Source organism: Calothrix sp. UHCC 0171, from assembly GCF_034931845.1.
GTDB lineage: Bacteria > Cyanobacteriota > Cyanobacteriia > Cyanobacteriales > Nostocaceae > Brunnivagina.
Genome location: NZ_JAYGHN010000010.1, coordinates 20,069 through 135,411 on the forward strand (window position 1 = coordinate 20,069; position 115,343 = coordinate 135,411).

Sequence of the window (115,343 nt, forward strand, 5' to 3'; positions counted from 1 at the left end):
TATAATATATTGCACCCTCCTATTTTGAGTTGATTGAATAGCAAATTTCAAGCTAATTCCTACTACTGTATGTAGCAGGAGATAACTTATAGATATGGTGACTTTATTCTTTTCAAAATTCCACTAGATTAATAGTTAAATAGGAATTGTAATCATAAATTCTGTACCTAGTCCTAATATAGAGTTGACAGCGATATTGCCACCATGTTTTTCCTCAACAATTTGCCGAGCGATCGCTAATCCAAATCCTGTACCTTTACCGACTTCTTTAGTAGTAAATAAATGGTCAAATATCCGGTTTTTCACATCTTCAGTCATTCCCTTCCCATTATCAGCAATAGTAATTTTTACCTGATTATTCTCAACTGAGGTTTTAATGGTGATTTTGTTGGGATTTGCTGTAATTTCCTCAAAATTACGCCCGATGTTGCACTCATCCAAGGCATCAATCGCATTGGCAAGAATATTCATAAATACCTGATTTAATTGACCAGGAAAACACTCAACTTGTGGTAAATTTCCATACTCTGTAATTACTTCAATCGCTGGACGTAGTTCGTTAGCTTTGAGGCGATGTTTGAGAATTAAGATGGTGCTATCAATGCCTTCATGAAGGTTAAAAGATACTTTATAGTCTTTATCGGCACGGGAAAAAGTGCGTAAACTGGTGCTGATATTTTTCAACCTGTTACACGCCATCACCATGGCATCAATCATTTTGGGCACATCTTCCAAGCAATAATCTAAGTCAATTTCCTCGGCATGTTCGAGAATTTCCTCTCCTGGGTTAGTGAGACTTGCTTGATATAACTTCAGGTGTTGAGTGATATCGGCAACAGTGGGTTTTGCTTGCTGGAGGCTAGCAGCAATAAAACCAAGAGGATTATTCATCTCGTGAGCGACACCTGCAACTAAGTTACCTAGTGCCGACATTTTCTCATTTTGTACTAACTGAAGTTGGGTTTCCTGGAGATTTTGCAGGGTTTCTTCGAGTTGGGTTGCTTGTTGACGAGTTTCCAGAAGTAAATCTGTTTGTTGGAGTGCAACTCCCATTTGGGCAGCGATTTGTTTGGCAAATTCAATTTCCGAAGATTCCCATTCACGTGAGCGATCGCATTGATGAATGCAAAGTAAACCCCACAGTTCATGATTTTGCAGAATTGGTACAACTAAGGAGGCTCTGACATCAAATTGCTGCAAAATTGCCCGATGACAGTCTAGTACCTCTGCTGTTTGTACATCTGGCATTGCACATATGCGTCCCTGTTTATAGAGATTTGCATAGTTTTCGCCAAAACAATGGTCTTGAATTTTCACAGCTAAAGCCGAAGTAAATTCTGGTAGCACATCTTCGGCAATAAATTCCCCATAATTGTAATTTTCTCCCAAATGAAACTGATAAATGCCGACACGGGAAACATTGAGAATACGACGCATATTTTGAGTTACCGCCCGAAATATTGCCCCTAAGTCTAAAGATTCTCGTATCTGAGTCACAACATTAAATAGGGTTTTTTGTTGCTTCAGGGACTGTTTTAGTTGTTGTGCTTTTTCTTGAGATTCTTGATAAAGACGAGCATTTTCGAGAGAGATGGCTGCTTGTACAGATAACATTTGGATCACTTTGAGGCGATCGCTGGTAAATACCCCCGCAGTTAAATGATTTTCTAGGTAAATAATCCCCACCAAATGTCCTTGACTGATAATAGGTGTACACAATACGCTCTTGGGTTGATTTTCGAGCATATATTTGCCAATGACACCCAGAATATCCGTTTGCAGATTATCAATAACTATTGTTTGTTGAGTATTTTTAACATAGTTAATAATTTTTACAGGAATATCTTGACAATCGTCTAATAATTGTGAATCAAGAATAGTTTGAATTTGAGAGGGAGAATTATTTTGATCATTAATGAAGGTAATTGCTTTGACTTGCCAAGTAGTTTTTTGGGGAATAATTAATGCAGATTTTTTCGCACCAGAGTTTTCCAGAATAATTTGCGTGAGACTAGTGACGAGTTGATCTAATTCGATGGTGCTAGAAATCGTTTGAGCAGCTTTAAGAACAGAACTCAAATCCAGAGCCACCGAAATGTTAGTGCTGCTAGCAGTGGAAGTGTAAGTGGATGATGAGCTTACCGGAAAGGCAATAGTGGTGATGGTTTCGAGAGGATTGAGGTTCAATTTTCGTTGTTGCAGGATCGGTTGAAGAAGTCGGGGATAGTCTTGTTCTAGGTTATCAGTTTTGGCTTTTGCTCCCCAACGGGCATAGCAGTAATATGCTTCTTGCATATAAGCTTGGGCGACTTTTTCTTTACCCAATTCCAGATAAAATTTCGCTGCCAGTTCATTGCCCAGTGCTTCTTCACCAATATATTCGTGTTTTTTGGCTGATTGAATTGCTATTTCATAAAATTCCATCGCCTCTATGTTTTGTTCGCAGATGCGATGTTTTTCGGCTTCCACCAGTTGCCATTTATGTAAGTAATTCATGGGTGCATGGTGTGCCCATTGTTGTAAAATAGCTTGATTCTCTTGTACTCGTTGCCAGTGATTGTCTGATTCTGAAGGAAATTCGGCAATTTCCGTAAGTGCAATTAAAGAATCATAGAAGTAAAAAATGGGTTCGGCTGCACTTCCCACACATCCAGTTAAATACTGTCTGGCTTGGAATGCGTCTTTTTGCGATCGCTTTACGTCTGCGAGTAAAAAATTTAACCCCGCTCGATACATATAAAATTGAAATAAGCGCCATAAATCATTAGTGGCTAATGCTTCGGTGACAATTTGTTCGGCATAGCCATCTTGACGTAAGCATACTTTTTCCTCTGATTTTCCCAGTAGGGTGAGAGCCGCTTCCCAATAAATGAGGCAATGGTTTGAACTTGTGACGAGGTTAAATTCTTGTAATTGTTGGTAATAAGCACGAATTTGGGATTCATATTCAGGCAAGGATTTGCTACTCCAGTAGGCATTCACGCCGAAATTTTGAACGTTATAGCCAAAAAACTCTAAATTGCCAGTTTCTAAGCCTGCTTGACAACCTTCCCGCAAAATTGGCAATGTTTCTTGCAGATGGGCGGTGCAGTGGTAGAAGTATCCACCCAAGACAATAAAAGTTGCGGCTCGAATATTTTTGGCTTCTGGTTCGGAAGCGAGTTGGTAAGCTAATTGTCCAAACTTTTGCGCTATACCCATATCTTGCCAAGTTGTACTCAGTTGGAAAGCATAACTGACATAACTGTAGGCAGAAAATAAGCAGTTACCAAATAGAATCGAAAGTTTCACCTGAAGCGGCACAATCAGCAAATATAGTGGCGAACCCGTCATATAACAAGCGGGAATCAGACTGGTAGCAATTTGCATAATGGCGAGTTTTTCCCCATCCACCATTTTTGGTAGATGAATAAGTTCCTCAACCGAGCGATCGCCAATTATAGCTGTTATTTCCTGTCTTGCTTGTTGAATATCTTCCTGGGTGGGATGATTAGGTAAACTAATTCCCAACTTTTGTAAAATAAATTTACCTGTGGCGATCGCTTCTAAAAGTTGATTCTGGGAAGTTAGAGACTGGATTTTTACTTGATATACTTGCACTGTATCCAGAGGTGTTTGGGCATGATCGATTACCGCTTCAATTAATTGATTCATCTGCGGCAAATCACCTAATAATGAAGCAATTTCGGCAGCTAATTCATGTAGAACCAAAGTTATTTGATATTGTCGCTGCCAAGCTTCTTTCCCCAGAATTTGTAAGCCAAATTTGGCATATTCACGAGCGGCTTGATATGCAGTTGCTGCCCTCGCTTTCCGGCAAGCTGTGAGATTAAGTTGGGCTAATTCATCGAGCTGCGCTTGTTCAACTATTAAGGTAGTTCCATAATTCAACTGATTGACTAACTCAAAAATACGTTCTTCCCTGGCTTCGGACGAAATTTTGCGGAGTAATAATTGCCCAATGTGATAATGGACATTTTGTTTTTGCTCATCAGGAATTAGGAAGTAAGCAGCTTGTTGAACCCTGTCATGGAGGAATTTATAGGTAAAAATTTCCGTATTTTCTTGACTCACAGTTTGATGTTCTGAGCCAACAAAAAACTTATAAATCTCACTTTGGGGTAAAATCAAACCTTCCTGTAATGCATTCCACAAATAAGCTGCCGTTTCTATCTGGGATTGTTCGGAAACTATTGCTAATGTTTCTAAATCAAACTGGTTGCCAATACAAGCAGCTAACTTCAACAAATCTTGAGTTGATTGAGGTAATCTCTGCAACTGCAATGTCATAAACTCAACAACATCATATGTCAGAGTTTGTTGCTGAACTTGGATAATATCACATTGCCAATAGCCCTCGTCATAATTAAATATAATTAATTTATCTTGATGTAATGCTTTCAGGAATTGTGTTGTAAAAAATGGATTACCTCCTGTTTGTTGATAGACTAAGTTCGCAAGAGGTAACGCTAAATCCTCAGTACAACTTAGTGTGTCAGCGACTAATTGGTGTAAATTCCAACTACTGAGTGCCGTCAAGGTAATTGTATTAATTACTGCTGCATTTCTCTGGATTTCATCCAACATCAACATCAACGGATGAGCAGTTGATACTTCATTATCTCGATATGCTCCAATTAATAATAAATAACCCTGATTGATATCACTAATTAATAACTGGATGAGCTTCAAGGAAGCCGAATCTGCCCATTGTAAATCATCTAAAAATAACACTAAAGGATGTTCTTGATGAGTAAATAATTTAATAAATATTTGAAATAATAAATTAAATCTATTTTGTGCTGCACTACCTGATAATTCTGGAGCAGGAGGTTGTTTTCCAATAATTCGTTCTAATTCCGGGATTACTTCAATAATTACCTGGGCATTATCTCCTAATGCTTCAATAATTTTATCTCTCCATTGTTGAAGTTGTTTATCACTTTCCGTTAACAATTGTCCCATCAAATCACGGCAAGCTTGTACAAATGCCGAAAAGGGAATATTACGATTAAACTGGTCAAATTTACCTTTAATAAAATAGCCACGTTGTTGAACAATTGGTTTATGAACTTCATTAATGACAGCAGTTTTACCAATCCCAGAACAACCAGCAACCAACATCAACTCACTATTTCCTACAGATACCCTAGCAAATGCTTCGAGTAACTTCTCTACCTCCGTTTCTCGACCATATAACTTATCTGGGATAATAAAGCGATCGCAAATATCACGTTTAGCAATTTCAAAATCTGTAATTTTCCCTGTTTCTTGGAGCTGCACCAGGCATTTTTCTAAATCATACTTTAATCCCAAAGCACTCTGATATCGATTCTCGGCATTTTTTGCCATTAATTTCATAATAATATCAGCAAGGGTTGGGAAAGTTCCGCCTATATTTTCTAAAATTGGCGCTTGTTTAGCAATATGAGAATGCACCAACTCCATGGCATCATCTGATGGAAATGGCAACTTGCATGTCAGTAATTCGTAAAAAGTCACACCTAAAGAATAAAAATCGGCGCGGTAGTCTATCCCCCGGTTCATGCGTCCAGTTTGTTCAGGAGAAATGTAAGCCAGGGTTCCTTCTAATAAGTTAGGACTAATTATTGTTTGAGTTTCTCTAGGAAGTAGAGAAGCAATACTAAAGTCAACTAACTTTACTTGTTTTGTGTCAGGATTAATTAAAATATTGGCAGGTTTAATATCTTTATGAATTATGTTACGACGATAGAGAAAATCTAATATGTCACATAGGGATATAGCAACTTGTAAAAATTCCTGAAAAAATGTAACATCTTGTATCTGTCGTGAATCAAAATAATCTTTGATGGAAATTCCCCCAAAGTCTTCCATTACTAACATATAGCCATTTTCATATGCTTCGAGGCTATAGGTTTGGATAATTCCAGGAAAGTGAAGATTTTTGGTGATAGTGTACTGATTCCGAAATTGTACTAATTCACTAAAGTTGGGGTAAGGATTTTTCAGTAGTTTAATCACCACTGGTAATAAGTCATTCTCTCGAAAAGCTCGATAAACTAAGGTTCTGGAACCATGATAAATTTTTTCGCTGACTTGATATCCGGGAATACTAACCTGGGTGCTAACCATACTGCTACATCCTTACAACTTCTATACCTAGTATTCCCAGATAAGTAAATAAATAGACATCTCCTTGATTCATGATTAGTCTACAAAAAAGTTAAATCTGAGATTGATGTTCGAGCATATATTCTCCAATCACATAGTCGCAATTTTGAGTTGTTATTTGCGGTAATTAAAGTAAATACAGTTGTAGATTGAGGATATTTTTCTGGGCATTGAGGTGATTGCTGAGACAAGCAACAAAAAAATCATAATTTTGCTCCCTCACTGAGTCGAATTGACTCAGTGGAAATAGTTATTACAGGAAAAAAGCAAGATTTAGGAGATTTTCCTAGAAAAACACGCGACTGCGCCATTTATTGAGTCTTGCTTCTCCAATTGTTGCCAAGCGTCGTGCATCCGCGATTTGTTCTTCTAATGCCGAAATTTGGGCTGATTGAGAATCTGCTTGTTGCTGTAAGGATGCATACAAATCAACTGATGGTGCAGCACCCTGGGATTGCCAAGTAGAAATTTGTGCAGCACCAATACTAGCAAAAGGACGAAGTTCTGCCAGTTGTTTTTGCAATGCCTCAATCAACTTAGCTTGCTCGTCAATTTGTTCACTGAGAGGTTGATTCAAATCAAATAAAACGTCTGGGCTAGTTGGTTCAACAGTTTCTTCTTTTGGTTTTGGCTTGAATAAATCAGCTAACAGTGAACCAACATCGGTATATTTTTGAGTTCCAAAAGGGGTATTAGCAAGTAAAGAACGAATGAGTTGCGCCTTATTTCCCGAAGCCAGATTTTTATCGCTACTGGAATTACTTCGCTGTAATTGAAACATGTTAGTAAATCCAATGATCTTTTTCCCATTTTGAGTTTGAAAACCTCTGGGGAAAGGTACAATATTCTCGCCGAAATTATCTAAATACTCATCGCAGTCAAGATAGGAGTCAATATCTGCATCAAACCCCTGCTCATCGAGGATTTGGCTGTGATACCTCATTTCGCTATAATCCTCAGGGGCACGTCCGAGCAAATGCTTAAAGTTGAGTTCAATAGTTCGATAGCGATAGCAACTGTCAACAAATTTGGAACGATATAGATAGGATTTGGCAACATAGCGTACAAATTCGCGCACTGTCATATCACCTTGGCGAAGTTGCGATTCGGGAACTTTTAAGCGTTCACTTTCCATAACGTGGGCATTTCCCAGCACTTGCCGATATGCAGCCCGAATCACAACCTCGATTTCATCGGATGATGCACCTTGCCACAATTCAATCGGAGTTACATCTTCCATGACTCCAACGTTAAATTCTGATATCCGGCTGAGGGTAGAGTTGACAAAACTACTAGCCACTACAAAACCTCCAGTAATTAAAGAGTAATTAAATTTTTGAGATTCTTTGTTAATAATAGAGACGTAACTAAATGCCGTCCCTCTTATCTAAAAGTGCTTGATAAGCATCATCTAAGTTATCAAGCTTTGGTATTATAGTTAGTTAATTTTTTTTACAAGTACGAGGCAGGGTTGAAAAGGATAGGGAGAAATAGGGATGTGGTGTATATCTAAGTATTAATACGTAGACTAAATCTACAATATTTTGCTAATTTAATAGCATCTCTAAATTATATCTCAGTATTTATAACTATCCTCATCACCTTAGTGCTGTAATAAAATAGCCTTCTCTCAGGGAACTGACCACGAGGGAAGGCTGTTTCAGCAGGATAGCGAACTAAACTGTCTTGCTGTATACATTAATGCAGAAAAGTATTCTGAATACCCTTCTATTGATTAACCTGCATTTGTCTCCAATAACTCAGCGATCGCTTGATGTTCGAGGGGAGTTTGTGACGGGGGTGCTTGCCGTGCATCAGTAATCAACCAATCTAATGCGGCTTCTTGAACATCGATGGTTGCGCCAGTTTTATCGACACAGTAACGACCAAAGACCAGCTTATCAACCAAACGCACACCAGGTCCCAAACGCGACCATTCAAAGATGACGCTATTTTCCACAGTCGCACCACTACAAATCCAGCAGTTGGGACCAATCATCGCTGGACCAACTATTTTAGCTCCATCTTCAATCTTGGTCATCCCGCCAATGTACACTGGACCAGTAATCTCAACTTTGTCCCAATTAACTGCTACATTCAACCCCGTATAAATCCCAGGTGCGACTTCATGACCAGGAATTTGCACATTTTTGATTTCGCCTAACAGGACACCGCGAATAGCTCGCCAATAATCGGGGACTTTACCAATATCCACCCATTCAAAGTCCATCGGTTTGGCATAGAAGGGCGCACCCATTTCCACTAGTTTGGGGAATAATTCGCTACCAATGTCATATTCAACACCGGAAGGGATATAGTTTAATACTTCTGGTTCAAAGATATAAATACCTGTGTTGATATTGGTGCTGAGTGCCTCTTCAACCGAGGGTTTTTCTTGGAAAGCCTTGACACGTCCTTCTTCGTCAGTGACAACGACTCCATAGCTAGGAACCTCTTCGCGAGGCACGGTTTTGGTGATAATAGTGGCGATCGAACCTTTAGAGCGGTGCCATTTAACTGCTTCAGTTAAATCCAGGTCAATTAAAGCGTCACCACATAAAACGACAAAAGTGTCATCGAAAAACGGTGAGAAGTCTTGGATGCGCTTCATACCGCCAGCAGAACCGACCGCTTCCCCGATTAAATTACCTTCAACAATCTTACCTTCAAAAGAATAAGCAATTTGTACGCCAAACTTCTGACCATCGCGGAAATAGCTTTCGATTTCCTCAGCCAGATGGCTAACATTGACCATAATTTGGTCAAATCCATGCTGACGTAACAGTTCCAGTAAAAATTCCATCACTGGCTTTTGCAGGATGGGAATCATTGGTTTGGGGGTCGTATAGGTAATAGGACGAACTCGCGTACCCTTACCTGCTGCCAGAATCATCGCCTTCATATATATTTATTCCTCTTTATTCCTCAACCACAGCCAGTTTACTTTGATGTACGTGATACTTAATCATCGGTTTATTTCTACTTTAAGTCATCCTGAAAAGCACGGATTCAGGGATTTTTCACACCTACACAAGCACAAGCCATAATTACAGACGTTGTCATGATGATTTACTGTTCATCCTTCCAATTTACCTAGAATTTGGTATCTGCTGTACTAAAATTATGTAAATGGGCAGTATTAAGTTGGCGAGTAGGACATTTGCAGAAGATGTGAAGAGGGCAAAATCAGTATTTTTCCTGACTTCCTGATTCAACTTGCCGACAAATCAGTTTTACTCGTATTTGCAGGATGTGCTAGCAAGCGAATTTTCAGTTCCTGATAAAAATCTTCCTGGTATAATTCAACTTTGGATTGTGCTGAGAGTAACAATAATGCCCAGAACACACCAACTTTATGGCTATTTTTTGAGGATTCGCGATCGCCTGATAAGGTTTGTGTTGGCTTTTTGAACACCGTCCATAATTCTAACAGTTGTTCTAAGTTCATCCATTCTTGTTCTAATGCAAACTCGCTGGCTGAACTATATAAAAGTTGTTCGAGTTCCCCGGCAACTTCGCTTAAATTTTCTTGATGCGACATTTCAATTGCTTGTCGCATTGTTCGCACATTGTCAACGTTACGTGTCCGAATTGGCTTAATTACTTCTTTTTGCTGAACTTTTTTGAGTTGATCAGCCATGACTTGCAATTGCTCAATCAGTTCGGCAAGGGTAACGCGACGCTTTGGTGGTGGCATTGCGGCTGAACGACGACGTAATGCTCTTTCTAAGGGAAGTCTGGCTGTTCGTAAAAATGCATCCTCTTCCCCTTCCCCTAAAAACTCGTCCATTAAGGCTTCTTGTGCATCTTCGGCTGCTTGCATTTGCATTAAGGTGTTTGCCTTAAACAAAACCAGCATTGAAGCCGATAAAAAGGCTTGCCCTGATTGAAATAAATCAGTTTCGTAACCCCGCCTATTTGCTTCTGGAGCCATTAATTCCAGAAAACGGTCAATCACCTCAATCACCTTAACATCCCAAGGATCGATATCTCCTTGTTCCGCTTGGTCAATAAGTTGCGTAATTGTTTCTAATAGTTCCGAAGCATCCATTAATTAGCACTAAACAATTGGGAATAAAATGACTGAATAATAGTAACGCGAGACTAGCGATCGCCATAACTGCTAATTTTAACTGTCTCGTTGGGAACTCAAAATTAAGTAATTATTGTTTTACCTAAATATTCCCTGTTGTTGAAAACTTAGTTAAGTATCTTCAAAGTATTTAGAAGTATATTTATATGCTGAATTTATGCTGACAAAATTTTATTGATTAGATATTTAACCTATTAGTCTTAGGGTTTACAGGAGCAATATTATCGGAAAATAGCAAGACCATCAAGTATCTCATGATATTTTTATACTTATTTTTGAGTCAGAAATGATACTAAATATTCTGAGTTAGTTGATGAATTGGGGGAATTAGGAGTTAGATTAAGAGTTGAGTAATGATTGGCGATCGCAATTCCCTTTAGGGTTCAGAAATGTCTTTGCTGACTTTGAGGGCATCATAAGTACCTTTAATCGTTCCAGCAATGGGGATAGCAACTAGCGTCCCTAATAATCCCGCAATCTCGAAACCCATCAAAATCGCCACAAAAATCCAAATCGGATTTAAGCCAATAAAATCGCCGAGTAATTTAGGTGCGAGCAGATTGTCTTTGATTTGCTGCATAATCATCGCTGCCGATGCAACTTTAACAGCTAACCACAAGTTTTGCAGCAGCACTAACAGCGTTACTAATCCAATTCCTAACGTGGCTCCAATCAAGGGAATCAGTTGGGAAATCCCAATGATAATCGCGAACAGCAGAGCAAAGGGCACTTGGAGGACGAGGAAAATAGGAGTCAAACAGCCTGTCATAAATAGGGCTAGGAGAATTTGGCTGAGAAAAAAGTAATGAAAATTTAACCTGAGGGAATTTGTCAGGGGCAAACGAACATGTGACGGTAAGAGGTGTGTCAAGCCAGACCAAACCTGCTTACCATACAGAAGCATGTAGAATGCGAGGACAATGACTAAAACAAAGTTGAGTATTCCCGATAATAGGGAACTAGCCAACCCAACTGCATTAGACGGTAATTGCTGCAATAAGTTTTTGATGTATAACTCAATGTTGTCATTAACTTGTTTGCCAACAACAGTAAAATCTAGTGGCAAGCGTCGTTGTCTGGCGATATTCTCAAATCGTTGAAGATTTGCTTGGCTTTCTGATAACCAGTTAGGTATTTTATTTAATAACTGCGTAGTTTGGTCAATTAATATTGGTACAAGTGTCACCCCTAAAATCACAAATAGCGTTAAAGTCACTAATAAAACGATAATTACTGCTTGGGTGCGACTTAGACGTGCCGTCTCAAAAAATTTCACCGGATAATTGAGTAAAAATGCTATTAGTGCCGCACTGCTAAGAATAGTAATTGGGTTTTGGAAATAGCGAAATATCAGAGACAGTATCCAAGCATTGAGAGCAATGATAGGACCACTCAGTCCGTAAAACAACAAATTTTGAACCAATGCTGAACGGCGCATAGATAAATGAGAATGGGGTTCGGGTAATTGGAGTTAGGTTAAAAATATTGCTTTCTGTATTTATTTTTTTATATTCTTTACTAGATGAGAGTTGGCAATTTAAAATCTCAAGTTGGTTTTAGTTAATGCAACTCAACCACTATAATAAGGAATTTTCAAGCAGAAGCAATCTCCAGCCAATAATCAGCAACCGTTCTCATGCATCTATAACTTTGCTTCCTCAGCCTGACACCATTTCACTAAAATCGTGAAACATATCCAAATTCTGAAACCCTTGTAAAATCAGGATTTCTTAATTGCGAATTGCGAATTGTGAATTGGTATGACTCCCCATTCTCCAATCATCAACAGTAGATTAAAATGGATAAAGCGATCGCAGACCTACGCAAAGATTACACGCTCAAAGGTCTTTTGGAAACTGATATTGACCCGAATCCGTTTGTACAATTTCAACAATGGTTTGCACAAGCACGCGCTGCCGAACTTCCCGAACCCAACGCCATGACATTGGCGACTACCACACCAGAGGGAAAACCATCGGCTCGAATTGTCTTATTAAAGGATTTTGATAGTAGAGGTTTTGTTTTTTATACCAATTACAACAGTCGCAAAGGGCAAGAGCTAACCAGCAATCCTCAAGCAAACCTCGTATTTTGGTGGGCAGAACTTGAACGCCAAGTGAGGATTTACGGAAAGATTGAGAAGGTATCAGCACAGGAATCGGATGAGTATTTTTACAGTCGCCCCTTAAATAGTCGTCTTGGTGCTTGGACATCTAATCAAAGCGAAGTGATTGCCAGTCGTGATGTTTTAGAAAAACACTTTGCAGAATTACAAAATAAATATCCAGATGGAGATATTCCCCGCCCCCAACATTGGGGTGGATTCCGAGTCATCCCTAACGAAATCGAATTTTGGCAAGGTCGCCCCAGTCGTTTGCACGATCGCCTGCGTTATACTCTTGTAGAGAATAATCACAATAGTTGGCAGATTGAACGGTTATCTCCTTAAGGATTTTTCTGTCAAAATGCTTCAAATATTCTTAAAATTATGGCTTTTGCGTCTTGCTCGTCTGATGGTTCTCTGCTGTAGATTCACTGAATCCTCTTCAGAAGTATCGGTTAATACAAACTGCAAGTTTACTGAACGCAGGCGTGAACCGCCTGGAATTCTACGTCTGGGCACACCTCGAACTGGTGGTTGGGTTCTACGAACACGAATAGGCATGATTTTATCTCCCTGAAAATTTTCGCAAAATTCTGTCAAGGCTTGTAATTGCAAGTCTTGAATAATGGCTTATTTAAGTTTTGAGATTTAAGTTTTGAGATTTAAGCTTTGAATTTTCTCTATTAGTTATTACAGGAGTTATTGCTGCGACTCCGGAAATTACATATGATTCATTAAGTCAAAATACTGAGAATGTAATATTTTTAATGCAATAGTTTAATCGTACTAAGTAGGTCGGTGGAAAAAAATACAACTATGTTAAGAAAGATAAACAAGGCTAAAACCCTCTTCCCTCCTGCCTCCTGCCTAATCCCAATGATAAATATTCACGCCTACTTACTTACAAAGTAAAAAGGGCAAACTAAACAGTAGTTTACCCTGAAAATTTTGTGTATTTGTAACATACAAATTTAGTCTGATGCTGCTGGCAAATATTGTTTCAGCAGTTAAAGCTCACTTAGAAAAAGCAGGCTAAGACTGTGCGATCGCAGATTTTTTGTCTTGAATGGTAGGATCGGGCATGAAGGTATATCGCAAATAAATTCCACCCCAAACTACTAAAATAATGATTAAAGTCCCGATACCCAAGGGGCTAGGTAGCCAAAATGTGACTTCAATGTGATTGAGTTCTCCAGGCTGGAAATGCCAGATTAATTGTTTCCCATTACGTTCTGGTGTAATTGCACTGGGATTTTCTATGGCTGTGTTTTCGTCGATGGGTTGGCTAGTTTGGGGAATATTCTTTGCGCCCCAAGGAGCTTTCAGGTTAAATTCTAAGTCGAGAATTGAACCTGCATTCGCTAAAACATTACCATTATTAGAGATGAGAGCGAGCGATCGCAAGTCTAAATCATATATCAAGTGATTGCGTACTAGTAGCAAAAAGTTATTTTGGAATAACAGCAAGTTCGATTCTATTTTGGGTAAGTCAGATGCGGATTCTGAGGCTTTTGCTTTTTGCTTAATGTTGGGATTAAAAAATTCGTTATATTTAGCTTGTAATTCCTGCCCATTACTGAAGGGAATTGATACAACTAATTCTTCTTTGGAAATTCGACGGGCTTTTCCTGACAATTTACGGGCGCGACGTTCAATGCTGTTGAGCCATTCATATACGGAATCGCCGCTAAAACTAGTTAATTTTTCGCCTAAACGAATATGCTGTACCAACTCGCCGGAATTTGCATTGGCGAAGTTAACACCAACATCGTATTTAACGCAACCCGACAATAGCAGGGATGCTAATACTACAAACCAAACAACCCTTGTGCGGCGAATTATTAATTTCATCATTCGTTTGCAATTTTCCCCCACAGCAAAAACCTCCGCAATACTTTAAGTGGTATGAATAATACAAGAACGTAGACTTCCAGAACTGTAAGACTGTAAGACTGTAAGACTTTCAGACAAAATAAATCATGGCTGTATTTACGCCATGCTGTTATCAGTGTTGTTTGCCAGCCAAATAATTATTTTCTAATTCTGGTCTGTATTTATGTATTGACCTGACATTTCTTAAAAACTTAACCAAACTAAATATAAGACAGTTAAGGCAACAACTACCAAACCCACCCCAATAAAACTATTATCTTTGGTATTGACTTGGCTAAGGTCAATCTCTTCTGGTTCAGGTCGTTTTTTTGGTTCACCGGATGATTTATTGGTATTGACGACTAGCTTAGTTTTATTGTCGTTATCCGAGATGCGACTAAAGTCAGGGATTTCCGTCATCCATTCTTTGGGGCGGTTGAGTTTGGGTGCTTTCCAGATATACTGTAAGCGTTTTGCTTGGATACTGGTTTCTGCATGGGGATGGCGTTTGAGTTGTTCGCATAAATCAATAGCATCGTCAAGCCTGCCAGCAGCTTCATAAGCAGTCGCTAGCCAAATTTGTACTTCTCCACCGAGGCGAGTATTGCGTGATAGTAATGCACTGGCTTTTTCCAGAGTTTCTACAGCTTCCCGGTATTGCCCGTTTTCAAATGCTATTTGTCCTTGCTGATAGAGGGTTTTCGCAATTTCAATACTGTCTGTACTCACTATTTTTACACCCAAAAGCACTTTTTTATATTGTGCCAATTTCGGTATTTTTTGGGCAAAATTTTCGGCAATGTTTTTTTCAGCTTGTCATGGTTGATTGCAGCCATTGATTTATGGCATCTGGTAATTCTCTTTTTTGTCTGCTTGCCACATCAATACATACATGGCGAGTCATGGCTTGACTGACTAGGGAATCTGCGATCGCAATTTTGTAATTAATTGCAAATTTTTCACCGTTCAGTTTTTCTGAAGTTAAGTTTACTACTAGTTTGTCACCACAAAAAATAGGTTTCCAAAAATCCACATTTGCATGAACAATTGGATAAGCAATTACGGATTTTTGAAAAAAGTTTTGGAGATTAATACCGGATGCTTCTAGAGATTCTTCATAAGCTTCGTGGCAGATTTTTAAAATATTGGCGAAATAGACAACACCTGCGGCATCGGTATCTTGAAACCGAATTGTACGATGATACGTAAAAGTCATTTTGCTGACAGTAATACTTGTGAGTGAGTAAATATATCTCAATCCTAAATCATTTGTGGTGCCATAGCTTTGGCAGAGAAGAATATCCCCAACTTCTCTAAGAAATCGGGGATATGGCACATAAACAAAAATGGATTGCTAAATTTACATGAATTTAACTCAAAGGTAAGTAAATATCTTCAGAATTAGGATTCAAATAGGGGCGTTGTAAATCGATACCAAACCTGACAAAATAATCATGAATTGCTTCCATTTTTTCATCAGCAGAATTGCCATATTTTTGCCAAGTTTCAATTAATGCATTGGCAACTATTTGACAGCGATTCATGCCAAAGCTTTCTTGAGCAACAAATTTTTGCTTTGGTTCTTCGGCTAACCCCAATCCTGGTGCTAAAAATTTTGTAAATAGGGGAATTTCGCTGTGGAAGTGAGATTGATGTTGTAAATAAATAACTTGTAAAACTTGACGAACAGTTAAATAATCTTGCTTTTCAAAAGAAAGTACGCAAGCATCGTAACGCCCAAAAGCCGCAGGATGACAAAGAACTTGAAAACTAAAGGGAATTTCCACCGCGTTCAATTCTGATGTGACTGCATCCATTAATGCGATCGCACCAGATGATGTAGTGTTAAAATATATTCTCCCTAATCCCAAATCCCCATTACTCTGCTGCTTTTCTTGCCCGACATTACTAATGGCAATGTAAAATCCATTCTGCAAGCGATTTTTGGGCATTCTTACCGCAATGCGATCGCCTCTTTTGGCAATTGGGGCATCAGGTACAAGATGTTTATCACTCTCAGCATACATCGTTAAGCCACCTTTGACGACAGCAAGGCTCGCATCTGGTTCTCTTCGCAATACTTCCCAATCACCATCAAAATAACCTGTACCACAATTGCGATCGTCTAATTCTGTATAAAATTCTTTATCAATTCCCAATATCGAATTATTCTCCAAATTGTGATGTAGTGAGTAAACTTTGGATACACGTAAAGGAGAATTTGTCAAGCTATTTCGTAGTGATGCGTTGAAATAAATGCCGTAAATAAAGTTTCGCAATAATAAAACGCGGTATTTTTGTTGCAATGGCGGAGGATTACGCTCAAATCTTGCCACAACATCGGCAGGTAAAGCAAAAGGCTGATAATTTGGGTGACGAATACAAAAATTTGCCTCAATTTGAATGTCGCTAGTAATGTTTTGTAGCGTTTCCGTGAGTTTGTCAGTAGTCTCTAGCATCATGAAAACACAAATAGGGAGTAATGACTTCTGGGTGGGAGACGCGGAAAGGAAAAAGTGAGTTAGAGATGTGGGAAAAATGAGAGAGGGAGAATAAATATTCCTTCTGCTTGCATATCTCCATCTCTTTTTCCCCTTCCCACTTCTTTAACATCCCCGCAACCGAGGTTTTTCGTAATAAATCCGCAACAAATTTTGTTCGCGTGCGGTTTTGGGAACAGTCTGCAACTTTTGTAGTGGTTCGATAATTTCGCTTTCGGAAACACCAAATACGGTTTCTACCGATTGCTGTGGCATTGTTAACAACGTTTTGGCAACTTGTAATATATTGATGCCGACATTGTCAAAATGTTGACAGTATTTGAGGTTTTGTTCGATTTGGTTAATTAGCGCTAACCCAGCAAACTGAACTACACGCAAAATAAAGTCTTGACGGTACTGCAAAATCATTGGAAACGCCTGCAAATAAGCGCGAGTCAATGCCAAAATCGTAGGCTGAAGTATCTCCACGGGGATGACAGCTAACTGGAGGGATTCTTCCCATGTCAACGTGGAATCTATAACCATACTTTCGAGCCAAATTCGCAAATAATCCGCGATTAAGCTACCCAAGTCGAATGCCGGCTCTCCCCAGGATGCTGCTTCCCAATCGATTAACCTCACCAAACAATTATCTAGATTTTGCCAACGCGAATGTACCAGAATATTCTCTAATTTCAAATCATTGTGCGTTAAGCAGCAAGGATTCCACTCATATGCTAAATCCGCGATGGCGCTTTCTAAACTCTCATAGCACTGGTGGAAAATATAAAACTGTAAAGCTTCTGTGGGAATGTTGCCAAAAATTTCTGGCGAAACTGCACTAATCCCCTGTGCTGGATTGCAAAACTGATAGCGAATGACTCCGGTGGGAGAAGTCGCCATAAAATTGCGATATTCTCGGCGCGAGTAGGTTGTGCGATGCAATGTCGCCAAACTATTCCCGATTGCAGTGACTATTGCTTCCGGGAAAATGCTGTTATCCCCATAAAAACTTCTTAATTCCTCATATTCACTGAGGTAATTACGCACCAGTATCGAATTTACCTCATCAAAATGCACTACCGACGTGCCAATTTCCGAAATATTTCCCAAAACTGGAAACTGTTGCACCAACTGATGTAACAGCCATTCATTAAAGAATTCGTGGGGTATCCCGTCAACTCCAAAACAGCGCTCCTGTTTCACCAGCAGCTTGCGATTTCCAGTCAGAGTCACAAGAAAATTACGATTCTTACTACTCTGAGGTAATTCAGAATCTGCCGACGCGCCATCTTCAGAGCTACACAGCCCTGCTTCTTGCAGGTACTGGATAACATTATGCGAAGACAGTGAAGAAACCATGTATTACTTCCTAGCTCGTATGCTTTTAAAACAGCTTTCTCGGTAAAGGTTCGGATTCAGTATTTTTAGTTAGACTGTAACTAAATAGAAATATTGATTCGCAATAGCCACTATCTAGTAATATCCGATTTGTGCAAGGAATACTTGCCAAAATGGCAATATAGACCTTCACTATCCCTTTAAATTATGCTTATCTAAACCTTTAAATCTTTAAATATCTTAGAATATTTACGTAGATATTTATGCTGATTAGCAGTTTAGAAATGTTCAGGACAATCACATTTACAGTAAATAGTTTTTACTACCTCATTCGTAAACCTATCTATTAATTTAAGTCAACACATACAAAGTACATAAAAAGTTGATGCAAGTCCGGATAAGTATGATGATTTTTATGCACTGATTTTCTTGTTGTTTAAAAGGCTCCATAAGTATTCCAGTACAAGCTTTTGAGACACTCATAAAATTTTATATGCAGGTAATTTTGACAGCTTATTTTAATTGCAATTAAAGCTCACATCATTTTTCTGTAGCTTTAGCAACAATTTTCATATGATGACAAAAAAATCATTATATCAAGAATATTCTGCTAATTATTTTTGCAAATATTTCTAATTATTGTGAAAAAATAGCAACTAAATGATGCATGATTGCTATAGCTTGATAATAACCTGACACTTGATAAATTAGCCTTATTTAAAAATATATAGCCAGGAGAATCAAAGCATTTAGTCACCTGGGGAAGCAAAATAAAAAACCCGAATGCTTTCAAAGCACCAGGTTTTATTATTACTTATAGAGAGAATATTGCAGTTGCGATCGCATTATCAAGCATTTGTATCAAATACACCCGACGATATAGTATATTTATACCAATAGCCAAGCGAATTGTTTTCAGCCTACTTAGCGAACCAAAAATCGACTTAAAATCAGTACCAGTGTCACCATTCCCAAGCCCGTCATTAATCCTGCCGGCATTAACTTGCGTGTTTTTTTGAGTCTAATGGCAAAAATCACAACTAATACAGCAGTAATCACACTAGCTAAAACAAAGGCAAATTCTAATCCTTGAACTTGCAAAAAACCAGCAATAACAAGTAACAAACCGCTAATCGTACCACTAATTAACGAAATTTTACTTTGGGATTGAACGTAGCCAATAATGCCACCAATAATAGCCAGAATCCCGTAAGCGAAAGTAGCGACAATACTCAACATATTTAGTGACAACCTATGGAGAAAATAAGAAGGAGTGAGGAGTGTTGAGTGTTGAATACTGAATGTTAATTTAAGAAAGTAGAGAATTATGGAAGCATTAACAACAGAAAATATTCAACTCCCAATTTTCCCACTCAACACCCAGTACGATTAAACAGATGACGGATAGCCAAACAATTGCCCGGATACAATTTCTGCAGCGCCAAGCAGCCTCCCTCTTACTCTATCAATCTGTCTTGAAAGGGCAAACAGGAAGTGCATTTTTGGGGCTGTTGCAAGCAATACGTTATAAAGACGCAGATGCGAGAGGTTGTTTGGAGGCTTACGGGAATTACTTCCAATCCCTAGCATCACAAAATCAAAATTGGGAAGAATATTTAATTTTGCAAATCCTCCGGGATGACAATCCTTTTTCCCGTGCAGCCCAAAAATACGATTTTGCCGACTTGCCGCCAGCCCTAATTGCGGCGACTCAACACGATTTGCAAATTATGCGATCGCTTTATGAATGTAGTAGTGCATTATTAAGTGAATGGGTGCAGTATGTTGCCCATTTGCCCGTATCGCCGATTGTCTGGTACGTCGAGCCGACGGAAATGTCTACTCTAGAAGCGGAATACATTGCCTCCCTACAACAATTAGAACATTGGACGGATGTGGTTGAGGACTTAGCGACTTACTATCGTCGATGCGGTACAGGCTTATTTGCAGAATATAAAGCTTTGCGTTGGCGAGCAGGCGAGTTTATTGGTATTCCCCATCCCGATACAATTAGATTGGGGGAACTGGTGGGTTATGAGTCCCAGAAAGAGACTTTGCTCAAAAATACAGAATTTTTATTATCGGGGCACACAGCATTGAATGTATTGCTCTACGGTAGTCGTGGTGCTGGTAAATCGTCCTTGGTAAAAGCTTTATTGAATGAGAGTTACAATTCCGCCAATAGTGACTCTCCAGGAAACTCAACAAAAAACTCAAATAGTGAGAGTTTTGCTTCCCGTGGTTTGCGGTTAATTGAAGTTGCCAAATCCGAACTCAAAGACTTACCACTAATTGTTGAAAAAGTCAGCAATTTGTCACAAAAATTCATTATCTTTGTGGATGACCTATCTTTTGAAGAAGATGACGACGCATTCAAAGCCTTGAAGGTAGTCTTAGAAGGTAGTTTAACATCGCGATCGCCCAATGTTGTCGTTTATGCAACATCAAATCGTCGCCACCTCATCCGCGAATTTTTTGGCGAGCGCCCCGCACCAAGAGATAATGACGAAGTTCAGGCTGGGGACACCATGCAAGAAAAACTGTCCTTTAGCGATCGCTTTGGTTTAACTTTAACATTTGCACCCGCAGACCAAAATACTTACCTAGACATAGTTCGTCACCTTGCCAAGCAAGCAGAAATTGCGATCAATTCCGAAGAATTAGAGTATAAAGCTTTACAATGGGCAACCCGTCATAATGGGCGATCGGGAAGAACTGCGCGACAATTTGTAGACTACTTAAAAGCCGATATAGCAGTATTTGGCTGGCAAAATTCCACCTCTAATCCTAGTGAGTTATCTATCCAGAAAAAATAAGTATTTCATTTTTTGGCGACTTCCAGTAAAGTATTATACGCATATGCTTGTAGACAGCAAAATGGAGAAAGTAAAAGGGGGAAAAGAAAAACTATAGATTGCCAGCTTCAGAATCACTCAGTCTTCCCAGAAAAATTAAAATAAGAAAAGGGGTTGCTACATACAACCAAACTGTTATTTTATGAGCTTTTTGGGCTAAATTTATGAGAACTACAACTCTGTAAAAACCTCAAACCCAAAATCTCATCTCTACCATCCCAAATATCAATAGCATCAAAATACTTATTTTCAACATCTGAATTCATAATATTTAAGTTAATCACAAAATTCAAGATGTAAATATTTAAACATTTTTCTTGAGCAAACTTCTCATCCTCTCCGCTTTCTGCAAGCATTATTGACACCTGACTAGGCTAAACATCAGCAATATGCAATCACCAACATTCAGCAATCGATTTATTTTAATAATAGTAGCTTTCGGGGTGAGTTTTGGTCTTAGCCTTGTCCTGCATTGGAATTTTAATCAAGCCTTTATCACTGCGTTGATTACTGCGCCATCTACTTATTTAGCAGCGTTTTTTGTAGATAAACGCCATCGAAATTATGAAATGCTAGTGCTTGATTCCTTATACAAACGAATTCGCGAACTTGAAGGTGTAAAGTCTCATGTTGTTGGCGAAATTAATCAACTAGAAAATCATCGTAACTCCCTATATTCTGAATCAAACCAACTCAAAAATCAAATAGGCGATCGACGTAGTCAACGCGATAGTCTTAACCGTGAACTCAGTAGCTATATCACAGAACAAAGACAGCTAGAATTAGTTATAGATCAATTAAAAAATGAAATAAATAGTCTAGAAAAAAGTAAGATAGAACTAAATAACTCTTTTGTAGCTGAAAAACGCAAACAAGAGCTAAATGTCAGCGTTTCCAGGGCAGAAATTACTCAGCTACAAATACAAATTAACGAATTAAAAAAAGAAAAAGAAGAATTAGAAAATAATTTAACCTTACTCGATAGACTCAAACCCCAGCTAGAAGAGAAGCTACACGAGTTACGGGTACAAATGCAAAAACTTGAAGCACAAGAACAGCAAAAAAAAGAACTCATATCGGCAAAAACAAACGAGCGTAAAAATCTTGAAACTAAAATTAAAAGCCTCCAAGATAAACTCAAATCTAAGCAAGCAGAATTAAAACATTTACAAGAGCAAATATCTTTATTACAAGATGAACGTAACTTGTTGCAAACCCAAGTATGGGAACTATTACAGCAAATGGAAAACCTCAATCCAGAAGAGGTGGAACATATAGATGATACTAGTCACGATATTTTAGAAGAAGCCGCAGAATTATTTCCTTTCTCAGAATTAATTGAAACCCTAGATTCACACAATACAAATTCTTTAGATAAATCACATGTAGGCAATCGAATCAATGAAAACTTAGAAAATGAATGGCATGAGTTTGTCTATCAACTATCTAGCCATGATTTGCAAGTATTAAAAGCAATTTTAGAACAAGAAAATCCCAATCCCAGCATTAAGAAAATAGCCGAAGCAAATATTACAATGCCAAATCTTCTCATTGACTCCATCAACGAAATTGCCAGCAATACAATCGGCGAACTAATTATCAATACAACTTCTGAATTTCCATCTTTTGAACAAGAACATATGACCAATATCCAAAAAGTTGTAGAAACCTATGAAACAATAATTGCTCAAAGGTCATCATCAAACTAAATAAACTTAACTAAATAAACTTAAATTTTGAAAAAAATTTCAGTAAATATTTTAAAATATTGTAAAATATTCATATCGCATATATAAAAGACATAAGTAAGCAGATAGGTTTAATTAAATATAAAACCCGAAGAGAGTGTAGTTAGCTTACTGAGGGTGTTGGTTTTGATTGTAACCACGTACTTGTATCAAACTATATATCAAACTATAAAAGATATATATGCAAACCTCTACGGTTAAAATAAACTGAGGTTCACCAATATGGTAAAGGTTAAACTCTCAAAAAAAATATCTACTGCCTTAATTAATTCCCTTGGTGCTGGGGTAGTACCAAGAGAAGGTGTTGAACATATCGCAGTCGGAAGAGAAAAAGAACTAAAAAGCCTCATTCAAAATCTTGACGATATTGCGGAAGGAGTTGCGGCATTCCGCTTTATTATTGGTAATTATGGTTCAGGTAAAAGCTTTATGCTGCAACTAATTAGAAACCGAGCAATGGAAGAGGGTTTCGTCGTTGCAGATGCAGATTTATCATCAGAAAGACGATTAGCTGGAAGTAACAACGAAGGGCTAGCCACTTATCGAGAATTAATGAGTCATCTCTCTACAAAAACTCGTCCCGATGGTGGTGCTTTAGTTTCAATTTTAGAAGGTTGGATCAATAAAATTCAACAAGAAGTTGCCAAAGAGACAGGAATGCGCCCTAACGATGAAGGTTTTGACGACAAAGTTGAAGAAAGAATACGCGAAGTTGTTAAATATATCGAAGACTTAGTGCATGGGTTTGATTTTGGCAATGTCATTAGTGCTTATTGGCGAGGCTATAGACAAGATGATGATAATTTGAAGAATGCTTCACTTCGCTGGTTACGAGGTGAATTTAACACCAAAACTGAAGCGAAACAAGCTTTAGGTGTGCGCGTCATTATCGATGATGAAAGTTGGTATGATTACATCAAAATTTTGGCAAAATTTGTGGCGGAAATTGGCTATAAAGGGTTGATAATCATGCTTGATGAAGCTGTAAATTTATATCAAATTCCTACTACCATCACCCGCGAAAAAAACTATAATCGTCTCCTGGGCATTTTCAATGACACCATGCAATGTAAAGCTGAAAATTTAGGTTTTTTAATCGGTGGTACAACTAAATTTTTAGAAGACCAGAATCGTGGACTTTTTTCAGATCAAGCATGGCGCAGACGCACTAAGGAAAGTCGTTTTGCGAGTCAAGCAGGTGTACAGGAATTTCATGGTCCTGTAATTCGGCTAAATCCATTAAGTGAGGAAGAAATTCTTTCTTTATTGCAGAGATTAGCAGAAATTCATGCATCTAATTATGGCAGCAAAGTTTTAGCAAATCGTGAATGTCAAGAATTTATCCAAGAAATTGTGAATCGTTTGGGAGCAGATGCATTATTAACACCTGGTGAGATTGTCCGTGACTTTATCAGTGTTTTAAATATTATTCATCAAAATCCAAATATCAAATTTGGTGACATAATTCATGGAGATAAATTTAAACCGACTGTGGTAGGTAGTAATCCAGATGTTAATGCTGAAAATGATGTTGCCGAGTTTAGTTTATAGAAAAGGAAAATACTTAATTCGTAACTTCTAGTCACCTATACCCTGAACTTCAGGTTTTTGATTTATTGGGTTGAATCATATAACTTTCTGAGTATTGCTAAAATCCTTGTACCATAGTCTAGAGAGGCAGACCAACGCCCGGATAAATCCCCAACTAAAGGGGCAACACCCCGCGTCACAAAACGAAACCTGGGATCGACAACTTCTTCCCGCAATGCTTCAGAACTTGCGTATGCTTTCAAATGTTGAATATGTGCCCTAACACCAATTCGGGCACTTGCAAAGGTTGCAGATTCGCTACCACCGCCAACTGTTCCCAAGCCAGCAAAGTTATTTTGTTCGGCTTTAATATCACCACTAAAGCGTAAATAATCTGTTTCTAAACACATTTGGCTAAATGCAATATCATAATTCACGCCTTCTTTATTTGCTTCATCAATATATAATTGCGTAATATCTGGAAATTGAACTAAAGCATTGTTATCATTACTTTTGAGGAATGATTCTAACTGTTCCTTTGTGGTTTTACCACTCGACATAATCTTATCAATTTGACCAGAGGCGAGATTGGAACGCAATTTTACCGTGCGTGTTGTTCCATCCCAGCCAACTGAAACATTAAATCGCTGTAAATCTACTGCTTTGATATAAACAATTTGTTTGTAAGCAACCTGCCTAATATCTGGTGCTGTCGATAAATCTATATTTAAACTATTTAATAAACTGATGGGAATATAAGAATTACCATTAATCAAAACGCCTTTTTCATTAACATTTTTGCCATTAATATTAATATTAATAATGGGATAATTGGTTTCTGGGGGAATTGAACCTGGGTCGATAATACCACCCCATGAAGCTAAACCATCAGCAATCCCCACAGCAAAGTCGCGACGACGATTTTGTAGCAAAAACCTGTCATCGGGGCTGGTAAGAAATCCCACTTGCATTTGTAAAGAGGCAATTGTTGTTTGTCGGCAAAAAATTAAACTACCGAACCCAGAATTAGTATCTGGTTTGACACCACGATTTGGTAATTGGGGAATTTTTCGTAGCAAAGCCAAAAGTAAAATTTCGGCATGTTTTCGCCGATCGCTATTATTGGCAATATAGTAAACAGTAGCACCGCGTACCGATGGACTTGCAGCCGCATCTGTTTGGATTTCCAAAGCAACATCACGGGGACGAGAGCGGGAATTAATCCAAGTAATCGTACCTTGAGCGCTTAAATCATCAGGAACCGAGAGAACCTCCCAATTTCGCGATCGCAATTCAGTTACAATCAAATCCCGCAGTAAAATCATCTCGCGGGCTTCTGTAGTTCCCCCAGCCACAGTACCTGGGTCAATTCTCCCACCTTCTCGCCCCCCATGGGCTGCGGAAATAAAAATACGTCCCATTTTCCGTAAATCCTCTGATAAAGTTTCGCTTTAGCGCTAAGTTATAACATTCTCGTGGAAAACTGCAAAGATTAAGGGAAAAGGGGAAAATAAAACTTCTAGTTTTATTGTACTAAGTTGTACTAATTCTTTGTCTTACAATGAAATCACCTCTTTCCCATTCCTAATTCCTAGCAGCCAATATGCAAATCCCCCGCTTGCATCCCGACACAATCGAAGCTGTCAAAGAACGAGCCGATATATATGATGTCGTCTCGGAACATGTGGTGTTACGCAGGCGTGGTAGAGATTATGTCGGCTTATGCCCCTTCCACGATGAAAAAAGTCCCAGTTTTACTGTCAGCCAGACAAAGCAAATGTACTATTGTTTTGGCTGTCAAGCTGGCGGCAATTCGATTAAGTTCTTAATGGAGTTGCAAAAGCACTCTTTTTCGGAAGTAGTCCTAGATTTAGCACGGCGGTATCAGGTTACAGTCAAAACCCTCGCACCAGAAGAAAGTAGGTCATTACAGCATCAGATTTCCCTGCGGGAGCAACTATATCAAGTCTTAGCGGCAACGGCACAATTTTACCAGCACGCGCTCAAAAATGTCGCTCATGGGGCACTGGAATATCTGCGGGATAAGCGGCAATTGAGTGATGAAGTCATTGGACAGTTTGCTTTAGGTTATGCACCGGGGGGCTGGGATACGTTGTATGGGTATTTGGTGGAAGATAAACATTATCCTGTGCAGTTGGTTGAGAAAGCTGGTTTAATTAAACCCCGTCAGGAAGGAAGCGGTTATTACGATGTGTTTCGCGATCGCTTAATGATTCCCATTCGTGATGTCATGGGGCGTGTGATTGCCTTCGGTGGCAGGACAATGAAGGAAGGGGTGCAGCCGAAATATTTAAATTCGCCGGAAACTGAATTATTTAGTAAGGGTAGGATATTATTTGCCCTCGACGCTGCGAAAAATGGTATATCACAGTTCGATCAAGCAATTATAGTTGAAGGATATTTTGATGCGATCGCACTTCATGCAGCAGGTATAAATAATGCAGTGGCATCCCTTGGCACTGCCTTAAGTTTGGAGCAAGTGAAATTAGCATTGCGTTACAGTGAATCAAAGCAGCTTGTACTTAATTTTGATGCAGATAAAGCTGGCATCAATGCGGCAGAAAAGGCAATTGGGGAAATCGCAGATTTGGCATATAAGGGTGAAGTAGCTTTAAGAATTCTCAATATTCCCGATGGTAAAGATGCCGATGATTATTTAAAATCCTACTCTGCGGCAGCCTATCGACAACTATTAGCTAATGCACCACTTTGGATTGATTGGCAAATTCAAGAAATCATTAAAAATAGAGATTTAAAACAGGCGACAGATTATCAGCAAGCCTCGCAACAAATAGTCAAATTACTCAAAAACATTGCGAATAAGGATACTTTAACTTACTATATTTCTCATTGTGCGGAAATTTTGAGTTTAGGGAATAGTCAATTAGTGCCTTTGCGTGTTGAGAATTTACTCACACAAATTGCCCCTGAACAAACAAATAATTGGGAAAAGCCACGCTTTTCTCAAAGGTTAGAGAAGAGTAATTATGCAAGTTCAAATGCCGAAAAATCAAAACTTGCATCTCACCAAGCTACACTAGGGAAAACAGAAAATAGTTTATTAGCCAGAGCAGAATCTTTATTATTAAGAATATATTTGCATTGTCCAGGACAAAGAAATAATATTATCAAAGAGTTGGAAGAGCGTGATTTACAATTTAGTCTGTCACACCATCGTTTTTTGTGGCAAAATATATTAACAATAACTGATGAAATTAATGATAATATTAATAGTGAAATAGATTTAATCTCCAGATTACAGGACATTTGTTTAGAGTTTCCAGAAGAATCTGAGTTAATTTCCCATCTATTTATTCTCACTGAAAAAGCGAAAACAGAAATTATGCGATCGCCTCAAGTTGTACAAGCTACTATTGCGCGTATAGAGGAGGTATTGTGTGAAAAACGTATCCAGTATTTTGCCAAGCTCTTACAAGAGTCAGATTCGCAAATCGAACCAGAACAATATGACTCTTATTACCAAGCATTTTATCGAGAAAAAATTAGGCAACAAGAATTAGAGCGTCAACGACAATTTACAATTATTGATTTATTGTGATTTTTATTAGTTTTTATTTCATGTTTGCGGCTTTATTGTTTGGCAAGAAACCCAGTTTCTCAGTTAATACGGTTCGGTTAGGGAGGAAAAGGGTAAGAATAAAACTGGGAGCATCCATACACTATTGATTCTAAAAAGCTAAAAGCTAACCGCTAATAGCCATTGTTGCTTAACCGAACCGTATTGGTTTCTCAGTTAATCATGCTTGATGTGGGATTTTGGGGAGAAACCGAGTTGCTGAAATTCCTGATTATTCCTTCCCCTATGGGCACATTAAAGTTTCACGGGTATCGCGTTTAGTAACTGGATTTATACCTTTAGCGACTTGACATAATTTTTTCTGTTCATCGTCACGCAGCAAAACATCAGTAAAATCAGCCCCATCAATAATCGCACCTTCAAACCGGGCGCTGGCAGCAAAAGCTCCCTCTAACACCGCATTGGTTAAATTAGCTTTAATTAATCTTGCGGAATCTAAAGTCGCATTGGTTAAATCTGCACCTGTGAAGTCTACTGATTCTAGATTGGCAGCAAAAAAACTCACTCCCCGCAGATTCGATTTACTGAAGTTACTTTGCTTGAGGTTGGCTTTCGTGAAACTGGAATCGCTCAAATCACGTCCAGAAAAGTCAGCTTCTATAAGAATTTCTTTGTTGTAATCAAGTGCAAAAGCTGGGGGAACAAAACCCAAAACCAGGGTAATGCTAATTACTCCGTAAAGGAATAAACTAAGTATGCCCGTACAAACTTGCTTGCTGAAGTTAAAATCTCTAATCTGTCTAAAATTCATAGTAATTATACTAATGCCAAATCCATCTCCTTCTAATTATCCCGATATCGGTACATTAGGTGAAGACCTAGTTTCCCAGTGGCTAGAATCCTGCGGTTGGAAAATTCTACATCGTCGCTGGCGCTGTCGTTGGGGTGAGATTGATATTATTGCGGAATATTTAGGCACGGAAGGCAAAGAAGGCAAAGAAAGAGCAACACCAAGAGAAAATGACATTTCCGCATCTGCTGGGAATCGCCACTTAACTCTCGCCTTTATCGAAGTCAAAACCCGCAGTGCTGGTAGTTGGGATACTGGGGGGAGAGATGCAATAACAACACGCAAACAGGAAAAGCTTGTTCGTGCAGCGCAAATGTATTTAGCTAAGTATCCAGAAAAATCTGATTTTAATTGTCGCTTTGATGTGGCGATCGCATTTGCTCAAAAAGCCTCAGAATACAATAACACAAATAAAAACTTTGAGAATATTGCTTCTGTGTCAACACCTCATCATTTTTTGATGCTGCAAGAATACATTCCCGGCGCATTTGATTCTTTTGATTGATAGTCGGTAATTGGTGCTGCGGCGACAACCTCAACTCCCAATCACCATTAAATCAATTATCAAGTTATTAGCCAATACATTATTAGCCATGATAATTGCCTGCATTTGCTAGGCACAAAAAGTTTTCAGGCACAGAATTTAGCGTTTTGATTTCACAATGCCATGAATTTATCCTGCCATAGAACTGCCAACAAGATTCACAAGAAGACACAACCAGGGCAGTAATGATGATTAAGCTAAAGTTTCCGGGCAATAGCCTAAACCTCGGACAAACTGCTGGCGGAATGCTTCTATTTCTTCCCTTTCTGGACTTCCATGGGAAACAATCGCCACTTGATAGCGACGCATAACATCAACAGGGCATTGTCCAGCTTCCAAACTCCACAGTGCCATTTGTACCCGCATCGGTGGTTCGTATCGAATTCCCAGTTCATTTAAAAAGGCGCGGAAATCACCATCCTCATCAGCAGTAATTTGATTTGTGAGCTTAACTCGCACTACCCAACCATCTATTTGATGTATGACGGTGACAAATGAAACGGGTAATTGGGGTCGGGAGTGTAAGAATTGAACTACCCTCAAGGTTAAACTGGCATTTGCCAGGTAATATAAATATTCCATTTCGGTATTTGGGATCAAAGCCAACCCTACATTTCCATTATTGGTTCATAGACCCCCACATCCGGTAGGGTAAATGCCCCCGTTTTTTGATGGGGAGATTTACCCAATTTTCACATTAATATTTACGTGGTACTTAATGGTATTCATCATCAACTCTAAGGATAAAATTTACCCTTAATCCTTTAAAGTTCATTTGTGGAGAAAAGCTAAATTTAGCTTATGATAACTATCTTAACTTAAATGTCGCAAGAATTGAAATCAGAAAACTTGGATTTAACCTCTATCCCAGGAGATACATTTTCCGATTTAGATCGTGCTGCTGCTGGGTATGATTACGAATTGCCGCCAGCATTAATTGCTCAAAATCCAGCAGTGCCACGTGATAGCTCACGTTTATTAGTGGTGAATTCAACTACAACAGGTGAAGTAAGTCCGCCTTTAAACCATGTCTTCCGAGATTTACCGGAACTATTGCGACGTGGCGACCTATTAATCATGAATAACACTAAAGTTATTCCCGCACGATTATATGGGCGTAAATCTACGGGTGCTGATGTCGAAGTTTTGCTCCTGGAGGAACGGTTACATAATTGTTGGTTGGCTTTGGTGAAACCAGGGAAGCGGTTTAAGGTGGGTTCGCAGATTGTTTTTGCAGAAGTTGCTAGAGGAACCTGGGGATGTGAAGCCAGGGAAGAAACTTCCCCCTTATCCTCCTCCCTAACTGCCACTGTCATGGCTGTGGATGAAACAACTGGGGGACGAATATTAAAGTTTGATGTGCCGAATGGTAAGTCTTTGGTGCAGGTGCTAGAGAAATTTGGCGAGTTACCTTTGCCACCCTACATTACTGATAGCCAAGCATCAAATGAACAATATCAAACGGTATATGCTCAGACTCCTGGAGCGGTAGCAGCACCGACGGCTGGGTTGCATTTTACGCCAGAGCTATTAGAGAAATTACAGAATCAAGGGATTAATCAAGCTTTTATCACTTTGCATGTGGGTGTAGGTACGTTTCGTCCTGTGGAAGTTGAGGATGTCACAACCCATACCATGCATGAGGAATGGATTGAGGTTCCGCCTGAGACTATTGAGCAAATTCAGGCAACTCAAGCTGCTGGTGGTAGAATTATTGCGGTGGGCACGACGGCTGTGAGGGCTTTAGAGGGTGCGGCGACGGCAAGTGGTGGTAAGTTGCAGCCTTTTTGCGGGAAGACGAATTTATTCATTTATCCCGGTTACAAATGGCAAGTGGTGGAGGGGTTAATTACTAATTTCCATTTACCACGTTCGAGTTTGTTGATGTTGGTGAGTGCTTTAATTGGCAGAGAACGGTTATTGAAGATATATGAAGAAGCGATCGCATCCCAATATCGTTTTTATTCCTTTGGTGATGCCATGTTAATCCTACCAGAAGCAGTCAGTCATAATTAAGATGTTGGGGGAGATAGAGGACTCTCTATCCCTCTTTGTTCTCTTCTCAATTTTTTGGATACAGTGAAATTTCTTTGAGCATCCTGGGAAACCTATAGCTATAAGCCTCTAGCAAAAGTCAGGTCTGCCAGATATGTCTCATAAATATCCTTTTCATAAGTATTTACATCAATATTTTCCAATTACACTGTTGACAACGTCTATTTTAATTACCCTTGCCATACCTGTATTTTCTGGTTTACCAGGAAGTAAGTTATTAGCCCAGACTGCCGCTACTCAAAATTTAGAAGCTGCCGGATTATACCAGCAGGGCGTAATTCGTTACAATCGTGGTGATTTTCAAGGCGGGGAAATGTTGTTGCGTCAAGCTTTACAAATTGACCCCAATTTAGCGGCGGCGCGGACATATCTTGGTAATATAATGTTGCGGCAAAATCGTTTGGAAGCTGCGGTACAGGAATATTCGGAAGCTGTACGTATTGACCCGAATTTTGCGGAAGGTTATTTTAATTTAGGTCTCGGATTGCAAAAGTTAGGACAGCGTCAAGCTGCGGTGACTGCATATCGTCAGGCTTTGGTGGTGAATCCGACAATGACAACAGCCCATTACAATATGGGTTTGGCGTTATATGAGATGGGAAAAATTGAAGAAGCGATCGCATCCTATCAAAAGAGTATTAATATCGATAGCAGCAATGCTAATGCCTACTATAATCTCGCACTCGCCTTACAACAGCAGGGGCAAGCACAGGAAGCAATGAATGCTTACCGTCAAGCCTTACAGATTAATCCCAGTAATGTTGCAGCCTATAATAACCTTGCTAGTTTAATGGTAAGTCAAGGACAGACCACAAATGCGATCGCAACTTACCAAGAAGCAATTCGTCGTGTCCCTAATAATCCCGATGCTTATTATAATTTGGGCATGGCTTTGTACAACCAAGGGGATTATAAAAAAGCTAGCAATGCCTTTAAACGCGCTCAAAAACAATATCGCGAACAGGGAAATTTTGAACTCGCCGAAAAAATGGTGGGCTTGATTCAACAAACCGCACAAGGGAGAAACAACTTAGCAACTCCGGGAGAAACTTCTGCTCAGAAAAATAGCCCCAGCGAAAATACTTTTGTTGAATTTGGAACACCGACTCCTGAACAATTGGAGAATCCAGATAGTCCGAATACGCCAGCAACAGAAGCACAACCAGCTTCTTTAGATAAATAACAAAAAGAGCAGTCCAAAATAATTTGTTTTGGCGTTGTTTAGCTCAGTAGTTAGTAAAAGCTAAACTAGCTGAGACTGACACTAAATATCTTCGACTTTCTTGAGAAGTCGGGGATATGAGTTGTACATTTTTCACAACTTAATCAACACCACATATTCAGCTTCCATGTAGAGTATGGAAACCAAGCGATTATAAATTATGTCAATATCAGTCCCCCGTCAGTAATGTTTAAATTGGTAAACGATTAATGTTTTTATTACAACCAATTACCACCATCAGAGTGCCCTTTTCCAGTCGCTTATCAGCCTCAGGATTAATTAAAAACTTACCATCTCGGCTCACAGCCAATAAATTGACACCATAGCGATTACGTAATTGTAACTCAGCTATTGTTTTGCCATGAAATTCATCCGGCACAATCACTTCCACAATACTATTATCTGGATCAAGATCAAATCTTTCCAGAATTGATGGTTTAGTTAAAGTTCGCGCTAAAGCACTTCCAGCCTCATATTCTGGAAACACAACATGGTCAGCACCAACACGTGTTAATAGCTTACAATGAACTTCAGTGGAAGCCTTGGCAACAATATGAGGAACACCACCCTCTTTAACATTTAAAGTCGTAATTATACTTTCTTGAATATAGTTACCAATCGCAATAATTACCGTATCAAATTCAAAAATACCTGCTTCTTTGAGTGCCGCAGGCTCAGTAGAATCAAGTTGCAATGCATGTCCGACAATTTTTTCAGTTAATGCATCAGAAACACGCTTCTCATCAATATCAGTTGCCAGGACTTGATAGCCAAGTTTGTGTAGTGTTGAACACACAGAACGTCCAAAACGTCCCAATCCAATCACGGCAAATTGATTATTATCTTTACGGAGACTGCGGAAAAATCCTAATGATGAAAGGTTCACAATTGTATTCCTTATTTAGGCTATCTCAAAAATTAATAAGTTTGCTGAAAACTGATGAATATAGACTTCATAAGTCAGATTAATTTGAGTTTATTTTCAACGATATTCCTACTATAAATATCATTTCTTCTGACTCATGAATCCTTACATAATTACTTAACCAACAAGTAAGTTTTCTTCAGGATAATGAATACGAGTAGGACGCGGGTCTCCTAAAACAGCAGACATTAATAGTAAAATTCCGACACGACCAATATACATAGTAGCAATTAGGATTAACTTAGCAGTAATAGTCACGCTACCAGTAATTCCAGTTGACAGTCCAACAGTTGCAAATGCAGAAACTACTTCAAATAAGATTTGCACAAAGGGTACTTCTGGATCAGTTAGGGAAATTAACACTGTTGAAGCAATCACCGTTGCTACTGAGCCAACCAAAACACCAACTGCTTTTAAAACTAGAGGATAGGGAATTTTTCTTTGATATAATAAAACCTCTTCTTTACCTTGAAGAATCGCTTTTGTACAACTAGTTAAAACTCGTAAAGTCGTCGTTTTCAGACCTCCACCAGTACCACCAGGACTTGCACCAGCAAACATAAATGCAATAGTAATAAACAATCCAGCATTGGTCATTTCACTAATATTTATTGTATTAAAGCCTGCTGTCCGGGTTGTCACCGACTGAAACCAAGCGAGTAATACTTGATTACCAAAACTGATATTACCAAATGTTTGTGGATTTCTTAATTCCACACCTAAAAAAGCAATTGTTCCCAGAACTAGTAGAATCAGTGTTGTTGTAGTTGCAACTTTAAAATCAAGCGAAAAAATCAGTTTTTCTTGGCGTTGATAGATGCGATCGCGCAACCAAATATACCCTTCTAAAACCACTCCATAGCCAATTCCACCAAAAATAATCAAACTAGTTATTGTCAACACGACTAAGGGTGAAAATTGATACCCCATCAAACTATCTTCAAATAAGCTAAAACCAGCGTTATTCCAAGCACTAATACTATGAAAAATAGCAAACCATAAACCTTTGCTCCATCCATATTGAGGCACAAAAGCAGGTATGAGGAGAAAAATACCCGTGATTTCAAAAATTAGTGTTGTGGCAATAATTGAACGAATAATTTGGACACTGCCACTCATCCCAGGTCGGTCTAATGCTTGCTGAATCGCAATTTTTTGTCGCATATCAAATCTTTTGCCAATTAGCAAAATTAAAAAAGTGGTTGTTGTCATATAACCCAAACCACCAATTTGTGCTAACAAAGCGATAAATAATTCACCCCAGAAAGAAAAATACGTCCCTGGGTCTACCACTGATAAGCCCGTAACACAGACTGCGGAAGTAGAGGTGAAAAGTGCCACAACTAGGTTATTCCACTCACCGCTACTAGTCGAAAAAGGCATCATCAATAAGAGAGTTCCTACTGCGATAACCGCTAGAAATCCCAAGCAAATTGTCCGAGAAACGGTCATATTCTGGTCAAAAATAAAATTATCCCAGGTTATATTGGCTGGGTGAACCTTCCTGGGAGCGAAAAATACCCTAATTCAAATCAAAACACACATGGTAGCCTACGAATATGTGTATTTTATTTCTGTTTTTTTTTAACATTTCTTAACCCATGAACACAACACTATACCAGCAAATTCAGCAGTTCTATGATGCTTCTTCTAGTTTATGGGAGGACGTTTGGGGCGAACATATGCACCACGGTTACTACGGTGCAGACGGCACTGAAAAGAAAGAACGTCGTCAAGCACAGATTGATTTGATTGAGGAAGTGTTGAAATTTGCTTTAGATGAGGAATTAGAGGGTGAGGAGGAAACACAGGGAGAGATTTTCCCGACATCTCCGCGTCCTCTCGTTAGTTTGAACTCCGGTTGCTCCGACATTCTTGACGTTGGTTGCGGGATTGGTGGCAGTTCGCTGTATTTGGCGGGTAGATTTGGTGCAAAGGTGACAGGGATAACCTTGAGTCCGGTACAGGCAGAAAGGGCAAAGCAACGTGCGAGGGAGTTTGGTTTAGGTAATAGGACAAATTTTCAAGTTGCGGATGCTTTAAATATGCCGTTTGCGGATAATTCCTTTGATTTAATTTGGTCATTGGAAAGCGGCGAACATATGCCCGATAAGGTGAAGTTTTTACAGGAATGTCACCGTGTGTTAAAGCCAGGTGGAACAATGATTATTGTTACTTGGTGTCATCGTCCAATTGATAATTTCCCCTTAACTGTAGAGGAAAGAAAGCATTTAGAGGAGATTTATCGAGTTTATTGTTTACCTTACGTGATTTCATTACCGGAGTACGCAGAAATCGCCCGTCAACTACCTCTACAAAATCTTCGCACAGCCGATTGGTCTAATGCTGTAGCCCCTTTTTGGAATATGGTGATTGATTCTACATTTAGCTTACAAGCTCTTTGGGGGCTATTATTTTCCGGTTGGAGTACAATTCAAGGTGCTTTGTCGTTGGGGTTAATGCAGCGCGGTTATGAAAGCGGTTTGATTCGCTTTGGCTTGATTTGTGGGCAAAAAGAAAGTTAAGTAGGGGAGAATTCGCAAATCAAGTTCCAGTTTTTTGCATTTGTACGACTCTACTGAAAACTAGAGAATGAGTATTTTTCACCAATTAGCGATCGCTATCAATGTTTTGTCAGAAATTTGGTCAGAAAATTCATATATTTGTGTTTGTTTTGTCACATTTCCTCATCAGCAGAACTGACGAGATAATTGTCATCTCTGGTTGGGATGTGATACTACAAACCTCTATTTATACTCTGTCAATAGGAAATAAATGCTAGTAAATACATAATTAGGTACTGTTTGCTATCGACCAAGATACTGATATATGGTAGTATCTCCAGTTAAAATGCTTTCCCTATAATTGTTTGCAAATATACTACATTAAAATAGTGCCAAAATTACCTAAAATTTTTAACTGCTTGGTATTAAGTGCTTAAAATCATCAAACTGGGCTGAGTAATGTTGGGGTAACAAAGCTTGATCTAGCTTATCGATGCTCACAATTAAGTGGGGTTTTGATTGCCAAGGATGGATGGAATGAAGCGATTAACTTGTGATGCTTTTTTATTACATGGGTGTATTTTGGGTGTTTCTAGTGCCATTGCCCTGACTATGGGAATGAATGCGATCGCAAAACCTGTTGTCACCGATAATGGAGTGGGAGAACAGAGGGTAGGGGAAACAGGGGGAAATAAAAAAGAGGGCGGTTTAAAACCCGGACAAGTATGGGTTTTAGGCAAAAATCAACAGGTACAGCCACACGGCTTTGCCTGGGTGGTGGAAGATGTGAAAAAAGCCAGCCAACAACCTTTTTTACAGTTGGCGAAGACTTCAGATCAGAAAAAGCCCGAAAGTAGTAGCAAAAAGCCAGATGAAAAAACCAAACCACCAAAACGTGATGATTTGGAATCCTTTGATGAGGTGACAAAAGATACCCAGCGTCTAGCTGGTTTGTTTACGCTGTATCGAAATAAAGAAAAGAATAAAATCTATTTGGAAATTAAGCCGGAACAACTGAATAAAAACTTTTTAACTACAGCCACGCTAGAATCAGGGATTGGTGAAGGTGGTATTTACAGTGGGATGCCGTTACAGGACTTTTTATTTTACTTTCAACGGGTCAATAATAACCTTCAGTTTGTAGTTCGTAATGTCAATTTTCGTACCCGTGAAGGCGACCCCCAAGTGCGATCGCTTGCCCGTTCCTTCAGCGATTCAGTTCTATATAATATTTCCATTAAAAGTATTCATCCAGAACGCAAAACCCTATTGATAGATTTAGGTGATCTATTACTCACTGACTTGGCGGGATTATCCTCAAGTTTAGGAGTTGCTGCTGGTGGTGATGGGTCTTATTTTGGTAACGCTAAGACTTTCCCCCAAAATATTGAAGTTGAGTCTGTAATGAATGTGACTGGTGCTGGAGGTAGCCCACAATCCAAGACACCAGGTTTACCCAATTTTGAAACTTTAGCAGATAGTCGTGGTTTTACCCTGCGGATTCACTACAGCCTTTCCCAACTTCCAGACAATAATTATCGCCCTCGGTTAGCAGACGAACGTGTCGGTTATTTCATTACTGCATACCAAGATTTATCCAACGACTCTCGTCGCGATCCATTTGTCAGGTATGTTAATCGTTGGAACCTGGAGAAAAAAGACCCGAATGCGGCAATTTCCGTACCGAAGAAACCCATAGTTTTCTGGATTGATAATGCTGTTCCCTTCGAGTACCGTGATGCCATCAAAGCAGGGGTATTGATGTGGAACCAAGCCTTTGCCAAAATTGGCTTTAAAGACGCAATTCAAGTGCAGCAAATGCCGGATAATGCGACATGGGACCCCGCAGACATTCGTTACAATACAATTCGTTGGATCAATACCGTCGATGGATTCTTTGCCATGGGACCATCACGGGTAAATCCCCTGACTGGGGAAATTTTGGATGCTGATATTTTGGTTGATGCCAGTTTTGTGCGCGCCCTCAAGAACGATTATCGCCAACTGGTGCAACCAAGTCAAACCCAGAATCGGACATCGATTTCTACATTGATGCAAAACCGCTTACTATGTGGGAATGGACTCGATCAGAAATTATTTTCCCAGGGTCAACAATCACCAAATCAACTGGCAAATCAAGGTGGATTTCTCCGGCAAATCTCCCAACTCGCAGGAGAATACGACCTTTGTTACGGCATTGAAGCCGCCAACCAATTTGCTGTGGGCAAAATGACAATGACGATGTTACCAACAGTCCCAGCCACCAGCGAACAAATCAAAACCTACATTCATGAATATTTGCGCTTAATTATTGCCCATGAAGTCGGACATACTTTAGGATTGCGGCACAATTTTCGCGGTAGTACGATGTTGAAAGCGGAAGAGATGAATACTCCGGGAATTAGTCATACCAAAGGGTTGACAGCATCGGTAATGGATTATATCCCCCCGAATATTGCCCCCAAAGGAACCAAACAGGGTGATTATTTCCCCAGTATTGTTGGTCCCTACGATGATTGGGCGATTAAATATGGCTACGCACCGATACCAGCAGCAACAACCAATGCAGAAAAGCCGTTCCTAGATAAAATAGCCCAAGAGTCAGCCACAAGGTCAGAATTAAGCTATTCTACCGATGAAGATATGTTTGATCTTGATCCGACGGTCAACCCTTGGGATAATAGCGCCAACGTCCTTACCTATTCCCAATGGCAACTAGATAACTCCCGGCAACTGTGGGATTTAATCAATAAGCGTTACCCCATCAATGATGATGCTATCAACGATGTTAGCGAACAATTTGGGACAGTTTTGGGCAATTATTTCCAAAATATTTTCTTTACAACAAAATATATTGGTGGACAATCATTCTACAGAGTTCGTAGCAGCGATCGCAATGGACGTTTACCATTTGAACCTGTACCTCTAGAAAAGCAACGGGAAGCTTTAGCAACACTGCAAAAATATGTGTTTGCTGAAGATGCTTTCAATTTTCCACCAGAACTGTTAAATAAATTAGCACCTTCTCGATGGCGACATTGGGGCAGTAGACCGCAAATGGGACGCTTAGACTATCCAATTCACGATTTAGTCTTATTTATCCAAAGTTCGGTTTTAGTCGATTTGCTATCCGGTGACAGGCTATCGCGGATGAAAGACCTGGAAATGAAAACAAAATCAGGGAAAGCACTAACTATCCCGGAACTTTTTGATACTTTACAATCGGGCATTTGGACAGAGGTGATTAAACCCAAACGTGAAAATATCAAAATATCCAGCTTAAGACGGGGCTTGCAACGGAGTTATTTAGATATTTTGACGGGTATGGTGTTGCGTAAAGAAGAAGGCTCCAAGCGTCTTCCCGATGACGCTCGCACAATTGCCTGGTATAAATTAAAACAACTTGAAGAAAAATTAAAGTCCGTCAACTCGAATGACGAATATACCAAGGCGCATATTTTGGAAACACGCGATCGCATTGATAAAATTTTGGATGCGAGGATTCAATCAAATTAACTCGTAAATTTCTGATTTTTGGCAGTTAGATAGTTAATCGGACTGCTTTTTTAATCGCATCCATTACTAAATCCCCAAAATTCCCATGTATGGCGAAGCTTTCCCGACGTAAATTTTTGGCTGCGACTGGTGCAACTGCGATCGCCTATAATATCGCCAAGATTCAGCAATCTCAAAATTCAACTCTGGCGCGATTAAATCCCGGTGTCTATGCAGGTTACAGTGATACACCAGAAACCACTAAAGCCATTCTCGGTTTTGTCCCAGTAGTTAGTTGTTGTCCGCTAATTATTGCTCAAGCCAAAGGGATGTTTGCTAAGTATGGCGTACCAGATGTGATTGTCCAAAAGCAGCCATCCTGGGCAGTCACACGGGATAAATTGATGTTGGGTTCGGCGGATGAAGGTTTGGATGGGGCACATTTGCTGTTTCCTATGGCTTATCTGATTGCCACGGGGGAGATTAGCTACAACCGCAAAATACCGATGTATATCCTGGCACGTTTAAATCTCAATGGTCAGGGTATTTCCATTGCGAATGCTTACAAAAACTTGAATTTGGGTTTGGATAGTTATCCGATGAAGGTAGCATTACAAACCAAAGCCAAATCAGGGGAGTCAATTCGCTTTGCTATACCTTTCCGGCGAGTCACGGGGGATTTCTTTATGCGCTGGTGGTTAGCTGATGGGGGAATCGATCCAGATTTAGATGCATCATTAATTGTGATTCCGCCGCCACAAATGGTTGCCAATATGCGCGGTGGTTCAATGGAAGGATTTTGTGTTGTCGATCCTTGGCATCAGCGTTTAATTAAACAAAAGATTGGTTATTCGGCGGTGACAAGTGGGGAACTATGGAATAATCACCCCGAAAAAGCTTTTGTCATGCGTGGGGAATGGGTTGATAAATATCCCAAAGCCGCACAAGCTATTTTAGCAGCAATTATGGAGGCACAAATTTGGTGCGATCGTCCAGAAAATAAAGCTGAGTTATTCGAGATTGTTTACCAGAAACAATGGATAGGTATACCTAAAGATGTGATTAGTCAGCGTTTATTAGGTACTTTTGATTATGGGAATGGCAGAGTTGTGGAAAACAGTCCCCATGTCGTGAAATTTTGGGCAGATAATGCTTCTTATCCATATAAAAGTCATGATTTATGGTTTTTATTTGAAGATATGCGCTGGGGAAATCGTTCGCCGGAGATGGAAACGAAACCATTAGTTGATGCTGTTAATCGTGAAGATATTTGGCGAGAAGTGGCGAAAAAGATTGGTCAAGAACAAGCAATTCCTGCAAGCACTTCGCGGGGAATTGAGAAATTTTTTAACGGTTTGGAATTTGACCCTGAAAATCCTCATCTATATCTGACATCACCAAAAATAAATACTAAATGAATACTCAATCAATACTCAATCAATACCATATATTTGAGTATTAGAATAACGAAAATATGAATTACAAAATGTGATAACAAATTAGAAAGAGGATAATAATTCCAAATGCAGATACAAATAAATTATGCAATTATCCAAAAGAAAATCCAGCAAATTTTACCCTCATTTGCGGGTATTTTTGTGCTGGTAATTATTTGGCATTTATTAAGTCTACGACCTGATACTTCCTTACCTTCTCCAATTCAAGTTGTCACAGATACTTGGGAATTAATTAGTCATCCATTCTTTTATAAAGGAAATAATAATAAAGGTTTATTTTGGTTACTTATAGCCAGTCTAAAACGGGTGGCAATGGGTTATTTTCTTGCCGGAGTAGTCGGAATCCCGATTGGTTTTCTGATTAGTCTAGTTCCCTTAATTAAACAAGCAGTTGAACCAGTCATTCAATTATTACGCCCTGTCGCCCCCTTAGCTTGGCTACCATTAGCCCAAGCTATATTTCTCAAACCAAATCCTTCAGCAATATTTGTGATTTTTATTACTGCAATTTGGCCGATTATTCTCAATACAGCTTTAGGTGTGCAATTAATTCCTCAAGATTATATTAATGTTAGTAGAATGCTCAAATTACCTATATTTAAGCATTTTTATAAGGTACTTTTGCCTGCTACTTTACCTTATATTTTTACAGGTTTACGAATTGCTTTAGGTTTATCTTGGTTAGCTGTTGTCGCTGCGGAGATGCTTTTATCTGATGATGGATTAGGATTTTTTATTGTTAATGCTTATAACAATTCTGATATTAGTGAGATTATTCTGGCAATATTTTATTTGGGCGGAGTCGGAATTATTCTTGATAAGATAATGTCTTTGATTGCTGCACATTGGGAGCAAAAAGTTAAGCCAAGTTCATGAATATTTTCAGTTTTAATTTAGATTTATATTTAGATTTAGATTTAACTGTAAATTTCAATTAAAACTAAATTTGCTAGAAGCAGAACATGGGAGTCACCCCCATGTTCTCATCAATGGTAAATTACAATAAATATCCAGCTTCCATTCCAGCCAATAAAATAAAACCAATCCAAACATTTTGCCGGAACATTTCCCCATATATCGAACTAGGTAAATGCGGATTTTGGAGGCGAAAATATTGCCATACCCATCCCCCAGTAGCGATTGCCAAACTAATCCAAAAACCAAGATGCAGGTGAATTACAATACCCAACCAAGCCAGGAGAGCTACAGTACCCAGATAGAAAAATGCGATCGCAATTTCCACATATTTACCAAAAAACAAAGCACTAGAGTTGACACCGATGCGTTTGTCATCTTCTCTGTCGGACATGGCATAAACGGTATCAAATCCTAACGTCCAAAGTACAGTAGCTCCCCATAACAACCAAGTCGGCAGGGAAAGACTTTTGGTGACAGCAGTCCAACTAATTAAAACCGCAAAACCCCAAGCAATCGATAACACCAATTGGGGAACCGGAAATACTCGCTTGGCTCCAGGATATAACAAAATAACTGGTACGGCTGCTACACATAACCAGAACGACAACAGGTTAAGATAAAAAGCCAGAATCGCTGCACAAGCCATTGCCACAATCGCCACAACAATACCAACCTTTACAGACAGCGTCCGGGATGCTATGGGACGATTCTTGGTACGTTCCACTTCTGGATCGATGTTTCGATCCCACAAATCGTTGACAACACAACCTGCGGCGCTAGTGGCAAGGGTTCCCAAGATAATTACCCCAACGAGAGGTAAAGGTGGTTTGCCTGCGGCGGCGAGGAATACAGCCCACAAAGCCGGAATCATTAAAATGAGTCTACCTTCGGGTTTGTGCCAGCGTAAAAGCCTGATGACACTTAACCACACAGGTTCGCCGTTGCTTTTGGTAGGATTTAACATAGAACCGAAAGTAGGGTTTTGAAACGAAAATTAACAATATTTACATCTATAGAATAACTTTATTTGTTATTTGTAAGTTATTTGTAAAAGCGATCGCAGGAAGTAGCGGCTTAAAAACCCCTACTAAGTATTGTCCAAGCTGATATTATCCAAGCTGAATTCAGCAATTCTGCATTCTTCACGAGCTTTTTCAACAACAGAGAGAAAACACAAATGGTGGATTTGGTTTCGGCTAGCAGGGAGAGTATTCCGATATTTCCTATGGCAGAACAGCGAATTATTGCTGCTATTGACTTGGGAACAAATTCGTTACACATGGTAATTGTGCGGATAGAACCGACATTACCCGCGTTTAGTATTATTGCCAGAGAAAAAGAAACAGTTCGACTGGGCGATCGCGATTTGACAACGGGGAACCTCAAACCCGAAATTATGGAAAGGGCGATCGCGACATTACGAAGGTTTCAAGAGGTTGCCAAAACTTTCAATGTCGAAACAACGATTGCTGTTGCCACTTCTGCTACCCGTGAAGCCCCCAATGGCAAGGATTTTCTCCACGATATTGAAGTGCAGCTAGGGTTGAAGGTGGATTTAATCTCCGGACAAGAAGAAGCACGCCGGATTTATTTGGGTGTGCTATCGGGGATGGAATTTAATAACCAAGCTCATACAATTATTGATATTGGTGGTGGTTCCACAGAGATAATTTTGGGTGACAGTCATGAAGAACGGACGCTGACTAGCACTAAAATTGGTGCAGTCCGTCTGACTAGCGAACTAATTACCACTGACCCCATTTCTACCCATGAATTTGAATACCTCCAAGCATATGTGAGGGGAATGCTAGAGCGATCGGTAGAACAGGTTGTCGCCAATTATCAGTTTGGTGAGTCTCCCCGCTTAGTAGGAACATCGGGAACCATAGAAACAATTGCCGCAATCCACGCTCGCGAACATTTGGGATTTATTCCCTCCACCCTCAACGGCTATCAATTTCCTCTCCGGGATTTGCGGGAATTAGTCGATCGCTTGCGACATCGAAATAATATTGAACGGGCAGCAATTCCGGGAATGCCAGAAAAACGTTCGGAAGTGATTTTAGCCGGTGCGGTAGTCTTGCAAGAAGCAATGACATTACTCAGCGCCGAATTTATCACTGTATGTGAGCGTTCTTTGCGAGAAGGCGTAATTGTCGATTGGATGCTGACTCACGGTTTGATTGAAGATCGTCTGCGTTACCAAGGCTCGGTGAGACAGCGCAGTGTCCTCAGAACCGCCAAAAAGTATCATACCAATTTGCAACATAGCGACAGGGTTGCTAATTTTGCCCTGAGTATATTTGACCAAACCCAAGCAACTCTCCACAATTGGGAACCAGAATGTCGCCAATTACTTTGGGCAGCAGCAATTTTACATAACTGTGGTCACTATGTCAGTCATTCAGCACACCACAAACATTCCTACTATCTTGTTCGTAATAGCGAACTCCTAGGTTATACCGAAACCGAGATCGAAATTATCGCCAATATTGCCCGTTATCATCGCAAATCTCCACCGAAGAAAAAGCACGAAAACTATCGCAATTTAGTCAATAAAGAACACCGTTTAATGGTGAATCATTTGAGTGCTATCTTGCGTTTAGCAACAGCCTTAGACCGTCGGCAAATTGGTGCAATCTCCCGAATTCAATGCGATTACAATCCCCAGGAAAAGAGCTTTAAATTGCGCGTTTATCCTACCTACCCCAACGACGACTGCTCGTTAGAACTTTGGAGTTTAGACTATAGCAAAGAAGTCTTTGAAACCGAATTTAATCTCAAAGTCTCTGTTGTCTTTGAACCTACAATTGTAACCGTGAGTTAATGTTCCCTGTTAATCACTAAAAAATGAAAAGACTCTCCAGCAACTCTTGAATTGTCAACTCGTAGCCAACAATCGCATCTGCATGTTGACTACGAGTTAAGTAATGTTAAATAATTATGCTAATTTACACGAGGAGATTATTCCTTGAGTAATAGATAATGTAGTTGCCCATTGCCCCCAGTTATGCCAGCGCGATCGCCTGCTAACTTCCCGGTTCCCATGAAATAATCGACACGTCCAGGACCTTTGATGGCGCTACCTGTATCTTGATCGAGAACGAAACGGCTAACCGCACGTCTTTCTAAACCACCACCAGGCGCAGGATAGGGAAAACTATTATAAATTAATGCCAATGCACCGGGAGGCATTAATGATTTATCAGTAGCAATTGAACGTTCGGCGGTTACAGGTACACCAATGCTGCCAGTCGCCGGTTTACCATTGCTTTCTTTAAAGAAAATAAATCTTTCCCAAAGTGGCAAATATATATCTAAATCGCGAGGGTTCTTTTTGAAATGGGCAATCATGGCTGGCATTGTGGCATTTTTTGGGTTTAATTTACCATCTTTAATTAATGCCCCACCAATACTCGTCCAGGGGTAGTCAGTGGCACCAGCATAGCCAATACTTGTTGTTTTGCCATTGGTTAATTTGATTTGTGCTGAACCTTGGATATGAATCATATAGGCATCCAAGCGATCGCGGAACCAAAGCATTTCTAAACCACGTAGTTGGCTCTTATTGCCTAACAACCCATCCGCACCTTCTAAATCAACTCGCTTTGGATGTGGCTTTGCCCATTTATCTAAATCGCTAGGAAGTCGATAAACTGGATATTTATACTGGGCAGTACGTGTCCGACTAGCTGTATAAACTGGTTCGTAATATGCAGTAAATTTAACAGTACCTTGACCATCATTACCAACCGACTTGTAAAATGCGAATTCTTTCCGAACCTTGGCTTGCAGTTCTGCTGGAGTTTTCGAGGCAACAAGCAATTGCCGGAAACGCTGCAAACTTTTACGTACCCGTTCTAAAGTAATTCCTTGGACTGGATAATTTTGATACACATTGGCAGCCCTAGGAGTATTTAAATAGCGTAAACTATGGTCAATCGATTGCAATAGCGCCGTGCGATCGCCCTTTTTACCTCGATGCCAAAATAGCTGTTCGTCCCAACCCAGGCAACCATGGGCAGGTTTGCAATCAAGCCCTAGCTCCATCAATTTTAGCGGTGGAGTTAATTCAGGTTGAGGGGCTGGTGGTAACGGTGGTGTTATCTGGGGGTTGCCCGGTGTCGGCAAGCTAGGCAAGCTAGGCACCTGAGCAACAACAGATAAAAACGGTATAACAGTAGCGATACCTAGACTCAAGGAAAGTAAAGCAAACTTTTTTCTCATTGTTTACGTGAATCGTTCGACACTAGAGCTAAAAATTGGTTCAACACGAATTGCCACAACCTTAGAAGGGCGGACAACCATATATTCACCCTGAATATTTTTGATCGGCACGCTAATGAAATCATCAGAAGCAGCTTTAGGCATTAGTTCGCCACTATACCACTTCTGAAAATCCTGGATTGTGGGAAAGCGTATTTCTTCGCGGTGCCCGCTTTCCATCATCATATGTACTACGTATTCGCTAGCTGTTCTCGCCATAATCGTTGAATCATTTTAAACATGTCCAACCCATTTTTAACTTCATAACTCCAAAATTGGGAAGAGCAGAAGCATCTTTAAGTTGCAGAGGCAAGATAGTTAGCAGAATATTTCATACAGGTTTTCATTTCTCTCCATGACGTTCTTTTACCCAAATACGGTTCCTTCCCAGTTGAAAATAAGCTGAAATCCAGGAATATGTACACAGGAGAGGTATATTTGACTTTGTCTCCCGTTTGCTTATTGCTGCTTCCCATTAAGTAAAACCAAGAAAGCTATACAGTTTTTACATCACCCTGTTAATTTGAGTAGGATTGCCTAAAATAAGCAGTTGAGGGACAAATTTCAATTAGTAGTGCGAGGTACAGACAGGGTGGATGACGATTTTCAAACTTATTTGAATCGATTGGCACGAATGACGCGACTAGAGGCTTATCAAATCCAAGTTCAAAATATTCAAGAGTCGTACAAGTATCAAAAATTACCCACAGGAGAACGACAAGCTGCACCGTTTCCTGGCTATACAATTATTACTCCACCCAGCGAGGAGGATGACAGGAATGCTGGTTTTTACAAGCAATTGCAGGAGTATCAAGTACAACTATTAAATTTACCGATCGCTTCCCAACTATTAGTGCCTTTACCCACTGGCAGTTTTCATTTAACCTTGGCTGATTTGATTTGGGATAATGCTTATCGAGATGCTTGCGATCGCAATCCCAATTATGAATCAGATTTGCGATCGTGCTGCACGAGTATTTTCCAGCAGTACCGACAAAACTCCCAGCCAGCGACTCCAATTCGTTTTTCCATACTTGGGGTTATGTTAATGCCAAGAGCTATCGCTGTTTGTTTGGTTCCTCAAGAACGCAGTTCCTACGAACAAATTATTAGTTTCCGCCGCACTATTTACCAAAACTCGCAATTAATGCCTTTAGGAATCGAACAAAACTATCATTTAACAGCCCATGTAACGCTGGGGTATTTTGGTGAGATGAAACCAGATTTAGATCGACAAAAATTGGTAGAAGAACTCTCCGAGTTAAATGAAAAATGGCTGGGGAATTCTCCAGAGTTTTTAGTACATCGTGGCGAATTACGCAAATTTGATGACATGACACGCTACTATCGTCAACCGGATTGGGCTGCGATTGATTTTTGATTTAGTTATCATGCAATTATATGTGAATGCGATCGCCTGAATTCTCCTAGAAGCCCAGTTTCTTGAGCCTGTCAGTACAATTCGCAATTCGCAATTCGCAATTCGTAATACTCGCTTTCGCGTAGGCGCAAGCCTTCTCGAAGAGTGAAGCGGTAGCTAGCAATTAATGCCCACGGATAAATCCGGGGCATCCTGCCCGCTTTCTCTATCTAAATTTAGGCGCTTAACAGCTTAATTTGTGTTTAGTGGTGATTATAAATTGAGTTTTTCATTAAAAAAACAGTTCTTCCTTTTGGCAGGGAGAACTGAAAGTGTGAACTACCTACAGTGACGCTTCGCGTACACAGTAGGCTTCCTGTCCAACAGAAAGCGGAGTAGTGGATTTCTTGCGTCCTCCCTTACTCCGACTTACATCTGGGCAACAGGCTTTATCCCCCGTTCCAGAGGTCAAACTCGCGCGTGCTTTAGGCGAGGAAACCTCGCCTAGTTCGCTCGTCAAAATTCGTAGTCCCTCATCTCTGAGGTTAATAGCTGCGTTTACATCCCGATCATGTTTTGTATGGCAGTTTTCACAAGTCCAAAATCTTATATCAAGAGGTAGGCTACCAACTTGGTTTAAGCACACATGACAGGTTTTTGAACTAGGGAAAAATCTATCAACTTCTTGATAAATTTTTCCTTCCATTTCTGCCTTATATTTAAGCATTGTGCAAAACATTCCCCATCCTACTTGATGAATGGATTTAGCCAAACAATGATTATGCATCATGCCTTTAACATTGAGATTTTCAAGCACGATAACTTGGTTTTCGTTAACTATCCTACGAGATAGCTTGTGCAGAAAATATTCACGGCAGTTAGCTATTTTTCTGTGAACTCTAGCAACCTTCTTTCTAGATTTAATACGGTTATTAGAACCTTTCTGCTTCCTAGATAATTGCTGTTGTTTGAGTTTTAAATTCTTCTCATGCTTGTTCAGTATTCTAGGATTATCAAACTTTGACCCTTCACTGGTAACAGCGAAGTGAGTGAGCCCCAAATCAATACCTATTGCCTTACCGTCTGTGCTTGATTCTGGTTTGTCTTTGCCATCGTCAAACAGAATAGCTGCAAAGTATTGATTGGAACAATTTTTAGATATGGTTACAGTCTTGACTTTCCCCTCGATAGGTCTATGGATAATTGCTGTTACATCTCCTATTTTTGGGAGGGTTACACAATTATTAGCAACTTTGACATTTTGAGGATATTGTATTGACTGCTTACCATGCTTTGATTTAAATCTAGGGTATTTAGCTCTTTTTTCAAAGAAGTTGTTAAATGCTACTCCTAGATTTAAACAGACTTGCTGCAAACATTGTGAATAGGTCGATGTTAACCATTCATACTCTTTTTTTAACTGAGGAATTATCTTTTTTACTGCGTATCCAGACAAACCCTTGCCTGTCTCTTTGTATGTTTGGTTCATCAAATTCAGACAGTAATTCCAAAGCCAACGACAACATCCAAAAGCTTGCGCTAGTGACTGCTGCTGCTGGGCATCTGGATATAATCTGACTTTGACAACTTTTAACATATTAGAGTAAACAGCGTTTGTTATAAAAGACTATAGCATAATGATTGCTCGTTTCCGACCTGTTCTGTTCCCTGTTCTCCCTATGCCTTCGGCACGCTCCGCGAACAGGAGAAATTGGTGAGGCAGTGCATTGGGCGGCTCCGCCGACTTGTAGCAACTGCCGTCACAGAACTGTCGTCAACTCACGCGCAATTCATCTCATCACTCAGTGTTAACAGAAATTTTGGATATTTACTGGTGTAGCAGCAAATGTGCATAACATCTGACCCTCTTCTATGCAAAGAAGAAGGTTAAGTGGGAATTCCATAACTTAACTCATGGCTGAGACAAAGCTGCTGAGGAATTCATCAACAAGCTATCAATACCGAGGCATATTGAACTCACAAGTCTTGTTTGATATTTTTCTGTCCAGCCTATCGATACAAATTTCCAAATGTATCAATCGGAAGTATGCTTGAATTGATACTATAAGTATTGACTATTAAAGTCAATAGTGATAAAAATATATCTCAATAAAGAATCACATTAATTTATTTTCTAAGTATCTTGATGAAAAATGTGCAAAGAAACAAATGACAGCTTTTAAAAACAGATTTTGACTGTTTTTCCGGTTTAAGTGCAATTCTCATACCTTTAGCAACGGGTAAGGGTAGATAAGAGAGAATACTTGTATCAGGAATTTCGTGAAATATCGTTAAAGTAGCATTTTACTGATTTGGCATGACTGTAAATGCTGCAATAGCGATAATCAATAATCTTCACTCAAAAAAATAGAGTTCTATTACATACTTGTTTTTGCTAATTATTACTGATAAAGTTAAGTCAAAATGTTGCAAATAATTATTAAGAGTTGTGGAGGAAAACTAAATTGAAAAAATTACCATTGGCAAAGTTTTGTGCTGGTACTTTAGCAGTCGTTGTTTTGGGAACGGGTTTAGCTGTCAATGCTCAACAATCGAAGACTCTAACTATCTACTCTGGCAGAGAAGAAAAGTTAATTGCCCCGTTGATTGAGAAAGCCAAGAAAGACCTAAAACTGAATATTCAAGTTCGCTACGGTGATACCGCAGAATTAGCGATCGCTCTCTTGGAAGAAGGCAACAATAGCCGTGCAGATATGTTCTTTGCTCAAGATGCCGGGGCTTTAGGAACCTTACAACAACGAGAACGCACCTTGGCAATTCCGGCAGCAATACTCAATAAAGTAGATTCTCGCTATCGTTCTCCATCGGGCAATTGGATGGGGATTTCTGGTCGAGCGCGGGTGGTGAATTACAACACCAAACTAGTGAAACAGAGTGATTTACCTAAATCTATCTGGGAATTAACTCAACCAAAATGGCGGGGAAAAGTTGGTTGGGCACCAACAAACGGTTCTTTCCAGTCATTTGTCACAGCGATGCGGAAGTTGGAGGGCGACCAAAAAACCGTAGAATGGTTGCGGGGAATGAAAAAGAATGGGGTTAAAGACTACGGGAAAAATACCGCAATTCTAGAAGCAGTCGGTCGAGGTGAGATTCATCTGGGATTAGCAAATAACTATTATTTAGGTCGCTTCAAAAAAGCTAATCCTAACTTTCCAGTTGCAGCCCACTATACGAATAAAGATGCAGGTTCAATTGTAAATATAGCTGGTGTGGCGGTTTTGAAAACAACTGATCAACGCAAAGATGTAGAGAATTTGATTAACTATCTGCTCTCAACTAACTCACAAAATTATTTTGCTGAACAAACCACGGAATATCCCCTTGTCAGAGGAGCAAAATCCGCAGCAGGACAAATTCCCCTGAATAAATTAACTCCTCCTCGCTTAGATTTGAGTCAATTAGCTGATTTGCCAGGTACTTTGAAAGTTTTGCAGCAAGCGGGAGTATTGTAAACCATGAAAGCGGCTCGTCCCCCACTTTTTCTGACTATTACAGCCGGGGTGGTGGCAGTTGCCATCACTTTACCTTTTCTCTATTTGGTAATCCGCGCTGCAAGTATTGGTGGGGAGGGGTTATGGGATTTAATTTCCAATTCTCGCTATTTGACAATTATGTTGAATAGTGCTGGGATGGCGACAATTGTGACTCTTTTATCAGCTTTGATTGCCGTACCCTTAGCATTTTTGACAGTGCGGACAAACCTACCCGGAAGAGGCTTTTGGTTAGTGGCAACAACCTTACCCTTAGCAGTGCCCAGCTATGTGGGGAGTTTTGCCCTGATTGCCACCTTTGCACCACGGGGTAGTCTGTTACAGCTGTTGCTGGAACCCTTGGGGGTGGAGGAATTACCATCCATATATGGCTGGCCTGGGGTGATTTTGTCAATGACCTTGTTTACCTATCCCTATATGCTTTTGAGTGTGCGTGCTGGCTTACAAGGAATGGACCCCTCCCTAGAAGAAGCCGGACGTAGCTTGGGCTATAGTAGTCGAGAAACCTTATGGCGTGTGGTTTTACCCCAGTTGAAACCATCTTTGGTGGCTGGGGGATTGTTGGTGGCATTATATAGTCTGCGTGACTTCGGAACACCTTCCCTAATGCAATTTGATGCTTTTACCAGGGCGATTTTTATTCAGTATAAAACCAGTTTTGACCGCAATAGCGCAGCCGCCCTTTCCCTAATGTTAGTCACCTTAGTCATGGCAATTTTATGGGTTGAATATCGAGTTAGGAGCCGCGCCGCTTATTATACTCGCGGTTCTGCGGCTTTGCGCCCCCCGAAAATTATCAAGCTGGGAATTTGGAAGTGGGTAGCCTTTAGTTTTTGCTTGGTAATTACTTTGTTGGGGGTAGCATTACCTGTGGGAGTCAGCTTATTTTGGTTGGTACGGGGAATATTGAATAACGATTATGCAATTCCCAACTTGTTCCCAGCAATTTTCAACTCAGTTACCGCAGCCGGATTAGCAGGTTTAGCAACTACTATTTTTGCCCTACCGATCGCAATTTTATCTGTACGTTTCCCCAGTAAAATCACTGCCATAATTGAGCGAAGTTCTTACATCGCCTTTGGTTTACCTGGAATTGTGGTTGCCTTAGCGGTGGTATTTTTTGGTGCAAATTACTTGCCGGTACTGTATCAAACCTTACCAATGCTAATATTTACTTACTTGGTATTATTTGTACCTCAATCAGTCGGAAACATCCGCAGTTCCCTATTACAAGTCAGCCCTCGATTAGAAGAATCCGCTCGCAGTTTGGGGAGAACTCCTTGGCAAACTTTAAGAGAAGTCACGATTCCTTTAGTGAGTCCAGGTTTAGTCAGTGGCGCAGTGCTGGTATTTTTAACTGCAATCAAGGAGCTACCTGCCACAATTATGCTAGCACCAATCGGCTTTAATACCCTTGCCGTCGAAATTTGGAAAGCGACAGAAAATGTTGATTTTGATGATGCGGCATCTGCCTCCTTAGCAATGTTATTTGTATCCATGATTTCCACGTTTTTAGTATTATCCCAGGAAAAAAGAGCTAAAACCTAAGCCAATTTTGAATTTGAGATTGAACTAAATTTTTGGTCAACATTTTTGATATATTCAATATATATATTTATAACTATGAAACAATCAGTAATACTCAGCCTAGAAAACATCACTAAACAATACTCTGAAGATAGTAAACCTGCTGTTAATAATGTATCTTTGAGATTACTGGAAGGAGATATATTAGGATTTCTGGGTCCATCAGGTTGCGGGAAAACCACACTCTTGCGATTAATTGGTGGTTTAGAGCGTCCTCAGACTGGAACAGTAAAAATAGGTGGTAAGGTGGTTTGCGATCGCACAAATTGGATACCACCAGAAAATCGGGATATTGGCATCGTTTTTCAAGATTATGCCCTGTTTCCCCATTTAACAGTAGTGAAAAATGTCGCCTTTGGCTTAAAAAATCTCAGCAAACAACAAATAGAACAGCGCGTATCCGAAACCCTGAAACTTGTCCAACTCACAGGTTTGGAACAACGTTACCCCTACGAACTTTCGGGAGGACAACAGCAACGAGTCGCTTTAGCGCGGGCTTTAGCACCCCAACCAAAATTACTCCTCCTCGATGAACCCTTATCTAACTTAGATGTACAAGTTAGATTACAATTGCGGGAAGAAATGCGAGATATTATTAAGGCTGCGGGTACTTCGGCAGTTTTTGTTACCCATGACCAAGAAGAAGCCTTAGCAATGTGCGATATTGTGGGGGTAATGCAGCAAGGACACTTAGAACAAATCGGTACACCAGAGGAAATTTATACCCATCCAGCATCCCGATTTGTCGCGGCATTTGTCACCCAAGCTAATTTTCTGCCAGCTCGTCGCCAAGGTCATTTTTGGTCAACAGAAATTGGCAAATTTGATGTAAAAACCAAAGATTCTCCAGAGACTGGGGAAATCATGATTCGTCAAGAAGACTGTATATTGCAACTATGCACTCATAGTCCCCTAGTGATTCGCAGTCGCCGGTTTTTAGGGAGGGAGTATCGTTACTGTTTACACACTCCTTCGGGTCAAGAAATTCATATTCGCACTGGGATTGATACAGCGATACCAGAAGGTGCATCTGTGGAAATATCTGTTGCTGATGATTTAGTGCGAATATTTAGTGATTAATTAATATTTGTATCTACTGCCATAGAGTGTGGGGTTTCCATAGATATATCATATTATGTTTGCCTTAAAATTTCTCTGTGTCCCCGCGTCTCCAAGTCTCCGTGTCAGTCTTAAATCGTTGCTATAGTGCGAGCGGTTAGCTATTAGCTGTACTCTACGAGAAGGCTACGCCTATAGCGATTAGCTACAAGACGTATAAATAAACGCTAATAGCATTGTGATAAGTTCATTTTCTAACCGTTCTTAGTATATATTCGGTTTTGGCGATCGCACAGTAATCTTCCTATGGATAGGCACAGCTATAGACGGTGGGAGGATGTCAAAGTAACAGGATAAAAGGCAGAATGTATTATCGGAAATCACAAAAATATCCTGAAAAACTTATTTCATCTTCAACACTAAAATATAGCAAGCAGGAGAAATTATCCATGAAATTATTCTCGATTGATGAATTAGCAATTTTAACTAAAGCAGCCGAGACTAATTGCGTTTCTATTTATATGCCAACTTATAAAATGAGTGCAGAAACGCTACAAAATCCCATTCGATTTAAAAACCTAATCAAAGAAGCCGAAGAAAAACTAATAGAAATTGGACTTCGTAGTCAGGAAGCAAAAGATTTACTGACACCAATCTATGAATTAGATGAATATGATTTTTGGCAACACCAAAGTGACGGCTTGGCAATTTTTGTTTCCCAAAACTTCTTTAGTTACTACACTGTACCTATTGATTTTCAAGAATTAGTTGTAGTTAGCGATCGCTTCCATCTTAAGCCTTTAATGTCAATGCTTACAGGTGATGGCAATTTTTATATTTTGGCTTTGAGTCAAAATTTGGTGCGCTTATTTCAAGCTACCCGTTACAGTGTCCGTGAAATCGAGTTAGAAGATGTCCCCACTAGTATTGCAGAAGCATTGAAGTACGATGATCCAGAAAAAAGCCTTCAATTTCACACAGGTACAACTCAAGGAGGAGGTGGTGGTAGAACCGCAATATTTCATGGACAAGGTGCGGGTAATGATGATGCCAAAGAAAATATACTGCGCTACTTCCACAAAGTAAATAATGGTTTACAGGAGTTCTTAAAAAATCAGCAATATCCGTTAGTCTTAGCGGGTGTCGATTATCTTTTACCCATCTACAAACAAGCAAATTCCTATGCCAACTTAGTCGATGAAGGTATTAGTGGAAATCCAGATCAATTGAAACCAGAGGAATTACACGCACAAGCATGGCAAATTCTGGAACCTTATTTTGAAGCACAACAGCATGAAACAGTTGCTTACTATCAAGCGAATTTAGGAACAGGGAAAACTACTAACAATATTCCTGAAGTTGTGAGTGCAGCTTATTTTCAACGAATTGAGTCTTTATTCGTCCCAGTCGGAGAACAAAAATGGGGTGTATTTGAACCTGATACAAATAGTATCCATGTCCACTCTGAACAACAAGCAGGTGATGAGGATTTAATGGATTTAGCCGCATTACATACACTCCTGAATGGTGGTAAAGTTTTTGCGGTTGCACCAGAAAAAGTACCCGGCAATGCACCTTTGGCAGCTATACTGCGTTACTGAATATCATGAAGATGTACTTCATTAAGACTGACACAAAGACCTAGGGACGCGGAGAAATTCTAATTTTAACTGATGAGATAGACATGATATCAATTGATTGCAGACATCTTGATTACGGCACAGCCTGCCTTTCATATTTTCATATTGGTATCTCATATCATGTCCGGTTAAATACCAAAGATAAAACTGACGCGGAGAAAAACTAATAATAACTGACTTACCGGACTCGATATCATACAATTCCGACAAGCGAATATGTACTCCTCCTGACTTGAGATTGAGAATACGACAATAAAATATGATATGATTATTGAGAATTTTTCTTGAAAGTTGAGAGGTAAAATATGAAGCGTCGCAAGTTTGCATATTTAGCAGGATTAACAGTCGTTAGTGGATGCTTTGCGATCGCATGTAATAATGAGACTCCGACAACAACTAGTGAATCATCGCCTCAAAGTACCCCAGTAGGCAGCACGACTACTAGTGGGACTTTGGAAAAAGAATTAGTCATTTATTCTGGGCGTAACGAAAAGCTGGTAGGGAAACTGATTCAGCAATTTGAGCAAGAAACAGGAGCCAAACTTCAAGTTCGCTATGGAGATACCTCTGAGCTAGCTGCGGCGATTTTGGAAGAAGGAGCAAATAGTAAAGTAGATATATTTTTTGCTCAAGATGGAGGAGCTTTAGGAGCTATTCAGGAAGCTGGTAGAACCGCAGAATTACCAGCATCACTTCTGAATTTGGTTGATAGCAGCTACCGCTCACCAGAAGGAAAATGGTTAGGTATTACAGGTCGAGTGCGTACTGTAGATTACAATACCAACTTAGTCAAAACCGCAGAATTACCAGCGTCAATTTTTGGTTTTACTGAACCAAAATGGAAAGGCAAAATTGGCTGGGCACCCACTAATGGTTCATTCCAATCTTTTGTGACTGCTTTACGAGTTGCTGAAGGAGAAGAAAAGGCAAAGAAATGGCTAGAAGGAATTAAAGCGAATAATCCTAAAGTTTATGCCAACAACACATCGATAGTAGAAGCACTTTCCCGTGGTGAAATTAGCGTTGGCTTTGTCAATCACTATTATTTAGAAAAGATTAAACAAACTAATCCAAAAGTACCAGTAGAACATCATTTTACCAATGATGTCGGTTCTTTAGTGAATGTTGCAGGTGTGGCAATTTTAAATACAGCAAAACATCCCAATATTGCCAAAAAATTTGTCGAGTTTATGCTGAGTAAGGATGCACAAAACTACTTTGCTAATGAGACTTTTGAGTATCCATTAGTATCGGGAATAGCTGCAAAAAGTAACTTAAAGTCTCTGAAAGAAGTGAAGAAACAAAATCAAAATATTGACTTGAGTAATCTCAAAGATTTAAAAGCAACATTACAACTTATGCAGCAAACACAAGTTCTTTAATTGATAGAAATATTCAATAGTAATTACGCAGGTGAAGCCAGAAACCCGGTTTCTATACCAAAAACGGCTAGAAACTGGACTCCCTAAATTGCTATAGCGCCTTACGATTAGAGCTAAAGGGCTAATAGCTAATAGCTAACAGCCTACCTACTTACCAATTCAAACAATAACTGAATTCGCCCGTACCGCCTGGAACATCCCGAAGCGACAAAGACCCGTACCAAATGCCAGACGCATTAGTAGTAAAGTTGGCACTTCTCGCAGAGATTTAATCAAGCCAGATAGACCAAAACGTACCAGCCCGCTTGGTCGAATAACTCCTTGCCAGATAGAATCTAACCAAGAAGGCAGTGTTGCAGCTGTCCAGTCTGCTGTTATCACTTCTCCCTCCACTAATCCCGTCGCCGCCAAAAGTTCAGAAAAGCCCTCAATACTGGCAAAAGCTGGATGAGACCACTGATCGAGTAGTTGTCGCATGACAGGTGTTTCCCAAAAATTCAGGGGAATTTGGCGATCGTCTCTCTGATTCCAGTCAGCCACAACCAAGACTCCACCAGGCTTCAGTACCCGCATCAATTCTTGAGCAAAAACGGCTTTATCAGGCATGTGGGGTCCAGCTTCAATCGACCAAACTACATCAAAACTGGCATCAGGGAAAGAAAGCGCCATCGCATCATCCACCTGAAACTGTACATTCAGTCCATTCGGAGTTAACTCCTGAGCGCGTTGCACTTGTTGGGGACTGATGGTAACTCCTGTCACCGCAAAGCCATAACTATCAGCCAAAATGCGACTGCTACCGCCAATTCCACAGCCCACATCTAGAACAGTCGTACCGGGGGGTAATTTATCTAAACCGCCCCAACGCACCATTTCATGCACAAAGTCAGATTTGGCAGCCAGAAAATCCTTCCGTTGTGGTGGCGAGCCGTAATGACCTAAATGAATATGTTCACCCCAGTAAAACTCCAAAATACCGTCTTCTGTCCATTGATCGTAGGAATTGGCAACAGTATTAGATGATTGATAACGGCGAGGGGTGAGTAAATATAATAGTATAATTCCGACTATCACTAGTGGAATAATAATTCCCGGAACAGAAAACAACAAATTCATTGAAATTAAGCCTGATTGTTTTTCATAATTTTATCCTATTTCCAAACTCTACATTGAGCAGTAACAATACATTTTTAATTGTTTGATGATGGAGTAATTCTGTATTTTTATTTACGAGATATAGCCAGAAAATTCATGCCATCGCTGACGTACTTGTTGGTAGCATTCTCGTGGTGTCATCACAGCTTTTTGGAGAATATCTATTTCAATTTGTGACCCATCTTGGACTAATAAAATCATATCTATTTTCGGGTTGTAAGTATCAACTGCTTTTAATATTTTCGTCATTATCTCCGGTGAAAGCATCCATTCATGCAAATAAGCAGCAAGTTCCTTCTGGGGAAGAAAATGGGTACTGACTATTTCGCTTGTACAGTGGTATTTACCGTGAAAAATAGAGACATGAAACCTGGGCAAATCTACTTGCTTGATATGACAAAAAACAGCCCCACGTCCGGTCTGAGAAAAGCCTTTCCAAGCGGTATAACCGATTAAGATAAAATTGGTAAAATTCAATTCTGTTGACAAATTAATCAATCTCCGAAAGTATTTCAGCTACATGAACCATATTTTTAATTGATGGCATTTCTATTTTCCCGACGACGAGTTGCAAACCACAATCAGGATTTACCCAAATTTAGTTCAACAGGTAAATTAGCAATTCCCTTGACGTTATTGGGAAAGCATTTGTGATTTAGTGAAAACAGCCGGAATAGGTAATGCGATCGATGCCTTTTGAGAACAAAATTCTTCTCAAAACTCTTAGTAGTCAAGCAAAGCAAATTTGCAGGGATAAAACTCTCCGGCTTCTTGTCTCTCGGAGTCAATCTCAATCAGCAAATTGTCGCTTGGGAAATCACTAATTACACAATTCCATCTCAATATTTTTCTTCTCTACGGGAATAAAAGCTGCTGGAATTCGAGCTAAAATACCTTTCTTCAAAGGATCAGGACGTTCTGACCAAGGCAAGGAGCCTTCTGGATGTATGTAGTATTTATCTGCACAACTAAATACACCCTGAACCTCTGTGGAGGTTAATTCAGGTGAGATATCACCAAAAACATAAGTAGTTTTACCTGGTGAAGCGAAGGAAATGACACAGGAGCGACTACAAGCACTCATGCATTCAACTGGTTGAATAACGAATTCTCCCTTTAATTGGCAATGAGAATAATCTGCTTGCAAGCGTTTGAGTAGCTTTTCACCACCACTTTCACCAATGCGTTTACCATTTTCCCACCTACTCGCACAAGTGGTACAAACAAAAATTGTATGTGCTGTCATCTATAACCTCGTAGATTTTAGCTTGATTTTCATGAATTTATCGGCGGGCATTCTGACTGACAAGGTGCAGTTTTTTCTGTGATTTTCCTTGATTACAGTTGCGGGACAGCGCCGGACTTACACCGAACTTTCCCCGTTACCTCTAGTGACTGATACCCACTAGAACCGAAGCATTGATAGCATAACACAACCTGGGTGAACTAGTGATGATATTTTTATCCGCGTTACCAGTAACAATTATTTGATTGTTGAAATTATGAGGATTATGGGCGATCGCACAAATAGCTACTGTGTATCTCGCCAAATGATTGTATTCTCCAAACTTCTTATTAACATACTCAAAATAAAGATTAAAAATGAGTCTTTAGATAGATGTATTATTAAATTAATTATGGATTCTAAAATTAGAAGCTAATATTAATTAGCTTCAATAATAACTGTTACTATTCGTTAATTTTATCAAATAATTCTATAGAAAAGTGCTTTGCTGATTAGTTGATTTTGCCAACTAGCTGACTTCATATTCACGACTTCTGTATCAGTCGGGCAGATTGCAGTCGTCATTACTCTGGAATCACATTTTTCCGGAAAGTATAAATTGATTGTTGAAGACAATATCGTTACATGTCGGTACATATAAAGCAGATAGTAGAGATTTTAGTAGTGAAAAAATAAATTCAACTTGTTTACTTATAACTCTATCTGTCACGAAGGCTCTATCTGCATCATATATAGATAACTAAGGCAAAAGTAAATCAAAAATCAATAGTCAACCACAAACTGAATACACAAAGGCAATTAATAAGCATTCGTCTATATCTGTACCTGTATCGATAGAATATTCCACGAAAGGAGCAAAAATGATTATTACAGGTTATGAATCAGAAGGAACTCAACTTGTTTGTAATAATTTCCAAAACTCGCTAGCCAACTATCCATTGCTGGCAGAAAGTGAAGAAATTAAAAGTTATTTTCAAGCTGATGATTTCATGGATTGGCAAGTGCTTGGTAAAGCATTAACTTCTTTGCCAACTACATTTCTAATGACATCTTATCGAGGTGCGGAAGTTCAAGTAAGTATTGCTTCTGGTTCATTATTAAGAATTGAGCAAACCCCAGAACTAGCAGCTAGTTTTGAAATTGGTGATGCACTCTTATTTACAGGTTTTGGTAATCCTGGACCGCTAACTATTGTGTTTGAAAAACCCGTCTTGGGAGCCTCAACACAAATGCAATCTGATACTGTTAAATATTCTGAATATTTAGTTTCCGTTGAAGCTTTTGACCGTTTAGATAATAGTATTGGCAAAATTGATGTGGCTGCACGTAGTCAAAGGGCTGGTGGTGGTATAGTTCCAGTGAGTTTATTTGATCGTAAAGGTCGAATTAAAAAGTTAGTTTTGAATGCAAAAGAACAAGGTATTCATATGCCTTTTGCAATTAATTTGCTTAAGTTAAAAACTAATCTTGTTTAAGTTAATAACCCCGATTTTTTAAAGTCGGGGTTATTTTATATTGCTATTTGGGACGTTTTTGATTAGAATAAAAATCACTGAATATATCATCAGTGAATAATTAATTTAGATCAAATAAAAGTAATCCTAAAATATACGATGCAGCCAGTCTCTATAATTATTTTCTTACTATTTTTTCCTGCTTGTATGGGAATATTACGCCAGGCAATTTGGGGTACAGAATTAACAAGTCAAATAATTGCGATCGCCATGTTTTTTTTCTGTATTGAACAAGCCAGGATGGCTGTTAAGGATTTAAATCAAATCACTGAAGCAAAACAGTTAGTTAGTGATATTCGTTTGGATAATTTTTATATTGTTACAGTTATGACAATTGTGATTGAACTTGTGGGATTTTATGCCTCGGCAGTATGGTTAGGATGGGGTTCAATTATAATTTTAGTGAGCCAAGTTTGGTTTAACTTACTAGCAACAGTTAAGATTAAGACTTCTCCAAAAAATATCATTGAAAATTGGAAAATTTCCGAACGCTTACCTGTATTAATCGCTGATATTGTCGGATTAATTTTAGTTTCTGTTTGGATGTTGAAGTTTGCTTCTTTTTGGATTTCCTTAATCCTGGGTGGGATGGTAGTAGTTTACTTGAGTATTAAATTGCTGACAAGTGTGAATAGTTATTTAAAAAATCCTGTTTCTTGGAGTTAAGATAGGTGATTTTTATTTACTAATTTTTATTCATGGAACTTGACCATATTTGTTAGTTGCATAATTTTTTCAAACTGAAAATTACGGGCTAATTCATAGAAAAAGTCTTTAATTAATGTATTTTCTGATGATATTTCTGCAAGTAAACTCAGAATCAAATCGTCGCTACATCTGGCAGCAAAGTCATGTAAGTTTGTGACAAATTGTGGGGATAGTTTTGATAGCATCTCGACAATTTTTTCATCAGCGAAAATCGGATAATTTTGTTTTTTTATGTCACTAATTACTGAATCTTCTGCTGCTTGATAGAGATATTCAACTTTCAGATATTGCTGAATTTTTGCTAATAGAAATTCCTCACGAAATGGTTTATTAATAAAGTCATCACATCCAGCTTCAATAATTGTTTTACGCTGTTCTTCAAATACATTTGCTGTTAGAGCAATAATTACTGTTGGAGATGATGGAGAAATTTTCTTTCTTTGCTGTTGCCCCCGTCGTTTAATTTCTCGTGTTGCTTCATAACCATCCATCATTGGCATTCGCATATCCATGAATATCAAATGTGGTTGCCAATGTGACCAGATAGAAATAGCTTCATTGCCATTGGTAGCCTCATTAACTGCAAAACCGATTGTTGTTAGTAACTTAACTAGAAATTTTCGACTGTCATCAGCATCATCAACGACTAAAATTCGGTAAGTTCGCTGATCTGGTGCTAAACCAATTATTTGATTTTGTTTGCAAGTAGAGGAAATATCTGTTTCGGTGACAATATTAATTTGAATATTAAAAGCGAATATACTACCCACATCTACAGTAGAGTGAACTGAAATATCTCCGCCCATTAACTGAACATATTTGCGACTGATTGCTAAACCAAGTCCTGTTCCTTGTTGCGATTTTCTACCCGTTTCCGTTTGTCCAAATGCTTCAAAAAGTAAGTTTATTTCTTCTGGTGCAATCCCAGCGCCTGTATCTATTACCTCAAAGTAAAGGAATTGGGGATTTGGGGATTTGGAGACAGGAGAAGCAGGAAATTCTGGACTCTCAATATTTCTACCTTCTGTGATTCCTGCCTCATTTTCTACCTCTTCCAAAGAAACCCGTAAGACAACACTACCTACTTTGGTAAATTTAATTGCATTACCTAAAAGATTGAGCAACACTTGACGTAGTTTGTTGGCATCGGCTTGGATGTATTGGGGAATATTATTGGCGTATTCAAATACCAATGCCAAGTTTTTGGCTGTGGCGCGAAATTGCAGCATTTCTTTGAGAATTTCGAGTAGCTCAATCAAATCAAAGTTGCTGAGGTTAAGGGTACTTCTACCGGCTTCGATTTTGGACATTTCGAGAATGTCGTTAATGAGGCTAAGGAGGTGTTCTCCAGCACGGTTAATGACAGTAAGATTTTGTTGAATCTCCCTGTCTAAGCTCGTGTCGCGGCTCATTAACTGCGTAAATCCCAGGATGGCATTGAGTGGTGTACGTAGCTCGTGGCTCATACTGGCGAGAAATTCACTTTTGGCACGGTTAGCTGCATCGGCTGCTAGGGCTGCTTTTTCAAGCGCCTGTGATTGACGTTGTTTAACTGCCAGTAGTTCAGCTTGTTGGAGGGCGACACCAAGTTGATTGCCAATTTGGACGGCGATATTAATTTCGCCCGGTTTCCAATGTCGGGAACTACTATTTTGGTAGCTAGCGAGTAATCCCCACAGTTGAGCGCCACAAAAAATAGGTATGGTAATATATGCTTTGGCTTGGAAACGTTCGAGAAGTTGAATGTAACATTCATCTAGCCCAGCTGCGTAGATGTCGGAAACACAGAGGAAACTCGCTCCACGACTATAGCTTCCTCCTTGGGTATCTTGAAGATGGGTATCGATAATTTGGTTGCTGTTGCTGTTCATTCCTTGGAGAATACAATTCTCGTCTTCCAGCATTGCTGCGGTTAAGTCTGGTGTTTGCTTATGGGTTTCGATTAATGATATCCAATCATCCCCTACAGATTCGGCAACAAATTCACCACTCCAATCGGCATGAAAACGATAAATGACAGCCCGATCGCATCCTAACATTTGCCGCAGTTCTTGGGTTGTAGCTGCAAATATTGTTTCTAAATCCAATGTTTGCCGCATTCTTTGGATTACTTGGGTGACTGCTCGTTCACGTTCGGCGCTTTCCAGAAGGGCTAATTCAGCACGCTTTAGTTCCGTAATTTCTACTAATACTGAGCCAACACCGACAGGGATACCATCTTCTCCTGGTATGGGAAAATAGGAAATTAAGAAATTCCGTAAACCATTTGCTTCCTGAGGAGATGGCATATTTAATGCTTGGTTGAGAATCGCTTCCCCTGTAGTTAATACACGCTGATAAAGTGGTTCGATGAGAGGGGCTGTTTGACATAAAACTTCATTGAGCTTTTTGCCAATATGTGCTGGAATGGGGATACCGTTAATTTCTGCCAGTAGTTGGTTAATCTGTACAAAGCGAAGTTCTTTGTCTAAGATACATAAACCAATCGGAGCATTGTTAAAAAAGGCATTCAAACGTGCTTCTTTTAATGCCAATTCCCCCTCTAACAGTTTACGTTCGGTAATATCTTTGTGCGTCCCTGTCAAGCGTAGAGGTTTGCTATTTTCATTGCGATCGAATACTTTTCCACAAGATTCAATCCATTTCCATTCACCCGATTTCGCCCGCATCCGAAATTCGGCTCGGTAAATTGAATTCTCACCACGTAAATATTTTCCCAAAGTTGCACTCACAGAAGGTAAATCTTCGGGATGTACTAATTCTCGAAATGCTTGGCGAGTATCGGAAATTTCGTTTTCTTCATACCCCAGCATTCGCTTCCAGCGCCAATCACGATATATTTTATCCCTGGTGAGGTTCCAATCCCACATTCCCAAATCGCTAGCTTCCAGTGCCAACTGCAAGCGTTCTTCACTTTGAAGATGGGCTGCTTCGGCTTCTTTACGCTGAATTAATACCCCTAACTGGGCTGCGACTGTACTGACTAAATAGAGTAAGCGTCGATCTAAGGGTAATTTGATGCTTTTGAAAAAAACTAACACCACCAGCACTTTGTCTTTTGCCAAGATGGGAACAGCAAAACCTGTTTTTAATCCAGCATCACTAGCAATTGAACTTCTTAAAAATACAGTTTCTCTGGTTTGTGTGACATCCTCAATCCATTCTGGTTGCTGGTTTTGCCAAACTCGCCCTGGTAATCCGACACCACGGGCAAATGTCATATTCTGACTGCGATCGCAAAATTCTTTGAGGTTACTGGTTTCACCGTACCAACCCAATTGGTATTCCAAAACGTCACCGGATGGGGAGGGAACCCAGGCTTCGGCAAAATCCCAATGAATTGTATCGCAAATTAACTGTAATACTTGGGCGATGGCATTATTGACATTTACTGCTCGACTAATGGCTTGTGTCGTCAAAAGTAGTAAACGACTTTCATTTTCGGCTTGCTTGCGTTCGCTAATATCCCTAGCTGTACCCAGTAAATATTTTTGTGCATCAATCTCAATTAATTCGGCACTGAAAAGCATGGTTCTAATTTCGCCGTTAGCGGTGCGAAGTTCCAATTCTTGATCGCGAATTGTTTGTGATTGCTTGAGTATTTGCACAATCTGCTGGCAATCGGCTAAATTTGCCCAAATTTCCACTTCTTCAGCGTTGCGATTAATGATTTCTTCGCGCTTGCAACCAAAAACTCGACAAAAATTGTCGTTAACTTCGATGTAACGGATGTTGGGAAAAGTTGCCAGGGCAATGGGATCGGGTGAGGAACGGAAAGCTGATGCCAGTTTTGCTTCTGCACGGGTAGAACGTCGCGCTTCTAAGGAGAGGGAAATTAAATTGGCGAGCGATCGCGCAAAGTTGATATCTTCGAGCATCCATTGCTGGGGAACTGCCACTTGTTCTAAACACAATACCCCCGTTGTGACTCCTCCTAATTGCACAGGTACGTCGAGTACAGATGTAATCTGGTGGGGAATTAAATAGGTATCTTTTAGCTCCTGGGTGCGCGCGTCTGTCAAAGCATTTTCTGCGATCGCTAATTGGTTGGAGTCTAGAGTCTGAACAAAAGCGGGGTAGTCGGATATGGGCAGTTGAATGTTGGGTTTACTGTGTCGATTATGACTGAGTTCAAACAGTTCGAGGCACTCAATCGTTTGCTGGTTTTGGTGATACAACCAAATACTGGCTCGTTCAACGCCAATGTATCGTGCGCCTGCTGCTGTAATTTCTTGTAAAGCCTGCTCGAAATCCCCTGCATATAATACTTGCTTGCTGGCAATTTGAGTCAGGATTAAATTGTGTTGACTTAATTTTTTGGCACTTTCGCGCAATTTTTGTTCGCTGGCTCGCAAAGCCGTTTCTGCTTGAGTGCGATCGCGAATTTCTTGTTGTAGGAGAATATTTGCTCGTTTTTCATTCTCCAATAACTGGGCTTGGGAAAAAGCAATCCCAAATTGGGTGGCAATTGATTCAAGTAATTCTATTTCTGCTGGAGTCCAATGACGCTGTTTATCACACTGGTGTAGACAAATTAAGCCATTGACATCGCCTTTACAGGATGTTCGCACTACTAGTATTGATTTGATTTCAAATTGCTTGCAAATCTCAGTTACATTTTCCAATAGTGGTTCTTGATATACATTATCGGATGCGATCGCTTGATCCTGTGATAGGGTTTTTTGTAAGTGGGCATTACTGAATACGGGAATGTCAAAGTTGAGTAGTGATGCGTAACCCGGAACTAAAAATTCTCCTAAAATTGGAATTTTGGGAATTTCTCCAGCTTCATAACTATGAATCAAAACTCGACTAACATTTAATGCTTCACCAATGACGGCGGCGGCGGTAGCTAAAAGCTGCTTGGTATCGAGTTCGGAGCGAATTTGATCGGTGATTTTCTTGATTAAATAACTGCGTTCTAATTGTCTTTGCAGAGCTTTTTCGGCATCTTCTCGCTCGTGTGCCAATGCCAGTGAATTCGTTGCAGCTTGCAAAAAATCAATTTCCGCATCTTCCCATATCTTGGGTTCCAGGCAACTATCAAATCCCAGAAAACCAATAAATTCTCCCTTGGCAATAATTGGTAAAATTAAAATTGAAAGTATTCCCTGTGCTTCGAGAATGAGGCGTTCGGCATCGGGAAAATCTTGGACAAGTCCATTGATAATGCCACCTTTTGCTAATATCTCTAACCAGCGAGGGAAGAAATCAGCCAGGGGGAAATTTTTGAATGTCTGATTGTTAATCTCATCATTAATTCCCGCAGCATACCATTCCACCTTTTGGTTGATGAGCAAACTACCATCTGTAGCGTGACGGTTTTCAAAATAGTAAACCCGACTAGCTTGAGCCGCATTTCCTAAGATTTTAATGATTTCCCCATAGCAATTGCTACAAGTGTCGAAAGCCAATAACCGACATTTTATGTCCACCAATGCCGACAAATAACGTTCGCGATCGCATTTTTTGCTATTATCTAAAACTGTGATGACTGCAAATGTTTCACCATCTTCCTGTACAAATGCTCTCAATGTTGTGTCTGCATCAAAACGCGAGCCGTTTTTGCGACTGAGAGTTAAATTTTGGCGGGTAAAGTGGATATTATGGTTGATGTAATTCTGACGGGAAGGAACACTCTGACGATATCCCTCAATTAATTCGGTTTGTTGAGCTTTGCTCAAATGGGAATAATGAAGAGTAAATAATTTACCAATGAGTTCATCTTTGCTAAATCCAAACATTTGACAGTAAGCAGGATTTGCTTCCAGCAAATATCCTTGCTTATCAAGCAAACCAATCCCTACCTGTGCCGTTTCTAAAATTAATTCGATTTGTTGGTTTCGATTTTGTAATTCTACCGTCAAATGCTGTTTCTTCTCTAATTCAGCATTTAATTCTTGATTTTTTAATCTTAATTCATCTTGTAATTTTTGAATTTGTAATTGGTTAGCAACTCTAACTAAAACTTCCTCTGGTTGAAAGGGTTTTGTAATGTAGTCACAACCACCAACCTTAAAGGCAGTAATCTTATCTTCAGCTTCCTGTGCGGCACTCAGAAAAATAATGGGAATATGTTGAGTATGGGAATTTGCTTTTAAGTAACTACATACTTCAAATCCATTCATATTCGGCATTTTGATGTCGAGCAAAATTAAATCTGGATTAAAAGCGAGCGTTGTCGCCATTACTTTTGCTCCAGAATTCAACTTGCCAACAACATAGCCTCTATCAATCAAAATATCGGATAGAAAATCTAAATCTGCTTGGTGATCGTCAATCAGTAAAATTTTTTGACTTTCTCTATCCATTGTTCAGAAAATTTACTTTAAATATAAACTGAAAACATAAACTTAAATGTAGCAGTCATGAATCGAAGTCCATCCCCAATTCCTAAAAACGCCACCAAGTTTTTTGCACATAAGCAAGAATACCCATTGCTATAGCGATGAGTAGTAATAGCCAAATCACTCCCCCTGGAATTGCCGCCAAAATTCCCACTCCAAACCCTCGTAGTACCCAAACTGCGATCGCGATTCCCAGAAACATCCCAAAAGCCTGAGTAAATATACGGTTGGACTTTGATGATTGTGACATACGATTTTATACTCCAATTCAAGCTGATTCCACAATAGCAGTCTGAGTTAACTACCTAATTCAATATACATTTTCATCTGTGTTGATTTGCAGGGATTTTGGAAAATCCCAGGGGCTGAGAGACGACATTAGTAAATGTTTTCCTGTTTTCGTTCATGATTGCTACTTAATAAAGCCTTTAATGCTGATTTCATCGTTATTTTGTGATCCATTCCCATGAATTTTGAGCTACGAAATACTGCTGAAAAGATTAAAGATATGATAAAGCCGTCATCGCGACAAGATTTTAGTATTATTTTAAACTATAGTCATCAATGTTTATTACCCGAATAATGGCGCAATCAGGTGTTTGACAGCAGTATTTTTGAATTTGTAATTGCCACAAGCTTTTTGGAGCAAACATGATTAAAAAATCTGCTAGATGAGTACACTGCTAGGATGATTATGGATATTAACTCAGTAGTAATCTAAATTTTATGTTTTTTACCGAAATCAACTACTTAGTAGATTCACATAAACAAATAAAAAGTTATAAAAAAGACATATTTTTAATGAATCTTTTGGGAAAAATCATCCAAGAAACAACTATTTCCGGAAAATTTATATATTGTACTGGAACTACAATTAATAGGTTACACTCGATTCGCATTGAGTTTTAACTTTCAAGACAGCAAAAGTAGTGATGAGGAGTGGCGGAAATTTATGATGTCTGCATCTTATAACTCAGATTCGGTATCTACAGGTTCAGGAATGACAGTTTCAAATATGGCATGGAGTCCAGAACAACAAGCCAAAGTTATCCAAGGAGAAGTAATTCTCGAAACCCGATCGCATAATGCTTGGGGTGGCGCAGTCACAGCTTGGATGTACTTACCCATTAAGCGATCGCACGCATGGCAACAACTAACAGATTATCCTCGCTGGGTGCAATATTTCCCAGATGTGACGAAAAGTGAAGTGATTCAACGGGGAGAAGCCAAACGCTTGTACCAAGCAGCACAAAAAGCCTTCCTGTTTTTTACCGCACAAGTAGAAATTTATCTCCACGTCGCTGAAGAAATCGGACAACGCATCCAATTCCGTCTAGAGAAAGGAAGTTTCCACGACTTTACAGCTAATATCGAACTCCAAGACTTTGGCAACGGTACATTACTCAAATACGCGGTACAAGCGACTCCCACAATCCCAGTACCCTCAGTTTTGATTCAGCAAGCAATGAATTTTGAGTTACCCGCAAATATGCGTAAAATGCGACAAGTGCTTTGTAAAAGTTAATCAGGACAATGTCACAGGCAAACGAAATTCTCGACTTTTGGTTCGGTATTCCGACGGAAGCAGATTACGGTAAACCAAGAAATGTTTGGTTTTCCAAGCAAGCGGAATTTGACAGCGAAATCCGTTCCCGCTTTCTTGTAGATTACGAGAACGCAGCACAAGGTTTGCTAAACGAATGGAAAAACTCACCCAAAAGCTGTTTAGCGCTAATTTTGCTTCTCGACCAATTTCCGCGTAATTTGTTTCGCGATACTCCAAAAGCATTTGCCACGGACTGGGAAGCACTATCAACCGCAAAAAAGGCTGTTGCACGGAATTTCGATCGCCAGTTACTACCCGTACAACGTTGGTTTATCTATTTACCTTTTGAACATAGCGAAAATCTCGCAGATCAACATCAAGCTGTTAAGTTGTTTAAGTCACTTAGTCACCACCCCGACAGTGCTAGCGCGATTACGTATGCTATCCGCCACATGGAAGTAATTGAACAGTTTGGACGTTTTCCCCATCGTAATTCTATTTTAGGACGCACTTCGACAGGCGCAGAAACCGAGTTTTTAACGCAAGCTGGTTCTGTTTTTTAGCCACTCTAGATATGTTCACAAATCAATAACCACCAATACTTAAATAGGGATGCAGCCATGCTGTGTCCCTATCTGCATTCTGAATATTAAGGCTAATCAGTGTCCCCTCATCTCCCCATCTCCGCATCAGTTTTATCGTCATTATTCGGGCGAACCTGATATTAGTAAGCTCCGATTCTGGCAAAAATCACATAGATAGTTTTGAAAACAACTAACAAGTCATACATGGGGTACCACTTTTTTTGATATTGCAAATCTAAATCAACAACACTCTCAAAATCTGCAATTTGCGATCGCCCGTTAACTTGCCATTCACCAGTCAATCCTGGCTTCACATCTAATCTTTGCCAATGACGTTGATTGTAATGCATTACCTCATCTCCAGTTGGCGGACGGGTTCCCACCAAACTCATTTCACCTACGAAAACATTCCAAAATTGCGGTAACTCATCTAAACTAGTGCTTCGCAAAAAACGACCTATTTTTGTCACCCGAAAATCATCTTTACTCTTAAAAATTAACCCTTCCGATTCATTTTTCACGAGATTTTTGAGCTGTTCCGCATCCGCTACCATGGAGCGAAATTTGCGAATCCGAAAAGTTTTTCCGTACAATCCATAGCGTTCTTGGGTAAAGAAAATAGGACCTGGATTATCTATTTTAATAGCGATCGCAATGGGAATAAACACAACAGCTAAAATCAATAGCCCAACTAGACTACCTAGGATATCTAAAGCGCGTTTGAATTTGGAATTAACAGAGGGGTGAGGTTGAATTTCATGCCAATTATTGGTACTTGCACGCTGAAATATATTTAGAAATGGTATTTGGTACATCTCTATAATGAATATTGAGTCAAAACGTATAAATACGTATCTTTTATTTCACTATAGACTTGACGTTCAAAAAGACAGTCACCCTCAACCGTATATTCACTGAATCTTCATTGATATTGCCTGAGTTATGATTTTTTATAAACTTAATATAAAGGTAATTTAGTATATCTTATGGTAGGTGAAAAATTTATTTCAATGTGTATATTTGGATCAGTTGTGTTATATTCGACTTGCAATTATGTATGATTGCGGAAATACTGAGTTAATATTTCAACTTTTAAATAAGTAGTAGATAAAGCAAATTTAAGTTTGCCGACTAAATACTTATGTGGAAATATTTGCAGTGTTAACACACAAATAGATGAATTATCAACTATTTAACTATAATTAACCCCAAAAACTACGGTAAATTTAGCGAAACAATTTGGTGATTAAATACCAGTAGTTTCGCGAAAATAGTTTAACTCAAAATGTAAAATTTTATAAAGTATAAAAACTGACCGTGTAATTGGCAAATTATGTTTGAAGGGGTAGTAAGTAATATTGCTACTGCGGCGTAATTGGCTAATAGTTCTATTGAAATTTGTTCAGGGATAATTCTTTGCTTTGTTAAAAACGAGGTGCTAGAGAAATGGTTGCAGTTGGATTTGAAGTTAAAGTAAATCGATTAGAGTCAATTGTCGAGCAAATTGGGGAAGCGGTATTAGCGACTACAGAAACAATTGATCGATTAGGCGATCGCATGGATAATCTCAGTGTGCAGATAGAGGAACAAGGTAAACAAATTCAGCAGCAGGGATACCAAATATTGGCATTATGCGACGCAGTACAAACACTTGCGGAAACTCAAGACGATTCATTACAGAAGTTGTCCCAACTGACTCAAACATTAGATCGTTTGATGACGATAATTCAAGGTTCGGAAGAATAGAAGAGATGGAAATAGGGGGATAAACGTTTCTCCCTGTCTCCTCAGTTCATCTAATGTTTTGCCCCCTCAAACCCTTAACTGTGTCACCGCAATATTCCCAGAAAAGCAAACATCAACATCACTACCCGGAGTGCGATCGCGTTTGCTATAATCTCCTTGATAATAGAAATCATTGCCTTCTATGCGATAGTTCACTGGTAAAGGTTTATTGCAAGCTTGGCAAAAAATAATCTCTGGTTCTGGCTCTCCTGGCTGCAAATGAGGCAAATTTACATTCCAAAAAGTCCCCACTTCCCAAGTTCGCGAGAGTAAGTCTTCTAATACTTTCACTGTCATTTTTTTCGCAGCTTCCCAATTGTAATCAAGCTTGCCTTTGCGATAGTGAGAAATAGCAACACCAGGTATACCTAGCATTGCCGCTTCGCGAACTGCGGCGACAGTACCGGAAATATATGCATCAACTCCCAAATTGCCCCCAGCATTAATCCCAGATAAAACAAATTTAGGATTGGGATAAATGTGAGTGAGTGCAATGCGAGTGCAATCCGCAGGTGTCCCTCCAATAGCGTATTCACGTTCAGAACGAGGGTAGAGGGGGATGGAGCGATTTGTAGTCACCTGATGTCCACAACCCGATTGGTGTTCATTAGGAGCAGCAATAATTGTTTGATAGCCTTTGACAGCCTCCAATAGTACCCGAATTCCCGGAGCATCGATACCATCGTCATTAGTTAAGATTAAAGTCATTCAATTTTGAAGTTTAATTTTAGATTTTAGATTTTAGATTTTTCTGAATCAGCCCATTTCAGATACTAACCCTTGACAGCACTACCAGTATCAGTCGGGACAATATAACGTTGGAGAAACAAAAATACTAGCATCACTGGGGCGATGGACATGACTGAACCAGCCGCAATCAAACGCCAATCAGATGAAAATGTACCCGCTAATTTGGCAACGCCAAGGGGTAGGGTATATAAATTCTCGTCTTGAATAACAATTAGAGGCCAGAGAAAGTCACTCCAAGCACCAATAAATACAAAAATTGCAAGGGTTACAAGTGCGGGTTGAATCGCAGGTAACATAATATTCCACCACAAACCCAACTCTGAGCAACCATCCATTCGTGCAGCTTCTTCCAATTCTTTAGGCACTCCCAAAAAAGCTTGTCGTAGTAGAAAAATACCAAATGCAGAAGCCAAACTTGGAAAAATCACGCCTAAATAGGTATTTCGGAGTCCGATTTGCACTGTCAAAATATATAGAGGAATCATCACAATTTGAAACGGGATCATAATTGTAGTGACGATCGCAGTAAAAATCCAGTCGCGTCCCCGAAATGATAATCTGGCTAGGGGATAAGCAGCCAGGGCACAAAAGATGAGGTTGATGACAACAGTGAGTACGGCGACTAAAGTGCTGTTGAATATGTATTGTGCAAATGGGTTGGTTTGCCAGACTGTGACAAAGTTTTCCCAGGTTGGTTGTGCTGGTAATAATTGGGGTGGTGATTGAAAGATATTTTCTGTTTGGGATTTAAATGCAGTTCCAACTAACCATAGCAATGGGAAAAGAGTTATAAGGGCAATCAGGCTTAATAAGCCATACATGAGGATTGTTTTGATTTGAGAATTTTTTTGATGATTTGGCGATCGCATTTTCGTATTTGCTAATGTAATTTATAAATTTGTAATTAAGTACGTGGTTATAATCAAAATTAATTAAGAGAGTTTAGTGTGCTTGCCTCAGGTTTTATATTTAATTAAATTTACCTACTGACTAGGTTGTTAATGTTGTTAACAATTAACTAATAATTCCATTTTCTGTACAAACACTTTGTAATGGTTTATCCCAGCTAGCAATTGGTAATTGTGGCAAATGGGCAAATGCAAAGACAATGCCGATAGTGGGCTGAAATTGCCATTCAGGAGAAGCAAGCATTCTGTCATAATAACCACCACCATACCCTAAACGAAAGCATTGGCGATCGCAAGCAACACTGGGGATAAGGATTAAATCAACATCATTTGGTTCAATAATTTGGTTATGAGGATGGGGTTCGGTAATTCCATAAGCGCCTGTTTGTAGAGCCGCAAAATTGCCAATTTCGACAGAATGCCAAAACATATTTTTGCCAACGCAGCGAGGAAAACCCCAAATTTTAGCAGTCTGAGTAAATAAACTACTCAAATCTGCTTCTTGACGAAAACTGAAGTAAGCCAAGATAGTTTTTGCTTGGAGAAATAAGGGTGATGTTTGTAAGTGAGTGCAGATGCGATCGCTTTTTTCTCTCCACTCAGATGCACTCATTTGCGTACGTTGGTTGATTAGTGTTCGCCGTAACTCTATTTTTTGATCAACTGAATTTTCCATTTAATCAAACAATAAAAGTGCCTGACTAAAAATTTTCTCCTGACTGCGAGTTGCCAGTATGGACTTAACTAAATTCATAAATTCTTGATCTAGCTTTTCATCATTTTCAATCGTTTTTGTTGCTGCATAAAAGCTAACATCATCTAACTTTAACTCATTCGTTAAACCTGTTTGTATTTGACGGTGCTTACTATCCCAAGATAATGATTTACCTCTGAAGGTAAACTGAAACCAGATAATTTTGTCATCTTTTAAATCAAAAAAAATATCGAAGTATGGTTCCTCTCCCTGAAACCATATTCGCTTTAATCCTTCTTCATTAGCCTGCTTTAGAAGCTTTTGCCCAATTTCTCGCAAGGAAGCGCCCAGCAATTCAATTTCATCTTTAGTTAGCAAACTATTACTTTTTTGCATTTTTATTTTTCCTAATTTTTTGCTTTAGTTCATGGTTAATAATTATATAAAATCATGAATATAAATATCAAAAACTAATATTAAAAACTAATAGACAAATCCCTCAATAATCTATGAATGACTCCCTATCTAAGGAAATTATAAACACTATAATCTATCAACAAAAAAACAAAATTTAAATTTAAATTCAAAAAATAATCAATTACTATAGGAATCATGTTTGATTATTGTTGGCGTAGCCTGTGCTTTGCGCTTATAAAATCTCGTATTGTAGGGTGTGTTAGAACGGAGTTCGTAACGCACCAAATGCCCGCGAATGGTACTGATAAAGTCATCTTTATTTTGCCTTCTGCCTTCTGCCTTCTGCCTTCTGCCTTCTGCCTTCACACACTAGGATTAAAAAGCAGGAGATTGCGAAGAAATTGCTCCACCCTTAACAGCAAGAATCTGTGAAGAATTGAGCCATTGGGAATCAAAAGAACCCAAATGAGTTGTTGTGATTAACGTTTGAAAACGGTCTTGAATTGCATCAAGTAATTGATTTTGTCTGGAAGGATCGAGTTCCGCCAAAACATCATCAAGTAGTAGCAAAGGTGGTTCACCAACAACTTCTTCTATTAATTGCAATTCTGCTAACTTTAACGCTAAAACTAAAGTTCTCTGTTGACCTTGCGAACCATATTGACGCGCAGGTGTTTGGTTAATAGTCAATTCTACTTCGTCGCGATGGGGACCGACAAGGGTAGTACCTTGATGCAACTCAGCAACAGCACGCTGTTGAATTTTCTCTAAAAAAGCCTGCTGAACTTGTTCAGATTGGGTTTCCTCCAAAGGCACATTCGGAGTATATTTTACCTGAAGAACTTCCGTGCTACCGCTAATACTAGCGTGCCATTTAGAAGCGATGGGAGCTAGACGTTGAATCGCGCGATCGCGTCTTCTAATCACTCTGGTACCAGTAGTTGCTAGTTGTGCATCCCATACACTTAATTCCGATTGTAGAGCAGTTAAATTTAATGTCTCTAAATGACGTTTTAAAAAAGCATTACGTTGGCGCAAAACTTGCTGATATTGCTGCAAAATATAAGCATAAACTGGTTCCAGTTGCACTAGCAAAGTATCCAACCAATGACGGCGAACTTCAGGACTACCTCGCACTAAATCTAAATCCAGGCTTGAAAATTCTACAGCATTAAGAACCCCTAAAAAATCGGTTTGCCGTCGCAAATTCTCACCATTTAAATTTACTGTGCGGCGACCATTACGGCGTAATGTTAAAGTTAGGTCACTAATTCCCACTTCTCGCTGTAAACTCGCTTTAATCTGGGCAATTGCTTCGCTGTCTTGTACTAATTCCTTATCCCTTGCCATCCGGTGACTACGTAACGTCGCCAGTAACTCCACTGCCTCCAACAAATTCGACTTTCCTTGAGCATTATTACCCAACAAAATAGTTTTAGGAGCAGTAAATTCAATATACTGCTCCTGATAATTACGAAAGTGACGAAGTTGGAGAGATTGGAGAAACATAAATTATGATCACTAACTCTGAATTAATAATTCGCAATTCAAATACGAATTACGAATTATCAACTATGAATTACTAGACGTTGCGTTTACCGATGATACGGAAGAAGATTTTTTCAGCTTCAATCCAAACAAACATTAAGGCACTAAAACCGAAACAAACTAATAATTGGGTTTGATCCAGTATTTGCGTACCAAAAAATGCTCGTAGGGATGGCACATAAACCAGCATTAATTGCAAAATTGAAGTAATGACAACAGCCCCCAATACGTAGGGATTGGATAGCGGGTTCATTTGGATGCTTAACTGGTTATTAGAACGAATTGCGATCGCATGTCCCATTTGTGCTAAACACAAAGTTGTAAATACCATTGTTTTCCAAGATTCTGGTTGAGGATATCCGGGCTGGTGGGTATAATTATATGCCCATGCCATCATCGCGATCGTAATAATCGCGAATACAATCCCAATCCGAATCATGTAAGAACCTAAACCGCGAGCAAATATACTTTCACGGGGGCTAAAAGGAGGACGTTTCATTACGTCGGGTTCGGGTGGTTCGACTGCTAGGGCTAAGGCTGGTAAACCGTCGGTAACGAGGTTCATCCATAAGATTTGTAATGGACTCAAGGGTACACCACCTAAACCAAGTACCGGGGCTGCTGCTACAGTCAGAACTTCACCAATATTGCTACCGAGAATATACTTAATAAATCTCCTGATATTGGTATAAACTACACGACCTTCCTTAGTTGCCGCCACAATCGTCGCAAAGTTGTCATCAAGCAAAATCATGTCGCTGGCTTCTTTACTCACATCGGTACCGGTGATACCCATGGCAATGCCGATGTCAGCTTGTTTCAAGGCAGGTGCATCGTTGACACCATCTCCCGTCATGGCAACAAAACGCCCCCTTCGTTGCAAAGCTTGAACGATACGCAGTTTGTGTTCCGGGGCGACTCTAGCATAAATACTTACTAGGTCAACTTGCTGTTCGAGTTCCTGATCGCTCATTTTCTGCAATTCTTGACCGATGAGAACGCGAGCATTGTTATCCTCAACAATACCTAAATCTTTGGCGATCGCTCGTGCTGTTAGTTGATGGTCGCCTGTAATCATCACAGGGCGAATTCCCGCATCACGGCATTCTTGCACGGCGGCGCGCACTTCGGGACGGGGAGCATCAAGCATTCCCACCAAACCCAACCAAACTAATTCTGTTTCGGAGGCTTCATCCGAGCCTTCGGGGGGTACTTCTGTAAGTGGTTTGTAGGCAAATCCCAATACTCGCAAGCCGTTACTTGCCATGTTGTCGTTTTCGGCGAGAATTACCTTGCGGATATCGTCGTTTAAATGAATAAACTGTTTACCGTTATCTATATATTTGCACCGAGCTAGCACCAATTCGGGCGAACCCTTAGTAAACATGAGATACTGCTCGTCTTTGACGCGGCTTTTCAGCATTGGGTCGAGATTTCCCAACAATGAACCTGTATCAACTGGCTCGATTTTGGCAATAATACTCATCCGCTTGCGTTCGGAGGAGAAAGGAAATTCACTTACGCGGGGTAATTTGCTCTCCCACTGGTCTTTTTCAATCCCACCTTTGGCAGCTAATGTCACCAAAGCACCTTCCGTGGGGTCGCCTAAAATCGTCCACTGTCCTTCTTTGTGTTGCAGCAATGAGTCGTTACATGTTGCACAAGCTACCAGTAAAGCGGAGACAGTGGGGTGGTCTTCCAAAGAAACCTGTCTACCGTCTAATTGAAATTCCCCTTGTGGTGCATAGCCATCTCCAGTAACCCGAAAAGCTTGGTTGTTGGCGAATACTCTTTGCACCACCATTTTATTTTGGGTCAGGGTTCCAGTTTTATCTGAACAAATTGTTGTCACCGAACCTAATGTTTCCACCGCAGGTAATTTGCGAATCAGGGCGTTACGCCTAACCATACGTTGGGTTCCCAGAGCCAGGGTGACGGTGATGACGGCGGGTAAACCTTCTGGCACAACTGCTACAGCCATTGAGAGGGAAACTTCCACAAGTTCTTGTAAGCGTTTCCACAAATCGTTTCCGGTTAAACCAGTGAAGTAACCGTGGAGCATCCCAGCGATAATGACGATCGCCACTAAAATTAGGGAACCAGTCACCAAGACATTACCCAACTGCGTCATGCGCTGCTGAAGGGGAGTGGGTTCGCTTTCCACCGATTGCAGCATTTCGGCAATTTTGCCCAGTTCGGTTGTCATGCCCGTATTGGTGACAAGAACTTTACCGCGTCCCTGAACAACTTCAGTTCCTTGGAAAACCAAATTAATGCGATCGCCTAAAGCGACATCTTCAGGTAAAGTTATTTCTGACTGCTTGTTAACCGCTTCAGCTTCACCAGTTAGGGCAGATTCGCGGATTTGGAGGTTGGATTGTTCAATTAAGCGTCCATCTGCTGCAATCTGCACGCCAGCTTCTACCAACATGATATCCCCCGGCACTAAATCCTTGCCTGCTATTTCTAGCTGTTTGCCGTTGCGAATCACTCGCACATTGGGAGAAGATAATTTTTTCAGAGCTGCCAGCGCTTTTTCCGCACGACTTTCTTGAACGTAGCCGAGAATACCATTCAAAACTACAATTGCTAGAATAGCGATCGTATCCTTAAAGGGAACTTCTCCGGGTTTTAATCCTCCACTTTGCCAACGCAGGAAATCTAGAAATCCAGAAATCAAGGCGACTGCAATCAGCATCAACAACATCACGTTCTTGAACTGATCCACCAAAATTTCCCAAGGGCTGCGACCACTTGATTCTTCTAACTCGTTTGTTCCGTATTTTTGCAGCCGTTGTTGTACTTCTTCTTTCGTTAAACCCGTGTCTGCACTAGTTGATAGCTGTTGTAATGCTAACTTTGGTTCTAAACTATGCCACACGGCGTTATCAGGCAGGGAATGAGCAGACATCGTATTAAGTTACAAGGATTTAGTTACAAATTTCAATCATAATTTAGTCAAGGTTGGAAAACCATCAACTAAAGTTACATGAGGTTGCCATAGACAGATATCTATGTTAGGTGCTATGTAAGTGCTATTGTTGACATCTTCCGATATTTAATTTCGGAGTATTGAGATAATACTGACTCAGGTTAAAGTATTTCATGGCACATAATTAGCTAGATAATGAATAAACCAAGTCTGAAAAATCATCATAATATAGGAATACTGGGAAGATTTTGGAAATATTTGCAATATACGTAGGTAGGTTTATCCCTGACGACATATCTAGCTTTTGCTGGGCTGTGCCCAACTTCCTTACAGATACTTAAATTTTTGCAAAAACAATTTAGGATTCCTATAGGACATTACTTAATTAATGTGAGTTCGACGAATAAAATCTCACCCCTTGACCAAACCTGTGCCATTCCCTAAAGATAAGAGTCTATCGGGATAGACTGCGCGCCAAAAATCCTTCCTTTGGGTTTACCCGCAGGCTGCTTCTCCACTGCCAGGAAAGAAAGAAGTTGCACAACCGGATTTTATGGTTCTGTTAGCCCTTCTCGATGTCGGGGAAGCTTAGGTAGGGAGAGTTTCCTTCAAACTCAGGTTTAATTATTTTCAGACTAGATTCAACCATTGATATAGATCGGTTTCGTATGAGTTCTGCACTACTAGATTTGACTGCTAACAAAATGTTTGGGCAAAGGATAATTCGACCATTATGTGCAAGCGCGATTTATGGCATTACCTTTATTAAGGATACACTCATCGCGATTGACCAAAGAAAGGGTTTTCTCCTGGAAATTGACCCGCTATCAAACAATACTAAAATTTTAAATCCCCACCAAGTTCGCGAGTTTACAGATGTAACTGGCATATGTCTTTGGGAAGACACATTGTGGGTGACACGAGACAATAGTGTGTATTTATCCAATCTCAATTCATTGGGTTTGGAGCATTTTATCACTTTGCCTTACCCCGCAGATGGGGTTGCGGTTTGGGAGTCAACAGTTTACGTTAGCTGCCAAAAACTAGGTGGAATCCTCATTTTTGACCGCCATACCCGCAAGCAAATTACACAATTCTACGCCCCCGGAGTCGGAGTCGAAAATTTAGCAGTGAGCGAAGAAACACTGTGGGTTTGCGATCGCACCGAACAAACAGTTTATGCGATCGACCGTGCGACTGGAGAAATTCAATTTAATGTTCTCACTCCCTTTGAATCCCCTACAGGCATTGCTGTACATACAAACTCTGAAAGCGGCGAAAAAACCCTGTTCATTGCCTATGCATCGGAAGAAGCCTATATTCGCGATAACCCGAATGCTGATCCCAGTCAAGAAATTGCATACCGCGATAAAACCTTCATTCACCCCCTCAACTATTTCTACGATCCCCAAAAACGCTTTGCTCTTTCCAATGGCTACCGCATTGAAATGTCCTATGTTGAGGAAATAGCTCCCCTGGATGAGGTCTATGTTCCCAATCTGGAATGGCACATTGCTCTTCCTAGCGACACCGATCGCCAAAAAGTTGTTAGTGTTGAACCTATCGGCTTACTTTTTACTGAACAGGTGACTGACGGACAGCGAGTTGCGGTGTTTAAATTTGATGCCCTCACCCCTGGAGAGCGGCATGTATTTGGCTGGAAAGCAATTTTAGAAGTGCGTGGCATCAAATACCGCATTACTCCTCGTGAAGTTGAAAACATCCCCGAATTACCGGAAGAGTTTCAAACCCGCTATCTCGTTGATAACGATGATTTAGCGATGGATACGGGTATAGTTATCCGTGCAGCACGGGAAGCTGTTGGTACTGAAACGAACTTATTACGGAAAATGTATAACATCCGTAATTACGTGTATGATCATCTTTCCTACGGTATCAAACCGTACATTGATACGCCAGATGTTGTCCTCGAACGTGGGATTGGTTCCTGTGGTGAATATGTAGGTGTATTACTGGCACTATGTCGTTTGAATGGTATTGCTTGTCGCACCGTCGGGCGTTACAAATGTCCCAATGTTTCTGAAAATCAAAATGTGCCCCTACAACCTGACTTTAATCATGTCTGGCTAGAATTTTACATCCCTGGTTTTGGTTGGCTACCAATGGAATCCAACCCTGACGATTTGGGATACTATAGCGCTCACCCAACCCGCTTTTTCATGGGTTTATGTTGGTATCATATCGAAATCGGCAAAGGTATCCCCTTTGAAAGCATGATTAGTCAAGGGGTGAGACTCAAAAAAGAAGATATTGCGATCGGGGATTTAGCTATAAATCATATTCGCTTCACAATTCTTGACGAATTACCACCACTTTAGATTCAGGAATGAGAATTTAATCAGCTACAACTTTCGATTTACTTGGGAATGGTGCGTTATGCTCTGCTAACAGCACCCTACTTTTGTACTTTATTTAATCCACATTCCTAAGGGTACAGGGTAAAGGGGTAATACTGATTGAACCCCATGCCCGATACCCTATTTATTTATAAAGAATTTAATCAAGAATTTAATCAAGAATTTATTTTTGTTTGCCAAAGTTTAACTTCAACTTGATTCAACATGTCAATTACATGGGTTAATTTGTGAAGTGTAGTGAATATTAAGGAATTTTAATAGCTCTTGCAACGATAAACCATTAATTCAAGATGCTTTTGTAATATCAATCACTAAATCAGTTTTCCTTAGATAGTTTATTTAATTCAAGATAAAACTCAAAGAAGATATGGAGACTCTCTTCTCTCATATTTCTCTTCGTTTTGATTTTAAGCGCATAGCTCCGCAAGTGGAACCTTTAGTAATTATTTACTGTCCTAGATTTCAGGGAGTAATGATTTCAGAAAATTTTTTATGCATTGAATTAAATTATCAAGATTAAAGTATAGAGCAACATTCCCTGAAGATTTATCGGATAACTAAATTAACTTGAAGATGGTGTAAGCAAAGTGAGTAATTTGATAAATTCTTATTATCCAAATATTCTTCTTGAAGAACAGAAGATATATCAACATTTGCTTCATTTAGTACAAATCAAGTCTCCTCACGAAATGATAGAGCGTTTTCGTACTTTATTTATTGAAGGAATTAATTATCCTGAAGCGGAAATTGTTGCAGCCCTAGATAAAATTACAGCATCTGCAACAGCCACACAAGAATTTAAGTTTTTTCTAAATCGCTGCTGTCATATATTAATTAACCGATGGCATATGCAGCCACAATTACAACATGCGATTCCTGAGCTAATCACACTTTTTCAATCTCCACCATCTCGATATAAAATTACTAGTTTTCGTGAAAAAGCCATTCGTCGTTTACACACATTAATTAAACAATTTATCGACAGCGAACAATATATAATATTGCGACGACTGACACAGGTAATAGCAGAAAATGATTCGGCACAACATGAACAAAAACAACTATTTACTTTGATGCGTCGCTATCCATATTTATATGAACATTGTTTATTAACAGAAAATTCGACTTTTGAGCATCAATGGACTGTCAAAAAAATTAAAGCCGAGGTGCAGAAAAAATTTGAAATCGATTTATCTCGTTATGTGACTTATCAAGTACGCTGTCATCATCTCAATCAAGTTGGTTTTACAGCTAATCATAAAATTCGCACAATTCAACCGGTAAGTAATCCTACCTTGCTATCCGAAACTAAGCTGAACGCGGCAATTAAACAATTTATTGGCAAAGTTGAAGGAGGCTATTCTTACCAAGAATATGCACAGCTATTTTTAAATTACAGCAGTCAAGCTTCTTCTTATGGTGCCTTCAAAAATGATTTATACGAATATTTAATTTCGGGTATTGATTTCGACTATGGTAATCGAAAGTTTCCGCAGCATTTGTACAAAAAATTACAAAATACTTTAGCAGATGCAGATGAATATAAACTTGATGAGTTTTTATTAGTTAGAACTTGCTGCCAACTGCTTAACTTTTTAGTTGTCGAGAGCCAAATTTCACCCCAGCATTTTACATTTATTGATTTAATCGCCAATCAGGGAACTTTAACTACCACGTCTTTATTGCTCAAGGTTGTGCTAATTTGCCGTAAGATTAAACCATATTTGGCAAAGCGATTTGCAATTCTGTTTAATCATTATGAATCAGCAACAACTAACGGTATTATTTGGTTAGTGGAAACTCTTGAACACTTGAATATTGCCTATAGTATTCATTTTGGTAATACTGATTTATCATATTTTCAGCAGATTATCTAGAGACTATTGATAAATTTTTAATATTTGGTCTAATTTCTACACTTCTAATTAGGTTTGTAGAAATGCGATTAAATCACATCTCTACATCTACATTCATGCCTATAAATAAAGGTTTTGGGCAAAACCTTTAGCGAATAGAAACCTCAAGGAATTGAGGCTTATAAGTACGGACAAAATTCAGCACTTGAGTTAATTCTTCACGGTTAGTGAGAGCAATACATCCAGATGTTCCATCTTCATTGTTATTCAGATTAAATGATGGGTCGTAATGGATACCCAAATCTGTACGTCCTGTACGGAATGTTGGCTGTAATCCCAAAAAGCGATCGCCTGCTTCTGGAATAGTGCCACGAATTACACTTTTGGCTATTTTGTATCTTCCATCTGGTAATGGAGCTTCTGTTCCCGAACGATTTCGATCTCTGGTTTGGGTATGTGCCCTACCAGATACAGTCATGTAGGAAGCAACTTGCTGCCCGTTAGCAAATAAACGCAGTTCGTATAGGGGATTTCCCAACTGATTACTTTTTTCTGTGGGTATGAGAGTCATGTAACTTCTAATAGCTCCACCTGCTCCAACAGATACTTTCTTTGATTTAGCATTACCTTTACTCTCAAAAAAGTTATTTGCATTAGCAGAACTGGATAAATTTCTATTGGTATCCAAGTCAGATATTTTTGAGTTAATAATTTTTGCCTGTTGATTTAAGGCTGGATTTGCTAACTTATCTTTAGGGATATTTAGATTTTGCTCAGCCTGGTAACTATTGATATTTGAGATAATTTTTTGTTGGGCATTTGCAGAGCATCCGGTAACTGCAAACCAACAGAAAGAAATTATAAATAATCGAAGCAGCATGTAAGAAAAGTATTTTTTGTCTTTTCGACTGTAAACGATGTTTTTATTCGCCGACATGGGGGATGATTCGGATTTTTATCTGACGGAGATTTATGTAAAAATACGAATTTTTAATTGATTTTTAATTGATTTTTAAATTTGGATGACAAAAATTACCTAAATGGAAAACTACTTAGGTACATGAATTAAGGGATTATAATTCTGTTGATAATTTATTCTGTATTGTGGGCAAGAAAAAATATCTAAATTAACGACTGAGCAATTAATGAATTCACTTTTTACTTTGCTGATTTGATAGGTATTGAACTTCTCATGAAAGTCCAAAATTTGTCTTGAAAATCAAGGTTTACAGGCAGTTATCAACTAAAATTCTCATGATAATGAATGTTGCAAATACCCACTACAAGTTTCAAGCTCATGAAGAAGCTTTATTTTTGATAATTAAAGTTTTGATGCAAATGACCAAAAGTTTTTGTTTCCTAACGTATGTATATGCACTTGTATCTCAGTGTTTATATATAGAATTGATAAATATAAAATCTCTAACAATTTATGTTTTCACTAAGTAGAACGGTGCAAATAAACCGTAGACGCGGAGCGGCTTCTCGCAGAGTAGTATATAACGAAAAGTAAAGTTACCTAATACCATTTCACGAAAAATCTGATACAGATGTAAATCCTGAAAGCTTTGCTGCATCTAAGTTTTTTAATTGCGTTAGCGAAGCTCTTCCGAAGGAAGCATTGCGTAGCTTGCTTCTCGCGGAGCGAGTATTGCGTAGCTTTAGCTTCTCGCTCTGCGAGTATTGCGAATTGCGAATTGCAAATTGCAAATTGGTATAAAACCCTCTTCCCTTCTGCCTTCTGCCCTCTGCCTTGTCATAACGACAATTTTTAACACCGAGCTACTTATCTCCCTAATAAGTAAGCAGGTTTTATGAGTTTTTTAAGATTGCTCTGCATTATTTTGAATAACAATATGTTCTAGTTTTTCTATTAATTCTTTTGCTAAGTCAAATAAGCTCATTGTATTATTCTCAATCAGATTTAACTTAGAACTTAAATGAGAAATTAATACATCTTTAGTCGCAAAAAGTCTTTCTGTTTCCTGTGAAGAAGCTGTTAAAGATTTTTCCAATTCAATAGCAATTTCTGGTAGTTTTCCCAATTGATTTGTATTTTCTGTATTAGAACTGATTAACTGTTCCCTGAACCTTTCCGCAACTTCATCATCACTTTCTAGGAACATTAAAATCGATTCTAAAATACTTTTATCCTCATTTTCATCCCAATTTTCGAGCCAACTACTATCAATATCTTGGTAATATAAATAAGCCGCATCCAAGCCATGTGTCATGATATCGTCTTGTAATTTTTGAGCAGCTTCTACGGCATTTAAAAACTTTTCGATTCTGTGTTGGCGATCGCTGGTTTCTTCTACCATAATACCTGTGATTTGTAAATAAGTATTGTCAAGAATATGACTATCAAACCCAATAGTGAAAATAACCAAGGCTTATATTTTAAATGTTGGATGTTCAATTTCAGAGCTTCTAGACATTAAATTTTAAATAAATACCATTATGCAGATGATCACTGTTATGTAGGGAAATATTGACTATTCGATTCACAAAATCATCGACATTCGGGTTGTAACTTAAAAATAATCCTCTCTCTACCCCCCAAAAACGCAAACTCATTTTCCAATCATCTACCTTTTGCTGGGAATATTCGTCTGCGAGACTGGTAAGCTGGATACATAAAGGCTTCTCTTGCTGGCTACTAATAATTATATCAGTTGCCATTGATAGGTCTGCAATATAGCGCTGCACAATTCCGGCATTACGCTGATTCATGTTATGAGCAATAGATTTGATTAAATTTTGATCTTGATGACTGAACTCTCCAGCCATGAGTTTTTGTTTCCAAATGTAAAATTTGGGGTCATGTTCGCTTAACCATTTGGGAAATAAATCGCTGTACCAATACCTCACAGTTGGATTTAAGGCATTAATTGCTGCTTGTTGCTCTTCTACTGATGCTAAAGTTTTGAATTTTAGCCAAGCATCAGCATCAAGAATGATTTGTAATAAAAATAAACTGAGGAAAGGTTTTGCTGTTAGTAAACCTGGTTTGACATTTTTTACCCAACGATTGATTTCCCCTAACCTTTTCGCTAAGTTGGGGTCAATGATAGATGCTTCCTGTAGGAGTGATTGAAGTCTCTGTTTTATCTCTTGTGCCTGCAAAATTACTATTCCTTAGAGAATTTGTTTCTCTTGAGGATTTTATCTGGAAACGGGGTTTAAGAAGTCAGTTATCAGCTGTCAGTGCTTGATTTATTCTGACTTCTGACTTCTGACTTCTAATTTCTAAACTCTTATTTATGCTTCTACTTCGGGTTTTTCGTCTGATTTCTCTGGCTTCAGTAATGGAAATGCGATCGCATCTCGAATGCTGGCACAATCGCAGAGTAACATTACCAATCTATCAATACCAATACCCAATCCTCCTGTCGGTGGCATCCCATATTCTAGGGCTGTTAAAAAGTCTTCATCAACACCCTGGGCTTCCAAATCACCCGCAGCTTTACGTTCTGCTTGGGCTTCCAAACGCTGGCGTTGATCGATCGGATCGGTTAACTCGGAGAAACTATTGGCTGTTTCCCTTCCGACAATAAATAACTCAAACCGCTCTACTAATCCCGGTTTGTGGCGATGGGGTTTGGCTAAAGGTGAATTTTCAACCGGGTAATCGATGACAAATGTCGGCTGAATTAAGGTCGTTTCTACTTTTTCTTCAAAAGCCAAAACTAATAACTTGCCTAGTGAATTGCATTCATCAACACCAGGAATATCTGCATTTTTGCAGGCAACTTTTGCCTCTTCCACAGTGCTAAATGTTGCAAAATCTAAGCCTGTAGACTCTTTCACCAAATCATGCATTGTCACTCTTCGCCAAGGTGGTGTTAAATTCACCTCTTCCCCTTGGTAAGTAATCTGCAATTCTCCAATCACATCCTTAGCAACGGTGGTAATAATCCCCTCCGTTAAATCCATCATGTCGTGGTAATCGGCATATGCTTGGTACACTTCAATTGATGTAAATTCAGGATTGTGGCGAGTTGAGATTCCCTCATTCCGAAAAATACGCCCCATTTCAAATACTTTCTCAAAGCCACCAACAATTAATCGCTTCAAGTGCAATTCCGTGGCAATACGTAAATACAACTGAATATCTAACGTATTGTGGAAAGTAATAAATGGACGTGCATCTGCACCACCCGCTTCTGATTGCAATACAGGTGTTTCAATCTCCAAAAAATCTCTTTCTTCTAAGTAACGTCGTATACCTGCCGTAATTTGGGCACGACGGCGAAACGTCTGCCGGACTTCTGGGTTAACAATTAAATCCACGTAACGTTGACGGTAGCGTTTGGCAACATCAGTTAAGCCATGCCATTTATCAGGTAATGGTAAAAGAGATTTCGTAAGAATAAAAAATTGTTTGACAAAAACCGATAATTCGCCTTTTTGAGTTCGTTTAATATTACCTTTTACGCCAATAATGTCACCGACATCTATGAGTTTTTCAATTGTTTTAAAGGCATTTTCAAATGTACCTGCCATGCCTTCTTCTATGGCTTTTTTTTCTAGATAAAGCTGAATTTTACCCGTTTCGTCTTCCAGGGTACAAAAAGCTAGCTTACCCATAAATCTTCTTGCCATTACTCGTCCGGCAACGGCAACGTTAATATCTACTTCTTCACCACTAGGTAAATCTGCAAATTTCTCTTGTAATTGTACGGTGTGATGGGTAGACTCCCAGTGGTAAGCATAGGGATTTATTCCTAGTTGTCTGAATTGTTCTGCTTTCTCTAGCCTCGTGGCACGGATATCGTCCGACATGGTTTTAATCAACTAAAGTTGGGGCAAAGATTAATTATAGGGTGAAGTGGAGGAGTCAGAAACGCAGCGAGAAAAAGTCAAATATTCTTCTATTGCTCCGTCATCACCGATTTTGTGTTTGCTCCCAGTCTCTGTAAATATTAAAATTAACCCCTATAGGGACTATCTTATTACTTTAAAATCCTTTACAATTAGCAATATATCTAAATTAGTCTTCTTCAGTATAACTACTAGTGACAGTATTACGTTCTGCAAGCTAGAAATTAGGGGAAATGAGTGCGTAAGTGTTTCTTTTATTCTTGCTTGTTCCTGGAAAATATTTAGGTAAAGCCAGAATTGTTTGTCAAAAATAAAGTTAATTACTCCCATATCGTAAGTATTAATACTACTGATTATTAAAAGTAATAGACTAATTTGGCTAAAGAAACCGTATCAAGACTAACAGTTCGTGAGAAGAAAGTGTGAAAAGTTAATTGTAGGGAGGTTGTTGATTGTTAGTTCCTTGGTGTTAGTGGTTAATTGTGATTTGTTGGTATTTTTGCTAACACTTAACCGATTGTTTGCTAATTGCCAATTATTCACAGCAAAGTTATCAATTTCTAATTTTAATCATTAACATTTTATTAATTTATCTTTACTTTTAGTCTGGAAACTTGACAATAAAGTTAAAGGGCAGTGAGATAAAGGTTAAGGAAAAACAATTTTCATTCTAAATTTTTAACTTTTATTGTTTCCGCCTGACTGTAAAAACCTGGGAAGTCGAGAAATATACAAGTTTTAAGTGAGGATATCCCGGTCTATCGCGTGTATTTTTTTAGTGTATTCAATCTGGGTATATTTAACGCGATCGCTCTCAAAATTAGCGCCTAAATTAAGACGTTGTTTTGTGTACTTCATTTAGAGGTACAACGTAATTTTATCTCTGCTTCTCTCAGAATAGGTAATTGTTTTGGTGTTTACTGTTCTGAAATTATAGTGGCAATCCGTGAATGACTGTTTAAAAAATCGCAATCTAACGTATTTCTAAGGGACTATGTTTTTACCATCACGCATATCAAATTCAACTTCTGCTGATTCCGCTTTATCTGCAAGCGTTGCCCAAGCGATCGCTGATTATCGAGTTTCTTTAGGGGAAGTTTCAGGTAAGAGCGCATTATTAAGCTCATCTGTACAGCAATATTTAGATTACGCATCTGCTTTGAAATTAGTTAATATTCCCGTTGGTTCTGTAAATAAAAATACCTCATTTGCCAAGCCAGAAATTTGGGAATGCGTTCATACTTTAACTAGAAATTCACAAGCATTAGCATTCAGTCCGGATGGAAAAATACTTGCTGTTGGCAGTATCTACATCAAATTGTTTGATTTAGAAACAGGGGAAATAATTCGTACCCTCAAGCGCGACTCTGGTGTTTTAAAAACACTTGCCTTTAGTCCAGATGGTAAAACCCTAATCAGTAGTGGTTTGAGTCAGCGCATTGAGATGTGGAATGTATCTACAGGTAAACAAATTCGTGAATTTGTTCCCCACGCCTACGCAGTCAATGCTCTCACATTTGGTGCAGATAATAAAAACTTTATCAGTGGCGATCGCGGTAAAACAATCCAAATTTGGCATACTGAAGATACACAAGCTACCGCAACTTTTGTTCAGCACCATGACTGGGTAAATAGCCTCGCTATCAGTCCGAATGGAGCGATTTTAGCAAGCGGTAGCTATGACGAAACTATCAAACTCTGGAATCTCCACTCGAAAACTGAAATTGCCACCATCAATGCCCATTCTCCAGTTTTTTCCGTAGCATTTAGCCCCGATGAAAGACTATTAATCTGTAGTTGTGCTGATGGCAAAATTAAGTTGTGGAATTGGCAAACCGCAGAATTTATTGGAGCTATAGTTGGTCATGGGGATGAAGTCAATTGTGTGGCAATTAATCAAGACAGCACCATTCTCGCCAGTGCCAGTGCAGATAAGACAGTGAAACTCTGGAACCTGCAAACTGGAGAAGAAATTGCTACCCTCTCCGGACATATATCAAGCGTGAAATACCTAACATTTAGTCCTGATGGTAATATGCTTGCGAGTGCAAGTGCCGAAGGCAATGTGAAAGTCTGGCGACGTGGATAAAATCCCGTTTATTTCATGCTAATAAAAATTCATTTTAGGGTGCAAACTATATATTTGCACCCTTAATTTTGCCAATAATGTTGAGAGATTGTTAGATGTCATCACTTGATACCATTTCACGAAAAATCTGATACAGATGTAAATCCTGAAAGCTTTGCTGCATCTAAGTTTTTTAATTGCGTTAGCGAAGCTCTTCCGAAGGAAGCATTGCGTAGCTTGCTTCTCGCGGAGCGAGTATTGCGTAGCTTTAGCTTCTCGCTCTGCGAGTATTGCGTTAGCGTTAGCTCTCCCGCAGGGAGCATTGTGAATTGGTATGAGAGGAGAATATTTCCCAATTTCCTGATCAAAAATTGACAGTGACAGCTTTCATTTTCAGATAATATAGCTGGATAATTGCCTGAATCATTTCGCTTTGTTCGGAAGATAATTTGAGTTTATCAACGGCTTGGTTTAAACTATCTCCCCCACGCAATAACTTGATCAGTTTCTTTTGTTGCGACTCTTCTAAGACTTTACTAATAGCACGGTTACGTCCTTGATTTACTGCTTGCATCATCTGACGTTGACGTGGAGTCAGTTCCATAACTCTAGTATTGTTTGCAGCAGGGGTGATGTTGGCTTGTGATTGATTTGGTAGTGCGTTGACAATATCTGGTGACAAAAACACAGTTCCAACAATTACTACCCACAAGAATAACCACTTTGCTAAGTAACGAAACATACTCCCCAACTCCTGTGATAACGCCACATAAATAAATTACCAGGAATAGGGAATCACTGACAGATTGTTGATAGATTTAGGTTTTTTTGCGATCGCCTTTATTGCTAAAAGCATAATATTTTTGGAATTAATAATTTTTATGAAAATAAGCTGATAATTGCTTGCAGAAGTTGCGAAAACAAGCAACTACTTAGAGGTCAAGTTAAAACTAAAACCTTGAACCTTTTCCAAGCAATACCTGACATTACACCATAAATATGGCAAGATAACTAAAATTTTTGGTATTTTTTTATCCATCATTGAGGAGAAAACTAACATAGTGAAAGATATTCAAGCCTTGCGACGGGCATTTCAAAGCCGCAAAATGGGCGCATTATTATTACTGGGATTTGCATCAGGATTGCCCTTATTTTTAACAACTCGGACATTACAACCGTGGTTACAAGATGCCAACGTTGACATTGCCCAAATTACCTTATTTAGTTTACTTGGTTTACCATATTCCCTCAAATTTCTGTGGTCGCCACTATTAGACAGGTTTACACCGCCAGTTTTAGGATTAAGAAGGGGTTGGTTAGTAATTACCCAAATCGGCTTAGTAATTGCGATCGCCTCACTCGCTTTCCAACAACCATCGCAAGATAACTCAACTTTACAAATCCTGGCAATCAGCTGTTTAGCAATTACATTTTTGAGCGCAACCCAAGATATTGTCGGGGATGCTTACCGTACTGATGTCCTGGAACCGGAAGAAGCTCAACCAGGTGCATCGGTGTGGGTTTTAGGCTATCGTCTGGCTTTATTTGCCGCACTCCCTTTAGCCTTGTTTCTAGCTGATAGAGGAGTGGGGTGGAACATAATTTATTTCCTGATGGCAGGATTAATGCTAGTAAGTGTATTCGTAACAGTTTGGGCACCCAGGGAACCTCAACTACCGCAGCCATTGTCCAAACCTGCACCATTATCTGGCAAAGATGTAATTTTCCTTGTGTCCATCACTGGATTAGTAACAGGTTTGCTGTGGAGTGTATTTGACGAAAAAATCGAACTAAAACATTTCAACTGGTTTTTAGCAGCATTACTTGTCGCGTGGATTGTCACATCATTGTTAATGCCAGCAGAAGGATTAGAAAACCTCGCCAACCGACCTCCGCAAAACTTACAAGAAGCAATATTCTTACCTTTTAAAGAATTTTTCCTGCGTGTCGGATTACCATTGGGCTGCACTATCCTCGCATTCATTTTCCTTTATAGACTGGGTGATTCCCTTGTTGGCATTACTAGCACTCCATTTTTCCTCCAAACTGGATTCACAAAAACTGATCTTGCGGGAATGTTTTTGGTGGGATTAGTACCTACTACATTTGGTGTGCTGACTGGTGGGATAGTAATGACAAAAGTAGGGGTGAATCGTAGTCTATGGATATTTGGACTGCTGCAACTCATGAGCAACCTCGGATATTATGCCGTTGCGATCGCCGGAAAAAACCTTTCCGTCCTCTTTATTGCCATCAGCATCGAAAACTTTTGTGCTGGACTCGTGACAGTGGTAATGGTGGCATTTTTGATGAGCTTGTGTAATCATCGCTTTACGACCACGCAATTTGCTTTATTTTCGAGTTTAATGGCGATTAGTCGTGATGTACTTTCTGCACCGGCTGGTGAATGGGCAAAAGCAACAGGTTGGTCAACATTCTTTTTATTAACCATTGTCGCCGCTATTCCTGGACTATTACTACTACCATTTGTTGCCCCTTGGAATGCCCAAACAGTAAGAATACCCAGACCTGGGCTTGAAGATAAGGAAATTTAGTATATGGGGCAAAAAGTTGTTATTACAATTTCTACAATTATCCTTTTATTTACAGGAACTTTATTAGGCTACGTTCTCTCGCAGTTGGTTCGCGGTACTTTGGTGCTTAATCTCGTCACCTTTCTGGGAACATTTAGCTTGATTGTGATATTCGCCACCCTTTACTACGTATTATTTTGGGAATTTCGCAAACAGCAAAAACCAAAAAATAGAGGACGCATTCAGCCTCCTAACGGATATAGCAGTATCAATAATGATGAAGAAATTGCACCCAATACTCAACTAAAAAACCGACTCATAAATTTACTATCAGGAGATATTGAAGGAGCTAGTCGTCTCGTCGAACAAGCAAAGCGAACCTATCCCGACATGCCAGAAAATTGGTATTGGGAAAGAGTGATTGCTGATATTGAACGCGATCGCCGTTAATTTAGTTATGGTGAATGGTTAATTGGTAATGGGTAGAGTGATTTGTCTTTGACGATTCCACAATGCCCAATACCAATTCCGCTAAAATAAATTCAGTGTCATTAACAAAAATTCAACTTAATTGCGATCGCGCTACTTTCCTAAAACATAAATCATGGCTATTTTTCGTCAATATATTGCACCCTTGCTTGTTGTTATCATCTTTTTTATCGCTTTAGTCGCAACTAGTGCCCGCATTTTTTTACCTGCTGATATGGCAGCACCCGCACCCGTTGACAGTGGTATCGGCTTGATTATGCCGGCTTCAAACCTGATTCCCACTTCTTTGGCATCGTTTTAACTAATTGCCACCCAATTTTGGGGAGAAGAATTTTAATATTTCATCAATCCTTCGGAAAATTTCCCGAAGGATATTTTTTACGAGGATTTTATGCGAAGTTTGATATAGATGAGTTTCCCTAGACTATTTTGACTGTTTTAATACCTGGTTATCATATTGTTCAAGGCTCGACTTCAGATCGAGGTTTACTTTTCCAGTTTATGAAGAGAACCTATGAGGATATTTTTCCGAACCAAGATTTTTCCCATCTCTTGCAAACAGTTGAGCAATATTTATCTAATGACACACCCCTGTGGTGGGTTAATTTTGTCGGAGAAGAGGTAGGTGATTTTCCCTCTCCAATTGCTTGTCTATGGATGGGAAATGCGATCAACCAAATAACAGGTTTGCGCCATGCCCATTTATTTTTACTCTACGTTCTTCCCGAACACCGCAGACGAGGAGTTGGTAAGGCATTGATACAGTATGCGGAAACCTGGGCAAAAAAACGCGGTGATCAACAAATTGGACTGCAAGTATTTACTAACAATCTACCTGCACTGAACTTATATAATCAACTTGGTTTTCAAACACAATCTTTATGGATGATCAAGCTCATAGATAAGTAGATCAGCTGATGTGCAGCTAAATCATATAAGTCAAAAACCCAAAATAATTCTAGTGCGGAGAGGAGTTTCCGGGGAGATGTTCTTCACGGAAAACTCCGGGGACGGAAAGCCCGCGTCTCATATACAAATTAAATGCGCCACAGCTTATTCTTGAACCCTTAACGTTTCTACACTTTCGCTGAGTGCTGCAATTAATTTTATCACTCGTTCTTTTACTTGCTCTCGAACCACACGAAATGTATCAATTGATTCACCCTCTGGGTCTGGAAGTTGCCAGTCTTCAAATACCTCTCTGAGAACCCAAGCTTCGGGTAAATTGGCACCACAACCACACAAAGAAATGACAACATTGTAGTCTTGAGGATTAAATTCCCTGAGGGCTTTAGAACTTTGATTGCTAATATCAATACCAATTTCTGACATGACTTCAACTGCGATCGCATCTACATGACTGGCTTCCAAACCTGCGCTTGTGACTGCAATTTTACCTTCACTTAAGATACGGGTAAAAGCCTCAGCCATCTGCGATCGCCGAGAATTTTTTTTTACAGACAAACATTACTTTTTTCATGGTGTCAGCAATTAATATTGCACCTAACTACTCAAAATAACTAACACAGCGTGGGTCACGTAAAGTTGCTTTTTCCGGTTCCCGGGGAAACCATGCGGCTGTACGTTTACAAAACTCCACCAGCATCAACATTACAGGGACTTCGATTAAAACCCCTACAACTGTAGCCAGTGCTGCACCAGAATTTAAGCCAAACAACATCACAGCAGTTGCGATCGCTACCTCAAAGTGATTACTAGCTCCAATTAATGCTGCTGGTGCTGCATCTTCGTAAGATAAGTTCAATTTTAATGCGGCTACGTAACTAATTAAAAAAATAAAATTTGTCTGTAGAAATAACGGTACAGCAATCAATAAAATATGTAACGGATTCTTGACTATTAGCTCACCTTTAAATGCAAATAACAGGACTAGGGTAATTAATAGGGCGCTGGTTGCCACCGGATTTAGATATTTTAAAAATTTCCGTTCAAACCACTCTTTCCCTTTGTGTTGAAAAATCCAATAACGACTGTACATGCCTGCGATTAAAGGCAATCCCACATAAATTAATACAGATAGAACAATGGTTTGCCAAGGTACAACCAAATCATTCGCAGCTAATAACCATCTTCCTAAAGGTGCATATAAAAATAACATTGCCAGGGAATTGACTGCAACCATTACTAAAGTATGTCCTTGGTTACCGTAGGAAAGATAACCCCACATCAACACCATTGCCGTACAAGGTGCAATTCCTAATAATATTGTCCCGGCGATGTAGGAATTTGTCAGAGAAACTTCCACACCACGAATTATTTCTGTCTCTATGATAAAAGAACGAAATAACCACCCCAAGAAAAATTTAGCAATTACAACCATTGTGAAAGGTTTGATTAACCAATTCACAACTAGCGTTAAAATTACTGGTTTTGGAGTTCTGAGGGCATTTTTAGCTTGAGTGAAATCAATTTTTACCATGATGGGATACATCATGAAAAATAAGCAAATAGCAATGGGAATTGAGACTTGATATACACTCATCGCATCTAATGCTAAGGCTACCCCAGGAAATAATTTTCCCAAGGTGATACCAGCAAAGATGCACAAAAATACCCAGACTGTGAGATATCTTTCAAAAAAGCTCAGGTTACTGCCCGCAGCTGCTGGTGTTTTTTTGATTGGTTGATTTGTATTCATAATTAATGCTGACTCTGAAGATGGAAGGTGGAAATTTTAGCTGACAACCTTCGTTTGTTAATCTCCATCCCCAGCTTTCCAAGCTATATTTTTACTTGGTTTTGGGTTTGGTAGTTTTAAAGTAACTAAAGCTGCCGCCAGGACAAAAAACATCGATGTCCATAAACAGCCGATTAAGCCACAAAACTGATAAATTAAACCTGACAAAACTGTACCAGCTAATCGACCACCAGAATTTGCCATGTAATAAAAACCAACATTGAGTGCGACTTTGTCATCATCGGTAAAAGCCAGCACTAAATATGAGTGAACTGCGGAATTGAAGGCAAATACGACACCAAACAGCATTAAACCAGCAACTATGACTAGATTACCTGGTATACCTAATTGCAGCGCGATCGCGATCGCAGCTGGTACTATTGTTAAAGTAAATGTCCAAAACTGAACGGTGTTTGCTTGCGGTGGACGACCGGAACCAAATCGCTTAATCAATGTTGGTGCTAGGGATTGGATGATACCATAACCAATTACCCAGCAGGCGAGGAATCCACCTACTTGATAAAATGACCAGCCCAATGCACTACGTAAAAATACTGGCAGAGCTACAACAAACCATACATCTCTCGAACCAAATAGAAAGAATCGTGCCGCCGAGAGAATATTAATTTCTTCACTCTTAGAAAATAGTTGACTAAACTTGACTTTTTTCTTGATTTTGCCCATTCCCTTGGGTAATAACATCCCCGTGAACATAATCAAGAATAGTCCAATAGCCATAATCCACAGGGAATTAATAAAGCCAAATCCACCCAGCAAGGCGCTACCAACAAAAAAACCAACTCCCTTGAGGGCATTTTTGGAACCTGTGAGAATTGCCACCCATTTAAACAGGGAAGATTGGGCATCTTGGGGTACAACTAAGCGAATGGCACTTTTGGTACTCATTTTGGTTAAGTCTTTGGCAATCCCAGAAAATGCCTGCGCCACCATGACGTAAGTTACAGCCATCCACTGTGCCCAACCAGGATTTAACCAAGAGAGCATGACTAGAGAAAAAATCTGTAGTCCAATGCCAGTATAAAGAGTTATTTTCAGCCCAAATTGAGAACCAATCCAGCCACCAAGAAAGTTGGTGATGATGCCGAAAACTTCGTAGAACAGGAACAAAGAAGCAATTTGGATGGGAGTATAACCAATGTTGTTGAAATAGAGCAACACCAGCATTCGCAGGGCACCATCAGTGATAGTAAATCCCCAATAAGCTAGTGTCACCAGAATATAATTCTTAAAATTGGCACTAGAAGCAGTTGTGGAACTCATGAGTAGTTTCAATTCTCCAAAAAGATGATGAAGGGAGATGGGGGGGGGCGGGGACGCGGAGATGGGGAGATGGGGGCGCAAATTCAGACAGGGAATTAGTAAGGTCAAATTTTGCCTTTCAATTCGCCACTAATTTACGCAAAGACTCAGAATTGGGGGATGAAAGAGCATCTCAAGCCGACTTCAGACTTAAAGCCACCTTACGAGCCAGTTCTACCATCCGGTTGGCATAACCCCACTCATTGTCATACCAGGCAAGGATTTTCACCTGCGTTTCATCCACAACCATTGTCGAAAGAGCATCAATAATAGAAGAACGAGGATCATCTTTGTAATCGATAGAAACTAAAGGACGCTCCTCATACCCCAAAATTCCTTGAAGCGGTGCTTGTTCGGAGGCTGCTTTCAGCAACCCATTCACTTCTTCTACAGTAGTTGGTCTGACAACTTCAAAGACACAATCTGTTAAGGAAGCATTGAGCAAAGGTACTCGCACAGCCAAGCCGTTGAGCTTACCATTCAATTCCGGATAAATTAAGCCAATTGCTGTTGCCGAACCTGTGGTAGTGGGAATCAAAGACAAACTAGTGGCTCTGGCTCGACGTAAATCTTTGTGAGGTGCATCGACAATAGTTTGGGTGTTGGTATTGTCATGAACCGTGGTAATGATGCCATGTTTAATCCCCAAACCTTCATGAATTACCTTCACCACTGGAGCTAAACAATTTGTCGTACAAGAGGCGGCAGTGAGGAGATGATGTTGTTCCGGCTGATAAAGATGATCATTAACTCCCATGACAATATTTAGCGCTCCTTCCTTCACCGGAGCAGCCACAATTACCTTCTCCACTCCCCGCTTAAAATAGGGATCGAGGGTTGCTGTCGTCCGAAACTTACCAGAGCATTCCAGCACCACATCCACACCCAAATCTTCCCAAGGAACTTCACCTGGTTGCGAATACTCACTAAAACTCAGCGCGCTTTTTCCATCAATGCAAATGCGATCGCCTTGGGCTTCTACTTCCGGTGCCCAACGTCCGTGAACGGAGTCAAATTTGAGTAAATGGGCTGCTGTGATGGCTCCACCTTTAACTTCGTTAATATGCACAAACTCTAATTCTGACCATCCCCATGCTGCCCGCAAAGCTAGTCTACCGATTCTGCCAAATCCATTGATACCAACACGAATACTCATTGATGTAGCCACCTTCTTGCTAATATTTAAATTTACGACTGCTAAAATTGCTTTTGTTTTCGCAACAATGCGCTAATAGTCAAATCAAATTTTGCTTCTCCAGCAAACACAGTGCCTACTTTGCCGTTATTTAAGTGAACTTGGTTGATTTGGTATGCTTCTTCTGGTAAGGGTACGTAACCGACGGCGCTGGCTGCTTTCGGTGCTTGTTTGATGTAGAAGTTGGCAAATTCGTAAACAGCTTCCTTCTTCTTCGACCAGGGATTGACATACACAAACAAAGGTCGGGAAAGTGGTTGATACTGGGCTTTTTCGACGGTTTGCAGCGATGGTAAGACTACACCCTTACCGCCATCGATACCCAAAGCCTTCAATTTGCCTTGACTTTCCTGGTAATAAGCGTAACCAAAGTAACCCAACGCCCCTTTATCGGCAATGATGCCTCTAACTAACTCGTCATCATTTTCGCTGCCTTTATAGTCATTGCGGCTAGATTGGGCTTTGCCCACGATCGCTTCAGTAAAGTAGTCGAAAGTACCTGATTTTTTCCCAGCACCGTATAAATTCAGAGGTTGATTGGGATAGGATGCACGTACTTGATTCCAGTTCTTAATTTTACCTTCAGCAGCAGGTTCCCAAATCTTCTTCAACTCTTCGACAGTAATATCTTCTGCCCATGTATTCTGCGGATTTACGACCACACTTAAAGCATCAAATGCGACCGGAAGTTCTATATATCCAATCCCATTTTGACGACATACCTCCATCTCTTTTTTAGTGATTGGACGTGAGGCATTATTAATATCAGTTTCACCAGTACAGAATTTGTCAAATCCGCCGCTAGTACCGGAAACCTTCAACTCTACCTGTGCTTTTTTGTTCGATTTCGCTTGAAATTCTTTGGCAACTGCTTGTGTAATTGGAAATACTGTACTCGAACCATCAACCTTGACAATTGTCAGACTTTCAGATGCTGCAACTTCTTTCACTGATTGTGACTGGTTGGCATCTGAAGGTACTGTTGATGATTTGGGCGTAGCTGTACAACTAGCTGTCAGCGCTAATAGCCCAAACGCGATCGCCTGTTTCATGACCCTTACGTTCATGGACTTCACCTGTATGACTTATATTAAAACTATACACATCTCATTTCAAAAAAAATTGATATGTCAATTGTCATAATACTATCAGATGTGGAAAAACATCAAAAAAAATTGATGGATAAAGCAATGTACAAATGTTACGAAATCGGCTAAATGATTCTCAGGCTTCTGGGGCGTTGCCTAAGTGGTCGTGTAAAAATAAATTGAACAAGTAGTGTGGGCAGCGTTCGATGGTTCCTGAGCCTTGTCGAAGGACTGACTTGTACTGCGATGCCCTGAGCTTGTCGAACGCGAGTGCGTCTCCAACAGGAGAAGGGAGCTTTACCGAAGTAGCCCTCACGCGGCTCGACTGAGCTTCGCCGAACGTCCGAAGTCTTGCCCACCTTTGGGAAATAGCAAGCGAGACGCTTGCACTACTTAGTTTTACATGATTCCTAATTGTCGGATGATGTTGGCATTTCATCAAATCATTGCCCTGTGATATCAAGTTAATCCTTGCAGCAAGGAGCAGGCAAGATATCGCGAATCCGGCTAAAATCAGTCAAATACTCTGCTATAATCGTAAATTGAGCCTGATTTAGGCTGTAGTAAATCCAGCGTCCTTGGTGACGGGAATCCACAAAACCAGCTTCCTTGAGGATTTTGAGGTGGAAAGATAGCTTGGATTGGGTGACATCTAAAGCTGAACATAAATCGCAAACACATTGTTCCTGTTGTCGTAATAGCTCCAAAACCCGAATTCGTAAAGGGTCTGACAATGCATGAAAACTGGACGCGATATGATTGGGAGCTACGACACTGGGAGTTGACATTGATACTTATTATTTATTTTACTTATATGTTTCTATTTCGATTATGGGATCATTTTTGGGAAAATAGCTAGGACAATTGCACTTGACAATTTGAGTTTGTAGTACGGGTAATGCTGTAACAACGACCCATTGCTGTTTTGCGGCTTTCAAACAACTGTAGCAAAGCATCAATAATATTTTCGACGAGGGGAGGGGAAAAACCGCCAATAAATTCCTCTGAAGAAATATTATCTTGAAAAAATTGTTTGCTGCGATCGCACTGGTGGTAAATTGCCTCGAAGCCGATGGATTTAACAATAAATGTGGCAATTGGTGAGTGCTGTAAATCGCTATGGATACTTTTGGCACGTCCGATAGTCAGTAAGTCGAATACTTCTTTTTCGATATCGGTTCTCGGTGAATAGGGATTGTCAACTTCCGGCAGGAAATGTTCCAGGGGCATAAAGGTAAAACCACGCAGGGGAATTTCCCCCATCATGATGGTAAGGGGAATATCCACACCAATAGTTAATGACATGGCTTCAATTAAAGCGATCGTCACTAGTTTAGATTGTAAATATAGTTGAGCAATTTTGAGGTTGCGACTGGCACGTTTGTACAATAGCTCGTAACTACAATTATCCGGTTCGCCACGAAACTGATGAAAAATCAACTGGGGATCGAGGGAACTCATAAAGCCTTCGATGGTTTGGATAGCACTGCGGTAATCACCAACCGTATAAGCACCCATTGTACTCAGGTTGTGGTTAGTTTCCGGCAATAAATTCCAAGTATTTGCCAAAAATTCTGCGGCTTGGGGATGGGCAAAACTACTGACATCACGATTTGCCATCCGCACACTGGCTTTGACAGTTTCCACAATTTCTGCGTCAGTCAATCCCAAATTAAATTCAATATTGGTATTTTGTAAACGTTTGTAAAGGCGATCGCTGGCAGTTAATCCATCTTTAGTTTCGCCACGAAAAGGAATCGTTGCTTCAATACAAGCGACAATCTGCAAGATATGTGGCGGTAATACAAACGGTTCCAAGACTTTGGCGGCAACCAAAGCACTCAAAAATTCATTTTGCCCGGCATAGGGGTTGAGTATTTGTCCTGGCACAAAGCCAAATACGGAAGCAACGAGGGCAAATGTGTTATCTGGGGGCAGTTGTGCTGATTTGCGAATCGTCAAGTTGCTGTTAATTTCTGTAATGAAGGGGGAAATGTAGTAACTCAGATTCAAGTTAATGCTTAAATCGACTTGAAGATAAACCAAGTCATGAAATAGCGCCGCTAAGACTTCTATTGGCTTTCCAGTACCACCCACTTCAAATATATGCTGTGGAGTATGAAAATATCGCCAAGGTCCCGTCATTGGCTGCACAATCAAATCAGCTATCTTCGCTAACTGATGCGACTGAATTTCTAATTTGAGACTCTTAGTTGCCCATGTCAATCGCTTTAAGCATTTTTCATACGCTTGTGCGCTATCCATTAGAAATCCTCGTTCTACACAGTTTAAAATAAGTAAAAAATAAAATCTATAAAAAAGAAAAAAGAAAAATAGTCTGTAGCAACACCCTAGTATATGAAGGCAAAAGAAAGAAAGAGTATTTTATAAGCTTTTCAACCATTTTTTAGATGGTAGCTTGATTTCCGCCTTTGTATGCTAGTGGTTTGCCCAGCTCAATCGGAGCGAAGGGGATACGGACTTATTCGAGGTTCGCCAGTCCACTCTCTTGAGGTTTTATGTTTAATTAACCAAACCTACCTACTTAGGTTGATATCCACCAGTCGCAAATAATACCCTAGCCTGATATTATTTGTTGATAAATTCAACTAAAAGCTATCCGTTGAGATGTCTTTAATAGTTAGTGGAACAGAAACTAAATATGTATCTATTTAGTCGCGCTTCTCCATATATAAGACAATATTGGCTGATTGGATATCCGGTAAACTATGGAAAGTTATTTCAGTAATTACACTAGCATTGTTGCTTTTACACAGTAAAAATTAGCTCCCATGCATTGATGAGAGCTTCATTAACCGTAAGTAGGTATCTGAATATTTAATACAATTGCAATTAGGCAAAGGCTTCCGATTTGTAACGAATCCCAGCTTGTTGCAGACGACGCAATACTTCACCCAGGCGATCGCAATCTGCAATCAAACTAACACGCACGTACCCTTCGCCACCAGAGCCAAAGGCATTACCGGGTGTCATCACCACACCTGTTTTCTGTAATACATCTAAAGCAAAGTCTGTAGAACTCATCCCCGATGGGCAGGGAACCCATAAGTACATTGTTGCCTGGGTTTTGGGTAAATCCCAACCCAACTGTGATAAGCCTTGAATGAGGAAATCACGGCGAGTCTGGTAGCGATTTTGTACCTCAACTAAATAACTATCGGGTAGTTGTAATGCCGTTTCGGCGGCGGCTTGTAAAGCTGCAAAAATCCCATAGTCCAAATTCGTCTTCAAAGTCCGTAAACCCTGAATAACTTGGCGGTTCCCTACCACAAAACCAACCCGCCAACCCGCCATATTATAGGTTTTTGACATGGTGTGAAACTCCACACCGATATCTTTAGCACCGGGGATTTCCAATAAACTCGTTGGTTGATAGCCATCAAACGCTAATTCGGCATAACATAGGTCATGGACGAGCAAAATCTCATACCTACGGGCAAAAGCAACAATTTCCTCAAAAAATTCACGAGGTGCGATCGCTGCTGTCGGGTTACTGGGATAATTAAAGTAGAGAATTTTGGCTCTTCGCGCCACTTCGTCGGGAATTGCCGTCAAATCAATCAACCAGTTATTTTCCGGTTTCAGATGCAAACTATAAACATCTCCCCCAGCAATTAGGGGACCACGAAAATGTACGGGATATGATGGTGAAGGTACTAGTACCACATCCCCAGGATTGATGTAAGCTAATGCTAAATGTCCTAACCCTTCTTTAGAACCTAGTAGTGGCAAAGCCTCGCTATCGGGGTCAAGAGTAACACCATAACGTCGATGATACCAAGTTGTGATGGCATGACGAAAATTCGCAGTCCCTTCAAAGGGGGGATATCCGTGATTGGCAGGATTTTGCAAAGCCCTCACTGCTGCTTCAATTACGGGTTGAGGTGTTGCCCCATCAGGGTTTCCCATCCCCAAATCAATCAAGTCTAATCCTTGTTCCCTCGCCTTTGCCTTGAGTTCATCCAACCTCGCAAACGGGTAAGCAGGTAATTTCTTGATACGTTCTGCTGGGTTAATCCAATTTAAGCTCATCCTTCAACCTCGTCACTCAAACCCCGAACAGAAACACGATTCATGGTATCTTTCGCCTCCATTGGTGCAGTCGTTGACACCATTGCTGCCATTAACTGCTCCAGGGACACCTTGAATGGTAATCTGTGAATATCTGATTTGGGTTCGAGGGCAATTTCTGCGGCTTTTTGTAACTGCTTGAGAGTTGCATCACCCAAACCTAAATCATCTAAACTGCTTGGCAAGCCGATTTCTGTATAGAATTTCAATAGTTGCTGTCTGGCGGCGCTGGCGAGTTGATTCCCTTGTACCATCTCCTCTAACCGCAACTGTACCAAAATCCCAAAAGCGACCTTTTCACCGTGGATACTTTTCTTTAAGTCACCATGCCCACAAATATGCGTTAATCCATTATGCACAGCATGGGCAGCAACAGTACGGCACTGGGCACCACCAAGTCCACCAATCACACCAGCTAGTAACACCGAAGCATCAACAACCTCGCGCCAAGTCTCACCTCCAGGTTCTTGGAGTGCAGCTACCGACTTTTGCAAGAGAATATCCCGCAATACTCGCGCTTGTTGAACTGCGGCAATAATGATTGTTTGTTCCGAATTCCCACTACTAACAGATGCTTCATACCATTTAGCGATCGCATCTCCTATTCCTGCTACTAAAGTTCGTTGTGGTGCAGTCTGTACTAAATCATAATCTAAAATCAGCAAATCGGGACAACGGGATAAGCCAACATCGTACAGAAAAGCCCCATCATCCGAATATACATTCGATAGCGCTGTCCAGGCTGCACAGGTTGCACCGGAAGTCGGCACTGTCACCACAGGTAAATTCAATTGGTGGGCGATTAATTTTGCTGTATCCAAAGCCTTACCACCACCAACACCGATAATGACATCGGCTTTATGTTCCTTTGAGGTACTACGAAGAGTTCGCAAACTCTCTTCGCTACAATCAGGACTATAGTAAGTCTTTTTGACATCCAAAGACTTAGCTTTAAACAGGGGTTGCAAGAGTGTGTCAATTGCAGCCAGGGTATTTTTTCCACCAATTACTAGAGGGCGTGTACCCAAACGGGCAATGTCCTCAACAGCAGTTGCCAAAATCTGAGAACCACGAATTACCTTCGCCGGCGCAACCGCAAGGAAAGATATACAACTAACAGTTTGAGTAGACAACTTTTCGGTTAAAAATTTATTCGGCATATAACTAATTAACTAACAGTAACATTTCTGCATACTCTTAATAAAGATTTGTTGTTAGTTTTTAGTTTTTTGTCAATTATTGCTAACAACTCACCATCTGCGCTGGGAAAAGCGAAATCATGAAGATAAATATTTTATCTCATTCATTTCGTCAATAATAAATATTGTATATTCAAATACAGATTTCCGAAGTGAGCATGGGTAGTAAGGGACAAAAATCTCCGCGTCAATCTCAACCGTCAATTCTGGGTTGGCGAATCACTAGGCAACCATAATTAGCTGTACTGACACTCCGGCTTCAGTCTTTGGTTGTGTCAAAACTAATTTGCACAAGCTTGGATATTTGATTATGTATGCTGCGGGCGAGAAAGCTGACGCAGTCAATGTTGCATGTTTTTGCGTCAGTCCCCATGATTCCCTGATTCAACAAAGCCTTGTTTAACAAAGCCTGGGGGTTTAATTCCCCTATCTCTACAGACAGCTTGTTTTGTATCGGGGTAAAATCCCCGCCACAAAACGCAATTGCGAATTGCGTAGCTTGCTTCTCGCGGAGCGAGTATTGCGAATTGCGTAGCTTTAGCTTCTCGCTCTGCGAGTATTGCGAATTGTTTTAATGACTATCTATAACTAGTTCACCAAAAATAGTCCACCAAAGTAACTTTGCAGGGATAAAAATCTCCGCGTCCCCGCGTCTCCCCCTCTCCAAGTCAATCTTAACCCCCCTCTCCCAGTCATGGCAAACCACTAGGAAGCTCTAGAATTTCCTAGCTGGGCAAATTTATCTTCATAAATTTCAATCGCCATAGCCGCATCTTCACGACTAGATAAGGAACGTTGCACCTGCCCTAAAAATAAAGGTACGGAAAGACCATCTTCCGGGTGAATCACGGTACGAGCGCGAATTGTTAAATTTCCATTACCACCAGCACCTAAGCGCCCATAAGAATACAAGTCACTGGCTGCTTGCCGAAGAGTCGCATCTAATTGTGTAGGAGTCACAGTTTGTGGTAGAGCAATCACAACTTGTGTCGCCCCGTTATCGTAAATTCTACTGTAGTGTATGGCACCAGGAATTTCTGTCCGCATCAAAGGTGCTAGCGACAAGGCAAATAAACCAGCTGTCACCACCAACATAAATCCTGTTGTACCCACCAAGCGAAAGCGAATACCCCATTTGAGCACAAAACCCAAAATTGCGATCGCGGCAAATGCTAATGTAGCAATTCCTGACCATTGAGTATATTTGAGAAAATCAAGTTGAATATCCATAATTACTCAGCTATTCAGTTATTTTAACTTTTGTTAACTAATCATCAATATAAATATTTTACTGTTAAAGGGTACAATCTTGCCTAGTGAGAGGAAATCACAAAAAATGGGGATTTAACCCCATAAAAACTTAAGATGTATGTGTTCATGACTGTTAACTTTGAAATCATTAATTACCTAACCAAACCAATGGGAAGGTTCGCATCCCGGCTGAATGGTATCGCAAAGCAAAAGACTAATCCATTCAGATTTTTCTTGCATGATGGCATAGATACCTTGATGAATGAGGCTTTGAAGGTATAACTGTGCTTCTAATGGGTTGCGTGGCAATTTACTATTAATTGCACAAACTGCATCTAATTTATAATCGCTATCAAAACAGGGTATTCTATTCACTACGTAATCTATCAGTTCTTGGCGTAGGTCGGGAACCGCAAAGACTTTTTGATAAGGGTTATAAGCATATGTGTCCAAAACCTTTTGAATTTCCCCGACTACTGATTTTGGGGTGAAACGCACTACCGTATACATTATTTTATACTCCTTTTTTAGCCGTATTCCTAGTAAAATCGACAGACTGTTAGATTGGTTTTGCTAACACAATTTTACCTAACCTGGAATATTCCTATCTCAACTAGTAAACTCAGCTTTTTGTTTATTTGCACAGGCTGACGTAGTCGTGAAAATAACCACTAATTTTTGTTAGGAACTGGTTCTGTTCTAATCCAACTGCTTAAGCAAAATCCTAGTTTTGAAACAAAAGTTTACCTTCAGTTTTACTTCTTCTAAATAAAAATATTGTCACTGAAGCAGTCAACTTTAACTGATGAAGTAAAATCCATATCTATACTTAATTATTTCTCTTAATCAGATTACTTAGCGACAAAATTCATAAAAATCATCATGAACATAAATCACTACTGAGTTCAGCTTTGAAGAAGCATCAATTATGAAGCGATTGATGACATTTAATCGAGGCTTTTCCAGCTTGAGAGTGTCAGAAATATTGTTGCAGAAATAACAATAGAAAAAAGCCAAAAAATGACTAATACAGTTCGGCGGAAATGAACCAACCATTCTAAAGTGACAAAAAGCTTATTTTAGAGGCTTTATTCCTTCTGCCTTTTGCCTTCTTACTTCTGCCTTCACGTACTAACTAAAACAGAATTTCCCAGAATTTTTTGTCAGGCAAAATACGCTGTTGTAGTTGCGTATTAATTTTAGCAGCCGCAGCAATTCCAGAATTCATAGCACCTGGAATCAAATTACCTCCACACCAATCGCCGCAAGCGACTAAAGGAGAGTCACCCTCAACAGCTAAAAAGCTTGTGGTTAAAGGATTACGGGGGAAAGCATAACGCCAACGATGAACCTGTATCCATTCAGGGGAAGCAAGCCAACGTAGCTCTGTACAATCCGCAGCAGCTTGTAAAATTTGTTTGCCAGTTGATTGTAAATCTTGAGTTTCCAAATGCTGTTGAGCAAAATTAGCGCTACTTTGGACAACAAAAATTGGCTGAGTGGGGTTTAAACGCTTGCTGCTGTCAAAACCAATCCAGCCCAGGATGTGATCATCTTTAATTGTGACAGCATTCCATTGGGGCAGAGGTGGCGATGTCACTGGATATCCAGCCATAACACTAATACTAGGGAAAAATTCGAGCGATCGCAGTTTTTCAAAAAATGTCGAATCAAGTAGCTCTGTTTCTAATGGTTGCAACAATTCTAAGGCTTGAGGTGCGGGAATGGCGATGACTACAGCTTTAGCAGTGATGGGGGAATTGCTACTGCCATCGTTAGATGCCAAAGTCAAATGCCAGTGCTTATCAGCAGTTAAATTCACGCCAATAACACGTTGATTGAGAGTAATATTTAAACCCTTGGCGAGAAATTTCGCAATGGAACTCATTCCCGCAGGCGCAATATAGGCAGGCGATGTTGACGGGATGGAGATACTATCCTCTGGCGAGGATGTTGATTTTTCCAGAAAAATACCATCCCAAACTTGAAGCACACCATTATCGCAGAGTAACTCGATTAACTCAGTTAAAATTTCGCCCTTAGACTTGAGATAACAAGCACCATGATCGACTATAGAGCCTTCCAGCAGACGACGAGTTGCAACTCTACCACCCAAACCGCGAGATTTTTCGACTACTAATACCGAATATCCAGCTTGGCTCAATTGCTGGGCACATACTAAACCTGAGATTCCAGCGCCGATTACGATAATATCTGTCATTGGCTATTGGTTAATAGATATTGGTTAAGAATATAAGAACAAAGGACAAATGACAAAAGATAAACCAAACCACAAAATACCAAAGACAACGCACAATGGATAAATAACTACTAATAAGTGTTTTTTGCTAATAGTAGAATAAGGTACAGATAATAGCTGCGGTAGTGGAGGACGGGAAATTGGATGAACTGAGGGCAGCCCTAGAACTAGCTACAGAAGACGAATTACAGGATTTAACTGCAATCCTGTTTAGTCGCAAGTATAATCCCCTCGATTATGTGCAAACACCTGAACCGATTGAGGTACAAAGTCAAAACCGTGAGGCTTGGCTGAATGCACTTGAAGAAAGATTTCGGTATTTGGCGGCTGATGGTGTCACCGTTTTGCGCGGGCGTACAAGTCAGGTGACTTATCGACAAGCCCTAATTCAAGTTTGTAAGTATTTAAAAATTGCTTATTCCCAAGATTTAGCAACCGTTGATTTAGAAGCCGAAGTTTTCCTACATTTATTAGGACGTGTTTGGAAAAAATTACCCGCAGCCGACAAACAAAAGTTAACAGAAAGAATACAGGCTCAATTAGCCAAGTCAATGTCATCGACAGCATCTTTGCCTCTGATGTTACAACCTGATCCCTTAGGATTGTTATTTAAAGGTGGTAGTGCTTTAGCAGTCACATCCGTGATTCAGCCGTTGTTGCTCAAACAAATCGCCCGTCAATTTGCTACGCATTTTGCTGTATATCAAGTAGCACAACAATCCGCAGTCCAAGGTGGAAAAATTGCCGCCGGGCAATTTCAAAGTTATGTAACTTTACAGATGGCAAGACGGGGTATGGCTGTGAGTGCGGCACGATATGGTGCAGTTCGCAGCGTTTTCACATTTTTAGGTCCGGTGATGTGGGGATGGTTTTTAGCTGATTTAGGTTGGCGTACCATTGCTACAAACTATGGTCGCATTATTCCGACAATATTTGCGATCGCTCAGATTCGTCTTACTCGTGCTGAAGAATGTTGGGAACCAGCGTAAGCTAGTTGGCAGGGAAGAGGAAAAAGATAAAGGGTAAAGGGTAAAAAATCATAGTTAATGGTTAATAATTGTTTGGAACTAAAATCCAACCATCAAGAACAAATATCCAATAACTAATACCCAATACCTGATAGCTAATACTCTATTCCCAACAAATGAATGATTAACAATAAAATATTCAGTTTCCACCGCCATCCAGAATCTAAACTTCAACTACCTTGGAATGCTCTGCAAGTGGGGATATTCATTTTCCCTATCATCCCAATCTTCGGGGGAATTAGTATTGGTTTTGCATTGCTTGTAACCTGGGCACTGAAATACAAAACAATTATTCGCCGTCCCCAAAATTGGGGATTTGGTATTTTTAGCCTGATACTGATAATTACAACTGCTTTGGCGCAGGAAAAAACGCCCGCCATAGAGGGTATTTTTAATTTTTTACCTTTTATCCTCTTGTTTTGTGCTGTCGATACTGTCATGCAAACACCAGCACAGCTACGTCATTTGGCTTGGATACTTGTAATTCCTTCTATACCAGTTGTAATTCTCGGATTCGGACAAATTTTCCTGAGTTGGACAACACCCCCAATTTGGCAAAATATATCTGGCTGGGCACTCTTACCAGGGGGAAATCCCGTCGGGCGTATGGCTTCGCTATTTATGTACGCCAACATCTTGGCTGGCTATTTAACCATCACTTTCATTCTCGCTGGCGGGTTGTGGCTAGAAGAGTTGAAGAAACATGGAAATATCTTACTCCATCTCCCAACCTCCGCATCTCCCCATCTTTGCTTCCTCACCTTGGCGGTAATTCTCAACTTTGCCGGATTAATTTTAACCAACTCACGCAATGCCTGGGCGATCGCAATTTTTGCTTGTATGGCATATGCTATGTATCAGGGGTGGCGAATTTTAGTTACAGTTGTGGCAGGTATCGTCGCGACAATCCTTTTAGCAGCCTTTGCACCTACACCCATAGCCCAAATATTACGCAAAGTAATTCCTAGTTTCTTTTGGGCACGTCTGAATGACCAAATGTATCCGAATAGACCAGTTGTACTGATGCGAGCCACCCAGTGGGATTTTGCTTGGAATATGGCACAACAGCGTCCCTTGACAGGTTGGGGATTGCGAAATTTTACACCCCTATACCAAGAAAAAATGCACATTTGGTTGGGACATCCCCACAATTTATTTTTGATGTTATCTGCCGAAGCCGGAATCCCCGCAACACTTTTGTTTATTAGTCTAATTGCTGGGATTTTAATGGCAGGATTCCAACTATTACAACGCTCTCAATGTTTGCATCAAGAAGACAAGTTAATCTTGTTTAGTTATCTCTTAGTAATTATAGCCTGGGTACTTTTTAATATAGCCGATGTTAGCATCTTTGATTTTCGCCTCAATGCCCTCTCTTGGTTATTATTAGGAACTGTCTCTGGAGTCGTTTACCGTTACAATCGTGTCCCGCCAAAATTCATTTAATCAACTGTTAAAGAACTTGTATCAATGTGCAGCATCAATATGTTTGCGGCAATTTTAATATCTAATATCAAGTCCGGCTAATCAGTTATTATTAATTTTTCTCCGCGTCCCCCTGTCTCCGAATCTCCGCGTCGGTTTTATCGTAGTTATTTAGGCGAACTTGATATGATTCCCAATTGCCGATTTTCCGTACATATACTGCTGTCACTACATATTATTGTTAATAAAATTACTAATAGTCACGTCTATGACTGTGAGTGTGGCTAATTAAAAGTTAGTCACTGTTGCTGATTGTTGGGAAGGTGTAGGTTTTCCCCTTTATGGGGTTTTCCTGCATAACGGGCATCTCTTTTTGAGATGCTCTTATTTATTTTGAGGATAGTTTTGCAAAAATAATTTGCAGCCTTGAAAATTAGATTTTATCGCACTTATCAGATGAAACAACTAGTTTTTTGCTGTGATTAACTTTATTTTCACGATTTTTGCAGTCTCTAACAAAAATATTAAAAAAGTGCTAATATCTTCACCATTGATAACACTTATTTGTTTATATATTCTCTCTAATTTTTACTATTTTATTGCCAATTCCGCAGCAATTCCAAAATGGTCTGAGGGATATATATATTGATTATCTGCTGCTGGTTCAGTGAGAATTAATTGACAGTCATTCACCTGTAAATGCTGATTAATAAATATATAATCAAGTGTTCCCCGCCAAGATTTCAAGTTACGATGTGTAATTGCATTTATTATCCCTAATACAATCTTCTTTGAGACACTACGTTTAAGGTGAACTAGAGGAGTTGGACAGGTGTATTCGGGTTCGCGATCGCAATATTGTGCATAGGCTGAGATAAAATGACTTCGCAAAAACTCTACTTCTGGAGTATCAGGAGTCGCGTTAAAATCTCCAACAGTAATTATTGGTAATTCCTTGGGTAATTCATCTAACCAATTAACTAATAATTTAAATTGCTCCATTCTTGCCTGACAAGAACCAGGTTGCCAATAATAATGACCATTACAAAATATCAAAGGTTGATGATTGATTTCCACTTGGACATATTGAGCCAAACGTCCTTGACTTTGTAAATCTAATTCTTTTTGCTGAATAAACGGATAACGGCTGAGGATAGCAATACCATATTCAGGACCTTTGTTATAAGGTAGCTTCTGGTAGTTTACTTTGTAAATATATGGCATATTCAGCTTTTCGGCAATGCGATCGCCTGTATTCCCTTGAATATTGATTTCTTGTAATCCAATTAAATCAGCATTAGTTTTTCTCAATCCTTCTATTAATAAATTTTCACGAATATCCCACATCCACATATCAAACAAAATATTAATAGTCACAACTCTAATCATGTTGGCTTTCCCTTTTCTCAATCTTGATGACAATTAACATATCAGCATTTAATATTCATTAAATATATATTTTAAAATCGAAAAATCACAAATATCAAAACATTTAAATTCTGACCAATTATTCCTTGATGTTACAAGCCCCTAAATTCATTTATGGATAGATAAATTTTAAACTTTGCTTGCTTCTCGCGACAGCGAGTATTGCGAATTGTGTTGACTCCTGCCTCCTAATATCATATTCGGCTAATCACTGATGATTAAAATTTCTTCGCGTCCCCGCGTCTCTAAGTCTCCGTGTCAGACTTAATAATAAGTATTCAACCGGACATGCTATAACTCACCGAAATTAAATAAATATTCATCCAAAATTGCTATAACTATTAACGAAACAACCCCTAGCAAACTTCTATTCCCTATGCCCAAATTATTATGTCCCAGCAAAATCAGCGCCAAAACCTAATATTCATCCTCGCGGCGATACTCACAGGAGCAGTTATAGTGGCTGGGACTCTAATTTACATCCTACTCAAAACCACAGAAACTCCATCAAACCTTTCATCTCTTACATCTTCCGATACTTCAGTTTCTACCCCAGATGTGGCAGAAGCACCAGTCGAAACCTCACCCCCAGAAAATATCATAACTATTCCAGCAGACACAAAACTGCAACAACCAACATCACAACCAAAAGCCAATCTTGGTAAAAATTTGGGTGGTGTTAATCTCCAAAATAAAGACTTGCGGAGAATGAATCTACGTCAAGCCCAAATGGGAGGTGCAAACCTTGCCAAGTCTAATTTAAGTGGTGTAGATTTGAGCGGTGCAAATATGGGAGGTGCAAACCTTTCTCAAGCCAACCTCACTAATGCTAATCTAAGCGGTGCTGATTTGAGAGGAGCCAATCTTAGCGGCGCGAACCTCAAAGGAGCTAATTTAGATGACGCTTATACAGATGGGGCAAATTTCAATGGCGCTATATTACCCTAAATTTTCACATAGCATTATTTTTCATCTTTTTCCGCCAACCAAATTGCTTGCTACCCTTCCCTAATCATTATTTTCATAGGTTAAGGTTGAGTATCAACTAGAACATACTGCCTTAGGGTTTATGAAAAACCATATTCTAGCCACATCGATATTTTTAATAACTATCACCACTGGCACAACCGTTCAGGCTGCCAATTCTGAACACCTAAGACAATTACTAGCAACTAAAAATTGTCAAAATTGTGACTTGAGTGGTGCTGGTTTGGTAATGGCTGATTTACAGGGTGCTGATTTAAGTGGTGCAAACTTAGCAGGTGCAAACCTCAGTCGTGCAAATTTAATGAATGCGGATTTACGTGGTGCAAACTTGAGCGGTGCTAGCCTATTTGGTGCAAATCTAAACTATGCCAAGCTTTCTGGAGCGACAATCGTCAGCACAGATTTGAGAAACGCCTATTTATATGGAATTGAATTAACTGGTGTAACTGTTAATGGTGCAAATTTACAAGGAGCATCCGGGATACCTTCGCAAATTGCGACACCAGAAGAATTTTACGCTTTGGGTGTTGCCGCAGCTGAAAAAGGCAACAAACAACAAGCAATAGATTATTTCGATCGCGCCATCTCTATTAAACCCGACTATGCGGGTGCATTTCTAGCCCGTGGAATCGCTCGTTATCAATTATTTGATCGTGAGGGTGCATTTCAAGACGCACAAATAGCCGAAAATTTGTTTAAGAATCAAAGCAATGTTAATGGACTTCAAACCACACAAGCTTTCATTATTGAACTCAAAACTCCCCCAGGTGACACCAAAGTGAGCGCAGGTAAACCCAGTTTCTTCGACTTTGTAAGCGGATTAGCTTCGGTTTTACTGCAATTCCTGCCATTTTAAAGGATTGGGTATTGAATAGTCGGGGAGCAATTCAACTACCTCCCCACTTCTCTCCTGATTATTGGTTGTGCGTCTTGATGCTCTGACGATGTTTGACATCAATAAATTTTAAATTTTGAATAATTCACCAAAATAACCTCACCAGTTACTTTATAAGTTCAATTCAGTAGAAACATTGGTATTCAAGAAACTGCATGTATTAAAATATCGTCTCAAATGTAGTGGCAATATCACTCTGAGTTCATGAAAAAAACTAACTTTCTCTATCTCTCTACTTATGGCTTAGTTGGATTTATTTTGACAGTGACTACAAGTATACATACTTCAGCGAAAACGCAAACCCTAACACAAAATCTATCCCAGCAAAACTTAACTCCAAATCCACAAGCCACAAATTCCCCGGCAAAATTTATTTACCCCACCCAAGGAATAATTTCCCAGAGCTTTCGCAAATATCAACATGAAGGTATTGATATCGCTAATGCATCGGGAACGCCAATTTTAGCTGTTGCTGCTGGTAAAGTTATCAAAGCTGGATGGGATGATTGGGGACTAGGTTATGTTGTGAAGATTCAACATCCGAACGGACAAACAACAGTTTACGGTCATAACAGTCGTCTTTTAGTTAATCAAGGACAACAAGTTACTCAAGGTCAAATTATTGCACAAATGGGTTCTACTGGTAATAGTTCTGCTCCCCATCTGCACTTTGAAATTCATACCAATCAACGGGTAGCAGTTAACCCAATAGAGGTTTTGACACCCCCAAATAATACAACTTCTACAGTTGCTAACGCGAAAACACAGCAAAATACTCCAATTCAACCAATATCTGCGGCTAATGCGGCTAATAATGTTCAGAGCAATAATCCCCCGAATCGCTGTCATGGAAAAACTTTAATTGCTGGCGAAACTGCCAATGCGCGGGTTCAAGTCTGTCAAGAAAACGGACAATTCTTTTATATTGGCGAACTCAAGCAAAATCCCCATCAAGTTGTGAAACTGCCCGCTTGGAATCTGAATAATCTACAATATCGGGCTGACAATGGTAGCTTTTCCTACTTTGTGACTCCTCAAGGAGTTGAAGTGTGGCGAAATGGTTCTCGCTTCCGTCGCGATATTTTTTACACCAATAAAAGTTAATAGTTAAGTAACTATATATCGCTATTGCAAACAATTCAAAGGAGATAAAAAGGCTGTATTGAGTAATAATTCAGTCTTTTTAGTATTTTATTACCAAAAATACATTCATTTAGATAGATGTCAGCTTTAAGACAAGTTATTATGATTACATTCTAGATTATTAATATCCGGAAGAATGTTGTCTTTTTTATATTTTTTTAATTTGTACTTAAGTAATAGTCTTCTATGATAATTAGTAATCTCATGTACAACCCATATACCTTTAGATAACAAAGATGTCAGTGTTATCAATGGGGAAAATTTGGTGCTTCTCTGTAGTCATTCAAGCTTTCTAATCACTGAAAACATATAAAATAAACCCGACAAGGAGAACTTCAAGGTGGAATATCTTGCTTACTCTGTTATGGCTGATGCAAATGAAAGAGCAACAGCAGAACCAGAATTAAAACTCCGCAAAATCAACTTCAAGCTCCACAAGGTAATTAAATCTGCTTGTTTAGCATTTGCAAGTGTTGGCATGTTGCTTGCAACTCTTCCCCAAGCGCAAGCGGCAGTAAGTGCAATTGGTTATGTTCG

91 protein-coding genes, 1 pseudogene and 1 riboswitch (1 of these 93 cut by a window edge) are annotated in these 115,343 nt (G+C 39.7%); of the genes and pseudogenes, 37 read left to right on the plus strand and 55 right to left on the minus strand.

What is annotated here, in order from left to right:
- Positions 1-135: 135 nt before the first annotated feature.
- The 5 genes from VB733_RS09955 to VB733_RS09975 all read right to left on the minus strand — a co-directional run bounded on the left by VB733_RS09955 (position 136) and on the right by VB733_RS09975 (position 11,684).
- Entirely contained in the window at positions 136-6,114 is a 5,979-nt protein-coding gene (locus tag VB733_RS09955) for an AAA family ATPase (RefSeq protein WP_323339932.1), read from the minus strand.
- A gap of 325 nt (positions 6,115-6,439) precedes the next feature.
- Entirely contained in the window at positions 6,440-7,453 is a 1,014-nt protein-coding gene (locus VB733_RS09960; protein WP_323339933.1) for a phycobilisome rod-core linker polypeptide, read from the minus strand.
- 435 nt (positions 7,454-7,888) lie between these two features.
- Positions 7,889-9,055, minus strand: a complete 1,167-nt coding sequence (locus tag VB733_RS09965) for an NDP-sugar synthase (protein ID WP_323339934.1) — start codon at positions 9,053-9,055, stop codon at positions 7,889-7,891.
- A 309-nt stretch (positions 9,056-9,364) separates the two neighbouring features.
- Positions 9,365-10,204 (minus strand): ScpA family protein, encoded by an 840-nt coding sequence (locus tag VB733_RS09970; RefSeq protein WP_323339935.1) that lies wholly within the window; start codon positions 10,202-10,204, stop codon positions 9,365-9,367.
- Between the two features lie 418 nt (positions 10,205-10,622).
- Complete coding sequence (locus tag VB733_RS09975; RefSeq protein ID WP_323339936.1) at positions 10,623-11,684, minus strand: AI-2E family transporter; 1,062 nt, start codon at positions 11,682-11,684, stop codon at positions 10,623-10,625.
- A 360-nt stretch (positions 11,685-12,044) separates the two neighbouring features.
- Here VB733_RS09975 and pdxH point away from each other — a divergent pair, with 360 nt between their 5' ends.
- Positions 12,045-12,695, plus strand: coding sequence for a pyridoxamine 5'-phosphate oxidase (pdxH, locus tag VB733_RS09980; protein WP_323339937.1), 651 nt, complete (start codon positions 12,045-12,047; stop codon positions 12,693-12,695).
- A 21-nt stretch (positions 12,696-12,716) separates the two neighbouring features.
- Here the strand turns inward: pdxH and VB733_RS09985 are convergent, their stop codons facing one another.
- From VB733_RS09985 to VB733_RS10015, 7 genes are all read right to left on the minus strand, one after another.
- Positions 12,717-12,911 (minus strand): hypothetical protein, encoded by a 195-nt coding sequence (locus VB733_RS09985; RefSeq protein ID WP_323339938.1) that lies wholly within the window; start codon positions 12,909-12,911, stop codon positions 12,717-12,719.
- 471 nt (positions 12,912-13,382) lie between these two features.
- Positions 13,383-14,204, minus strand: a complete 822-nt coding sequence (locus VB733_RS09990; protein ID WP_323339939.1) for a DUF3153 domain-containing protein — start codon at positions 14,202-14,204, stop codon at positions 13,383-13,385.
- Positions 14,205-14,426: 222 nt separating this feature from the next.
- Positions 14,427-14,951, minus strand: coding sequence for a tetratricopeptide repeat protein (locus tag VB733_RS09995; protein WP_323339940.1), 525 nt, complete (start codon positions 14,949-14,951; stop codon positions 14,427-14,429).
- Positions 14,952-15,030: 79 nt separating this feature from the next.
- A complete protein-coding gene (locus VB733_RS10000; RefSeq protein ID WP_323339941.1) occupies positions 15,031-15,438 on the minus strand; it encodes a thioesterase family protein in 408 nt (135 codons plus the stop codon).
- Between the two features lie 154 nt (positions 15,439-15,592).
- Complete coding sequence (locus tag VB733_RS10005) at positions 15,593-16,684, minus strand: T3SS effector HopA1 family protein (RefSeq protein ID WP_323339942.1); 1,092 nt, start codon at positions 16,682-16,684, stop codon at positions 15,593-15,595.
- Between the two features lie 144 nt (positions 16,685-16,828).
- Positions 16,829-18,064, minus strand: a complete 1,236-nt coding sequence (locus VB733_RS10010; protein WP_323339943.1) for an aminoglycoside phosphotransferase family protein — start codon at positions 18,062-18,064, stop codon at positions 16,829-16,831.
- 903 nt (positions 18,065-18,967) lie between these two features.
- Positions 18,968-19,282, minus strand: a complete 315-nt coding sequence (locus tag VB733_RS10015; protein ID WP_323339944.1) for a TMEM14 family protein — start codon at positions 19,280-19,282, stop codon at positions 18,968-18,970.
- 158 nt (positions 19,283-19,440) lie between these two features.
- Here VB733_RS10015 and VB733_RS10020 point away from each other — a divergent pair, with 158 nt between their 5' ends.
- Entirely contained in the window at positions 19,441-20,859 is a 1,419-nt protein-coding gene (locus tag VB733_RS10020) for an ATP-binding protein (protein WP_323339945.1), read from the plus strand.
- Between the two features lie 179 nt (positions 20,860-21,038).
- Here VB733_RS10020 and VB733_RS10025 read toward each other — a convergent pair whose 3' ends face one another.
- The gene (locus VB733_RS10025) at positions 21,039-21,254 is read right to left on the minus strand and encodes a hypothetical protein (protein ID WP_323339946.1); all 216 of its coding nucleotides are present in this window, start codon (positions 21,252-21,254) and stop codon (positions 21,039-21,041) included.
- A gap of 87 nt (positions 21,255-21,341) precedes the next feature.
- Between VB733_RS10025 and VB733_RS10030 the strand changes: the two genes are divergently transcribed.
- Positions 21,342-22,607: a tellurite resistance TerB C-terminal domain-containing protein gene (locus VB733_RS10030; protein WP_323339947.1), complete on the plus strand. Its 1,266-nt coding sequence runs from the start codon at positions 21,342-21,344 to the stop codon at positions 22,605-22,607.
- A 261-nt stretch (positions 22,608-22,868) separates the two neighbouring features.
- Positions 22,869-24,197 carry an ATP-binding protein gene (locus tag VB733_RS10035; RefSeq protein ID WP_323339948.1) on the plus strand — a complete coding sequence of 443 codons (1,329 nt, stop codon included), beginning with the start codon at positions 22,869-22,871 and terminating at the stop codon, positions 24,195-24,197.
- A 62-nt stretch (positions 24,198-24,259) separates the two neighbouring features.
- Here the strand turns inward: VB733_RS10035 and VB733_RS10040 are convergent, their stop codons facing one another.
- A complete protein-coding gene (locus VB733_RS10040; RefSeq protein ID WP_323339949.1) occupies positions 24,260-25,597 on the minus strand; it encodes an N-acetylmuramoyl-L-alanine amidase in 1,338 nt (445 codons plus the stop codon).
- Positions 25,598-25,779: 182 nt separating this feature from the next.
- Between VB733_RS10040 and dnaG the strand changes: the two genes are divergently transcribed.
- Positions 25,780-27,756, plus strand: coding sequence for a DNA primase (gene dnaG, locus VB733_RS10045; protein WP_323339950.1), 1,977 nt, complete (start codon positions 25,780-25,782; stop codon positions 27,754-27,756).
- A 262-nt stretch (positions 27,757-28,018) separates the two neighbouring features.
- Here the strand turns inward: dnaG and VB733_RS10050 are convergent, their stop codons facing one another.
- Positions 28,019-28,546, minus strand: coding sequence for a pentapeptide repeat-containing protein (locus tag VB733_RS10050; RefSeq protein WP_323339951.1), 528 nt, complete (start codon positions 28,544-28,546; stop codon positions 28,019-28,021).
- 13 nt (positions 28,547-28,559) lie between these two features.
- Here VB733_RS10050 and VB733_RS10055 point away from each other — a divergent pair, with 13 nt between their 5' ends.
- Entirely contained in the window at positions 28,560-29,090 is a 531-nt protein-coding gene (locus VB733_RS10055) for a YraN family protein (protein ID WP_323339952.1), read from the plus strand.
- Between the two features lie 231 nt (positions 29,091-29,321).
- Here the strand turns inward: VB733_RS10055 and VB733_RS10060 are convergent, their stop codons facing one another.
- Positions 29,322-29,711, minus strand: coding sequence for a hypothetical protein (locus tag VB733_RS10060; RefSeq protein ID WP_096613396.1), 390 nt, complete (start codon positions 29,709-29,711; stop codon positions 29,322-29,324).
- A 240-nt stretch (positions 29,712-29,951) separates the two neighbouring features.
- Between VB733_RS10060 and queA the strand changes: the two genes are divergently transcribed.
- Both queA and VB733_RS10070 read left to right on the plus strand, forming a co-directional pair.
- Positions 29,952-31,145, plus strand: a complete 1,194-nt coding sequence (queA, locus tag VB733_RS10065) for a tRNA preQ1(34) S-adenosylmethionine ribosyltransferase-isomerase QueA (protein WP_323339953.1) — start codon at positions 29,952-29,954, stop codon at positions 31,143-31,145.
- A 133-nt stretch (positions 31,146-31,278) separates the two neighbouring features.
- Entirely contained in the window at positions 31,279-32,367 is a 1,089-nt protein-coding gene (locus VB733_RS10070) for a tetratricopeptide repeat protein (RefSeq protein ID WP_323339954.1), read from the plus strand.
- A gap of 229 nt (positions 32,368-32,596) precedes the next feature.
- On the opposite strand, the gene VB733_RS10075 is transcribed toward VB733_RS10070, so the two are convergent.
- Both VB733_RS10075 and VB733_RS10080 read right to left on the minus strand, forming a co-directional pair.
- Positions 32,597-33,292 carry a TrkA family potassium uptake protein gene (locus VB733_RS10075; RefSeq protein WP_323339955.1) on the minus strand — a complete coding sequence of 232 codons (696 nt, stop codon included), beginning with the start codon at positions 33,290-33,292 and terminating at the stop codon, positions 32,597-32,599.
- A 156-nt stretch (positions 33,293-33,448) separates the two neighbouring features.
- Positions 33,449-34,783, minus strand: a complete 1,335-nt coding sequence (locus VB733_RS10080; RefSeq protein ID WP_323339956.1) for a TrkH family potassium uptake protein — start codon at positions 34,781-34,783, stop codon at positions 33,449-33,451.
- 149 nt (positions 34,784-34,932) lie between these two features.
- On the opposite strand from VB733_RS10080, the gene VB733_RS10085 reads away from it, so the two are divergent.
- The 4 genes from VB733_RS10085 (at position 34,933) to ntrB (ending at position 41,663) form a co-directional block, all read left to right on the plus strand.
- Complete coding sequence (locus tag VB733_RS10085; protein WP_323339957.1) at positions 34,933-35,856, plus strand: methyltransferase domain-containing protein; 924 nt, start codon at positions 34,933-34,935, stop codon at positions 35,854-35,856.
- A 516-nt stretch (positions 35,857-36,372) separates the two neighbouring features.
- The gene (locus tag VB733_RS10090) at positions 36,373-39,351 is read left to right on the plus strand and encodes a zinc-dependent metalloprotease (protein WP_323339959.1); all 2,979 of its coding nucleotides are present in this window, start codon (positions 36,373-36,375) and stop codon (positions 39,349-39,351) included.
- A gap of 89 nt (positions 39,352-39,440) precedes the next feature.
- The gene (locus VB733_RS10095; RefSeq protein ID WP_323339960.1) at positions 39,441-40,748 is read left to right on the plus strand and encodes a CmpA/NrtA family ABC transporter substrate-binding protein; all 1,308 of its coding nucleotides are present in this window, start codon (positions 39,441-39,443) and stop codon (positions 40,746-40,748) included.
- 105 nt (positions 40,749-40,853) lie between these two features.
- A complete protein-coding gene (ntrB, locus tag VB733_RS10100; protein WP_323339961.1) occupies positions 40,854-41,663 on the plus strand; it encodes a nitrate ABC transporter permease in 810 nt (269 codons plus the stop codon).
- Between the two features lie 121 nt (positions 41,664-41,784).
- Here the strand turns inward: ntrB and VB733_RS10105 are convergent, their stop codons facing one another.
- The gene (locus tag VB733_RS10105) at positions 41,785-42,669 is read right to left on the minus strand and encodes a 4-hydroxybenzoate solanesyltransferase (protein WP_323339962.1); all 885 of its coding nucleotides are present in this window, start codon (positions 42,667-42,669) and stop codon (positions 41,785-41,787) included.
- Positions 42,670-42,882: 213 nt separating this feature from the next.
- Here VB733_RS10105 and VB733_RS10110 point away from each other — a divergent pair, with 213 nt between their 5' ends.
- A complete protein-coding gene (locus VB733_RS10110; protein WP_323339963.1) occupies positions 42,883-44,532 on the plus strand; it encodes a Ppx/GppA phosphatase family protein in 1,650 nt (549 codons plus the stop codon).
- 137 nt (positions 44,533-44,669) lie between these two features.
- Here the strand turns inward: VB733_RS10110 and VB733_RS10115 are convergent, their stop codons facing one another.
- Together VB733_RS10115 and VB733_RS10120 are read right to left on the minus strand one after the other, a co-directional pair.
- Entirely contained in the window at positions 44,670-45,932 is a 1,263-nt protein-coding gene (locus VB733_RS10115; RefSeq protein WP_323339964.1) for a murein transglycosylase A, read from the minus strand.
- Positions 45,933-45,935: 3 nt separating this feature from the next.
- Positions 45,936-46,190 carry a hypothetical protein gene (locus tag VB733_RS10120; protein WP_323339965.1) on the minus strand — a complete coding sequence of 85 codons (255 nt, stop codon included), beginning with the start codon at positions 46,188-46,190 and terminating at the stop codon, positions 45,936-45,938.
- 373 nt (positions 46,191-46,563) lie between these two features.
- Here VB733_RS10120 and VB733_RS10125 point away from each other — a divergent pair, with 373 nt between their 5' ends.
- A complete protein-coding gene (locus VB733_RS10125; protein WP_323339966.1) occupies positions 46,564-47,352 on the plus strand; it encodes a DUF1868 domain-containing protein in 789 nt (262 codons plus the stop codon).
- A gap of 322 nt (positions 47,353-47,674) precedes the next feature.
- Here the strand turns inward: VB733_RS10125 and VB733_RS10130 are convergent, their stop codons facing one another.
- Entirely contained in the window at positions 47,675-48,928 is a 1,254-nt protein-coding gene (locus VB733_RS10130) for an RNA-guided endonuclease TnpB family protein (RefSeq protein ID WP_323339967.1), read from the minus strand.
- 868 nt (positions 48,929-49,796) lie between these two features.
- On the opposite strand from VB733_RS10130, the gene VB733_RS10135 reads away from it, so the two are divergent.
- The 5 genes from VB733_RS10135 (at position 49,797) to VB733_RS10155 (ending at position 56,514) form a co-directional block, all read left to right on the plus strand.
- Positions 49,797-50,807 (plus strand): iron ABC transporter substrate-binding protein, encoded by a 1,011-nt coding sequence (locus VB733_RS10135; RefSeq protein ID WP_323339968.1) that lies wholly within the window; start codon positions 49,797-49,799, stop codon positions 50,805-50,807.
- Between the two features lie 3 nt (positions 50,808-50,810).
- On the plus strand, positions 50,811-52,394 hold the full coding sequence (locus VB733_RS10140) for an iron ABC transporter permease (protein ID WP_323339969.1): 1,584 nt from the start codon (positions 50,811-50,813) through the stop codon (positions 52,392-52,394).
- Between the two features lie 75 nt (positions 52,395-52,469).
- Positions 52,470-53,513, plus strand: coding sequence for an ABC transporter ATP-binding protein (locus VB733_RS10145; protein ID WP_323339970.1), 1,044 nt, complete (start codon positions 52,470-52,472; stop codon positions 53,511-53,513).
- A gap of 428 nt (positions 53,514-53,941) precedes the next feature.
- A complete protein-coding gene (locus VB733_RS10150) occupies positions 53,942-55,093 on the plus strand; it encodes a hypothetical protein (protein WP_323339971.1) in 1,152 nt (383 codons plus the stop codon).
- Between the two features lie 344 nt (positions 55,094-55,437).
- Positions 55,438-56,514 (plus strand): iron ABC transporter substrate-binding protein, encoded by a 1,077-nt coding sequence (locus VB733_RS10155; RefSeq protein WP_323339972.1) that lies wholly within the window; start codon positions 55,438-55,440, stop codon positions 56,512-56,514.
- A gap of 159 nt (positions 56,515-56,673) precedes the next feature.
- On the opposite strand, the gene VB733_RS10160 is transcribed toward VB733_RS10155, so the two are convergent.
- From VB733_RS10160 to VB733_RS10175, 5 genes are all read right to left on the minus strand, one after another.
- Positions 56,674-57,630 (minus strand): methyltransferase domain-containing protein, encoded by a 957-nt coding sequence (locus tag VB733_RS10160; protein WP_323339973.1) that lies wholly within the window; start codon positions 57,628-57,630, stop codon positions 56,674-56,676.
- Between the two features lie 111 nt (positions 57,631-57,741).
- Complete coding sequence (locus VB733_RS10165) at positions 57,742-58,158, minus strand: hypothetical protein (protein WP_323339974.1); 417 nt, start codon at positions 58,156-58,158, stop codon at positions 57,742-57,744.
- Between the two features lies 1 nt (position 58,159).
- A complete protein-coding gene (locus tag VB733_RS27500; RefSeq protein ID WP_416336310.1) occupies positions 58,160-58,267 on the minus strand; it encodes a hypothetical protein in 108 nt (35 codons plus the stop codon).
- Between the two features lie 222 nt (positions 58,268-58,489).
- Positions 58,490-58,915 (minus strand): DUF1636 domain-containing protein, encoded by a 426-nt coding sequence (locus VB733_RS10170; RefSeq protein ID WP_323339975.1) that lies wholly within the window; start codon positions 58,913-58,915, stop codon positions 58,490-58,492.
- 24 nt (positions 58,916-58,939) lie between these two features.
- Positions 58,940-59,100: riboswitch (cobalamin riboswitch) on the minus strand.
- Positions 59,058-59,219 carry a hypothetical protein gene (locus VB733_RS10175; RefSeq protein ID WP_323339976.1) on the minus strand — a complete coding sequence of 54 codons (162 nt, stop codon included), beginning with the start codon at positions 59,217-59,219 and terminating at the stop codon, positions 59,058-59,060. It overlaps the preceding riboswitch by 43 nt.
- 556 nt (positions 59,220-59,775) lie before the next feature.
- Here VB733_RS10175 and VB733_RS10180 point away from each other — a divergent pair.
- Both VB733_RS10180 and VB733_RS10185 read left to right on the plus strand, forming a co-directional pair.
- The gene (locus tag VB733_RS10180) at positions 59,776-60,390 is read left to right on the plus strand and encodes a hypothetical protein (protein WP_323339977.1); all 615 of its coding nucleotides are present in this window, start codon (positions 59,776-59,778) and stop codon (positions 60,388-60,390) included.
- Positions 60,391-60,528: 138 nt separating this feature from the next.
- Positions 60,529-61,095 carry a hypothetical protein gene (locus VB733_RS10185; RefSeq protein ID WP_323339978.1) on the plus strand — a complete coding sequence of 189 codons (567 nt, stop codon included), beginning with the start codon at positions 60,529-60,531 and terminating at the stop codon, positions 61,093-61,095.
- A 26-nt stretch (positions 61,096-61,121) separates the two neighbouring features.
- Here VB733_RS10185 and VB733_RS10190 read toward each other — a convergent pair whose 3' ends face one another.
- Together VB733_RS10190 and VB733_RS10195 are read right to left on the minus strand one after the other, a co-directional pair.
- On the minus strand, positions 61,122-67,448 hold the full coding sequence (locus VB733_RS10190; protein ID WP_323339979.1) for a GAF domain-containing protein: 6,327 nt from the start codon (positions 67,446-67,448) through the stop codon (positions 61,122-61,124).
- A gap of 82 nt (positions 67,449-67,530) precedes the next feature.
- Entirely contained in the window at positions 67,531-67,734 is a 204-nt protein-coding gene (locus VB733_RS10195) for a hypothetical protein (RefSeq protein WP_323339980.1), read from the minus strand.
- Between the two features lie 705 nt (positions 67,735-68,439).
- On the opposite strand from VB733_RS10195, the gene VB733_RS10200 reads away from it, so the two are divergent.
- Both VB733_RS10200 and VB733_RS10205 read left to right on the plus strand, forming a co-directional pair.
- Complete coding sequence (locus VB733_RS10200) at positions 68,440-69,009, plus strand: SRPBCC family protein (RefSeq protein ID WP_323340057.1); 570 nt, start codon at positions 68,440-68,442, stop codon at positions 69,007-69,009.
- Positions 69,010-69,017: 8 nt separating this feature from the next.
- Positions 69,018-69,593, plus strand: a complete 576-nt coding sequence (locus VB733_RS10205) for a DUF924 family protein (RefSeq protein ID WP_323339981.1) — start codon at positions 69,018-69,020, stop codon at positions 69,591-69,593.
- 161 nt (positions 69,594-69,754) lie between these two features.
- Here VB733_RS10205 and VB733_RS10210 read toward each other — a convergent pair whose 3' ends face one another.
- Positions 69,755-70,429, minus strand: coding sequence for a sugar transferase (locus tag VB733_RS10210; RefSeq protein WP_323339982.1), 675 nt, complete (start codon positions 70,427-70,429; stop codon positions 69,755-69,757).
- Positions 70,430-71,060: 631 nt separating this feature from the next.
- Here VB733_RS10210 and VB733_RS10215 point away from each other — a divergent pair.
- Positions 71,061-71,360, plus strand: coding sequence for a hypothetical protein (locus tag VB733_RS10215; protein WP_096611207.1), 300 nt, complete (start codon positions 71,061-71,063; stop codon positions 71,358-71,360).
- 66 nt (positions 71,361-71,426) lie between these two features.
- Here VB733_RS10215 and surE read toward each other — a convergent pair whose 3' ends face one another.
- From surE to VB733_RS10250, 7 genes are all read right to left on the minus strand, one after another.
- A complete protein-coding gene (surE, locus tag VB733_RS10220; RefSeq protein WP_323339983.1) occupies positions 71,427-72,107 on the minus strand; it encodes a 5'/3'-nucleotidase SurE in 681 nt (226 codons plus the stop codon).
- 65 nt (positions 72,108-72,172) lie between these two features.
- Entirely contained in the window at positions 72,173-73,018 is an 846-nt protein-coding gene (locus VB733_RS10225; RefSeq protein WP_323339984.1) for a carbohydrate ABC transporter permease, read from the minus strand.
- A gap of 145 nt (positions 73,019-73,163) precedes the next feature.
- Positions 73,164-73,733, minus strand: coding sequence for a 5-formyltetrahydrofolate cyclo-ligase (locus VB733_RS10230; RefSeq protein WP_323339985.1), 570 nt, complete (start codon positions 73,731-73,733; stop codon positions 73,164-73,166).
- Positions 73,734-74,147 carry a hypothetical protein gene (locus VB733_RS10235; RefSeq protein ID WP_323339986.1) on the minus strand — a complete coding sequence of 138 codons (414 nt, stop codon included), beginning with the start codon at positions 74,145-74,147 and terminating at the stop codon, positions 73,734-73,736.
- A 198-nt stretch (positions 74,148-74,345) separates the two neighbouring features.
- The gene (locus VB733_RS10240) at positions 74,346-74,534 is read right to left on the minus strand and encodes a hypothetical protein (protein ID WP_323339987.1); all 189 of its coding nucleotides are present in this window, start codon (positions 74,532-74,534) and stop codon (positions 74,346-74,348) included.
- Positions 74,535-74,543: 9 nt separating this feature from the next.
- Entirely contained in the window at positions 74,544-75,677 is a 1,134-nt protein-coding gene (gene recF / locus VB733_RS10245; RefSeq protein WP_323339988.1) for a DNA replication/repair protein RecF, read from the minus strand.
- Positions 75,678-75,750: 73 nt separating this feature from the next.
- A complete protein-coding gene (locus tag VB733_RS10250) occupies positions 75,751-78,627 on the minus strand; it encodes a cation-translocating P-type ATPase (RefSeq protein ID WP_323339989.1) in 2,877 nt (958 codons plus the stop codon).
- Between the two features lie 689 nt (positions 78,628-79,316).
- Between VB733_RS10250 and VB733_RS10255 the strand changes: the two genes are divergently transcribed.
- Positions 79,317-80,987 carry a transglutaminase domain-containing protein gene (locus VB733_RS10255; protein ID WP_323339990.1) on the plus strand — a complete coding sequence of 557 codons (1,671 nt, stop codon included), beginning with the start codon at positions 79,317-79,319 and terminating at the stop codon, positions 80,985-80,987.
- A gap of 626 nt (positions 80,988-81,613) precedes the next feature.
- On the plus strand, positions 81,614-82,903 hold the full coding sequence (locus VB733_RS10260) for a hypothetical protein (RefSeq protein WP_323339991.1): 1,290 nt from the start codon (positions 81,614-81,616) through the stop codon (positions 82,901-82,903).
- A gap of 127 nt (positions 82,904-83,030) precedes the next feature.
- Here the strand turns inward: VB733_RS10260 and VB733_RS10265 are convergent, their stop codons facing one another.
- From VB733_RS10265 to lysS, 4 genes are all read right to left on the minus strand, one after another.
- The gene (locus VB733_RS10265) at positions 83,031-83,819 is read right to left on the minus strand and encodes a L,D-transpeptidase (RefSeq protein WP_323339992.1); all 789 of its coding nucleotides are present in this window, start codon (positions 83,817-83,819) and stop codon (positions 83,031-83,033) included.
- A gap of 886 nt (positions 83,820-84,705) precedes the next feature.
- Positions 84,706-85,272, minus strand: a complete 567-nt coding sequence (locus tag VB733_RS10270; protein ID WP_323339993.1) for a hypothetical protein — start codon at positions 85,270-85,272, stop codon at positions 84,706-84,708.
- A 40-nt stretch (positions 85,273-85,312) separates the two neighbouring features.
- Positions 85,313-86,008 (minus strand): hypothetical protein, encoded by a 696-nt coding sequence (locus VB733_RS10275; protein WP_323339994.1) that lies wholly within the window; start codon positions 86,006-86,008, stop codon positions 85,313-85,315.
- Between the two features lie 135 nt (positions 86,009-86,143).
- Entirely contained in the window at positions 86,144-87,667 is a 1,524-nt protein-coding gene (gene lysS / locus VB733_RS10280; RefSeq protein ID WP_323339995.1) for a lysine--tRNA ligase, read from the minus strand.
- A 1,033-nt stretch (positions 87,668-88,700) separates the two neighbouring features.
- Between lysS and VB733_RS10285 the strand changes: the two genes are divergently transcribed.
- Entirely contained in the window at positions 88,701-89,795 is a 1,095-nt protein-coding gene (locus tag VB733_RS10285; protein ID WP_323339996.1) for a WD40 repeat domain-containing protein, read from the plus strand.
- A 343-nt stretch (positions 89,796-90,138) separates the two neighbouring features.
- Here the strand turns inward: VB733_RS10285 and VB733_RS10290 are convergent, their stop codons facing one another.
- Positions 90,139-90,516 carry a hypothetical protein gene (locus tag VB733_RS10290; protein WP_323339997.1) on the minus strand — a complete coding sequence of 126 codons (378 nt, stop codon included), beginning with the start codon at positions 90,514-90,516 and terminating at the stop codon, positions 90,139-90,141.
- 319 nt (positions 90,517-90,835) lie between these two features.
- Here VB733_RS10290 and VB733_RS10295 point away from each other — a divergent pair, with 319 nt between their 5' ends.
- The 4 genes from VB733_RS10295 to VB733_RS10310 all read left to right on the plus strand — a co-directional run bounded on the left by VB733_RS10295 (position 90,836) and on the right by VB733_RS10310 (position 93,706).
- Positions 90,836-92,329, plus strand: coding sequence for an AmpG family muropeptide MFS transporter (locus VB733_RS10295; RefSeq protein ID WP_323339998.1), 1,494 nt, complete (start codon positions 90,836-90,838; stop codon positions 92,327-92,329).
- Between the two features lie 3 nt (positions 92,330-92,332).
- Positions 92,333-92,758, plus strand: coding sequence for an ABC transporter permease (locus VB733_RS10300; protein ID WP_323339999.1), 426 nt, complete (start codon positions 92,333-92,335; stop codon positions 92,756-92,758).
- Between the two features lie 154 nt (positions 92,759-92,912).
- Positions 92,913-93,098 carry a hypothetical protein gene (locus VB733_RS10305; RefSeq protein WP_323340000.1) on the plus strand — a complete coding sequence of 62 codons (186 nt, stop codon included), beginning with the start codon at positions 92,913-92,915 and terminating at the stop codon, positions 93,096-93,098.
- Between the two features lie 200 nt (positions 93,099-93,298).
- Positions 93,299-93,706, plus strand: a complete 408-nt coding sequence (locus tag VB733_RS10310) for a GNAT family N-acetyltransferase (protein WP_323340001.1) — start codon at positions 93,299-93,301, stop codon at positions 93,704-93,706.
- 144 nt (positions 93,707-93,850) lie between these two features.
- Here VB733_RS10310 and arsC read toward each other — a convergent pair.
- From arsC to VB733_RS10370, 12 genes and pseudogenes are all read right to left on the minus strand, one after another.
- Positions 93,851-94,277: pseudogene (gene arsC / locus VB733_RS10315) on the minus strand (arsenate reductase, glutathione/glutaredoxin type).
- 27 nt (positions 94,278-94,304) lie between these two features.
- Positions 94,305-95,456, minus strand: coding sequence for an ACR3 family arsenite efflux transporter (gene arsB / locus VB733_RS10320; RefSeq protein ID WP_323340002.1), 1,152 nt, complete (start codon positions 95,454-95,456; stop codon positions 94,305-94,307).
- Positions 95,457-95,513: 57 nt separating this feature from the next.
- Positions 95,514-96,776: an organoarsenical effux MFS transporter ArsJ gene (arsJ, locus tag VB733_RS10325; RefSeq protein ID WP_323340003.1), complete on the minus strand. Its 1,263-nt coding sequence runs from the start codon at positions 96,774-96,776 to the stop codon at positions 95,514-95,516.
- Positions 96,777-96,948: 172 nt separating this feature from the next.
- Entirely contained in the window at positions 96,949-97,971 is a 1,023-nt protein-coding gene (locus VB733_RS10330) for an ArsJ-associated glyceraldehyde-3-phosphate dehydrogenase (protein WP_323340004.1), read from the minus strand.
- A gap of 41 nt (positions 97,972-98,012) precedes the next feature.
- Positions 98,013-99,077 (minus strand): PstS family phosphate ABC transporter substrate-binding protein, encoded by a 1,065-nt coding sequence (locus VB733_RS10335; RefSeq protein WP_323340005.1) that lies wholly within the window; start codon positions 99,075-99,077, stop codon positions 98,013-98,015.
- Between the two features lie 485 nt (positions 99,078-99,562).
- Positions 99,563-99,886, minus strand: coding sequence for a metalloregulator ArsR/SmtB family transcription factor (locus VB733_RS10340; protein WP_323340006.1), 324 nt, complete (start codon positions 99,884-99,886; stop codon positions 99,563-99,565).
- Between the two features lie 67 nt (positions 99,887-99,953).
- Positions 99,954-101,363: a hypothetical protein gene (locus VB733_RS10345; RefSeq protein ID WP_323340007.1), complete on the minus strand. Its 1,410-nt coding sequence runs from the start codon at positions 101,361-101,363 to the stop codon at positions 99,954-99,956.
- Positions 101,364-101,951: 588 nt separating this feature from the next.
- Entirely contained in the window at positions 101,952-103,151 is a 1,200-nt protein-coding gene (locus VB733_RS10350) for an aspartate aminotransferase (protein WP_323340008.1), read from the minus strand.
- On the minus strand, positions 103,148-104,350 hold the full coding sequence (locus VB733_RS10355; RefSeq protein ID WP_323340009.1) for an iron-containing alcohol dehydrogenase family protein: 1,203 nt from the start codon (positions 104,348-104,350) through the stop codon (positions 103,148-103,150). The genes VB733_RS10350 and VB733_RS10355 overlap by 4 nt, the downstream gene beginning before the upstream one ends.
- A 744-nt stretch (positions 104,351-105,094) precedes the next feature.
- Positions 105,095-105,619: a Ycf51 family protein gene (locus tag VB733_RS10360; RefSeq protein WP_323340010.1), complete on the minus strand. Its 525-nt coding sequence runs from the start codon at positions 105,617-105,619 to the stop codon at positions 105,095-105,097.
- Between the two features lie 177 nt (positions 105,620-105,796).
- Complete coding sequence (locus VB733_RS10365; RefSeq protein ID WP_323340011.1) at positions 105,797-106,150, minus strand: hypothetical protein; 354 nt, start codon at positions 106,148-106,150, stop codon at positions 105,797-105,799.
- Positions 106,151-106,775: 625 nt separating this feature from the next.
- The gene (locus tag VB733_RS10370; protein WP_323340012.1) at positions 106,776-107,861 is read right to left on the minus strand and encodes an NAD(P)/FAD-dependent oxidoreductase; all 1,086 of its coding nucleotides are present in this window, start codon (positions 107,859-107,861) and stop codon (positions 106,776-106,778) included.
- Positions 107,862-108,040: 179 nt separating this feature from the next.
- Between VB733_RS10370 and VB733_RS10375 the strand changes: the two genes are divergently transcribed.
- The gene (locus VB733_RS10375; protein WP_323340013.1) at positions 108,041-108,889 is read left to right on the plus strand and encodes a YaaW family protein; all 849 of its coding nucleotides are present in this window, start codon (positions 108,041-108,043) and stop codon (positions 108,887-108,889) included.
- 159 nt (positions 108,890-109,048) lie between these two features.
- The gene (locus tag VB733_RS10380) at positions 109,049-110,374 is read left to right on the plus strand and encodes an O-antigen ligase family protein (RefSeq protein ID WP_323340014.1); all 1,326 of its coding nucleotides are present in this window, start codon (positions 109,049-109,051) and stop codon (positions 110,372-110,374) included.
- Positions 110,375-110,944: 570 nt separating this feature from the next.
- On the opposite strand, the gene VB733_RS10385 is transcribed toward VB733_RS10380, so the two are convergent.
- Complete coding sequence (locus VB733_RS10385) at positions 110,945-111,742, minus strand: endonuclease/exonuclease/phosphatase family protein (RefSeq protein ID WP_323340015.1); 798 nt, start codon at positions 111,740-111,742, stop codon at positions 110,945-110,947.
- Between the two features lie 429 nt (positions 111,743-112,171).
- Between VB733_RS10385 and VB733_RS10390 the strand changes: the two genes are divergently transcribed.
- The 4 genes from VB733_RS10390 to VB733_RS10405 all read left to right on the plus strand — a co-directional run.
- Positions 112,172-112,729 (plus strand): pentapeptide repeat-containing protein, encoded by a 558-nt coding sequence (locus VB733_RS10390; protein WP_323340016.1) that lies wholly within the window; start codon positions 112,172-112,174, stop codon positions 112,727-112,729.
- A gap of 121 nt (positions 112,730-112,850) precedes the next feature.
- The gene (locus VB733_RS10395) at positions 112,851-113,624 is read left to right on the plus strand and encodes a pentapeptide repeat-containing protein (RefSeq protein ID WP_323340017.1); all 774 of its coding nucleotides are present in this window, start codon (positions 112,851-112,853) and stop codon (positions 113,622-113,624) included.
- Positions 113,625-113,867: 243 nt separating this feature from the next.
- Complete coding sequence (locus VB733_RS10400; RefSeq protein ID WP_323340018.1) at positions 113,868-114,767, plus strand: M23 family metallopeptidase; 900 nt, start codon at positions 113,868-113,870, stop codon at positions 114,765-114,767.
- Positions 114,768-115,170: 403 nt separating this feature from the next.
- Positions 115,171-115,343, plus strand: the beginning of a protein-coding gene (locus tag VB733_RS10405; protein WP_323340019.1) for a peptidoglycan-binding protein. Its footprint extends 391 nt past the window's final position; only the first 173 of its 564 coding nucleotides appear in the window; the start codon lies at positions 115,171-115,173; its stop codon lies beyond the right edge, outside the window.

What these genes read in the sequence shown, in the direction of transcription:
- VB733_RS09955 (WP_323339932.1), bottom strand. Translation starts at nt 6,114, where the DNA reads ATGGTTAGCACCCAGGTTAGTATTCCCGGATATCAAGTCAGCGAAAAA.
- VB733_RS09965 (WP_323339934.1), bottom strand. Translation starts at nt 9,055, where the DNA reads ATGAAGGCGATGATTCTGGCAGCAGGTAAGGGTACGCGAGTTCGTCCT.
- VB733_RS09970 (WP_323339935.1), bottom strand. Translation starts at nt 10,204, where the DNA reads ATGGATGCTTCGGAACTATTAGAAACAATTACGCAACTTATTGACCAA.
- VB733_RS09975 (WP_323339936.1), bottom strand. Translation starts at nt 11,684, where the DNA reads ATGCGCCGTTCAGCATTGGTTCAAAATTTGTTGTTTTACGGACTGAGT.
- pdxH (WP_323339937.1), top strand. Translation starts at nt 12,045, where the DNA reads ATGGATAAAGCGATCGCAGACCTACGCAAAGATTACACGCTCAAAGGT.
- VB733_RS09985 (WP_323339938.1), bottom strand. Translation starts at nt 12,911, where the DNA reads ATGCCTATTCGTGTTCGTAGAACCCAACCACCAGTTCGAGGTGTGCCC.
- VB733_RS09990 (WP_323339939.1), bottom strand. Translation starts at nt 14,204, where the DNA reads ATGATGAAATTAATAATTCGCCGCACAAGGGTTGTTTGGTTTGTAGTA.
- VB733_RS10000 (WP_323339941.1), bottom strand. Translation starts at nt 15,438, where the DNA reads ATGACTTTTACGTATCATCGTACAATTCGGTTTCAAGATACCGATGCC.
- VB733_RS10005 (WP_323339942.1), bottom strand. Translation starts at nt 16,684, where the DNA reads ATGATGCTAGAGACTACTGACAAACTCACGGAAACGCTACAAAACATT.
- VB733_RS10010 (WP_323339943.1), bottom strand. Translation starts at nt 18,064, where the DNA reads ATGGTTTCTTCACTGTCTTCGCATAATGTTATCCAGTACCTGCAAGAA.
- VB733_RS10015 (WP_323339944.1), bottom strand. Translation starts at nt 19,282, where the DNA reads ATGTTGAGTATTGTCGCTACTTTCGCTTACGGGATTCTGGCTATTATT.
- VB733_RS10020 (WP_323339945.1), top strand. Translation starts at nt 19,441, where the DNA reads ATGACGGATAGCCAAACAATTGCCCGGATACAATTTCTGCAGCGCCAA.
- VB733_RS10025 (WP_323339946.1), bottom strand. Translation starts at nt 21,254, where the DNA reads ATGCTTGCAGAAAGCGGAGAGGATGAGAAGTTTGCTCAAGAAAAATGT.
- VB733_RS10035 (WP_323339948.1), top strand. Translation starts at nt 22,869, where the DNA reads ATGGTAAAGGTTAAACTCTCAAAAAAAATATCTACTGCCTTAATTAAT.
- VB733_RS10040 (WP_323339949.1), bottom strand. Translation starts at nt 25,597, where the DNA reads ATGGGACGTATTTTTATTTCCGCAGCCCATGGGGGGCGAGAAGGTGGG.
- dnaG (WP_323339950.1), top strand. Translation starts at nt 25,780, where the DNA reads ATGCAAATCCCCCGCTTGCATCCCGACACAATCGAAGCTGTCAAAGAA.
- VB733_RS10050 (WP_323339951.1), bottom strand. Translation starts at nt 28,546, where the DNA reads ATGAATTTTAGACAGATTAGAGATTTTAACTTCAGCAAGCAAGTTTGT.
- VB733_RS10055 (WP_323339952.1), top strand. Translation starts at nt 28,560, where the DNA reads ATGCCAAATCCATCTCCTTCTAATTATCCCGATATCGGTACATTAGGT.
- VB733_RS10060 (WP_096613396.1), bottom strand. Translation starts at nt 29,711, where the DNA reads ATGGAATATTTATATTACCTGGCAAATGCCAGTTTAACCTTGAGGGTA.
- queA (WP_323339953.1), top strand. Translation starts at nt 29,952, where the DNA reads ATGTCGCAAGAATTGAAATCAGAAAACTTGGATTTAACCTCTATCCCA.
- VB733_RS10070 (WP_323339954.1), top strand. Translation starts at nt 31,279, where the DNA reads ATGTCTCATAAATATCCTTTTCATAAGTATTTACATCAATATTTTCCA.
- VB733_RS10080 (WP_323339956.1), bottom strand. Translation starts at nt 34,783, where the DNA reads ATGACCGTTTCTCGGACAATTTGCTTGGGATTTCTAGCGGTTATCGCA.
- VB733_RS10085 (WP_323339957.1), top strand. Translation starts at nt 34,933, where the DNA reads ATGAACACAACACTATACCAGCAAATTCAGCAGTTCTATGATGCTTCT.
- VB733_RS10090 (WP_323339959.1), top strand. Translation starts at nt 36,373, where the DNA reads ATGAAGCGATTAACTTGTGATGCTTTTTTATTACATGGGTGTATTTTG.
- VB733_RS10095 (WP_323339960.1), top strand. Translation starts at nt 39,441, where the DNA reads ATGGCGAAGCTTTCCCGACGTAAATTTTTGGCTGCGACTGGTGCAACT.
- ntrB (WP_323339961.1), top strand. Translation starts at nt 40,854, where the DNA reads ATGCAGATACAAATAAATTATGCAATTATCCAAAAGAAAATCCAGCAA.
- VB733_RS10105 (WP_323339962.1), bottom strand. Translation starts at nt 42,669, where the DNA reads ATGTTAAATCCTACCAAAAGCAACGGCGAACCTGTGTGGTTAAGTGTC.
- VB733_RS10110 (WP_323339963.1), top strand. Translation starts at nt 42,883, where the DNA reads ATGGTGGATTTGGTTTCGGCTAGCAGGGAGAGTATTCCGATATTTCCT.
- VB733_RS10115 (WP_323339964.1), bottom strand. Translation starts at nt 45,932, where the DNA reads ATGAGAAAAAAGTTTGCTTTACTTTCCTTGAGTCTAGGTATCGCTACT.
- VB733_RS10120 (WP_323339965.1), bottom strand. Translation starts at nt 46,190, where the DNA reads ATGGCGAGAACAGCTAGCGAATACGTAGTACATATGATGATGGAAAGC.
- VB733_RS10130 (WP_323339967.1), bottom strand. Translation starts at nt 48,928, where the DNA reads ATGTTAAAAGTTGTCAAAGTCAGATTATATCCAGATGCCCAGCAGCAG.
- VB733_RS10140 (WP_323339969.1), top strand. Translation starts at nt 50,811, where the DNA reads ATGAAAGCGGCTCGTCCCCCACTTTTTCTGACTATTACAGCCGGGGTG.
- VB733_RS10145 (WP_323339970.1), top strand. Translation starts at nt 52,470, where the DNA reads ATGAAACAATCAGTAATACTCAGCCTAGAAAACATCACTAAACAATAC.
- VB733_RS10150 (WP_323339971.1), top strand. Translation starts at nt 53,942, where the DNA reads ATGAAATTATTCTCGATTGATGAATTAGCAATTTTAACTAAAGCAGCC.
- VB733_RS10155 (WP_323339972.1), top strand. Translation starts at nt 55,438, where the DNA reads ATGAAGCGTCGCAAGTTTGCATATTTAGCAGGATTAACAGTCGTTAGT.
- VB733_RS10160 (WP_323339973.1), bottom strand. Translation starts at nt 57,630, where the DNA reads ATGAATTTGTTGTTTTCTGTTCCGGGAATTATTATTCCACTAGTGATA.
- VB733_RS10170 (WP_323339975.1), bottom strand. Translation starts at nt 58,915, where the DNA reads ATGACAGCACATACAATTTTTGTTTGTACCACTTGTGCGAGTAGGTGG.
- VB733_RS10180 (WP_323339977.1), top strand. Translation starts at nt 59,776, where the DNA reads ATGATTATTACAGGTTATGAATCAGAAGGAACTCAACTTGTTTGTAAT.
- VB733_RS10185 (WP_323339978.1), top strand. Translation starts at nt 60,529, where the DNA reads ATGCAGCCAGTCTCTATAATTATTTTCTTACTATTTTTTCCTGCTTGT.
- VB733_RS10190 (WP_323339979.1), bottom strand. Translation starts at nt 67,448, where the DNA reads ATGGATAGAGAAAGTCAAAAAATTTTACTGATTGACGATCACCAAGCA.
- VB733_RS10195 (WP_323339980.1), bottom strand. Translation starts at nt 67,734, where the DNA reads ATGTCACAATCATCAAAGTCCAACCGTATATTTACTCAGGCTTTTGGG.
- VB733_RS10200 (WP_323340057.1), top strand. Translation starts at nt 68,440, where the DNA reads ATGTCTGCATCTTATAACTCAGATTCGGTATCTACAGGTTCAGGAATG.
- VB733_RS10205 (WP_323339981.1), top strand. Translation starts at nt 69,018, where the DNA reads ATGTCACAGGCAAACGAAATTCTCGACTTTTGGTTCGGTATTCCGACG.
- VB733_RS10210 (WP_323339982.1), bottom strand. Translation starts at nt 70,429, where the DNA reads ATGTACCAAATACCATTTCTAAATATATTTCAGCGTGCAAGTACCAAT.
- VB733_RS10215 (WP_096611207.1), top strand. Translation starts at nt 71,061, where the DNA reads ATGGTTGCAGTTGGATTTGAAGTTAAAGTAAATCGATTAGAGTCAATT.
- surE (WP_323339983.1), bottom strand. Translation starts at nt 72,107, where the DNA reads ATGACTTTAATCTTAACTAATGACGATGGTATCGATGCTCCGGGAATT.
- VB733_RS10225 (WP_323339984.1), bottom strand. Translation starts at nt 73,018, where the DNA reads ATGCGATCGCCAAATCATCAAAAAAATTCTCAAATCAAAACAATCCTC.
- VB733_RS10230 (WP_323339985.1), bottom strand. Translation starts at nt 73,733, where the DNA reads ATGGAAAATTCAGTTGATCAAAAAATAGAGTTACGGCGAACACTAATC.
- VB733_RS10235 (WP_323339986.1), bottom strand. Translation starts at nt 74,147, where the DNA reads ATGCAAAAAAGTAATAGTTTGCTAACTAAAGATGAAATTGAATTGCTG.
- recF (WP_323339988.1), bottom strand. Translation starts at nt 75,677, where the DNA reads ATGTTTCTCCAATCTCTCCAACTTCGTCACTTTCGTAATTATCAGGAG.
- VB733_RS10250 (WP_323339989.1), bottom strand. Translation starts at nt 78,627, where the DNA reads ATGTCTGCTCATTCCCTGCCTGATAACGCCGTGTGGCATAGTTTAGAA.
- VB733_RS10255 (WP_323339990.1), top strand. Translation starts at nt 79,317, where the DNA reads ATGAGTTCTGCACTACTAGATTTGACTGCTAACAAAATGTTTGGGCAA.
- VB733_RS10265 (WP_323339992.1), bottom strand. Translation starts at nt 83,819, where the DNA reads ATGTCGGCGAATAAAAACATCGTTTACAGTCGAAAAGACAAAAAATAC.
- lysS (WP_323339995.1), bottom strand. Translation starts at nt 87,667, where the DNA reads ATGTCGGACGATATCCGTGCCACGAGGCTAGAGAAAGCAGAACAATTC.
- VB733_RS10285 (WP_323339996.1), top strand. Translation starts at nt 88,701, where the DNA reads ATGTTTTTACCATCACGCATATCAAATTCAACTTCTGCTGATTCCGCT.
- VB733_RS10290 (WP_323339997.1), bottom strand. Translation starts at nt 90,516, where the DNA reads ATGTTTCGTTACTTAGCAAAGTGGTTATTCTTGTGGGTAGTAATTGTT.
- VB733_RS10300 (WP_323339999.1), top strand. Translation starts at nt 92,333, where the DNA reads ATGGGGCAAAAAGTTGTTATTACAATTTCTACAATTATCCTTTTATTT.
- VB733_RS10305 (WP_323340000.1), top strand. Translation starts at nt 92,913, where the DNA reads ATGGCTATTTTTCGTCAATATATTGCACCCTTGCTTGTTGTTATCATC.
- VB733_RS10310 (WP_323340001.1), top strand. Translation starts at nt 93,299, where the DNA reads ATGAAGAGAACCTATGAGGATATTTTTCCGAACCAAGATTTTTCCCAT.
- arsB (WP_323340002.1), bottom strand. Translation starts at nt 95,456, where the DNA reads ATGAATACAAATCAACCAATCAAAAAAACACCAGCAGCTGCGGGCAGT.
- arsJ (WP_323340003.1), bottom strand. Translation starts at nt 96,776, where the DNA reads ATGAGTTCCACAACTGCTTCTAGTGCCAATTTTAAGAATTATATTCTG.
- VB733_RS10330 (WP_323340004.1), bottom strand. Translation starts at nt 97,971, where the DNA reads ATGAGTATTCGTGTTGGTATCAATGGATTTGGCAGAATCGGTAGACTA.
- VB733_RS10335 (WP_323340005.1), bottom strand. Translation starts at nt 99,077, where the DNA reads ATGAACGTAAGGGTCATGAAACAGGCGATCGCGTTTGGGCTATTAGCG.
- VB733_RS10340 (WP_323340006.1), bottom strand. Translation starts at nt 99,886, where the DNA reads ATGTCAACTCCCAGTGTCGTAGCTCCCAATCATATCGCGTCCAGTTTT.
- VB733_RS10345 (WP_323340007.1), bottom strand. Translation starts at nt 101,363, where the DNA reads ATGGATAGCGCACAAGCGTATGAAAAATGCTTAAAGCGATTGACATGG.
- VB733_RS10350 (WP_323340008.1), bottom strand. Translation starts at nt 103,151, where the DNA reads ATGAGCTTAAATTGGATTAACCCAGCAGAACGTATCAAGAAATTACCT.
- VB733_RS10355 (WP_323340009.1), bottom strand. Translation starts at nt 104,350, where the DNA reads ATGCCGAATAAATTTTTAACCGAAAAGTTGTCTACTCAAACTGTTAGT.
- VB733_RS10360 (WP_323340010.1), bottom strand. Translation starts at nt 105,619, where the DNA reads ATGGATATTCAACTTGATTTTCTCAAATATACTCAATGGTCAGGAATT.
- VB733_RS10365 (WP_323340011.1), bottom strand. Translation starts at nt 106,150, where the DNA reads ATGTATACGGTAGTGCGTTTCACCCCAAAATCAGTAGTCGGGGAAATT.
- VB733_RS10370 (WP_323340012.1), bottom strand. Translation starts at nt 107,861, where the DNA reads ATGACAGATATTATCGTAATCGGCGCTGGAATCTCAGGTTTAGTATGT.
- VB733_RS10380 (WP_323340014.1), top strand. Translation starts at nt 109,049, where the DNA reads ATGATTAACAATAAAATATTCAGTTTCCACCGCCATCCAGAATCTAAA.
- VB733_RS10385 (WP_323340015.1), bottom strand. Translation starts at nt 111,742, where the DNA reads ATGATTAGAGTTGTGACTATTAATATTTTGTTTGATATGTGGATGTGG.
- VB733_RS10390 (WP_323340016.1), top strand. Translation starts at nt 112,172, where the DNA reads ATGTCCCAGCAAAATCAGCGCCAAAACCTAATATTCATCCTCGCGGCG.
- VB733_RS10395 (WP_323340017.1), top strand. Translation starts at nt 112,851, where the DNA reads ATGAAAAACCATATTCTAGCCACATCGATATTTTTAATAACTATCACC.
- VB733_RS10400 (WP_323340018.1), top strand. Translation starts at nt 113,868, where the DNA reads ATGAAAAAAACTAACTTTCTCTATCTCTCTACTTATGGCTTAGTTGGA.